101 protein-coding genes and 1 tRNA gene (2 of these 102 cut by a window edge) are annotated in these 115,343 nt (G+C 60.1%); 50 read left to right on the top strand and 52 right to left on the bottom strand.

Translation table 11 applies throughout. The features are described 5' to 3' along the window. The 3 genes in view from trpC to AC6CIA_RS13255 are tightly spaced (at most 9 nt apart) and all read right to left on the bottom strand, a layout consistent with a single transcriptional unit that may run on beyond the window. Positions 1 to 405: the start of an indole-3-glycerol phosphate synthase TrpC gene (gene trpC / locus AC6CIA_RS13265; RefSeq protein WP_498312585.1), read on the bottom strand. 432 nt of this gene lie to the left of the window's left edge; only the first 405 of its 837 coding nucleotides appear in the window; it begins with the start codon at positions 403 to 405; its stop codon lies beyond the left edge, outside the window. Then, a complete protein-coding gene (gene trpD / locus AC6CIA_RS13260) occupies positions 402 to 1,451 on the bottom strand; it encodes an anthranilate phosphoribosyltransferase (protein WP_339531957.1) in 1,050 nt (349 codons plus the stop codon). Before trpD ends, trpC begins: the two co-directional genes overlap by 4 nt. Positions 1,452 to 1,460: 9 nt before the next feature. Continuing rightward, positions 1,461 to 2,054 carry an aminodeoxychorismate/anthranilate synthase component II gene (locus AC6CIA_RS13255; protein WP_498312583.1) on the bottom strand — a complete coding sequence of 198 codons (594 nt, stop codon included), beginning with the start codon at positions 2,052 to 2,054 and terminating at the stop codon, positions 1,461 to 1,463. A gap of 423 nt (positions 2,055 to 2,477) precedes the next feature. Between AC6CIA_RS13255 and estP the strand changes: the two genes are divergently transcribed. Beyond that, positions 2,478 to 4,418 (top strand): esterase EstP, encoded by a 1,941-nt coding sequence (gene estP, locus AC6CIA_RS13250; protein WP_498312581.1) that lies wholly within the window; start codon positions 2,478 to 2,480, stop codon positions 4,416 to 4,418. A gap of 59 nt (positions 4,419 to 4,477) precedes the next feature. Here estP and trpE read toward each other — a convergent pair whose 3' ends face one another. From trpE to AC6CIA_RS13200, 10 genes are all read right to left on the bottom strand, one after another. After that, a complete protein-coding gene (trpE, locus tag AC6CIA_RS13245) occupies positions 4,478 to 5,959 on the bottom strand; it encodes an anthranilate synthase component I (protein ID WP_498312579.1) in 1,482 nt (493 codons plus the stop codon). A 68-nt stretch (positions 5,960 to 6,027) separates the two neighbouring features. After that, entirely contained in the window at positions 6,028 to 6,846 is an 819-nt protein-coding gene (locus tag AC6CIA_RS13240; protein WP_498312577.1) for a phosphoglycolate phosphatase, read from the bottom strand. Further along, positions 6,843 to 7,517, bottom strand: coding sequence for a ribulose-phosphate 3-epimerase (gene rpe / locus AC6CIA_RS13235; RefSeq protein WP_498312575.1), 675 nt, complete (start codon positions 7,515 to 7,517; stop codon positions 6,843 to 6,845). Before rpe ends, AC6CIA_RS13240 begins: the two co-directional genes overlap by 4 nt. Positions 7,518 to 7,601: 84 nt before the next feature. Next, on the bottom strand, positions 7,602 to 8,750 hold the full coding sequence (locus tag AC6CIA_RS13230; RefSeq protein WP_498312573.1) for an iron-containing alcohol dehydrogenase: 1,149 nt from the start codon (positions 8,748 to 8,750) through the stop codon (positions 7,602 to 7,604). 84 nt (positions 8,751 to 8,834) lie between these two features. Continuing rightward, positions 8,835 to 9,659: an ABC transporter permease gene (locus AC6CIA_RS13225; protein ID WP_339531964.1), complete on the bottom strand. Its 825-nt coding sequence runs from the start codon at positions 9,657 to 9,659 to the stop codon at positions 8,835 to 8,837. Positions 9,660 to 9,671: 12 nt separating this feature from the next. Next, positions 9,672 to 10,922 (bottom strand): ABC transporter permease, encoded by a 1,251-nt coding sequence (locus AC6CIA_RS13220; RefSeq protein WP_498312571.1) that lies wholly within the window; start codon positions 10,920 to 10,922, stop codon positions 9,672 to 9,674. Positions 10,923 to 11,087: 165 nt separating this feature from the next. Then, the gene (locus AC6CIA_RS13215) at positions 11,088 to 12,128 is read right to left on the bottom strand and encodes an ABC transporter substrate-binding protein (protein WP_498312569.1); all 1,041 of its coding nucleotides are present in this window, start codon (positions 12,126 to 12,128) and stop codon (positions 11,088 to 11,090) included. Positions 12,129 to 12,174: 46 nt separating this feature from the next. Continuing rightward, entirely contained in the window at positions 12,175 to 13,287 is a 1,113-nt protein-coding gene (locus AC6CIA_RS13210) for an ABC transporter ATP-binding protein (protein ID WP_339531967.1), read from the bottom strand. Positions 13,288 to 13,513: 226 nt separating this feature from the next. Beyond that, complete coding sequence (locus AC6CIA_RS13205; protein WP_498312566.1) at positions 13,514 to 14,143, bottom strand: response regulator; 630 nt, start codon at positions 14,141 to 14,143, stop codon at positions 13,514 to 13,516. A gap of 15 nt (positions 14,144 to 14,158) precedes the next feature. Continuing rightward, a complete protein-coding gene (locus AC6CIA_RS13200) occupies positions 14,159 to 16,555 on the bottom strand; it encodes a PAS domain-containing sensor histidine kinase (protein WP_498312564.1) in 2,397 nt (798 codons plus the stop codon). 77 nt (positions 16,556 to 16,632) lie between these two features. On the opposite strand from AC6CIA_RS13200, the gene AC6CIA_RS13195 reads away from it, so the two are divergent. Then, complete coding sequence (locus AC6CIA_RS13195) at positions 16,633 to 17,610, top strand: alpha/beta hydrolase family protein (RefSeq protein ID WP_498312562.1); 978 nt, start codon at positions 16,633 to 16,635, stop codon at positions 17,608 to 17,610. Between the two features lie 6 nt (positions 17,611 to 17,616). Here the strand turns inward: AC6CIA_RS13195 and AC6CIA_RS13190 are convergent, their stop codons facing one another. Genes AC6CIA_RS13190 through AC6CIA_RS13180 form a run of 3 tightly spaced genes read right to left on the bottom strand, consistent with a single transcriptional unit; the run spans position 17,617 to position 20,082 of the window. Next, positions 17,617 to 18,384: a DnaJ domain-containing protein gene (locus AC6CIA_RS13190; RefSeq protein WP_498312560.1), complete on the bottom strand. Its 768-nt coding sequence runs from the start codon at positions 18,382 to 18,384 to the stop codon at positions 17,617 to 17,619. 1 nt (position 18,385) lies between these two features. Next, a complete protein-coding gene (murU, locus tag AC6CIA_RS13185; RefSeq protein WP_498312558.1) occupies positions 18,386 to 19,060 on the bottom strand; it encodes an N-acetylmuramate alpha-1-phosphate uridylyltransferase MurU in 675 nt (224 codons plus the stop codon). Then, complete coding sequence (locus tag AC6CIA_RS13180) at positions 19,057 to 20,082, bottom strand: aminoglycoside phosphotransferase family protein (RefSeq protein WP_498312556.1); 1,026 nt, start codon at positions 20,080 to 20,082, stop codon at positions 19,057 to 19,059. Before AC6CIA_RS13180 ends, murU begins: the two co-directional genes overlap by 4 nt. Before the next feature lie 130 nt (positions 20,083 to 20,212). Here AC6CIA_RS13180 and AC6CIA_RS13175 point away from each other — a divergent pair, with 130 nt between their 5' ends. The 11 genes from AC6CIA_RS13175 to AC6CIA_RS13125 all read left to right on the top strand — a co-directional run bounded on the left by AC6CIA_RS13175 (position 20,213) and on the right by AC6CIA_RS13125 (position 34,378). After that, a complete protein-coding gene (locus AC6CIA_RS13175; protein ID WP_498312554.1) occupies positions 20,213 to 22,981 on the top strand; it encodes an LPS-assembly protein LptD in 2,769 nt (922 codons plus the stop codon). Further along, entirely contained in the window at positions 22,962 to 24,296 is a 1,335-nt protein-coding gene (locus tag AC6CIA_RS13170; RefSeq protein WP_339531975.1) for a peptidylprolyl isomerase, read from the top strand. The genes AC6CIA_RS13175 and AC6CIA_RS13170 overlap by 20 nt, the downstream gene beginning before the upstream one ends. Next, complete coding sequence (gene pdxA, locus AC6CIA_RS13165; RefSeq protein ID WP_498312552.1) at positions 24,293 to 25,282, top strand: 4-hydroxythreonine-4-phosphate dehydrogenase PdxA; 990 nt, start codon at positions 24,293 to 24,295, stop codon at positions 25,280 to 25,282. The genes AC6CIA_RS13170 and pdxA overlap by 4 nt, the downstream gene beginning before the upstream one ends. Then, on the top strand, positions 25,279 to 26,091 hold the full coding sequence (gene rsmA, locus AC6CIA_RS13160) for a 16S rRNA (adenine(1518)-N(6)/adenine(1519)-N(6))-dimethyltransferase RsmA (protein WP_339531977.1): 813 nt from the start codon (positions 25,279 to 25,281) through the stop codon (positions 26,089 to 26,091). Before pdxA ends, rsmA begins: the two co-directional genes overlap by 4 nt. Before the next feature lie 246 nt (positions 26,092 to 26,337). Continuing rightward, entirely contained in the window at positions 26,338 to 26,718 is a 381-nt protein-coding gene (gene apaG / locus AC6CIA_RS13155; protein ID WP_498312550.1) for a Co2+/Mg2+ efflux facilitator ApaG/CorD, read from the top strand. After that, positions 26,718 to 27,569 (top strand): symmetrical bis(5'-nucleosyl)-tetraphosphatase, encoded by an 852-nt coding sequence (locus AC6CIA_RS13150; protein WP_498312548.1) that lies wholly within the window; start codon positions 26,718 to 26,720, stop codon positions 27,567 to 27,569. The genes apaG and AC6CIA_RS13150 overlap by 1 nt, the downstream gene beginning before the upstream one ends. Positions 27,570 to 27,602: 33 nt before the next feature. Further along, the gene (glpE, locus tag AC6CIA_RS13145) at positions 27,603 to 27,932 is read left to right on the top strand and encodes a thiosulfate sulfurtransferase GlpE (protein WP_498312546.1); all 330 of its coding nucleotides are present in this window, start codon (positions 27,603 to 27,605) and stop codon (positions 27,930 to 27,932) included. Positions 27,933 to 28,217: 285 nt separating this feature from the next. Then, positions 28,218 to 30,140: a PrkA family serine protein kinase gene (locus AC6CIA_RS13140; protein ID WP_498312544.1), complete on the top strand. Its 1,923-nt coding sequence runs from the start codon at positions 28,218 to 28,220 to the stop codon at positions 30,138 to 30,140. Positions 30,141 to 30,254: 114 nt separating this feature from the next. Then, positions 30,255 to 31,526: a YeaH/YhbH family protein gene (locus AC6CIA_RS13135; RefSeq protein WP_498312542.1), complete on the top strand. Its 1,272-nt coding sequence runs from the start codon at positions 30,255 to 30,257 to the stop codon at positions 31,524 to 31,526. After that, positions 31,523 to 33,085, top strand: a complete 1,563-nt coding sequence (locus AC6CIA_RS13130) for a SpoVR family protein (protein WP_498312540.1) — start codon at positions 31,523 to 31,525, stop codon at positions 33,083 to 33,085. The genes AC6CIA_RS13135 and AC6CIA_RS13130 overlap by 4 nt, the downstream gene beginning before the upstream one ends. Positions 33,086 to 33,148: 63 nt before the next feature. After that, complete coding sequence (locus AC6CIA_RS13125) at positions 33,149 to 34,378, top strand: multifunctional CCA addition/repair protein (protein WP_498312538.1); 1,230 nt, start codon at positions 33,149 to 33,151, stop codon at positions 34,376 to 34,378. 103 nt (positions 34,379 to 34,481) lie between these two features. On the opposite strand, the gene folK is transcribed toward AC6CIA_RS13125, so the two are convergent. Beyond that, entirely contained in the window at positions 34,482 to 35,000 is a 519-nt protein-coding gene (folK, locus tag AC6CIA_RS13120; RefSeq protein ID WP_498312536.1) for a 2-amino-4-hydroxy-6-hydroxymethyldihydropteridine diphosphokinase, read from the bottom strand. Beyond that, a complete protein-coding gene (gene folB, locus AC6CIA_RS13115; RefSeq protein ID WP_498312534.1) occupies positions 34,991 to 35,344 on the bottom strand; it encodes a dihydroneopterin aldolase in 354 nt (117 codons plus the stop codon). Before folB ends, folK begins: the two co-directional genes overlap by 10 nt. A 74-nt stretch (positions 35,345 to 35,418) precedes the next feature. Between folB and plsY the strand changes: the two genes are divergently transcribed. Then, complete coding sequence (plsY, locus tag AC6CIA_RS13110) at positions 35,419 to 35,988, top strand: glycerol-3-phosphate 1-O-acyltransferase PlsY (RefSeq protein ID WP_498312532.1); 570 nt, start codon at positions 35,419 to 35,421, stop codon at positions 35,986 to 35,988. Between the two features lie 33 nt (positions 35,989 to 36,021). Here the strand turns inward: plsY and tsaD are convergent, their stop codons facing one another. Beyond that, the gene (gene tsaD / locus AC6CIA_RS13105) at positions 36,022 to 37,047 is read right to left on the bottom strand and encodes a tRNA (adenosine(37)-N6)-threonylcarbamoyltransferase complex transferase subunit TsaD (RefSeq protein WP_498312530.1); all 1,026 of its coding nucleotides are present in this window, start codon (positions 37,045 to 37,047) and stop codon (positions 36,022 to 36,024) included. 203 nt (positions 37,048 to 37,250) lie between these two features. Here tsaD and rpsU point away from each other — a divergent pair, with 203 nt between their 5' ends. From rpsU to AC6CIA_RS13080, 5 genes are all read left to right on the top strand, one after another. Next, a complete protein-coding gene (gene rpsU / locus AC6CIA_RS13100; protein WP_002551877.1) occupies positions 37,251 to 37,466 on the top strand; it encodes a 30S ribosomal protein S21 in 216 nt (71 codons plus the stop codon). Between the two features lie 448 nt (positions 37,467 to 37,914). Beyond that, positions 37,915 to 39,885, top strand: a complete 1,971-nt coding sequence (gene dnaG, locus AC6CIA_RS13095; RefSeq protein ID WP_498312617.1) for a DNA primase — start codon at positions 37,915 to 37,917, stop codon at positions 39,883 to 39,885. 67 nt (positions 39,886 to 39,952) lie between these two features. Continuing rightward, on the top strand, positions 39,953 to 41,800 hold the full coding sequence (rpoD, locus tag AC6CIA_RS13090) for an RNA polymerase sigma factor RpoD (RefSeq protein ID WP_498312528.1): 1,848 nt from the start codon (positions 39,953 to 39,955) through the stop codon (positions 41,798 to 41,800). Positions 41,801 to 41,919: 119 nt separating this feature from the next. After that, on the top strand, positions 41,920 to 45,663 hold the full coding sequence (locus AC6CIA_RS13085; RefSeq protein ID WP_498312526.1) for a bifunctional diguanylate cyclase/phosphodiesterase: 3,744 nt from the start codon (positions 41,920 to 41,922) through the stop codon (positions 45,661 to 45,663). A 15-nt stretch (positions 45,664 to 45,678) separates the two neighbouring features. Further along, a tRNA-Ile gene (locus AC6CIA_RS13080) sits at positions 45,679 to 45,755 on the top strand. Between the two features lie 100 nt (positions 45,756 to 45,855). Here the strand turns inward: AC6CIA_RS13080 and AC6CIA_RS13075 are convergent. Further along, on the bottom strand, positions 45,856 to 46,737 hold the full coding sequence (locus AC6CIA_RS13075) for an SH3 domain-containing protein (RefSeq protein ID WP_498312524.1): 882 nt from the start codon (positions 46,735 to 46,737) through the stop codon (positions 45,856 to 45,858). A gap of 4 nt (positions 46,738 to 46,741) precedes the next feature. Then, complete coding sequence (locus AC6CIA_RS13070) at positions 46,742 to 47,062, bottom strand: tyrosine-type recombinase/integrase (protein WP_498312522.1); 321 nt, start codon at positions 47,060 to 47,062, stop codon at positions 46,742 to 46,744. A 566-nt stretch (positions 47,063 to 47,628) separates the two neighbouring features. Here AC6CIA_RS13070 and AC6CIA_RS13065 point away from each other — a divergent pair. The 3 genes from AC6CIA_RS13065 (at position 47,629) to AC6CIA_RS13055 (ending at position 49,940) form a co-directional block, all read left to right on the top strand. Next, entirely contained in the window at positions 47,629 to 48,129 is a 501-nt protein-coding gene (locus AC6CIA_RS13065; protein WP_498312520.1) for a hypothetical protein, read from the top strand. A gap of 10 nt (positions 48,130 to 48,139) precedes the next feature. After that, complete coding sequence (locus tag AC6CIA_RS13060) at positions 48,140 to 48,382, top strand: hypothetical protein (protein ID WP_054594326.1); 243 nt, start codon at positions 48,140 to 48,142, stop codon at positions 48,380 to 48,382. A 949-nt stretch (positions 48,383 to 49,331) separates the two neighbouring features. Beyond that, positions 49,332 to 49,940 (top strand): hypothetical protein, encoded by a 609-nt coding sequence (locus AC6CIA_RS13055; RefSeq protein ID WP_498312518.1) that lies wholly within the window; start codon positions 49,332 to 49,334, stop codon positions 49,938 to 49,940. 122 nt (positions 49,941 to 50,062) lie between these two features. Here AC6CIA_RS13055 and AC6CIA_RS13050 read toward each other — a convergent pair whose 3' ends face one another. Beyond that, on the bottom strand, positions 50,063 to 50,836 hold the full coding sequence (locus tag AC6CIA_RS13050; RefSeq protein WP_498312516.1) for a hypothetical protein: 774 nt from the start codon (positions 50,834 to 50,836) through the stop codon (positions 50,063 to 50,065). Positions 50,837 to 51,054: 218 nt separating this feature from the next. On the opposite strand from AC6CIA_RS13050, the gene AC6CIA_RS13045 reads away from it, so the two are divergent. The 9 genes from AC6CIA_RS13045 to pqqE all read left to right on the top strand — a co-directional run bounded on the left by AC6CIA_RS13045 (position 51,055) and on the right by pqqE (position 60,025). Beyond that, positions 51,055 to 51,516, top strand: a complete 462-nt coding sequence (locus tag AC6CIA_RS13045; RefSeq protein ID WP_084379627.1) for an Lrp/AsnC family transcriptional regulator — start codon at positions 51,055 to 51,057, stop codon at positions 51,514 to 51,516. A 146-nt stretch (positions 51,517 to 51,662) separates the two neighbouring features. Beyond that, positions 51,663 to 53,366 (top strand): flavin monoamine oxidase family protein, encoded by a 1,704-nt coding sequence (locus tag AC6CIA_RS13040; RefSeq protein ID WP_498312513.1) that lies wholly within the window; start codon positions 51,663 to 51,665, stop codon positions 53,364 to 53,366. A gap of 11 nt (positions 53,367 to 53,377) precedes the next feature. Further along, positions 53,378 to 54,172 carry a carbon-nitrogen hydrolase family protein gene (locus AC6CIA_RS13035; protein ID WP_498312511.1) on the top strand — a complete coding sequence of 265 codons (795 nt, stop codon included), beginning with the start codon at positions 53,378 to 53,380 and terminating at the stop codon, positions 54,170 to 54,172. 48 nt (positions 54,173 to 54,220) lie between these two features. Further along, complete coding sequence (gene pqqF, locus AC6CIA_RS13030; protein WP_498312509.1) at positions 54,221 to 56,647, top strand: pyrroloquinoline quinone biosynthesis protein PqqF; 2,427 nt, start codon at positions 54,221 to 54,223, stop codon at positions 56,645 to 56,647. A 158-nt stretch (positions 56,648 to 56,805) separates the two neighbouring features. After that, complete coding sequence (gene pqqA / locus AC6CIA_RS13025) at positions 56,806 to 56,880, top strand: pyrroloquinoline quinone precursor peptide PqqA (RefSeq protein WP_003194766.1); 75 nt, start codon at positions 56,806 to 56,808, stop codon at positions 56,878 to 56,880. Positions 56,881 to 56,955: 75 nt separating this feature from the next. After that, entirely contained in the window at positions 56,956 to 57,867 is a 912-nt protein-coding gene (gene pqqB, locus AC6CIA_RS13020; protein ID WP_498312507.1) for a pyrroloquinoline quinone biosynthesis protein PqqB, read from the top strand. 10 nt (positions 57,868 to 57,877) lie between these two features. Beyond that, positions 57,878 to 58,630: a pyrroloquinoline-quinone synthase PqqC gene (gene pqqC, locus AC6CIA_RS13015; protein WP_498312505.1), complete on the top strand. Its 753-nt coding sequence runs from the start codon at positions 57,878 to 57,880 to the stop codon at positions 58,628 to 58,630. Further along, positions 58,627 to 58,902, top strand: coding sequence for a pyrroloquinoline quinone biosynthesis peptide chaperone PqqD (pqqD, locus tag AC6CIA_RS13010; protein WP_339531998.1), 276 nt, complete (start codon positions 58,627 to 58,629; stop codon positions 58,900 to 58,902). Before pqqC ends, pqqD begins: the two co-directional genes overlap by 4 nt. Beyond that, entirely contained in the window at positions 58,895 to 60,025 is a 1,131-nt protein-coding gene (gene pqqE, locus AC6CIA_RS13005) for a pyrroloquinoline quinone biosynthesis protein PqqE (protein ID WP_498312615.1), read from the top strand. The genes pqqD and pqqE overlap by 8 nt, the downstream gene beginning before the upstream one ends. 4 nt (positions 60,026 to 60,029) lie before the next feature. Here the strand turns inward: pqqE and AC6CIA_RS13000 are convergent, their stop codons facing one another. From AC6CIA_RS13000 to AC6CIA_RS12985, 4 genes are all read right to left on the bottom strand, one after another. Continuing rightward, positions 60,030 to 60,188: a YqaE/Pmp3 family membrane protein gene (locus tag AC6CIA_RS13000; RefSeq protein WP_033050408.1), complete on the bottom strand. Its 159-nt coding sequence runs from the start codon at positions 60,186 to 60,188 to the stop codon at positions 60,030 to 60,032. A 101-nt stretch (positions 60,189 to 60,289) separates the two neighbouring features. Continuing rightward, positions 60,290 to 60,610 (bottom strand): helix-turn-helix domain-containing protein, encoded by a 321-nt coding sequence (locus tag AC6CIA_RS12995; protein ID WP_498312503.1) that lies wholly within the window; start codon positions 60,608 to 60,610, stop codon positions 60,290 to 60,292. After that, positions 60,594 to 60,863, bottom strand: coding sequence for a type II toxin-antitoxin system RelE/ParE family toxin (locus tag AC6CIA_RS12990; RefSeq protein ID WP_498312501.1), 270 nt, complete (start codon positions 60,861 to 60,863; stop codon positions 60,594 to 60,596). Before AC6CIA_RS12990 ends, AC6CIA_RS12995 begins: the two co-directional genes overlap by 17 nt. Before the next feature lie 233 nt (positions 60,864 to 61,096). Further along, entirely contained in the window at positions 61,097 to 62,377 is a 1,281-nt protein-coding gene (locus AC6CIA_RS12985; RefSeq protein WP_498312500.1) for an aspartate aminotransferase family protein, read from the bottom strand. A 218-nt stretch (positions 62,378 to 62,595) separates the two neighbouring features. Here AC6CIA_RS12985 and AC6CIA_RS12980 point away from each other — a divergent pair, with 218 nt between their 5' ends. Then, positions 62,596 to 63,516 (top strand): LysR family transcriptional regulator, encoded by a 921-nt coding sequence (locus AC6CIA_RS12980; RefSeq protein ID WP_339532001.1) that lies wholly within the window; start codon positions 62,596 to 62,598, stop codon positions 63,514 to 63,516. A 226-nt stretch (positions 63,517 to 63,742) separates the two neighbouring features. Here AC6CIA_RS12980 and AC6CIA_RS12975 read toward each other — a convergent pair whose 3' ends face one another. The 10 genes from AC6CIA_RS12975 to bioB form a co-directional block, all read right to left on the bottom strand. Further along, complete coding sequence (locus AC6CIA_RS12975; RefSeq protein ID WP_498312497.1) at positions 63,743 to 65,521, bottom strand: acyl-CoA dehydrogenase C-terminal domain-containing protein; 1,779 nt, start codon at positions 65,519 to 65,521, stop codon at positions 63,743 to 63,745. Between the two features lie 129 nt (positions 65,522 to 65,650). Then, entirely contained in the window at positions 65,651 to 67,435 is a 1,785-nt protein-coding gene (locus AC6CIA_RS12970) for an acyl-CoA dehydrogenase C-terminal domain-containing protein (RefSeq protein WP_498312495.1), read from the bottom strand. A 90-nt stretch (positions 67,436 to 67,525) separates the two neighbouring features. Then, positions 67,526 to 68,818 carry a GGDEF domain-containing protein gene (locus AC6CIA_RS12965; protein WP_498312492.1) on the bottom strand — a complete coding sequence of 431 codons (1,293 nt, stop codon included), beginning with the start codon at positions 68,816 to 68,818 and terminating at the stop codon, positions 67,526 to 67,528. A 200-nt stretch (positions 68,819 to 69,018) separates the two neighbouring features. After that, positions 69,019 to 70,824 carry a phenylacyl-CoA dehydrogenase gene (locus tag AC6CIA_RS12960; RefSeq protein WP_498312490.1) on the bottom strand — a complete coding sequence of 602 codons (1,806 nt, stop codon included), beginning with the start codon at positions 70,822 to 70,824 and terminating at the stop codon, positions 69,019 to 69,021. Between the two features lie 351 nt (positions 70,825 to 71,175). Beyond that, on the bottom strand, positions 71,176 to 71,457 hold the full coding sequence (locus AC6CIA_RS12955) for a pyrroloquinoline quinone biosynthesis protein PqqE (RefSeq protein ID WP_339532006.1): 282 nt from the start codon (positions 71,455 to 71,457) through the stop codon (positions 71,176 to 71,178). A 107-nt stretch (positions 71,458 to 71,564) separates the two neighbouring features. Beyond that, positions 71,565 to 72,245, bottom strand: coding sequence for a dethiobiotin synthase (gene bioD, locus AC6CIA_RS12950; RefSeq protein ID WP_498312488.1), 681 nt, complete (start codon positions 72,243 to 72,245; stop codon positions 71,565 to 71,567). Continuing rightward, positions 72,242 to 73,054 (bottom strand): malonyl-ACP O-methyltransferase BioC, encoded by an 813-nt coding sequence (gene bioC, locus AC6CIA_RS12945; RefSeq protein ID WP_498312486.1) that lies wholly within the window; start codon positions 73,052 to 73,054, stop codon positions 72,242 to 72,244. The genes bioD and bioC overlap by 4 nt, the downstream gene beginning before the upstream one ends. Further along, on the bottom strand, positions 73,047 to 73,778 hold the full coding sequence (locus AC6CIA_RS12940) for an alpha/beta fold hydrolase (protein ID WP_498312484.1): 732 nt from the start codon (positions 73,776 to 73,778) through the stop codon (positions 73,047 to 73,049). Before AC6CIA_RS12940 ends, bioC begins: the two co-directional genes overlap by 8 nt. Further along, entirely contained in the window at positions 73,771 to 74,949 is a 1,179-nt protein-coding gene (bioF, locus tag AC6CIA_RS12935; protein WP_498312482.1) for an 8-amino-7-oxononanoate synthase, read from the bottom strand. Before bioF ends, AC6CIA_RS12940 begins: the two co-directional genes overlap by 8 nt. 83 nt (positions 74,950 to 75,032) lie before the next feature. Next, positions 75,033 to 76,088 carry a biotin synthase BioB gene (bioB, locus tag AC6CIA_RS12930; protein WP_339532011.1) on the bottom strand — a complete coding sequence of 352 codons (1,056 nt, stop codon included), beginning with the start codon at positions 76,086 to 76,088 and terminating at the stop codon, positions 75,033 to 75,035. A gap of 92 nt (positions 76,089 to 76,180) precedes the next feature. Here bioB and AC6CIA_RS12925 point away from each other — a divergent pair, with 92 nt between their 5' ends. The 5 genes from AC6CIA_RS12925 to rarD all read left to right on the top strand — a co-directional run bounded on the left by AC6CIA_RS12925 (position 76,181) and on the right by rarD (position 81,883). Further along, the gene (locus tag AC6CIA_RS12925; protein ID WP_498312480.1) at positions 76,181 to 76,918 is read left to right on the top strand and encodes a ComFC family protein; all 738 of its coding nucleotides are present in this window, start codon (positions 76,181 to 76,183) and stop codon (positions 76,916 to 76,918) included. 65 nt (positions 76,919 to 76,983) lie between these two features. Further along, positions 76,984 to 77,748 (top strand): TOBE domain-containing protein, encoded by a 765-nt coding sequence (locus AC6CIA_RS12920; protein WP_498312478.1) that lies wholly within the window; start codon positions 76,984 to 76,986, stop codon positions 77,746 to 77,748. 78 nt (positions 77,749 to 77,826) lie between these two features. Continuing rightward, complete coding sequence (locus AC6CIA_RS12915; RefSeq protein ID WP_498312476.1) at positions 77,827 to 79,731, top strand: PhoX family protein; 1,905 nt, start codon at positions 77,827 to 77,829, stop codon at positions 79,729 to 79,731. Between the two features lie 178 nt (positions 79,732 to 79,909). Continuing rightward, on the top strand, positions 79,910 to 80,884 hold the full coding sequence (locus AC6CIA_RS12910) for a serine/threonine protein kinase (protein WP_498312474.1): 975 nt from the start codon (positions 79,910 to 79,912) through the stop codon (positions 80,882 to 80,884). 114 nt (positions 80,885 to 80,998) lie between these two features. After that, positions 80,999 to 81,883: an EamA family transporter RarD gene (rarD, locus tag AC6CIA_RS12905; protein ID WP_339532015.1), complete on the top strand. Its 885-nt coding sequence runs from the start codon at positions 80,999 to 81,001 to the stop codon at positions 81,881 to 81,883. 222 nt (positions 81,884 to 82,105) lie between these two features. Here the strand turns inward: rarD and AC6CIA_RS12900 are convergent, their stop codons facing one another. Next, on the bottom strand, positions 82,106 to 82,624 hold the full coding sequence (locus AC6CIA_RS12900) for a glycine cleavage system transcriptional repressor (RefSeq protein WP_339532016.1): 519 nt from the start codon (positions 82,622 to 82,624) through the stop codon (positions 82,106 to 82,108). A 419-nt stretch (positions 82,625 to 83,043) separates the two neighbouring features. Here AC6CIA_RS12900 and AC6CIA_RS12895 point away from each other — a divergent pair, with 419 nt between their 5' ends. After that, positions 83,044 to 85,221: a malate synthase G gene (locus AC6CIA_RS12895; protein ID WP_498312471.1), complete on the top strand. Its 2,178-nt coding sequence runs from the start codon at positions 83,044 to 83,046 to the stop codon at positions 85,219 to 85,221. A 174-nt stretch (positions 85,222 to 85,395) separates the two neighbouring features. Here the strand turns inward: AC6CIA_RS12895 and AC6CIA_RS12890 are convergent, their stop codons facing one another. Further along, positions 85,396 to 85,842: a response regulator gene (locus tag AC6CIA_RS12890; protein ID WP_498312469.1), complete on the bottom strand. Its 447-nt coding sequence runs from the start codon at positions 85,840 to 85,842 to the stop codon at positions 85,396 to 85,398. A 245-nt stretch (positions 85,843 to 86,087) separates the two neighbouring features. Here AC6CIA_RS12890 and AC6CIA_RS12885 point away from each other — a divergent pair, with 245 nt between their 5' ends. From AC6CIA_RS12885 to AC6CIA_RS12850, 8 genes are all read left to right on the top strand, one after another. Beyond that, positions 86,088 to 88,022 (top strand): putative nucleotidyltransferase substrate binding domain-containing protein, encoded by a 1,935-nt coding sequence (locus AC6CIA_RS12885; RefSeq protein WP_498312467.1) that lies wholly within the window; start codon positions 86,088 to 86,090, stop codon positions 88,020 to 88,022. Then, positions 88,019 to 88,726, top strand: a complete 708-nt coding sequence (locus tag AC6CIA_RS12880; protein ID WP_498312465.1) for a 3'-5' exonuclease — start codon at positions 88,019 to 88,021, stop codon at positions 88,724 to 88,726. The genes AC6CIA_RS12885 and AC6CIA_RS12880 overlap by 4 nt, the downstream gene beginning before the upstream one ends. A gap of 144 nt (positions 88,727 to 88,870) precedes the next feature. Continuing rightward, on the top strand, positions 88,871 to 89,389 hold the full coding sequence (locus AC6CIA_RS12875) for an RNA polymerase sigma factor (RefSeq protein ID WP_498312463.1): 519 nt from the start codon (positions 88,871 to 88,873) through the stop codon (positions 89,387 to 89,389). Beyond that, a complete protein-coding gene (locus AC6CIA_RS12870; protein ID WP_498312461.1) occupies positions 89,386 to 90,354 on the top strand; it encodes a FecR domain-containing protein in 969 nt (322 codons plus the stop codon). Before AC6CIA_RS12875 ends, AC6CIA_RS12870 begins: the two co-directional genes overlap by 4 nt. A 243-nt stretch (positions 90,355 to 90,597) precedes the next feature. Beyond that, the gene (locus AC6CIA_RS12865) at positions 90,598 to 93,027 is read left to right on the top strand and encodes a TonB-dependent siderophore receptor (protein WP_498312459.1); all 2,430 of its coding nucleotides are present in this window, start codon (positions 90,598 to 90,600) and stop codon (positions 93,025 to 93,027) included. A gap of 72 nt (positions 93,028 to 93,099) precedes the next feature. Further along, a complete protein-coding gene (locus AC6CIA_RS12860; protein ID WP_498312457.1) occupies positions 93,100 to 94,203 on the top strand; it encodes a PepSY-associated TM helix domain-containing protein in 1,104 nt (367 codons plus the stop codon). Next, positions 94,200 to 94,373 carry a hypothetical protein gene (locus AC6CIA_RS12855; protein WP_339532025.1) on the top strand — a complete coding sequence of 58 codons (174 nt, stop codon included), beginning with the start codon at positions 94,200 to 94,202 and terminating at the stop codon, positions 94,371 to 94,373. Before AC6CIA_RS12860 ends, AC6CIA_RS12855 begins: the two co-directional genes overlap by 4 nt. A gap of 97 nt (positions 94,374 to 94,470) precedes the next feature. After that, positions 94,471 to 95,100 (top strand): glutathione S-transferase family protein, encoded by a 630-nt coding sequence (locus AC6CIA_RS12850; RefSeq protein ID WP_339532026.1) that lies wholly within the window; start codon positions 94,471 to 94,473, stop codon positions 95,098 to 95,100. A 368-nt stretch (positions 95,101 to 95,468) separates the two neighbouring features. Here AC6CIA_RS12850 and creD read toward each other — a convergent pair whose 3' ends face one another. Genes creD through rloA2 form a run of 4 tightly spaced genes read right to left on the bottom strand, consistent with a single transcriptional unit; the run spans position 95,469 to position 99,571 of the window. Then, positions 95,469 to 96,842, bottom strand: a complete 1,374-nt coding sequence (creD, locus tag AC6CIA_RS12845) for a cell envelope integrity protein CreD (RefSeq protein ID WP_498312456.1) — start codon at positions 96,840 to 96,842, stop codon at positions 95,469 to 95,471. A gap of 52 nt (positions 96,843 to 96,894) precedes the next feature. Beyond that, entirely contained in the window at positions 96,895 to 98,334 is a 1,440-nt protein-coding gene (gene creC, locus AC6CIA_RS12840) for a two-component system sensor histidine kinase CreC (protein ID WP_498312454.1), read from the bottom strand. Continuing rightward, complete coding sequence (creB, locus tag AC6CIA_RS12835; RefSeq protein WP_498312452.1) at positions 98,334 to 99,011, bottom strand: two-component system response regulator CreB; 678 nt, start codon at positions 99,009 to 99,011, stop codon at positions 98,334 to 98,336. Before creB ends, creC begins: the two co-directional genes overlap by 1 nt. 59 nt (positions 99,012 to 99,070) lie before the next feature. Then, positions 99,071 to 99,571, bottom strand: coding sequence for a retropepsin-like aspartic peptidase RloA2 (gene rloA2, locus AC6CIA_RS12830; protein ID WP_498312450.1), 501 nt, complete (start codon positions 99,569 to 99,571; stop codon positions 99,071 to 99,073). 175 nt (positions 99,572 to 99,746) lie between these two features. On the opposite strand from rloA2, the gene yihG reads away from it, so the two are divergent. Continuing rightward, on the top strand, positions 99,747 to 100,634 hold the full coding sequence (gene yihG, locus AC6CIA_RS12825) for a 1-acylglycerol-3-phosphate O-acyltransferase, YihG family (protein WP_498312448.1): 888 nt from the start codon (positions 99,747 to 99,749) through the stop codon (positions 100,632 to 100,634). Here the strand turns inward: yihG and AC6CIA_RS12820 are convergent. Further along, a complete protein-coding gene (locus AC6CIA_RS12820; protein ID WP_339532032.1) occupies positions 100,631 to 101,200 on the bottom strand; it encodes a DUF2780 domain-containing protein in 570 nt (189 codons plus the stop codon). The genes yihG and AC6CIA_RS12820 overlap by 4 nt on opposite strands. 314 nt (positions 101,201 to 101,514) lie before the next feature. Here AC6CIA_RS12820 and AC6CIA_RS12815 point away from each other — a divergent pair, with 314 nt between their 5' ends. Beyond that, positions 101,515 to 101,961 carry an anti-sigma factor domain-containing protein gene (locus tag AC6CIA_RS12815; protein ID WP_498312446.1) on the top strand — a complete coding sequence of 149 codons (447 nt, stop codon included), beginning with the start codon at positions 101,515 to 101,517 and terminating at the stop codon, positions 101,959 to 101,961. Positions 101,962 to 102,020: 59 nt separating this feature from the next. On the opposite strand, the gene fdhA is transcribed toward AC6CIA_RS12815, so the two are convergent. The 8 genes from fdhA to AC6CIA_RS12775 form a co-directional block, all read right to left on the bottom strand. Further along, positions 102,021 to 103,220, bottom strand: coding sequence for a formaldehyde dehydrogenase, glutathione-independent (fdhA, locus tag AC6CIA_RS12810; RefSeq protein WP_339532034.1), 1,200 nt, complete (start codon positions 103,218 to 103,220; stop codon positions 102,021 to 102,023). A 121-nt stretch (positions 103,221 to 103,341) separates the two neighbouring features. Beyond that, positions 103,342 to 104,199 carry a formyltetrahydrofolate deformylase gene (gene purU / locus AC6CIA_RS12805; RefSeq protein WP_339532035.1) on the bottom strand — a complete coding sequence of 286 codons (858 nt, stop codon included), beginning with the start codon at positions 104,197 to 104,199 and terminating at the stop codon, positions 103,342 to 103,344. A gap of 203 nt (positions 104,200 to 104,402) precedes the next feature. Beyond that, positions 104,403 to 105,035, bottom strand: a complete 633-nt coding sequence (locus AC6CIA_RS12800) for a sarcosine oxidase subunit gamma (RefSeq protein WP_498312443.1) — start codon at positions 105,033 to 105,035, stop codon at positions 104,403 to 104,405. A gap of 124 nt (positions 105,036 to 105,159) precedes the next feature. Then, positions 105,160 to 108,177, bottom strand: a complete 3,018-nt coding sequence (locus AC6CIA_RS12795) for a sarcosine oxidase subunit alpha (RefSeq protein ID WP_498312441.1) — start codon at positions 108,175 to 108,177, stop codon at positions 105,160 to 105,162. Continuing rightward, positions 108,174 to 108,476 (bottom strand): sarcosine oxidase subunit delta, encoded by a 303-nt coding sequence (locus tag AC6CIA_RS12790; RefSeq protein ID WP_084379616.1) that lies wholly within the window; start codon positions 108,474 to 108,476, stop codon positions 108,174 to 108,176. Before AC6CIA_RS12790 ends, AC6CIA_RS12795 begins: the two co-directional genes overlap by 4 nt. Positions 108,477 to 108,490: 14 nt before the next feature. Then, entirely contained in the window at positions 108,491 to 109,741 is a 1,251-nt protein-coding gene (locus AC6CIA_RS12785) for a sarcosine oxidase subunit beta family protein (protein ID WP_084379617.1), read from the bottom strand. A 22-nt stretch (positions 109,742 to 109,763) separates the two neighbouring features. Further along, the gene (gene glyA / locus AC6CIA_RS12780) at positions 109,764 to 111,017 is read right to left on the bottom strand and encodes a serine hydroxymethyltransferase (protein ID WP_084379618.1); all 1,254 of its coding nucleotides are present in this window, start codon (positions 111,015 to 111,017) and stop codon (positions 109,764 to 109,766) included. A 237-nt stretch (positions 111,018 to 111,254) separates the two neighbouring features. Continuing rightward, the gene (locus AC6CIA_RS12775) at positions 111,255 to 111,983 is read right to left on the bottom strand and encodes a TraX family protein (RefSeq protein WP_498312437.1); all 729 of its coding nucleotides are present in this window, start codon (positions 111,981 to 111,983) and stop codon (positions 111,255 to 111,257) included. 90 nt (positions 111,984 to 112,073) lie between these two features. Between AC6CIA_RS12775 and AC6CIA_RS12770 the strand changes: the two genes are divergently transcribed. Further along, complete coding sequence (locus tag AC6CIA_RS12770; RefSeq protein WP_339532039.1) at positions 112,074 to 113,114, top strand: threonine aldolase family protein; 1,041 nt, start codon at positions 112,074 to 112,076, stop codon at positions 113,112 to 113,114. Positions 113,115 to 113,170: 56 nt separating this feature from the next. On the opposite strand, the gene gbcB is transcribed toward AC6CIA_RS12770, so the two are convergent. Beyond that, entirely contained in the window at positions 113,171 to 114,271 is a 1,101-nt protein-coding gene (gene gbcB, locus AC6CIA_RS12765; RefSeq protein ID WP_084379620.1) for a glycine betaine monooxygenase reductase subunit, read from the bottom strand. Between the two features lie 281 nt (positions 114,272 to 114,552). On the opposite strand from gbcB, the gene gbca reads away from it, so the two are divergent. After that, positions 114,553 to 115,343 carry the 5' portion of a glycine betaine monooxygenase oxygenase subunit gene (gene gbca / locus AC6CIA_RS12760; RefSeq protein WP_339532041.1) on the top strand. It continues 505 nt past the right edge of the window, so 791 of the gene's 1,296 nt are visible here — the first part of the coding sequence; it begins with the start codon at positions 114,553 to 114,555; its stop codon lies off the right edge, out of view.

Below are 115,343 nucleotides of genomic sequence, written 5' to 3'. Positions count from 1 at the left end.
CGCTTCGACGATCTGGTACGGATCGACCATGAAGTCCTTGCGAATCACCGGCAGCCGGCACGCGGCGCGCGCCTGCTGCAAGTAGAGATCGCAACCCTGGAAGTAATCGATATCGGTCAACACTGAAAGACAGGTCGCCCCGCCCTTCTCGTAGCTCTGGGCAATCTCGTCCGGCACGAAGTGCTCGCGAATCACACCCTTGCTTGGCGAAGCCTTTTTGATTTCAGCGATAACCGCCGGCTGCTTGAGTTTGGTCTGCGCAATCAGGGCGTTGGCAAAACCACGTGGCGCGTCGGCGCTTTTCGCCAACCCTTCCAGCTCCGCCAGGCTCACACGAGCACGGCGCTCGGCCACCTCTTCGGCCTTGCGCGCGAGGATTTTTTCCAGAACTGTCGGAACGCTCATCCTTCATTCTCCATCTTGAATACCGCGGTGAATGCTCCCAGCTCTTCGAGCTTTTCACGCGCCAGCCCGGTATGCAAAGCATCATGGGCCAAGGCGACGCCTTCCTTGAGACTATAAGCGTGATCTGCCGCATACAGTGCCGCGCCAGCATTCAGAATAATCATCTCCGCGGCTTTCTGACCATTTTCGGTCTTGCGACGCCCCAAGGCATCACGAATCAACTCAAGGGAAGCCGCCGGGCTTTCCACCGCCAACCCGTGCAGGCTCTGGCTCTTCATGCCCAGGTCTTCAGGCTCGACCCAATATTCAGTGACCTGATCATTTTTCAGCTCCGCCACGAAGGTCGGTGCCGCCAGGCTGAACTCGTCCAGGCCATCCTTGGAATGCACCACCAGCACGTGCTTACTGCCCAGGCGTTGCAGGACTTCAGCCAATGGACGACACAGCGCCTGACTGAACACACCCACTACTTGATGCTTCACACCGGCCGGATTCGTAAGCGGGCCGAGCATGTTGAACAGGGTGCGCAGGCCAAGTTCCTTGCGCGGGCCGGCCGCGTGTTTCATTGCGCCGTGATGGGACTGGGCGAACATGAAACCGATACCGACGCTATCGATGCAGCGTGCCACTTGCACAGGCGTCAGGTTCAGGTAGATCCCCGCCGCCTCCAGCAGATCGGCGCTGCCGCTTTTACCCGAGACGGCACGGTTACCGTGTTTGGCCACGGTGCAGCCGGCTGCCGCCACCACAAAGGAAGAGGCCGTGGACACGTTGAAAATATTCGCACCGTCGCCGCCGGTGCCAACCACATCGACCACGCCGTCGAGGGTGTTGAGTTCAACCTTATCCGCCAGTTCGCGCATCACCGACACCGCGCCGACGATCTCGTCGATGCTTTCGCTTTTCATGCGCATGGCCATCATAAAGGCGCCAATCTGCGCGTCGCTGCATTGACCGGTCATGATTTCACGCATGACGTCGCTCATTTCAGCGGTGCTCAGGTCCAGATGGCCGACGATACGGCTCAGGGCAGTCTTGATATCCATGGAAAGTCCTTAGCGCGTGCCGCCGCTTTGCTTGAGAAAATTAGCGAACAGCTCGTAGCCCTGCTCGGTCAGAATTGATTCAGGGTGAAACTGCACCCCTTCGACATTCAGTGTCTTGTGCCGCAGGCCCATGATCTCGTCGACCGAGCCATCCGCCAATTGGGTCCAGGCCGTCAACTCGAGGCATTCGGGCAAGGTTTCGCGCTTGACTACCAATGAATGGTAGCGGGTCACCGTCACCGGCAGATTCAGCCCGTGAAAAACCCCCTGATCATGGTGGAACACCGGGCTGGTCTTGCCATGCATCACCTGGCGGGCGCGCACCACGTCGCCGCCAAACGCCTGGCCGATGGATTGGTGCCCCAGGCACACGCCAAGAATCGGCAGCTTGCCAGCGAAGAATTTAATCGCTTCCAGAGAAATACCCGCTTCGGTCGGGGTACACGGGCCAGGAGAAACCACAATCCGCTCTGGATTCAGGGCGGCGATTTCGGCAACCGTCATTTCGTCGTTGCGCACCACTTTGACGTCGGCACCGAGCTCGCCCAGGTATTGCACGACGTTGTAGGTAAAGGAGTCGTAGTTATCAATCATCAGCAACATGCGGGTTAAAACCTCTTGAATTCACTGACTTCTAATGACGACCTTCCATGGATTACCCGCTGCCAGACGCACTTCCGGTTGCCGGGTTGGGCCGACAAGGGGCGTCAAACAAAAGGTGAAGAAGGTAAATCGGTACAGGTCCGGTCGAGCCGGCAAAGAAAACTCAGGCGCGCCAACGCCAACGGGCGTGTGCCTTGATTACTCGCATCAAGAGCTTGCTGATGATCAACACGGGGAGGGTCTCGTTCATACGTTCAGGCACAGTAACGTAGCCTCGTCAGCGGTGCAATATGGAGCAGCAAATACGGGGAAAACCTCGCCCGGGTTATTTGCCGTCGAAAGCGCTTTTGCGCTGAAGAAAAGCGCAAATACTTTGCTAAGGTTTTGGCTGCCTGTCCCCAAAATAATTAAATGGACGATTTCATGCTCAGACCACCGTTCTTTGTGCCGCTCGCCGGCTGCCTCCTGTCACTGGCCTGTAGCCAGGTGATTGCGGGACCGTCGCCCTATTCAACCATGGTGGTTTTCGGCGACAGCCTGGCCGATGCGGGCCAGTTTCCTGACGCTGCCGGCCCGGCAGGTGCCTCGCTGCGGTTTACCAACCGCACCGGCCCAACCTACCTGAGCAACGGGACAGAGCACTTTGCTCTGGTCTCCTCCACATTGCTGGGAGCGAAACTGGGGGTTGCCGCCAACGACCTCAACGCCTCCACCTCTGTGGTCCGCGCCGCCCAAGGCCTCCCGGACGGTAACAACTGGGCGGTGGGCGGTTACCGCACCGATAACATTCTTGATTCCATCACCTCGGTATCCAACACCGCGATTCCACCCGGTAACCCGGGGGCCGGCACCGTGCTGCGCAGTCGCCAGGGCTACCTGCCCGCCAATGGCGGACGGGCAGACCCCAATGCGCTGTATTTTCTTTCCGGCGGCGGCAATGATTTCCTCCAGGGGCGGGTCCAAAGCCCGGCGCAAGCGGTTGCCGCCGGTGCACGCCTGGCCGATAGCGCTCAAGTCCTGCAACAGGCCGGCGCACGCTACATCATGGTCTGGATGCTGCCCGACCTGGGCCTGACCCCAGCCATCAGCGGTACACCGACGCAAGCGGCGAGCAGCGCCTTGAGCAACGTGTTCAATCAGGCGCTGGTGCAGCGCCTGGCGCAGGTCGACGCCCAAGTCATCCCACTGAACATCCCGCTGTTGCTCAACGAAACCTTCGCCGACCCTGGCCGTTTTGGTCTTGCCACCGGACAGAATCTCACCGGCACCTGCTTCAGCGGCAATGGCTGCACCGCCAACCCCACCCATGGCATGGGTGGCACTGATCCGGATCCGAGCAAACTGATCTACAACGACTCGGTCCACCCCACCGAAGCCGGTCAACGCTTGATTGCCGACTATGCCTATTCACTGTTGGCCGCGCCTTGGGAAGTGACCCTGTTACCGGAAATGGCCCAGGGCACGCTGCGCGCCCATCAGGACGAACTGCGCAATCAATGGCAAGCCGACTCGGGCAACTGGCAAGCCGTGGGCCAGTGGCGCGCGATTGTCGCCGGCGGTGGCCAGCATCTGGATTTTGATGAGCAAAGCAGTGGCGCCAAGGGTGATGGCAGCGGCTACAACCTGAACATCGGTGGCAGCTACCGACTCAACGAAGCCTGGCGCGTCGGCGTCGCCGCGGGCTTCTACCGCCAAACCCTGGAAGCCGGCGCCAGCGATTCGGACTACAAACTCAATAGCTATATCGGCACCGCGTTTGCCCAGTATCAGCAAAACCACTGGTGGGCCGATGCGGCGTTGAGCGCTGGCAAACTGGACTTCGACAGCCTCAAGCGCAGGTTCGCCCTGGGCGTCAGTGAAGGTGCGGAGAAAGGCGACACCGACGGCTGGCTGTGGGCCTTGAGTGGTCGGGTCGGGTATGACATTGCCCAGCCGGGCAGTGAATGGCATCTGTCACCCTTCATCAGCGCCGATTACTCGCGGATCGAAGTCGAGGGTTACGCGGAAAAAGACAGCCGCTCCACCGCCCTGACGCTTGATGACCAACAACGTGACTCCAAGCGCCTTGGCGTGGGCCTGCAAGGACGTTATCGCCTCACGCCCCACACCCAGGTATTCGGCGAAGTGGCCCATGAGCATGAATTTGAAAACGATACCCAGCGGGTGAACATCGCCCTCAACAGCGTGCCGGGGATTGATTTCAAACTGGACGGGTATACGCCGCAGAGCAATTCGGATCGCCTGAGCCTGGGGGTCAGCCACAAGTTGACGCAGGAACTGGCGCTGACCGCCGCGTATAACCTGAGGAAGGATGACAGCCTGACCCAGCAAGGGGTCAGTGTCGGCGTGACACTGGACTTCTAGCCCAACCACTGACCAATGTGGGAGCAAGCCCGCTCCCACATTTTGACCTGCATTTAGTTTCAGTCCTGCGGCGTCTGCTCGGCCAACGCCACGGCCCGGAACATCGCACGGCGCTTGTTCAGGGTTTCTTCCCATTCCAGGACCGGCACCGAATCGGCAACAATCCCGCCGCCCGCCTGCACATGCAGCTCACCGTCCTTGATCACCGCCGTACGGATCGCGATCGCAGTGTCCATGTTGCCGTTCCAGGCGAAATAACCCACGGCGCCGCCGTAGACGCCACGCTTGACCGGCTCCAGCTCATCAATGATCTCCATCGCACGAATCTTCGGCGCGCCCGACAATGTGCCCGCCGGCAAAATCGCACGCAATGCATCCATCGCCGTCAGGCCAGCCTTCAACTCTCCGGTGACGTTAGACACGATGTGCATCACGTTGGAGTAACGCTCGATCACCATCTTCTCGGTGAGCTTCACCGAACCGATTTCCGAGACGCGCCCGGTGTCGTTGCGGCCCAGGTCAATCAGCATCAGGTGCTCGGCGATTTCCTTGTCATCGCTGAGCAAGTCTTCTTCCAGCGCCAGATCCGCTTCTTCGGTCGCGCCACGAGGGCGCGTGCCGGCAATCGGGCGTACGGTGATCAGGTTGTCTTCGACACGCACCAGGACTTCCGGCGAACTGCCCACCACGTGGAAGTCGCCAAAGTTGAAAAAGTACATGTACGGCGTCGGATTGAAACAGCGCAGCGCTCGATACAAGTCAATCGGCGCAGCCTTGAAATCGATGGACATGCGTTGCGACGGCACCACCTGCATGCAGTCACCGGCCAGGATGTATTCCTTGATGGTGTCGACGGCGCGCTCGTAATCATCCTGGGTAAAGCTGGAACGGAACACCGGGTCGGCGGCCGGCGGACGGCTGAGGTCCAGGCCGCGCCGCGGGGTGATCGGCTGGCGCAGCTTTTCCAGCAGGGCTTCGAGGCTGGCCTGGCCCTGCTCGAAAGCGTCCGGACGGGACGGATCCGCGAGCACAATCGCGTGCATCTTGCCGGCGAGGTTGTCGAACACCACGACCGCGTCGGACACCATCAACAGAATGTCCGGCACGCCCAGCGGATCGGGGTTCGGGCACTTACCCAGGCGCTGTTCCACATACCGCACACAGTCGTAGCCAAAGTAGCCGACAAGACCGCCATTGAAGCGCGGCAACCCGGCAATGGTCGGCACGTTATACCGAGCCTTGAAAGCCTCGACGAAGGCCAGCGGGTCTTCCACATCATGGCTTTCGATCTCGACGCCGTCGTGGCTGATGCTGACGTGATGGTCATAGACACGCAGCACCGTGCGGCACGGCAAGCCAATGATCGAGTAACGCCCCCACTTTTCGCCGCCCTGTACCGACTCCAGCAAATAGGAGTTCGGCTCGTCGGCCAGTTTCAGGTAGATCGACAGCGGTGTGTCGAAGTCGGCCAGGGTTTCGCAGGCCAGGGGAATACGGTTATAGCCGGCAGCGGCCAAACGCAGGAATTCTTCGCGGATCATGAGGTGCCTCGTGGCTTGAGGATCTGACAGTCAGGTATGCAAACGTGCCGCAGCGCGGCGAGGATCGGTCAGGCGCGCCAACGCCAGCGGGCCAGGGCCTTGATGACTTTCATCCAGAGTTTGCGAGTGACCACCACGATGGCATTTCCAGAAGGGGGAGGAACAGCGTCGGCCAACGTTATCTCAGCGCCCGTCGCCAAGCAACCGGGGATTAGCAGGCGCAGGTCATCAATCACCAACGCCGGCGACTCTTCGGCGATCGGCCGGCCATGGTTATAGCCGTAACTCAAGGCCACGCACTTCACACCCGCCGCCTTCGCTGCCAGCACATCAGTGCGTGAGTCACCGACAAACAGCGACTGGGACGCCGGGATATTGGCCATTTTCATCACGAAAAACAGCGCCGCCGGATCGGGCTTTTTCTGCGCCAAGGTGTCACCACCGATGATCCAGCGGAAATAACGACCGATTTTCATCTGATCCAGCAACGGCGCGACGAAACGCTCCGGCTTGTTGGTGATCAGGGCCATTTCCACGCCCTGCTTGTGCAGCCATTTGAGGGTGTCGCGCACGCCGGGATAGACCACGGTCAATTCGTGGCCACGTTCATAGGCTGCGTTGAACAACGCCAGGGCATGCTCGGCTTCGACCTCATCGACATGCTCGGCGTCCAGGCTATTGGCCAGGGCCCGGCGCACCAGCATCGGCGCACCGTTGCCGACCCAATTGCGCACCGACTCGATACCCGCCGGCGCACGCCCCAGCTTGAGCAGCATGTCATCCACCGCAGCGGCCAGATCCGGCACCGAGTCGATCAGGGTGCCGTCCAGGTCGAACATCACCAGCCGAGGCATTGTGCCTGGAAACAACTGCTCAAAACCGCTCATGGGCGTGCCAGCGCCAACTCTGCACGCATTTTGCCGATCACATCCTGGTAGTCCGGAGTGTTGAAGATCGCCGAACCTGCGACAAAGGTGTCGGCGCCAGCGGCAGCGATCTCACGGATGTTGTTGAGGTTGACGCCACCGTCGATCTCCAGGCGGATATCGCGGCCGCTGGCATCGATCAGCGCACGGGCTTCGCGCAGCTTGTCGAGCGTGCCCGGGATGAACTTCTGCCCGCCAAAACCTGGGTTGACGCTCATCAGCAGCACCATGTCTACCTTGTCCATCACGTACTTGAGCGTGTCCAGCGGGGTTGCCGGGTTGAACACCAGGCCGGCCTTGCAACCGCCTTCGCGGATCAGTTGCAGGGAACGGTCGACGTGCAGCGTGGCTTCCGGATGGAACGTGATATAGGTCGCACCGGCTTCAATGAAGTCACCGATGATGCGGTCTACCGGGCTGACCATCAGGTGCACATCGATAGGCGCGGTCACACCGTACTTGCGCAAGGCCGCGCAGACCATTGGGCCAATGGTCAGGTTCGGCACGTAGTGGTTGTCCATGACATCGAAGTGGACGAAATCGGCACCGGCGGCCAATACGCTGTCCACTTCCTCGCCCAGGCGGGCGAAGTCGGCGGAGAGGATCGATGGAGCAATAACGAAGGGCTGCATGACGCACCTTTTCTGAGCTAAATCACGATGGCGCGCATTGTATACCTCATGCTTTGTCGCGCGCACCGTGACCTGACTCAATGCCTAGTAGGCAGCGCGATAGATTTTCTCGATATCCGCCGCGCTGAGCTGGCGCGGATTGTTACGCATCAGGCGCTCAATACCCGCCGCCTCTACGGCCATGGCCGGAATGGCCTCTTCAGGAACGCCGAAACTGCGCAACCCCGAGGGGATTTCGACTGCGGCACACAGTCGCGCCATCGCCTCGACGGCCTGATCGGCGGCATCATTGACACTCAACCCGTGGAGATTGACGCCCATCGCCTGGGCGATGTCCTGCATGCGCTCGACACAGGCCAGCTTGTTCCACTGCATGACGTAGGGCAGCAGCAAGGCATTGCTGACGCCATGGGCGATATTGAAACGTCCGCCCAGCGGGTAGGCCAAGGCATGCACCGCGCCCACCCCGGCATTGCCGAAGGCCATGCCGGCCATCAGGCTGGCGGTGGCCATATCGTCACGCGCCTGCAGATTGACCGGGTTGGCGTACGCCTTGGGCAACGCATTGGCGATCAGTTTGATGGCGCCAATCGCCAGGGCGTCGGTAATCGGCGAGGCGTTAAGCGACAGGTAAGATTCGACGGCATGCACCAAGGCATCCACGCCGCTGGCGGCGGTCACGCTGCGGGGACAGGTCAAGGTCATTTGCGGGCTGATCAACGCGACATCCGGCAGCAGGAAGTCGCTGACGATGCCTTTCTTCAGTTGCGCGACCTTGTCCGAAAGAATCGCCACATTGGTGACTTCCGAACCGGTCCCGGCCGTGGTGGGAATGGCGATCAACGGCGGGCCTTTGCGCGGCACCTGATCAACCCCGAACAGATCCGCCAGCGCGCCGTGATAACCGGCATAGGCGGCGACACTCTTGGCAATATCGATGGCGCTGCCACCGCCCAGTCCGATCAGGCCGTCATGCCCACCCTCGCGGTAGACCTGCATACAGTCTTCGACTATCGCGATTTCCGGATCGGGCAGCACCCGATCGAAAATTTCGTAGCTGCGGTCACCCAACTGCGCCAGCGCCAACTGCACGGTGCCAGACTTGACCAATACCGCATCGGTGACAATCAGCGGGTTGTCCACATCCAGCCGCGTTAATTCGTCAGCCAATTGCTCGATGGCACCTGGGCCGGTGAGCAGTTTATGGGCAATCTTGAATGAGGAAGTACTCATGTGCGCGGCCTCTTATAAGTGGGGGGCTGGCACAAGAGTAACTCCGAATTCAGGGTTGTCTGCCATTCAGCGGCTGAATGGTCGTCAAACCGGTGCCGTACGCAATTTCTCGCTACGTCCGCGCAACCATTCCAGGGTCAGCAACAGCACCACCGAGAAGGCGATCAACAAGGTCGCCGCCGCGGCAATGGTCGGGCTGAGGTTTTCGCGAATGCCGCTGAACATCTGCCGAGGCAGGGTCGCCTGTTCCGGACCGGCGAGGAACAACGTCACGACCACCTCATCGAACGACGTGGCGAACGCGAACAAGGCCCCACTGATGACACCGGGCGCGATCAGCGGCAAGGTCACCCGGCGAAAAGCCGTCAACGGCGACGCCCCCAAGCTGGCCGCCGCCCGTACAAGGTTATAGTTGAAACCCTGCAATGTTGCCGACACCGTGATGATCACAAAGGGCACGCCGAGCACCGCGTGTACCACGATCAACGAAAAGAAACTGTTACCCAGCCCCAGCGGCGCGAAGAACAGATAACTCGCCACCCCGATAATCACCACCGGCACCACCATCGGCGAAATCACCAGCGCCATCACCAACGCCTTGCCGGGGAAATCGCCACGGGTCAGGCCGATCGCCGCCAGCGTGCCGAAGACCATCGCCAGCACCGTCGCCGCCGGGGCGACGATGATGCTGTTTTTCAAGGCACGCATCCATTCCGCCGACGCGAAGAAGTCCTGGTACCACTGCAGTGAAAAGCCCTGCAGCGGATACACCAGGAAACTCCCGGAGTTGAACGACAGTGGAATGATCACCAGCACCGGCAGGATCAGGAACAACAGGATCAGGCCGCACAGTATCCGCAGGCTGTAGTACCAGATCCGCTCTATGGGTGACATGTAAGCGCTCGTCATCTCAAGACTTCCTCAGCTCAGGCGCAGGCGGCTGGCGCCCACCAGCCAGTTGTAGATCAGGTACAGCACGACCGTGGCCAGCAGCAGCAAGCCGCCCAGCGCCGTGGCCATGCCCCAATTGATGCTGGTATTGGTGTAGAAGGCCACGAAATAGCTGACCATCTGGTCGTTCGGACTGCCCAGCAAGGCCGGGGTGATGTAGTAACCGATCGCCAGAATGAACACCAACAGGCAACCGGCACCGACACCGGCATAGGTCTGCGGGAAATACACGCGCCAGAAGCTGGCGAACGGGTGACACCCCAGGGAAATGGCCGCGCGCATGTAGGTGGGGGAAATACCCTTCATCACGCTGTAGATCGGCAAAATCATGAACGGCAGCAAGATATGCACCATGGAGATGTAGACCCCCATCCGGTTGAAGACCAGTTCCAGTGGCTTATCGATGATCCCCAGGCTCATCAGCGCACCGTTGATCAACCCGCCGGATTGCAACAGCACAATCCAGGCGGCCACACGCACCAGCACTGACGTCCAGAACGGCAGCAGCACCAGAATCATCAGCAGGTTGCTTTGCCGCGCAGGCAGGTTGGCCAACAAGTAAGCCAGCGGATAGGCCAGCAACAGGCAGCAGACCGTGATCACCAGGCCCATCCAGAACGTACGGACAAAGATGTCGAGGTAAATCGCCTGGTCCGGGGTCGCGGGTGCCACCTCACCGAGGTCGTCGATACGATGATCGACCGCGGCCAGCAGGTAGTAAGGCGTGAAGCTGCTGGTGTTACGCCGGATCGCCTGCCAGTACGCCGGGTCGCCCCAGCGCTCGTCGAAGTTTTCCAGCGCATCTTTATAGGAGGAGCCCGACGCTTCGCTGAACGGCAGCGCCCGGGCGGTTTTGGTCAGCAGGCTGCGATAACCCGCCAACTCCATGTTCAAGCGTTTGGACAAATCGCCCAGGGTCTGGTTTTTACGGGCTTGCGCCAAATCCTCGGTGATCGCCTGGTACACCGGTTCGCCAGGCAAGCCGCGACCATCCCAGGCCGTGACCGCGACCACGGTGCGCGGCAGGCCAGCCACCACTTCAGGGTTACCCACACTTTTGTAAAGCAGCGCAACAATCGGCACCAGGAACACCAGCAGCAAAAACACCACCAGCGGTGCAATCAATGCCTGGGCCTTCCAGCGGTTGAGCCGTTCGGCACGCGCCAGGCGCTGCTTCAAGTTGGGTGTGGTGACCTGGTTCGAGGGAACGGCAATGGCCATGGCAAACTCCGGTTCTACAACATGAATGCACTCTGCAAAACACAGCGGCTTCCCTGTGGGAGCGGGCTTGCTCGCGATGGCGGCGTGTCAGTTGACTTATGTATGACTGATACACCGCCATCGCGAGCAAGCCCGCTCCCACAATGGGTTATGCAGTGAGGCGTATTACTTGGCGGCCCAGGAATTGAAGCGCTGTTCCAGTTGCTCACCGTTGTCCGCCCAGAAACTGACGTCGATCTGCACCTGGTTGGCGATGTTTTCCGGCGTGGTCGGCATGTCCTTCAACACGTCCTTGGACAGCAACGGCACCGCCTGGGTGTTGGCCGGGCCGTAGGCGATGTTTTCCGAATAGGTCTTCTGCTGCTGTGGCGCCACCGAGAAGGCGATGAATTTCTTCGCCGCTTCTGCGCGGTCCTTGTCCAGGCCCATTGGAATAGCCCAGGCATCAAAGTCATAGATGCCGCCGTTCCACACCACTTTCAGGTTGCTTTCGTTTTGCACGGCAGCGATCCGGCCGTTATAGGCCGAACTCATGACCACGTCGCCCGAGGCCAGGTATTGCGGCGGCTGGGCGCCGGCTTCCCACCATTGAATCGACGGCTTGAGTTCGTCGAGCTTCTTGAAGGCACGATCCTGACCGTCTTTGCCGGCCAAGACCTTGTAAACGTCCTTGGGCGCCACGCCGTCTGCCATCAAGGCAAATTCCAGGGTGTACTTGGCGCCTTTGCGCAAGCCGCGCTTGCCGGGGAATTTCTTGGTATCCCAGAAATCCGCCCAACTGGTCGGCGCGGTCTTCAGCTTGTCAGCGTTGTAGGCCATGACGGTCGACCACACGAAGAAGCCTACGCCGCAGGGCTGGATTGCGCCCTTCACGTAATCCTCGGTCTTGCCGAACAACGCGGGGTCCAGCTCTTCGAACAGGCCTTCGTCACAGCCGCGGGACAGCTCCGGCGATTCGACCTCCACCAAATCCCAGGACACGCTCTTGGTGTCGACCATGGCTTTGACCTTGGCCATCTCACCGTTGTATTCCCCGGCGATGATCTTGCCGTTGCCCGCGCTTTCCCACGGCGTATAGAAGGCCTTGACCTGGGCGGCCTTGTTCGCGCCGCCGAACGACACCACCGTCAGGTCCTGAGCCGCCATGACCTGTGAAGCACCCGCCAGGCCGATGGCCAAAGCAGTCAATTTCAGGGATTTCAACATTTCTTGTTCTCTCCACGTGCAGGGTTGGATGAAGCCAAGGGGGCGATCAATTCGCCTCTAAAAGTGGGTCAAGCGCGCGAACGTGCTCGACTTGCCAGCCAATCGGTACCACATCGCCAACCGTCAACGTCGCGTCCAGCTCGGCGATCGGTTGTTTCACAAAAAAGTCGCCTTTACCGCAGACTTCCAGGCGCACCCGCACGTGGTCGCCCAAGTAGATAAACTCCGCCACCCGCCCGGAGAAGCGGTTGACACAATGCTCGCTGGTGCCATTGAGACTGACCCGTTCCGGGCGCACCGACAGGGTGACCGGGCCGCCGACCTGGCCGACATTCACCGCCAGCGCCTCGACCTTCTCGCCCCGCGCCAGCTCGACCACGCAACGCTCACCGGTGTGGCTGTGCAACCGGCCGTTGAGACGGTTGTTCTCACCGATAAAGTTGGCAACGAAGGTATTTTTCGGTTCTTCATACAAGGTGCGCGGCGCAGCGATCTGCTGGATCTCGCCTTGATGGAACACCGCGACACGATCAGACATGGTCAGCGCTTCACCCTGATCGTGGGTCACATAAACCACGGTCAGGCCCAGGCGCTGGTGCAGGTGCTTGATCTCCATCTGCATGTGTTCACGCAGTTGCTTGTCGAGGGCGCCAAGCGGTTCGTCCATCAGCACCAGCTGCGGCTCGAATACCAACGCCCGGGCTAGCGCCACCCGCTGTTGCTGGCCGCCCGAGAGTTGCGCCGGATAGCGTTGGGCAAAAGCGTCGAGCTGGACCATGTTCAGTACACGTTTGACGCGCTCGCTGATATCGGTCTTGCTCAGACCCCGCACCGACAGCGGGAAGGCCAGGTTTTCAGCCACCGTCATATGAGGGAACAACGCATAGTTCTGGAACACCATGCCGATATCACGCTTGTGCGGAGGCACGTTATTGATGGAGCGCCCGGACAGTTGGATCTCGCCGGCGGTCGGTGTTTCGAAACCGGCGAGCATCATCAGGCTAGTGGTCTTGCCCGAACCGGAAGGGCCCAGCAGGGTCAGGAATTCGCCTTTGCGAATCTCCAGGTTGAGGTCTTTGACGATCAGGTTCTCGCCGTCGTAGCTCTTCTGCACACCACGAAAGCTGACCAGCACATCATTTGAATCCACCTCGTTCATACCTGCACCTTTTTGTTTTGGACTGCTGTACAGCCAGCGTAGTCCAGGGGCAAGCCCCCCGGAAATCGGGGTGCAGGAGAGATTCACATCAGCTTGTTGGAAGGTTTGGGGTAGGGATCGCCCTACACGGATGGCGGGCATGGGACAGTGCAGTGGCAAGTTTCAAGCAACACGCTGCAAGCATGGGTCCGGCGGTGTGCGGGGGATGTCGCAAACAGATACGGTCCTACAGCAGTTTGTGCTCCATCGCGTACTTCACCAGTTCCGCCAGCGAGGTGATATTGAGTTTCTGCATCAGCCGTGCCTTGTGGGTACTGATGGTTTTGCTGCTCAGGGCCAGTTGCTGGGCAATCTCATTGACGTTGGCGCCCTGGGCCAACCGCTCGAATACCGAGAACTCGCGCTCCGACAACAATGAATGCAGGGGCCGCGCATCGGTGAGACCGACTTCAAAGACCATCCGGTCGGCCAGGTCCGGGTCGATATAGCGCCCACCCGCCGCCACTTTGCGGATAGCCGTCAACAACAGTGCGGGATCGCTGTCCTTGGTGGCATACCCGGCCGCGCCGACCTTTAGCGCACGGGCGGCCATTTGCGCTTCGTCGTGCATGGACAGCACCAGGATCGCCGGCGGATTGTTCAGCGCGCGAATCCGCGCAATCGCTTCCAGCCCGTTGACACCCGGCATCGAGATATCCAGCAATACCACCTCGCACGGCACATGCCTCAAGGCTTCCAGCAACTGCTCGCCGTTGCTCGCCTCCCCCACCACCAACAGGTCTTTGGCCAGGCCGATCAACTGCTTGATACCTTCACGGACGATGGTGTGGTCTTCGGCTACCAGTACACGAATCACGGGGTTTTCCTCTTTTTATAATGATGCATCCAACGGCACCGTCACACTCAGGATAGTGCCCTCCCCCGGTTCACTGTCGAGGGCCAACTGTCCGCCCATGATCAGCACCCGCTCGCGCATCCCCACCAGGCCAAACGACACCGGACGACCTGGCGCGGGCACAAAACCGACGCCGTCATCGCTGATGGTCAGCCGCAGATCATCGCCTTCCACCACCAGGGTCAGCTCGACAGTATGCGCCTGGGCATGCCGCATGACATTGGTCAGCGCTTCTTGCAGGATGCGAAACAACCCGATGGCTTTGGCATCGCTGAGCGCGGGCAGGTTATCCGGCACTTGAACCAGACAGGGAATCTGCGTGCGCGCCTCAAACCGTCGTGCCTGCCACTCAATGGCCGAGGCAATCCCGGCGTCGAGAATCGGCGGGCGCAATGCGGTGGCCACATCACGGACCAACTGGAACAGTTGGGCGATCAGGCGCTTCATACTGTTCAAGCGTTCGTGCAGGCCAGGGTCAAGTTGTGCATACGCCAGCTCACACATCGAGGTTTCCAGCTTGAGCACGGTGAGCATCTGCCCCAATTCGTCATGCACTTCACGCGCAATGCGCGCCTTCTCTTCTTCCCGCACGCTCTCCAGGTGGGCTGACAGCTCGCGCAATTGCGCACGAGAGGCGTCCAGCTCCAACTCGATACGCTTGCTTTCGCTGATGTCCCAGACAATCCCGTCCCACACCACCGAGCCATCCTCCTGACGGCGGGTGACGGCCTTGATATCCGCCCAACGCTGCTCACCGTGACGCGTCAGGATGCGCCCTTGCCACGACCAGTTGCTCTCCGTGTCGATCGCCTGGTCCTGGGTGCGGTGATAACTGGCGCGGTCGTCGGGATGCACCAGGCTGCGGATGCCCACGTCATGATGCCTGAGCACCGTCGGGGAATAGCCCACCAGACGCTCGCTGCCTTCGCTGATATAGGCAAATTCGATTGCGGCGCTTGAAGACGCGCGCTCCAGTCGGAATACCAGCCCCGGGACATTGGCCGCGATCCCTTGCAGACGCGCTTCACTCTCCTGCAGCGCCGCCAATGCCCGGCGCCGCTCGGTGACGTCATTGAGATAAACCACCAGGTATTCACCCCCGGCAAAGCGCAGGAAGCTCAGTGAGACATCCGTGGGCAATAGGCTGCCGTCTGCCCGCAGGCACTGCGTGGCGTAACTTTGCGGCCCGTCCTCACTGGCGCGGGCGCGCTTCCACAGGTTCAGCCAGCGGTCCATGCTCAGGTTGGGCTCGAACTCGACCAGCGGCCGTTCGATCAATGCACCGGGGGCATAACCGAGCATGTTTTCAGCAGCTACGTTGGCGTAGCGCACGTGACTGTCCCAATTGACCCAGAGGATTCCGACGGTGCTTTGATCAATCGAAAACTGCGTCAGGCGCAACGCTTCAGCGCCGGCAGCACGGGCCGCGCTTTCTTCCCGCGTGGCCAACAGTTCCTGCTCCAGGGCACGTTGATGGCGGCGCTGCCACGCGACAATCGCCGCGCAGCTCAGCAACAAAAGGCCCAGCAACAGACTCAGGTTTTGCCAGAACCCGGGAGATTGCGTCAGGCGCGGGTATTTGGGCTGCAACCAGCGCGCATGCAACTGATCCAGCTCACGCGCCGGGATTGCCTGCAGGGCGCTCTGCATGATGTCGGCCAACTGCGGCCAGTCGCGGCGGGTGGCCACTCGCAACAGTTGGGGCAAGCCGATATCACCGACCACCGCCAATCCGCCGAACTCAGGCTCGGCGGACAACCGGCTCAACTGCGCCTCGTCAATCACCGCGTAGCGCGCTTGCTGGCTCAACAACAACTGCAACGCCTCGCGCTCCCGCGGAACGCCTTGCAGGTTCAGGGCTGGGTAATTGCCGCGCAGGTAATCGGCCACGGTGCTGGGCATGCGCACGGCGACTCGAGACCGTCCGTCGAGGTTTTCCAGGTCCACCGTTCCACTGCCGTCGCGGACCCCGACAATCAGCTGGGGAATCCGCATATACGGGTCGGAAAATCGCCACAAGTGCAGGCCGTCCGGGGTTTGCAGCAGCCCAGGGGCCACATCCACCTCAGCGTTGCGCACGGCGGCGTCCAACTGCTCCTGATTAGCGAAGTGGCGCCAGATCAATTCAATATTCAGCGCCTTGGCCAGCGACTGTATCAACTCCACATTCGCCCCGGACAAATGCTGCAAGCGTCTGTCGTACTGCGCATAGGGCGCCTGCAATACCAGGCCGACCCGCAATTGCGGGTGTTCGGCCAACCACTCGCGCTGTTGCGGGCTGAGCACGGCCGGGGGCACGACAGACGCAGGCGCGCCCCCCACCATCAAGGGAAAGCACAGCCAGCCGATAATCAGCAGACAGCGAAAAATCATGATTCACATCTCACATCACTGACAAATACTGACCAACCCATTAGGCTGCCGGAACCACTTCTGGCCGGGAATCCACGATGCCGTTTCTTCACCGTTCGACACTGCCAGCATTGTGCCTGTCGTTACTCTTTACCAGCACCTTTTATGTCCAGGCCGCCGACACAGCACCGGTTGCCGCGGAAAAACCGCTGGAACGCCAGCCGCTGCCCGAACGCAGCCAGGAAGAAGCGCGCGCGCTCGAGCGGCAACTTCCGCAGCAGGAGCAGCAACAACTGCAGGCGGGGGATGATTCTTTCCTGGCACTCTGGAAACCGGCCAATAGCGCCGAAGCAGAAGGTGTGGTGATCATCGTCCCGGGAGCCGGGGAAACAGCGGACTGGCCTCAAGCAATCGGGCCGTTGCGGCAAAAATTGCCAGACGCCGCCTGGAGCAGCCTGAGCCTGACGCTGCCGGACCGAAGCCTGGACACGCTGCCTCCTCGAGTGATCGAAGCACCCGACGCCGCGGTGGATACCAGCGCCAAAGACGCCGATAACGCCGCGCCCAAACCCATAGAACAAGCCGCCAGTGCCGAAGCCGAAGGCACCGACCCGGCGGTGGTGGCCGGCGCCGATGAGCAAGACAAGACCGACGCCACGCGAATCTTCGCCCGCATCGATGCCGCCGTCGCCTACGCCCAGACCCAGAATGCCCGCAGTGTGGTGCTGCTTGGGCACGGTACAGGTGCCTGGTGGGCGGCCCGCTACCTGAGCGAAAAACAACCGAGCCAGGTGCAGAAATTCATCATGGTTGCGGCCCGGACGCCGGCGGGACGCATGCCGGACCTGCAACAGCTGGCACCGGCCCTGAAACTGCCCACGGCTGACTTTTTCTACCAGGACCATGCCCTGGCGCGCAAAAATGCCCGGGAGCGGGCCCAGGCCAGCAAACGCTTGAAGAATGACACGTATCAACAAGTGTCCTTGAATGCGTTTCCCGAAAACAGCCCGGCCGGGCAGGAACAGCTCTATCGACGGGTGCGCGGCTGGTTGAGCCCCCAAGACACTGGGAGCTGATCATCCCTAGCGCAAATCCCGCCGCTGCCGAATCAGCGCATACGCGCTATGCAGCTCACGGGTTCTCTCCGTCGCCTCGCGCACTTGCGCGGGGCTCGCGCCACTGCCGGCAACCTTGTCCGGGTGGTGGCGGCTGAGCAGCCGTCGATACGCCCGCTTGATGACCGCAGACTCCGTGGTGGCCGTCACGCCGAGGATCCGCAGCGCCTCCTGATAACTCCCGCCGCGGTTGGCCAGCGGTTTGCGCTCGGGCTCGTAGTCGTGAGCGAGTGCCTGGACTTGTTGCGGTGTCCAGCCCAGCCATTTGCCCCACAGCAAAATCAATTCGCGTTCGGCGGTGCTGGCTTTGCCATCGGCCCAGACCATACGCCAGCAAGCGCGCAACACGCCTTCCGCCGCATGGGGTTGAACCTTGAGCAGCCGCAGGTAACCACGCACCCGGTCCGATCCCGTCTTGCCGCGATTGAACGCGGCAATCGCCCGCCGCCGAGCCGCTTCGGACATCTCCAGAGCGCTCATTTCCACCCGCGCCTGCTGGATATGCCCATCCACTATCCGCCCATTGCTCTTGGCCAGGCGGCCCAACAAGACAAACAACAATTCGTCATTGCGCAGCGCCGGACGGCCGCCCAAGCGCTCACGCAATTGTGCCCAACTGTGCAGTTGCAAGCGCCGATCCAGCGCCTGGCCCAGCAGTGCGCCGAGCATGGCCCCGGGGATACTGGCAATGGCAAAGCCCGCCCCGGCGCCAATCAGAGTCCCTGGCCAGAGCATCTTACTGCCCCGCGGTCAGCAGGGTTTCGACTTGCGCCAGCCGCTCCAGCGTACCGACATCGATCCAGCGTCCGTCCATGTGTTCTCCCGTCACTTGACCTTTGCTCATCGCCGCACGCAACAACGGCGCGAGCTTGAAGGCACCGGCACTGCAGCCCTCGAACAGCTTGGGGTGCAGCACTGAAATGCCACTGAAGGTCAGGTTATCGGCACCGGCCACGGCATCATGAACGACACCGTCCTGAATGTAGAAGTCGCCGCCGGAGGGGTGATGAGCCGGATTATCGACCATCACCAGGTGGGCGAGGCCTTGCAACGGGCGTTTCAAGGGGGCGAAGTCGTAATCGGTCCAGATGTCGCCATTGACCACCAGAAACGGCTCATCTCCCAGCAGCGCCAAGGCCTTGAAGATCCCGCCACCGGTTTCCAGCGGTTCGCCCTCGGGGGAGTAGCGGATCCGCAGGCCAAACTGCGCACCGTCGCCGAGATAGCGTTCAATCTGCTGGCCGAGCCAGGCATGATTGATGACGATATCGCTAAAACCGGCCTTGGCCAGCGCCTCGAGGTGATATTCGATCAGGCGCTTGCCTCCCGCCTGAACCAGCGGTTTCGGAGTGTGCAAGGTCAGCGGACGCATCCGCTCACCCTTGCCGGCGGCCAGGATCATGGCCTTCATACACCCACCTCCGCCGGCTGACGCAGACTCGCCAGCAACTCAGCCAAGTCGGCCAGTTCCGCCCGCTCCGCGAGCACCGCCTCTATATAAGCGAAGAAGCGTGGTACATCCGCCAAGTAGCGCGGCTTGCCGTCACGGTGGCAGATACGCGCAAAGATACCGATCACCTTGAGGTGACGCTGCACGCCCATCAGGTCACTGGCGCGCAGAAACGCTTCAAAATCCGCCTGCACGGGAATACCCAGTTGGCCAGCACGTGCCCAATAGCCGTGCTGCCATTCGCGCACGCGGGCCTGGGGCCAACTGAGGAACGCATCCTTGAACAGGCAGGTAATGTCGTAGGTCACCGGTCCGTAGACCGCGTCCTGGAAATCCAGCACGCCCGGGTTCGGTTCGCTGATCATCAGGTTGCGCGGCATATAGTCACGGTGCACCAGCACCTTGGGCTGGGCCAGCGCGCTGTCGATCAGCAGATCGCTGGCACGCTGCCATAGCGCCTGCTGCTGAGTGTCGAACTCAATGCCCAGGTGCCGGCGTACATACCATTCGGGGAACAGTTCGAGTTCCCGGCGCAACAAAGCCACGTCATAGCTGGGCAGTGGAGCCTCCATCGGCAACTGCTGGAATGCCAGCAAGGCGTCGATGGCATCGGCAAATAATTGCTCGGCATTTACGTCGTCAATCACGTCCAGGTAGGTTTTTTTGCCCAGGTCATTGAGCAAAAGAAAGCCTCGCGGCAAATCTTCTGCATAAATTTGTGGAACATTAATTCCTGATTTCGCCAGCATTTGCGCAATTTCGACGAAAGGTTTGCAGTTTTCCTGGGGGGGAGGCGCGTCCATCACCACCAGGCTGCGGCCACCACCCTCCCAGCGGAAGTAACGCCTGAAACTCGCGTCGCTGCTGGCCGCGGTCAACGTGGCCGGGGGTACGGCACCCCAGCCCTGGGCATTGAAAAGGATCGGCAACTGCTCATCGAGCCAGACTTTCAGGTATTGCAAACGTAGATCTTGGTCGGGCATTACAAGGGTCTCCGACGGCGCTAGCCGTCAAGCGGGTCATGCTTTATTATCACGCATCTTTTTCAGACCATCGAGAGGCGTGCGGCCCACACCGCGGGCAGATGGCACGCAGGAAGCCCGGACTAATAAGATGGCATTGAAATCCCCCGCGTTTCGTAGAAAATTTCCGTTGCTGGTAACCGGCAGTCTGCTGGCCATGCAACCCTTCGCCACCTCATTCGTGGTCGCCGCGGAACAGTATGACTGCTCAGTCTCTGCTTCGGGTGCCTGGGATTGTGCGCCGAAAACCAGCGCCGCCCCACTACCACCGCGTCCGGTGCATGACGGCAGCGCCGTCAGCTCGGCCAACAGCACGCCGCAAGGCGAGGCTGCCAGTGCCGAGGCCGAACCCAAGACCTTGCTGGTCACCGAATCCAAGGGCCGTGGCCTGCGTTCGCGCAGCGCCGACTACAGCCACCTGGACTGGGTCCCGCGCGAGAAACTCACCGCTGCGCAACTGGCCGAAACCGGTCCTTATTGCGCCGGTGCGTACATCGAGCCGATCCGCCCCGGCATGAACGACAAGACGGACAAGAGCGACGCACCGACCTTCATCGGTGCCAAGGCGTCCCGTTACGAGCAGGAGCAGCAGATCGCTTCCCTCGCCGGCGACGTGGTCATGCGTCAAGGCAGCATGCAGATCGAGGCCGACGAGGCCAACCTGTACCAGGCCGAGAACCGTGGCGAGCTGAACGGCAAAGTCCGTCTGCGCGACAACGGTGCGCTGATCGTCGGTGATCGCGCCGAGGTCCAACTGGACACCGGTGCGGCGCAGATCGACAACGCCGAATACGTCATGCACAAATCGCGCATCCGCGGTAACGCGCTGTACGCCAAGCGTGCCGAAAACGCGATTATCCGTCTCAAGGACGGTACGTACACCACCTGCGAACCAGACAGCAATGCCTGGCAGCTGCGGGGCAACAACATCACGTTGAACCCGGCGACCGGTTTCGGTACCGCCACCAACGCGACGTTGCGGGTCAAGAACATTCCGATCCTGTACACCCCGTATATCTATTTCCCGATCGACGACCGTCGTCAGTCCGGCTTCCTGCCGCCAAGCTTCAGCACCGGCAGCGAAACCGGGTTTACCCTGGTTACGCCGTACTACTTCAACCTGGCGCCAAACTACGACGCCACGTTGTACCCGCACTACATGACCAAGCGCGGCCTGTTGATGGAAGGCGAATTCCGCTACCTCACCAAGTCCAGCGAAGGTCAGTTCGGCGGCGCGTACCTGAACGACGACAACGACGAGCGCAGCAAGCAGACCGACTACGAAAAAACCCGTTGGATGCTTAACTGGCAGCACAAGGGTGGCCTGGATTCACGGGTACTGACTGAAGTCGACTACACCGACATCAGCGATCCGTACTACTTCCAGGACCTGAAAAGCGATCAGATCGGCGTCGAGAGCCGGGACGTCCTGAATCAGCAAGGTGCCGTCAGCTATCGTGGCGACAACTACACCGCGCGCTTGAACGTCCAGGCCTACAAGCTGGCGACGATTTCCCAGATCACACCGTACAACCGCTTGCCGCAGATCACCTTCAGCGGTGCGCTGCCGTACCATCCAGGCGGTTTGAACTTCGATTATCAAACCGAAGCCGTTCGCTTCGATCGTGACCTCGAGACTGGCAACTTTACCGATGAGGACGGCCTGACGTCGCTGCGCCTGGATGAAAACGTTCGAGGCTTGAAACGCGCCAACGGTACTCGTCTGAACTTCGCGCCAAGCATTTCGCTGCCGATGAATGCGTCCTACGGCTACATCACGCCGAAGCTCAAGTACGTCTACACCAAGTACGATCTCGATCTGGATAACAAGGGCAAGAGCGGTCTCGCACCTGGCGAGTTCAATAGTTCCCCGGATCGCGCCGTTCCGATTGCCAGTATCGACAGTGGTCTTTACTTCGATCGCACCACTCAGTGGTTCGGCAAGAACTACAATCAGACCCTGGAACCGCGTCTGTTCTATCTCTATGTACCCGAGAAAGATCAGACCGACATTCCGGTGTTCGACACCAGTGAAACAACCTTCAGCTACGCCTCGCTGTTCCGTGACAACCGCTTCTCGGGCGGCGATCGGATCGGCGACGAGAACAAGCTGTCGTTTGGCCTGACCAGCCGCTGGATTGAAGAGAATGGCTTTGAACGTCAGCGCGTGGCTATCGGCCAGGCCGTGTACTTCAAGGATCGTGAAGTGCAACTGCCAGGCGTCCTTGCCGCTGATCGTGCCGATGCGCAGGCAAATGTCTCGCCGATCGCCCTGGACTACGAGTTCCGCTTCAACCGCGACTGGCGCGCCACTGCCGACTACAACTGGGACACCGAAAGCCACAGCCCGCGTTCGGGCAGTGCAATGTTCCACTACCAGCCGGAAGACAACCCGAACAAGATCATCAACGTCGGTTATCGCTATCGCAACGACCAGGTGGTCTACAACCAGCTGACGGGTGAATGGCAGTTTGGCGGTGACTATGGGCGTCCCGGCCAAGCGAACTACGTGAAGGATTACTACAAAATCCAGCAACACGACTTCTCGATGATGTGGCCGATCATTCCGCAGTGGAACCTGATCACCCGCTGGCAGTACGACTACGCCCGCAACCGCACGCTGGAAGCCTTCGGTGGTTTCGAGTATGACAACTGCTGCTGGAAACTGCGTGTGATCAACCGTTATTGGGTTTCCAACGACGAATACACCCAGCTCGCCCCGCTGAACGAAAAAGGCGACCATGGGCTCTTCTTCCAAATTGTCCTGAAGGGACTTGGCGGCCTGACCGGCGCCAAGGTAGAGAGCTTCCTCGACAAAGGCATCCAAGGTTATCGTAAACGTGAAGATCAAGCTTTCTGATTGTCTGCGCCCGCTGATGCTGGGCGCGCTGTTCCTGGGTACTGCAACGGCACAGGCTGCCGTTCAACCGCTGGACAAGGTCGTGGCCATCGTCGATAACGACGTGATCATGCAGAGCCAACTGGACCATCGGGTCAAGGAGGTTCAGCAAACCATCGCCAAGCGTGGCGGTGGCGTGCCGCCGACCAGCGTGTTGGACCAGCAAGTCCTGGAACGCCTGATCGTCGAAAACCTGCAATTGCAGATCGGCGAACGCTCCGGCATCCGCATCACCGACGAAGAGCTGAACCAGGCGATCGGCACAATTGCCCAGCGCAACAACATGAGCATTGATCAGTTCCGCGCCGCCCTGGCCCGCGACGGTCTGTCCTATGAGGACGCCCGCGACCAGATTCGCCGTGAAATGATCATCAGCCGTGTACGCCAGCGTCGGGTGGCCGAGCGGGTTCAAGTATCGGAACAGGAAGTGAAGAACTTCCTGGCGTCAGACCTGGGCAAAATGCAGCTTTCCGAAGAACTGCACCTGGCCAACATCCTGATCCCGACGCCGGACAGCGCCAACGCCGAGCAACTCAACGCGGCCGCGGCAAAAACCCAGGCGATCTATGAGCGACTGAAAGCCGGTGCCGACTTCGCGCAAATGGCGATTGCCCAGTCCGGTAGCGACAACGCGCTGGAAGGCGGCGACATGGGCTGGCGTAAAGCGGCTCAATTGCCCCCGCCGTTTGACCGCGAGCTGAGCGCCATGCAAGTCGGGGATATCACCCAGCCTGCTCGTACGCCAGGCGGTTTCATTATCCTCAAGTTGCTGGAGCGCCGTGGCGGCGAGACTTCGCTGAAAGACGAGGTGCACGTTCGTCACATTCTGGTCAAGCCGAGCGAAATCCGCACCGAAGCGCAAACCCAGGAACTGGCCCAGAAGATCTACGAGCGTATTGAAGGCGGTGAAGACTTCGCCACCCTGGCCAAGAGCTTTTCCGAAGACCCGGGTTCCGCCCTCAATGGCGGCGACCTCAACTGGGTCGATCCAAAAGCCCTGGTGCCGGAGTTCCAGCAAGTCATGGCCGAGACCCCGCAAGGCGTATTGTCCAAACCCTTCAAGACTCAATATGGCTGGCATGTCCTGGAAGTCCTTGGCCGCCGCGCCACCGACAACACCAGTCAGGCCCGCGAACAACAGGCGCTGAACGTGCTGCGTAACCGCAAATACGACGAAGAGCTGCAAACCTGGCTGCGTCAGATCCGTGACGAAGCCTACGTGGAAAACAAGCTTCCTGGCGCCGAGCAGACGGGCACCGACCAGGCTGTTCAGTGAAACCCCAGCGTTTCGCGGTAACACCCGGCGAGCCGGCCGGCATTGGTCCAGACCTGTGCCTGCTGCTCGCCACGCAACCTCAGCCACATCCCCTGATTGCCATTACCAGCCGCGACCTGCTCCTCGAGCGGGCCGCGCAGCTGGGTGTGGCTGTCGATCTACTGGACGTGGCGCCCGGCAACTGGCCCGACCTGCCCGCCCCGGCGGGCAGCCTGTATGTGTGGGACACCCCGCTTCAGGCGAAGGTCGCCGCCGGGACACTGGACACGGCCAACGCGGCCTTTGTCCTGGAAACCCTGACCCGCGCCGGGCAAGGCTGCCTCCAGGGCGACTTCGCCGGGATGATTACCGCGCCCGTGCACAAAGGTGTGATCAACGATGCCGGCATCGCCTTTTCCGGCCATACCGAGTTTCTTGCCGAGCTGACGCACACCGCACAAGTGGTCATGATGCTGGCTACACGCGGGCTGCGAGTCGCGTTGGTGACCACGCATCTGCCGCTGCGCGATATCGCCGACGCCATCACCGCCGAACGCCTGGAGCGCGTAACGCGCATCCTGCATGCCGACCTGCAACAAAAATTCGGCATCGCCCATCCGCGCATCCTGGTCTGTGGCCTCAACCCCCATGCCGGCGAAGGCGGTCATCTGGGCCATGAAGAAATCGACATCATCGAACCGACACTAGAGCGCCTGCGCAACGAAGGCATGGACCTGCGTGGCCCATTGCCTGCGGACACTCTGTTTACCCCCAAATATCTGGAGCACTGTGATGCAGTGCTGGCGATGTACCACGACCAGGGACTGCCCGTACTGAAGTACAAAGGCTTTGGCGCCGCAGTCAACGTGACACTTGGCCTGCCGATCATCCGCACCTCCGTCGACCATGGCACCGCCCTGGATCTGGCGGGCAGTGGAAAAGTCGACACCGGTAGCCTGCACGTGGCCCTGGAAACCGCCTACCAGATGGCCGAGACCCGTATATGACCGAGCATTACCAACACCGCGCGCGCAAGCGTTTCGGGCAGAACTTCCTGCACGACGCTGGCGTGATCGACCGCATCCTGCGCTCCATCCATGCCAAGCCCGAAGACCGTCTGCTGGAAATCGGCCCTGGCCAGGGCGCCTTGACCCAAGGCTTGCTCAACAGCGGCGGCCAACTGGACGTGGTTGAGCTGGACAAGGACCTGATCCCGATTCTCAACCAGCAGTTCGCCGGCAAACCCAACTTCAACCTGCACCAGGGCGACGCGCTGAAGTTCGACTTCACCAGCCTGAACGCTGCGCCGAACAGCCTGCGGGTGGTCGGCAACCTGCCTTACAACATCTCCACACCGCTGATCTTTCACCTGCTGAACAACGCCGGCATCATCCGCGACATGCACTTCATGCTGCAAAAGGAAGTGGTCGAGCGCCTGGCAGCCGGTCCTGGGGGTGGCGATTGGGGCCGTTTGTCGATCATGGTTCAGTACCATTGCCGGGTTGAGCATCTGTTCAATGTCGGCCCAGGGGCATTCAATCCGCCGCCCAAGGTCGACTCAGCCATCGTGCGCCTGGTGCCTCACGCCGTCCTGCCGCACCCGGCCAAGGATCACCGCCTGCTCGAGCGCGTGGTGCGTGAAGCCTTCAACCAGCGCCGCAAGACCCTGCGCAACACCCTCAAGGCCTTGCTCAGCAACGCCGAGATCGAGGCTGCGGGCGTCGACGGCAGCCTGCGCCCCGAGCAACTGGACTTGGCTGCCTTCGTGCGCCTGGCCGATCAACTCGCGATCCAGCCCGCGCCGGCAGCGGAATAAGGCGTAGGGCAACCCCTCGACGCGCTCCAAAATGTGGGAGCGGGCTTGCTCGCGATGGCGGTGTGTCAGTCACCGGATACCTCGACTGATACACCGCCATCGCGAGCAAGCCCGCTCCCACCTTGAACCGCAGAACGTGTTCATCTGGCAGGCGTGCATTACTACATGTCTGGTCTAGCGCCTGATAATTGGCCTAGACTGATCGACATCAGTTGTTCCCCCGCTTTTGCTTTTAAGGCCTCTCGCATGTCCGATCCTCGTTATCAGATCGACGTCAGCGTCGTCACCCGCTTCCTGACGGAACAATCACAACCCGAACAGAACCGCTTCGCCTTCGCTTACACGGTAACCGTGAAGAACAACGGCTCGATCCCGGCCAAGCTGCTGTCCCGCCACTGGGTCATCACCGATGGTGATGGTCAGGTGGAAGAAGTCCGCGGCGCCGGCGTCGTCGGCCAGCAACCGCTCATCGCCCCCGGCAAAAGCCACACCTACAGCAGCGGCACGGTGATGACATCGCGCGTGGGCAACATGCAAGGCAGCTATCAAATGCTCGCCGACGATGGCAAACATTTCGACGCCATCATCGCGCCCTTCCGCCTGGCCGTGCCCGGAGCCCTGCACTGATGGCGACGTATGCCGTCGGTGATCTGCAAGGCTGCCTGGAGCCACTCAAGCGCCTGATGGACCGTGTAGCCTTCGACCCACTGAAAGACCGTCTCTGGCTGGTGGGTGACCTGGTAAACCGCGGCCCGAAGTCCCTCGAGACACTGCGCTTTCTATATGGCATGCGCGATTCCCTGGTGTGCGTGCTGGGTAACCACGACCTGCACCTGCTGGCAGTCGACAGGAACATCGAGCGCCTGAAAAAGGGCGATACGCTGCGCGAAATACTTGAAGCACCCGATCGCGCCGAGCTGCTGGACTGGCTGCGCCGGCAAAAACTCGTACATTACGATGAAAGCCGCAACACCGTGCTGGTCCATGCCGGCATTCCGCCACAATGGACACTGAAGAAAGCCCTCAAGTGCGCAGCCGAAGTCGAAGCGGCCCTGGCCGATGACAACCTGTTCGCAACCTATCTGGACGGCATGTACGGCAACGAACCGGTGAAGTGGGACAACGACTTGGCCGGCGTTGCGCGGCTGCGGGTCATCACTAACTACTTTACCCGCATGCGCTTCTGCACCGCCGATGGCAAACTCGACCTCAAGAGCAAGGAAGGCGCCGATACCGCGCTGCCCGGCTACAAGCCCTGGTTCGAGCACCAGGAGCGCAAGACCGCTGAGACCCGGATCATCTTCGGTCATTGGGCAGCCCTTGAAGGAAAATGCAATGAGCCCGGCGTGTTCGCCCTCGATACCGGCTGTGTCTGGGGTGGCGCCATGACCCTCATGAACATCGACACCGGTGAGCGCCTGGACTGCCAGTGCGACACTCTCCTTTTCGAACAACCGCAGGCCACGACGAAGCGCTAGACGGCGCTTTCACTCAGACCCCAGGATCCCGTGATGAGCGAATTCAAACGTATCCCTCCCGAACAAGCCCAGGCGCTGCGCGAACAAGGCGCGGTGGTCGTCGATATCCGCGACCCGGCCACTTATGCTGCGAGCCACATCAGCGGCGCCCGGCATCTGGATAACCATTCCATCGTCGACTTCATCCGTGCCGCCGACCTCGATGCGCCGGTGATCGTGGCCTGCTACCACGGCAACTCCAGCCAAAGCGCGGCGGCCTATCTGGTCAGCCAGGGCTTCTCCGATGTCTACAGCCTGGATGGCGGCTTTGAGTTGTGGCGGACGACGTATCCCGAGGAAATTGCCTCGATCGATTCACAATAATTTTTTTCAAACCTCGCTAGCCCCCGTGATGCTTGGGCTAGCGCCGCTTCTGACGAACGGTGCGCGAAAACTAATTGCGTATCTCGCCTTGAACTCCCGGATTCCGAACTATCCTTAAGCGCAGGCCATCCAAAACAGGGGAGAGCCGGTACACCGGCGTACGGGTCATCGGTAGCATTTTCAAGGTGTTCTGGGGGGAAAACAGCCACGGTCAACACCCGTGGCTGCCAGCATCGACTGATTGATCCGGCGTCGGCTCCACGTATCGAGCGAGGTGACGACGTCATGAGTATTTTTAGCCACTTCCAACAACGCTTCGAGTCCACACGCCAGGAAGAGCTCTCGCTTCAGGAATACCTTGAGCTGTGCAAAGCGGACCGCAGCGCCTACGCATCTGCCGCTGAGCGCTTGCTACTGGCGATTGGCGAACCGGAACTGGTGGACACCGCAGCCAACTCGCGGTTGTCGCGAATCTTTTCCAACAAGGTGATCCGGCGTTATCCGGCGTTTGAAGACTTCCATGGCATGGAAGAGTGCATTGACCAGATCGTCTCCTACTTCCGCCACGCCGCCCAAGGCCTGGAAGAGAAGAAACAGATTCTTTACCTGCTCGGCCCGGTGGGCGGGGGTAAATCGTCCCTGGCCGAAAAGCTCAAGCAACTGATCGAAAAAGTGCCGTTCTACGCGATCAAGGGCTCCCCGGTGTTCGAATCGCCATTGGGCCTGTTCAATGCCACGGAAGATGGCGCGATCCTCGAAGAAGACTTCGGCATCCCCCGTCGCTACCTCAACACCATTATGTCGCCCTGGGCCACCAAGCGCCTGGCCGAGTTTGGCGGGGATATCAGCCAGTTCCGGGTAGTCAAGCTGTATCCGTCGATCCTTAACCAGATCGCCGTGGCCAAGACCGAACCGGGTGACGAGAACAACCAGGATATCTCGGCGCTGGTGGGCAAGGTCGATATCCGCAAGCTCGAGGAATTCCCGCAGAACGATGCCGATGCCTACAGCTACTCGGGGGCGCTGTGCCGGGCCAACCAGGGCCTGATGGAGTTCGTGGAGATGTTCAAGGCGCCAATCAAGGTGCTGCACCCACTGCTGACCGCCACCCAGGAAGGCAACTACAACAGCACCGAAGGTTTAGGCGCCATTCCGTATAGCGGGATCCTGCTGGCCCACTCCAACGAATCGGAATGGCACACCTTCCGCAACAACAAGAACAACGAAGCCTTCATTGACCGGATCTACATCGTCAAGGTGCCGTATTGCCTGCGTGTCAGTGATGAAATCAAGATTTACGACAAGTTGCTGTTCAATAGCTCTTTGGCCAAGGCACATTGCGCACCCGATACCTTGAAAATGCTCGCGCAGTTCACCGTGCTGTCACGTCTCAAGGAGCCGGAAAACTCCAATATCTACTCGAAGATGCGCGTGTACGACGGTGAAAACCTCAAGGACACCGATCCCAAGGCCAAATCGATCCAGGAATACCGCGACACGGCCGGGGTTGATGAGGGCATGAACGGCCTGTCGACGCGTTTTGCCTTCAAGATCCTGTCCAAGGTATTCAACTTCGACCCGCACGAAATCGCCGCCAACCCGGTCCACCTGCTGTATGTATTGGAACAGCAGATCGAACAGGAGCAGTTCCAGGCCGAAACCCGCGAACGCTACCTGCGCTTCCTCAAGGAATACCTGGCACCGCGCTATATCGAATTCATCGGCAAGGAAATCCAGACCGCTTACCTGGAGTCCTACAGCGAGTACGGCCAGAATATTTTCGACCGCTACGTGCTCTACGCCGACTTCTGGATCCAGGATCAGGAATACCGCGACCCGGAAACCGGCGAAATCCTCAATCGCGTGGCACTCAACGAAGAACTGGAGAAGATCGAAAAACCGGCGGGCATCAGCAATCCGAAGGATTTCCGCAACGAAATCGTCAACTTCGTCCTGCGCGCACGGGCCAACAACAACGGCAAGAATCCGACCTGGCTCAGCTATGAGAAGCTGCGGGTGGTCATCGAGAAGAAAATGTTCTCCAACACCGAGGACTTGCTGCCGGTCATCAGCTTCAACGCCAAGGCCAGCAAGGAGGATCAGCAAAAACACAACGACTTCGTCACACGCATGGTCGAGCGTGGCTACACCGACAAACAGGTGCGCCTGCTCTCCGAGTGGTACCTACGGGTCCGGAAATCGCAGTGAAACAGCTGCAAGCTTCCAGCTACAAGCTGCAAGGAAAAAGCGGTTGAGCATCCGGCTCGACGGTTCTTCGCTTGCGGCTTGAAGCTTACGACTTGAAGCTCCCCGGAGGGGCCTATGAGCTATGTGATCGACCGACGTCTCAATGGCAAGAACAAGAGCACGGTAAACCGCCAGCGTTTCCTGCGGCGCTACCGTGACCACATCAAAAAGGCCGTCGAAGAGGCCGTCAGCCGTCGCTCCATTACCGACATGGAGCATGGCGAACAAATCAGCATTCCCGGGCGGGATATCGATGAACCGGTGCTGCACCATGGGCGCGGCGGCAAACAGACCGTGGTTCATCCGGGAAACAAGGAGTTCACGACCGGTGAACATATCCAGCGCCCCCAAGGCGGCGCTGGCGGCAAGGGTCCTGGCAAGGCCGGCAACTCCGGCGAAGGCATGGACGAATTCGTGTTCCAGATCACCCAGGAGGAATTCCTCGAGTTCATGTTCGAGGACCTGGAGCTGCCCAACCTGATCAAACGTAACCTGACCGGCACCGATACCTTCAAGACCGTACGCGCCGGGATCAGCAGTGAAGGCAACCCTTCGCGGATCAACATCATCCGCACCCTGCGCTCGGCCCATGCCCGACGCATCGCGCTATCGGGCAGCAGTCGCGCCAAGTTGCGGGAAGCCAAGGAAGCGCTGGCGCGCCTGAAGCGCGAAGAGCCGGATAACTTCGGCGATATACAGGAACTCGAGGCCGAAATAGAGAAACTCAGCGCGCGCATTCATCGCGTGCCGTTCCTCGATACCTTTGACTTGAAATACAACTTGCTGGTCAAGCAGCCCAATCCCAGCTCCAAGGCCGTGATGTTTTGCCTGATGGACGTTTCCGGCTCCATGACCCAGGCGACCAAAGACATCGCCAAGCGCTTCTTTATCCTGCTGTACCTGTTTCTCAAGCGTAACTACGACAAAATCGATGTGGTGTTCATTCGTCATCACACCAGCGCCCGCGAGGTCGACGAAGAAGAGTTCTTCTACTCGCGAGAAACCGGCGGCACCATCGTTTCCAGCGCCCTGAAGCTGATGCAAGAGATCATGGCCGAACGTTATCCGGCCAACGAATGGAATATCTACGCCGCCCAGGCCTCCGATGGCGACAACTGGAACGACGACTCACCTATCTGCCGCGACCTCCTGATCAACCAGATCATGCCGTTCGTGCAGTACTACACTTATGTGGAAATTACCCCCCGCGAACACCAGGCCCTGTGGTTCGAATACGAGCGCATCGCCGAAGCCTTCGCTGATACGTTTGCCCAACAGCAACTGATCTCGGCCGGCGATATCTATCCGGTCTTCCGTGAACTCTTCCAGCGCAGGTTAGTGACATGACCGCCAAAGAGCATAAGCGCCCACCCCTTTCCACGGGGTCCGAATGGACCTTCGAACTGATCCAGGCCTACGACCGGGAAATCAGCCGCATCGCGGCCGGGTATGCCCTGGACACCTATCCCAACCAGATCGAAGTGATTACCGCCGAGCAAATGATGGACGCGTATGCGTCGGTGGGCATGCCGTTGGGTTATCACCATTGGTCCTACGGCAAACATTTTCTCAGCACCGAAAAGTCCTACAGCCGCGGCCAGATGGGCCTGGCCTATGAGATCGTGATCAATTCCGACCCTTGCATCGCGTACCTGATGGAAGAAAACACCATCTGCATGCAAGCGCTGGTGGTTGCGCACGCCTGCTATGGCCATAACAGCTTTTTCAAGGGCAATTACCTGTTTCGCACCTGGACCGACGCCAGCTCGATCATTGATTATCTGGTGTTCGCCAAGCAGTACATCATGCAGTGTGAAGAGCGCCATGGCATCGATGCGGTGGAGGACCTGCTGGACTCCTGCCATGCCTTGATGAATTACGGCGTGGATCGCTACAAGCGTCCGTATCCGATTTCCGCCGAGGAAGAACGGCTGCGCCAGAAGGAACGTGAAGAACATCTGCAAAAACAGATCAACGACCTGTGGCGCACCATTCCCAAACGCGCCGACAAGAACAGTGACAAGGACAATGCGCGCTTCCCCGCCGAGCCCCAGGAAAACATCCTGTATTTCATCGAAAAACACGCGCCGCTGCTGGAGCCCTGGCAACGCGAGATCGTGCGGATCGTGCGCAAGATTGCCCAGTACTTTTATCCACAGCGCCAGACCCAGGTGATGAATGAAGGCTGGGCAACCTTCTGGCACTACACCCTGATGAATGACCTGTACGACGAAGGCCTGGTGACCGACGGTTTCATGATGGAATTCCTGACCTCCCACACCAGCGTGGTGTTTCAACCCGGCTTTGACAGTCCGTACTACAACGGCATCAACCCCTATGCGCTGGGGTTTGCCATGTATCGGGACATTCGACGCATGTGCGAACACCCCACCGAGGAAGACCGTCGCTGGTTCCCGGAAATCGCCGGAAGCGATTGGCTGTCGACGATCAAGTTCGCCATGAGCAGTTTCAAGGACGAGAGTTTTATCCTGCAGTACCTCTCGCCCCAGGTGATTCGCGACCTCAAGCTGTTCAGCATTCTGGATGACGACCTCAAGGACGACCTGCTGGTGCCGGCGATTCATGATGAGGTCGGTTATCGCACCATCCGCGAGACCCTGGCCGCCCAGTACAACCTGGGCAACCGCGAGCCGAATGTGCAGATCTACAGCATCGATGTGCGCGGCGATCGCTCACTGACCCTGCGCCACCAACAACACGACCGCAAGCCCCTGGGCGACTCCACCGACGAAGTTCTCAAGCATCTGCACCGACTGTGGGGGTTTGATATCCATCTGGAGACACTGCAAGGCGACCAGGTGATGAAAACCCACCATGTGCCGCCGCGCAATGAATCCAGCGACAACGAATACGGGCGCCTGGACTTGGCCGTTATCCACCTTTGATGCGGCAAAGCCTCCCTTGGCCGAACACAGGCGTTATCCTGTAAGGCTAATGGAGGCTTTTTCATGCAAATCTACAAAGTCGGCGGAGCAGTGCGTGATCGTCTGCTGGGAATTCCTGTCACCGATATCGACCGTGTCGTCGTAGGCGCCACCACCGAGGAAATGCTCGCCAAGGGCTTCAAGCCCGTAGGTGCTGACTTTCCGGTGTTCCTTGATCCGAAAAACGGCGACGAATATGCCCTCGCCCGCACGGAGCGCAAGAGTGGCCGCGGTTATGGCGGTTTTGTGTTTCATGCCAGCCCCGACGTCACGCTGGAAGAAGACCTGATTCGCCGCGACCTGACGATCAACGCGATGGCCGAAGATGACGACGGCAATCTGACCGATCCGTATCACGGCCAACGGGACCTTGAAGCACGCATTCTGCGTCACGTATCCCCCGCATTCGCCGAAGATCCCCTTCGAGTGCTGCGCGTTGCCCGCTTTGCCGCACGCTATGCGGGGCTCGGTTTCAGCATCGCCGCCGAAACCCTGGCGCTGATGCGTCAACTCAGCGAGTCAGGGGAAATCGAGGCGCTGACGCCCGAACGTAGTTGGAAAGAAATTTCTCGAGCACTGATGGAAGATCAGCCACAGGTGTTTATCCAGGTGCTGCGTGATTGCGCGGCGCTGAAAACCTTGCTGCCAGAAGTCGACGCGCTATTCGGCGTGCCGCAACCCGAAGCTCACCATCCTGAAATAGACACCGGCGTGCACACCTTGAGCGTATTGGAGCAGGCAGCGCGTCATGGCCAACCCTTGACCGTGCGCTGGGCCTGCTTGCTGCATGATCTGGGCAAAGGGTTGACGCCTGTGGATAAGTTGCCGCGGCATATTGCCCACGAGCAGAAGGGCCTGAAGCTGATAAAAGCGGTCAACGAGCGCTTCAAAGTACCGAAAGACTGCCAGGAGCTGGCCCTGCTGGTGGGTGAATATCATACCCACGGCCATCGGGCGCTGGAGCTCAAGGCCTCGACATTGCTGGAGCTGTTGCAGAGTTTCGACGTGTATCGCCGTCCGCAGCGTTTTGAGGAGTTTGTCGTCGCCTGCGAAATGGACGCGCGAGGCCGCCAGGGCTTTGAGCAGAGAAGTTATCCACAAGCGGACTATTTACGTGGGGCTGCGTTGGTGGCGCGCGGCGTGGCCGTGGCGCCGCTGCTGGAGAAAGGCTTCAAAGGCCCGGCGCTCGGCGAGGCACTCAAGCGCGAACGACTCAACGCGCTCAAAGCTTACAAGGCGCAACACCCACTGTAGGAGCGAGCTTGCCCGCGAAGAACATCAACGATTACACGGGCCTGCGGTTTAACGCGGTGCGCTCAGGCTTTTTCGCAAGCAAGAACCAGGCGCGCCCTCGCGGCTACAGGAGTGTGGCAGGCGTCAGTTGCTGGTCGCGCCATTCGAACGCCACGGGTGCCAGCACCTGATCGATCTGTGCATCGCGCCACAATGCGCCAAACGTCTTACCGGCTTCAGGGTGCAAGCGCTCTGGCGCCATCAACGAGAGTGGCCACAATACAAAGGCGTTTTTCAGGATTTCCGCCCTAGGCAACACCAGCCCGTCGAAATCACCGGTCAGGTCGCCATACAACAGCACATCGATATCCAGGGGCAAGCCCTTGCGGTCCGGTGCGTAGCGACCATTGTCGGCTTCAATGAGCTTCAACCGGCGATCCAGTTCCTTCAACGGCAAATCGGTATAGGCCGAGACCACCAGATTGAAAAACGGTCCGCTCTTGATGCCAACCGGCTGGCTTTCGAATACGGCCGAACAGCGCAGATCGGTCAAGAATCCGCCCAGCGCATCAAGACCTGCACACAAATGGGATTCGCGTTCGATATTACTGCCAAGGCCAAGGTAAACCTGAGTTAGCGACATCCGCGCTCGATCTCCACGCCCACGCCTTTGGCTGCCGCAACGGCGCCGGGCTTGGTCAATTTGAGGTGCAGCCAGGGAATCTGGAACTCGCTCATCAACACCTCGGCCAAGCGCTCGGCGAAGGTTTCCACCAACTGGAATTGCGCGTGTTCGGCAAAGGCCTGAATCCGTGCACAGACGCTGGCGTAGTCGAGCGCCAGGCTCAGGTCGTCTCCGGCAGCGGCCGGACGGTTATCCCAGGCGAAACTCAGATCCAGACGCAAGCATTGCCGGATACCTCGCTCCCAGTCGTAGGCCCCGATCACGGTGTCGACTTCCAGGCCTTCGATAAACACTCTGTCCAAGCACTCTTCTCCACAGCACGACAAGGGCGCAATGCCCCGTTAGAATCAAGGCGTCCTCGCCCGGAATAGTTAGCATGTTTTGGTTACTGGCGATCCTCGCCTACCTGCTCGGCTCTCTGTCCTTTGCCATCTTGCTCAGCCGCCTGACGGGAAATCCCGACCCGCGAATGAGTGGTTCAGGCAATGCTGGCGCCACCAATATGTTGCGCCTGGCCGGCAGGAAACTTGCTGTCCTGACGCTGCTGGGCGACGCCTGCAAAGGCCTGCTGCCGGTACTGATCGCCCACCTCGCCGGTCTTTCCCTGCAACAACAAGCCTGGGTAGGCGTGTGTGCCGTCCTCGGCCACCTGTTCCCGCTGTACTTTCGCTTCCGTGGAGGCAAGGGCGTCGCAACGGCCGCCGGCATGTTGCTGGGCATCTACCCACCCGCCGCCCTGCTGGCCGTGGCCGCCTGGCTGCTGACGTTCTACCTGACCCGCACCAGCTCCCTGGCCGCGCTGATCGCCACGCCATTGACCCTGCCATTACTGGCCTGGCAAGAGCCCGCGGCGCTGGTACCGATGAGCGCGCTCACCTTGCTGATCGTCTGGCGCCATCGCGGCAATTTACGCGACCTGTTTGCCGGGCGCGAACGGCATTTTTAAATACACCCGCCGAGCCCGACTCACATTCGCCGGTTACAACGCTGACAGTTGCTCCATGGGCCAGCGCGCCTGCACGCTGATGGCCAGGCTTTCCTGCTGACCGGCCTGCAGCCGCTGACAACCCGCAAAGGCAATCATCGCGCCGTTATCCGTACAGAACTCGGGGCGCGCGTAAAAAACCTCACCCTGCATGTCGCCGAGCATTTTCTCCAGCGAGGCGCGCAATGCGCGGTTGGCGCTGACGCCGCCGGCGATCACCAGGCGCTTCATGCCCGCGTGCTTCAACGCCCGCTTGCACTTGATGGTCAAAGTCTCTACCACGGCTTGCTGGAACGCCAGTGAGATGTCGCAACGGGCTTGTTCGCCGTCGTCTCCGGCGCTGACACTCTGCTGCCAGGTGTTCAGCGCGAAGGTTTTCAAGCCGCTGAAACTGAACATCAGGCCGGGCCGATCACACATCGGGCGCGGGAACGTGTAACGACCCGCGACACCCTTTTCAGCCAGGCGCGCAATTTCCGGACCGCCGGGATAATTGAGGTCCATCATTTTCGCGGTCTTGTCGAAGGCTTCACCGGCAGCATCGTCCAGGGTTTCGCCCAGCAGGGTGTATTGACCAATACCGTCGACCTGAACGAGCTGCGTATGCCCGCCTGAAACCAACAAAGCGACGAACGGGAACTCCGGTGGGTTTTCTTCCAGCATCGGCGCCAGTAAATGGCCTTCCATATGGTGCACGCCCAAGGCTGGAATACCCCAGGCGAAGGCCAGCGCCTGGGCACAGGAAGCCCCCACCAGCAAGGCCCCAACCAAGCCCGGGCCCGCGGTATAGGCAATCGCATCAATCTCGGTCGGCACGCACCCCGCTTCGTCCAACACCTGTCGGATCAACGGCAGCATGCGTTTTACGTGATCACGGCTCGCCAGCTCCGGCACCACGCCGCCATAGGCGCGGTGCAAGTCGATCTGACTGAACAGTGCGTCGGCCAAAAGCCCGCGTTCACTGTCGTAAAGTGCGACGCCGGTTTCGTCGCAGGAGGTTTCTAAGCCCAGAACTAGCATGGGTTTGCGCCTTGTAGCGGCTGAATTCGAAGGCGCGCATAATAGTCGCCACTCCCCCTCCCGACTAGCGGTTTTCGATCAGAGGCTTTGCATTCCGGGCAATGAGGGGTTAACATCCGCAACCCTTAAAAACCGACGACCTCAGCCGCGAATTTTTTGCGACGAGAACGTTGATTCCCGGTAATGAAAGAAGGTAGCTCTGGATGCCAGCCGTCAAAGTAAAAGAGAACGAACCCTTCGACGTAGCTCTGCGTCGTTTCAAGCGCTCCTGCGAAAAAGCCGGTGTTCTGGCTGAAGTTCGTAGCCGCGAATTTTATGAGAAGCCAACTTCTGAGCGTAAGCGCAAAGCAGCAGCCGCTGTTAAGCGTCACGCCAAGAAAGTTCAGCGCGAGCAGCGCCGCGCCGTTCGTCTGTACTAATACACAGACGTTCGTAGCAAGCTTCTGCCAAGCCCGGCCCTCAGCCGGGCTATTGGCATTTGCGGATATCGCTTGATGCTTCACCGTCAACGCCGCACACGCGACCGCGACAAACTGCTTCACGCGTCAGACCTGGCTCTTTTGCCAGCGGTGCACGTCTCTTCTGACGAGCCTATCAAGGCTACTGACGAGCACACCTTAATTTTCCAACAGGCGATCAACAGATCGACTGTGCCCGACACTGAGCTTCCGAGGCCATCTTTGGCCGTGACCGGACGCCTGGGCAACACTTTCAAGCACGTCGAAGGCTGATTGGAACTAACGTCAGTGAATGCTCGACAGATACACTCCCTGAAGCCCCAGCAGACGACAAATGATCGAGCCGCCGACATGCGTGCCTTGAATGCGTCGCGGGCCCGCATTTATACGCAGTGATGACGAGAACGCCATGGCCGGGCTGATTCCCCAGAGCTTTATTGACGACCTTCTGAACCGCACCGACATCGTCGATGTCGTCAGCTCGCGCCTGCAAATGAAGAAAGCCGGCAAGAATTACACCGCCTGCTGCCCGTTCCACAAAGAAAAAACCCCGTCATTTAGCGTCAGCCCCGACAAGCAGTTCTACTATTGCTTCGGCTGCGGCGCCGGTGGCAACGCCCTCGGCTTCATCATGGACCACGACAACCTGGACTTTCCCCAGGCCGTCGAGGAACTGGCGAAAGCCGCCGGCATGGAAATCCCCCGCGAAGAAAGTGGCCGCCCGCACAAGCCGCGCCAACCCACCGACTCGCCGCTGTACCCGCTGCTCACCGCCGCCGCCGACTTCTACCGCCAGGCACTGAAAAGCCATCCGCAGCGCAAAGCCGCTGTCGACTACCTCAAGGGCCGCGGCCTGACCGGGGAAATCGCCCGCGACTTCGGCCTCGGGTTTGCCCCGCCCGGCTGGGACAATCTGTACAAGCACCTGAGCAGCGACACCCTGCAACAAAAAGCCATGATCGACGCCGGCCTGCTGGTGGAGAACGCCGAGACCGGCAAGCGCTATGACCGCTTCCGCGACCGCGTGATGTTCCCGATCCGCGACAGTCGCGGCCGGATCATCGCCTTCGGTGGCCGGGTACTGGGCGACGACAAGCCGAAATACCTGAATTCACCGGAAACCCCGGTGTTTCACAAAGGCCAGGAACTCTACGGCCTGTTCGAAGCGCGCAAGAACAACCGCAACCTCGACGAGATCATCGTGGTTGAAGGTTATATGGACGTGATTGCCCTGGCCCAGCAAGGGCTGCGTAACGCGGTGGCGACACTCGGCACCGCGACCAGCGAAGAGCACTTGAAGCGCCTGTTTCGCATCGTGCCCAACGTGCTGTTCTGCTTTGACGGTGACCAGGCGGGCCGAAATGCCGCTTGGCGCGCCCTTGAGGCCGCACTGTCGAGCCTTCAGGACGGGCGCCGCGCACGCTTTCTGTTTCTGCCCGAAGGCGAAGACCCGGACACCTTGGTCCGCGCAGAAGGCACCGATGCGTTTCGCGCACGCATCAACCAGCATGCGCAGCCGCTGGCCGATTACTTTTTCCAACAATTGACCGAAGAGGCTGATCCGCGCTCGCTCGAAGGCAAGGCTCACATGGCCACCCTCGCCGCGCCGCTGATCGACAAGGTGCCTGGCGCCAACCTTAAGGCCCTGATGCGCAAGCGCTTGCTGGAAATCACCGGACTGAGCGGCGAAGCGGTCAGCCAACTGGTGCACAGTGCGCCGCAAGACGCGCCACCGACTTACGACCCAGGCATCGATTACGACGCCATGCCGGACTATTCGGACTTTCACCAACCTCAAGAAGCCTACACGCCTCAACACGAGTGGACCCCGAAGAAACCCGGCGCCGGCGGCAAGAAGTGGGATAAAAAACCCTGGAGCAAGAACGGCAAGCGTGGCGACCGCGACGAACCCTACGCCCCCCGCACACCGGTAGCCGTAGAAGCCCCGACGCTCATCGCCCTGCGCACCCTCATCCATCACCCGCAGCTGGCGGGCAAGGTGGAAAGCGCCGATCATTTTGCGAACGAAAGCAACACTTATGCCCAGGTACTGATCGCCCTGATCGAGGCAGTGCAGAAAAATCCTAAGCTAAACTCTATTCAGCTGATGGCTCGCTGGCACGGCACCGAACAAGGACGGCTCTTGCGAGCGCTCGCAGAAAAGGAGTGGCTAATTGACGGCGACAACCTTGAACAACAGTTTTTAGACACCATTACTAGGTTATCCGCGGGCCAGCACACGCAGACCCTCGACGAACTTATCAAGAGAGCAAGACAGCCGGGATTGTCGGCTGAAGAGCAAATTCAGATAGCAAAACAGATGCGCGACCTCTTAAAACAGAATGTTTCAGCATCAAACCCGACCTCAGCTGGCGTGTGAGGTCATAGCTCGGGTATAATCCTCGGCTTGTTTTTTGCCCGCCAAGACCTTCAGTGGATAGGGTGTTATGTCCGGAAAAGCGCAACAGCAGTCTCGTATCAAAGAGTTGATCACACTGGGTCGTGAGCAGGGCTACCTGACTTACGCGGAGGTCAACGACCACCTGCCGGAGGATATTTCAGATCCGGAACAGGTGGAAGACATCATCCGCATGATTAACGACATGGGGATCAACGTATTCGAAGTTGCGCCAGATAAGGACTCCCTTATGCTGGCCGACGCTGATACCGACGAGGCCGCCGCTGAAGAAGCCGCTGCCGCGCTGGCTGCAGTAGAGACCGATATCGGCCGCACCACCGACCCTGTGCGCATGTACATGCGCGAAATGGGCACGGTAGAGCTGCTGACACGTGAAGGCGAAATCGAAATCGCCAAGCGTATCGAAGAGGGCATCCGTGAAGTGATGGGCGCAATCGCGCACTTCCCTGGCACGGTTGACCACATTCTCTCCGAGTACACCCGCGTCACCACCGAAGGTGGCCGCCTGTCCGACGTCCTCAGCGGTTATATCGACCCGGACGACGGCATTACGCCGCCTGCGGCTGAAGTGCCAGCACCTGTCGATCCTAAGGCGGCCAAGGCTGACGACGACTCCGACGACGACGAAGCTGATGCCAGCGACGACGACGAAGAAGTCGAAAGCGGTCCGGATCCGGTCATCGCGGCCCAGCGTTTTGGCGCTGTTTCCGACCAGATGGAACTGGCTCGCAAGGCACTGAAGAAGCACGGTCGTGGCAGCAAGCAGGCAACCGCCGAGCTGCTGGCCCTGGCCGAGCTGTTCATGCCGATCAAACTGGTGCCGAAGCAATTCGAAGGCCTGGTTGAGCGGGTGCGTAGCGCACTTGAGCGTCTGCGTGCACAAGAGCGGGCAATCATGCAGCTCTGTGTCCGTGATGCGCGCATGCCGCGCACCGACTTCCTGCGCCAGTTCCCGGGCAACGAAGTTGACGAAAGCTGGACCGACGCACTGGCCAAAGGCAAAAGCAAATACGCTGAAGCCATTGGTCGCTTCCAGGCCGACATCGTTCGCTGCCAGCAGAAGCTGACGGCATTGCAGACCGAAACAGGCCTGACGATTGCCGAGATCAAGGACATCAACCGTCGCATGTCGATCGGTGAGGCCAAGGCCCGCCGCGCGAAGAAAGAGATGGTTGAAGCGAACTTGCGTCTGGTGATCTCCATCGCCAAGAAGTACACCAACCGTGGCTTGCAGTTCCTCGACCTGATCCAGGAAGGCAACATCGGCTTGATGAAAGCGGTGGACAAGTTCGAATACCGTCGCGGCTACAAGTTCTCGACATATGCCACCTGGTGGATCCGTCAGGCGATCACTCGCTCGATCGCCGACCAGGCCCGCACCATTCGTATTCCGGTGCACATGATCGAGACCATCAACAAGCTCAACCGTATTTCCCGGCAGATGTTGCAGGAAATGGGTCGCGAACCGACCCCGGAAGAGCTGGGCGAACGCATGGAAATGCCCGAGGATAAAATCCGCAAGGTATTGAAGATCGCTAAAGAGCCGATCTCCATGGAAACGCCGATTGGTGATGATGAAGACTCCCATCTGGGTGATTTCATCGAAGACTCGACCATGCAGTCGCCGATCGATGTCGCCACCGTTGAGAGCCTCAAGGAAGCGACACGCGACGTGCTGTCCGGCCTCACCGCCCGTGAAGCCAAGGTACTGCGCATGCGTTTCGGCATCGACATGAATACCGACCACACCCTTGAGGAAGTCGGTAAGCAGTTTGACGTGACCCGCGAACGGATCCGTCAGATCGAAGCCAAGGCACTGCGCAAGTTGCGCCACCCGACGAGAAGCGAGCATCTGCGCTCCTTCCTCGACGAGTGATCACAAAACCCCCGGCCCTGCCGGGGGTTTTGCTTTGTGCAGATTAATGCCCCCGCGTCACCTCCTCCCGCAATGCCCGTCTACACTCGAAACATTCCCCGTGCCATAACGAGACCGTTATGCCCAGATTGCCGACTGTGCTACTGCTGTCGCTGCTGACCTGGACCGCAACGGCTGGTGCGCTGACTCTCACCGATGAAGAGCATGACTGGCTGGCGGACCACCCGGAGTTACGCCTGGGCGTTGATGCATCATGGCCGCCGTTTGAGTATCGCGATGAAGACGGCCGCTACCAGGGCCTGGCGGCAGACTACGTGCGCCTGATTCAGAAACGCTTGGCGGTCAGGGTCAAATTGATCGAGCCTGCAAACTGGAGCACGGTGCTGGAGCAAGCCAGGAACAACCAGCTCGACCTGCTGCCCGGCATCATGTCGACCCCGGAGCGCCGGAATTTCCTGTCCTTTACCCGCCCCTACCTCGACTTCCCCGTCGTTATTCTCGCCCATGAAGGTGGCAGCCAGCCGCGCTCGCTCAAGGACTTGTATGGCCTGAAGATCGCCGTGGTGGAGAACTACGCCTCCCATGAACTGTTACGCACCCACCATCCCGACCTGAACCTGGTCGCCTTGCCCAACGTCAGTTCAGCGTTGCAGGCATTGGCTACCGATGAAGTCGATGCGGTGGTCGGCGACCTGGCCTCCAGCGTCTGGAGCCTGCGCGAACTCAAGCTGGACGGCCTGTACGTGAGCGGCGAGACGCCTTATCGCTACCAACTGGCGATGGGCGTGCCAAGGGAAAACAAAATGTTGATCGGTATTTTGGACAAGGTCCTGGCCGACCTCAGCCCAAATGAAATCGAGGCGATCCAGCAGCAGTGGGTGGGCAACGCCATTGTTCATCGGACTTTCTGGAAAGATCTCTTGCTGTATGGCCTTCCCGCGGTGCTGCTGCTGAGTAGCGTGCTGCTCATCGTGATTCGGATTAACCGCCGGCTCAGTTCGGAAATCTCCCGCCGGATCACCCTGGAACAAAAACTGCGCAGCAGCGAATACCATTACCGAGGCCTGGTCGAGAGCTTGTCCGCCATCGCCTGGGAAGCCGACATCAAAGACTTCACCTACAGCTACGTGTCGCCCCACGCCGAAGAACTGCTGGGGTATCCACGCGCGCACTGGCTGGTCCCCGGCTTCTGGCGCACCATCATCCATCCCGCCGACGTGAGCCGAGTCGAGAGCCTCTGTCATCAGGAAACCCTCGCCAGGCGTGACCACAGCCTCGACTACCGGGTGATCAAGGCCGACGGCCGCTGTCTGTGGGTCAGGGATATTGTCAGCCTGATCAAACATGGGCATGAGCCGGTCCTGCGTGGCTTGATGATCGATATCAGTGAAGCCAAGCACACCGAGGAAGCCCTGCGCCTCTCCGAACAGAAATTCGCCTCGGTGTTCCGACAGTGTCCGGACATCCTGGTGATCGCGCGCTTCTCCGACGGCTGCCTGCTGGAGGTCAACAAGGCGTTTGAAGATCAGATCGGCCTCAGTGCCGAAGAGGTCATAGGCAAAACCGCCACCGAACTGAACATCTGGGGTGTGCAAGACGTCGGTCCCAGCCTGCTGAAACGCGTGCAAACCACCAGCCTTCGCAACCTGGAAATGCCTTTCTTGCGCAGTAACGGCCAAGCGTTTACCGGGCTGATTTCCGCCGAGCCTTTCCAGCTCGATGCCACCAAAGCCCTGGTGGTGGTGGTGCGGGACATCAGCCAATTGAAAGAAACCCAGCAACGGCTGCAAACCTCTGAAGAAAAATTCGCCAAAGCCTTCCACGCATCGCCCGATGGTTTATTACTGAGCCGCCAGCGAGACGGCCTGCTGCTTGAAGTCAACGAAGGTTTTAGCCGCATCACCGGCTTCAACAGCGCGACGTCCCTGGACAAATCGACCCTGGAGCTGGGTATCTGGGTTGATCTGAACGAACGCAAACACATGCTCGACCTGCTGCAACGCGACGGCCTGGTCCGTGACTTTGTGTGCCATATCCGGCGCACTGACGGCCAGATCCGCCTGTGTGAAGTGTCCAGCCGCCCATTACCCATTGGCGACGAGGACTGCATGTTGACCATCGCCCGGGATATTACCGAACGCCAGTTGATGCAGGAAAAACTGCAACAGGCCGCAACCGTTTTCGAAAGTACCGCCGAAGGCGTGCTGATTACCGATACCCGGCAAAACATCAGTGCCGTCAATCGCGCGTTCAGCGAAATCACCGGCTACAGCGAGGCCGAAGCTCTCGGCCACACTCCGCGACTGCTGGCTTCCGGCCTGCATGACAGCGCCTTCTACGCCGCCATGTGGCATCAACTCACCACCTCCGGTCACTGGCAAGGCGAAATCTCCAACCGCCGCAAGAACGGCGAGGTGTACCCCAGTTGGCTGACCATCAGCGCCGTGCGCAACCGCGACGACCTGATCACCCACTTCGTGGCGGTGTTTGCCGACATTTCCAGCCTCAAGCACGCCCAGGCGCGGCTCGACTACCAGGCACATCACGATCCACTCACCGGCTTGCCCAATCGCACCCTGTTTGAAAGCCGCCTGCAGGCCGTACTCAATAACCATCAAGACACCGGCAACCAGGGTGCGGTGCTGTTTCTCGACCTTGATCGCTTCAAACACATCAACGACAGCCTTGGTCACCCGATTGGCGATCTGCTGCTCAAGGGCATCGCCGTTCGGCTCAAGGATCAGTTGCGCGACATCGACACGGTAGCCCGACTGGGAGGCGACGAATTCATCATCCTGTTACCCGGCCTGCAACAAACCAGTGATGCCCGGCACCTGGCCAATAAACTGCTGGCGTGTTTCTCGCCACCGTTCCAGGCGGGTGAACACGAATTTTTTATCAGCGCCAGTATCGGCACCAGCTTCTACCCACAGGACGGCACCGATGTGGCCACTCTGGTCAAGAATGCTGACGCGGCCATGTACCGCTCCAAGGCCAAAGGCCGTAACCGGGTCGAGAGCTACACCCGGGACCTCACCGCCCAGGCCAATGAACGCGTCGCCCTGGAACATGAACTGCGCCGGGCAATAGAGCGCGAAGAACTGTTTCTGTATTACCAGCCAAAACTGAGCCTGGACACCCAACAACTGATCGGCGCCGAAGCGCTCATCCGCTGGCGGCATCCCACGTTCGGTGATGTACCGGCGGAACATTTCATTGCCCTGGCCGAAGAGAACGGCACCATCCTGCAAATTGGCGACTGGGTACTGGAACAAGCCTGCCGGCAGATGCGGGCCTGGAGAAAGTCCCATGACGATTTCGGCACGCTCTCGGTCAACCTCGCCGGCGCCCAACTGCGCCACCCCAACCTGCTGGGGCGCATCAAACAACTGCTGAAAGACAACCACCTGGAACCTGGTTGCCTGCAACTGGAGATCACCGAGAACTTCATCATGAGCCAGGCCGAAGAAGCGTTGGAAGTGCTGCACCAACTCAAACACCTGGGCGTGCAACTGGCAATTGACGACTTCGGTACCGGCTACTCGTCCCTCAGCTACCTGAAACGCCTGCCGCTGGACTTCCTGAAAATCGACCAATCCTTCGTCCGCGGCCTGCCGGACGACCCCCACGACGCGGCCATCGTGCGCGCCATCATCGCCCTGGGCCACAGCATGCAATTCACCATCATCGCCGAAGGCGTGGAAAATACCGCCCAGCAAGCCTTCCTCGCGGCAGAGGGCTGCCAACAGATGCAAGGCTACATCGTCAGCCTGCCCCTGCCCGCCGACATCTTCGCCGCAACCTTCCTTCGTATGACCCATTCGGATTTTTCGGATAGCACAGTAGAGAAACCATCGCTATAATCCGCGACCTACTGAGGGCCTATAGCTCAGTTGGTTAGAGCAGAGGACTCATAATCCTTTGGTCCACGGTTCAAGTCCGTGTGGGCCCACCAACTCCAAAGCCGCGCATTGCGCGGCTTTCGTATTTTCTCCCTGAGAAAAAGTGGCACTTCGACCCGCTGCCGTGTCCACAAAGTGTCCACCCTCAAGCGCTCATCGATTCAGACGATGCGTATATTTACGGGAGATCCATCCCGTTATCCCGCCCTCATTCACAACTGAGACATAAAGCCAATCTCGATTGCTATCGTCTAAGACCTCCAACAAATCGCTATCTTGGAGGGATAGCGCAATAAGCTCCGACTTCATTCCAGGTTCATTACGAAGCCTTACACCCTCCCCCTTTACGATGCGATAACGTGCGAACTCCACCGCGGGCAAGGCGGCTTCGCACATAACCGCTCTCACCACTTTTCCATAGCTGCTGGCAGTCATCGTCGGCATAGCTTTCGGTACGATAAAGCAGAGTTCGCTTCTGACCGCATTCTGCGTATCAAGATAGTTCATCACAAATAGCATGAGCCCCAAGAGCCAGACTAAATACTCACGCGCAGAGCTAGAAAGGCCATGAGCATCAGCGTTCTGCTGTATTTTCTGAGAGATTTCTTGCTCGGCCTTTTCCTGAATCTCTGGGGTTACATCAAAATTAGCGATCATCTGTAGCTGCTGACTATCTGCGTTTGCTAAGGCAGCAGGCATTGCCCGAGCCATCTGTTCGATTCGGCTATCGAATAGCTTCGAACGCCCCACGAGCGATGACAGCTTTGTCAGGTTTACATCTGACAACCTAGACGCGGAAGGCCAACTGTTAAGCGCGAGATCCAGCAGCCGCGCGTACTCCTCAATACCTGCAGGCCCGGCCATGTCTTCGAGAATTCGGAAGTTCTGATCACTCCATGTAGCCAGCGCACCGCTTCTGACAGCCGTCCTTATCCACTTTTGGTTTGCCATCGCAAAGGCTGCAACGGCCCCTACTCCCGGAACTATTTGGCTAAGGAGATTCATTTTTCGCTGATCAGATTTCCGTTCAGACATATCGCTATCCTACCTTCGGCAAACTGGCCGCCGTCAAATGAGCCAGAGGGTTAAGACTTACCCCCTCTGCCATGTGACCAGGGCTGAAATGAGCATACTTCTGAGTCATGGCCAGGGTCGCGTGACCGAGCACCTTTTGAAGCGTGATGATGTCGCCGCCATTCATCATGTAGTGGCTGGCGAAGGTATGACGCAAAACGTGGGTCAACTGCCCAGCAGGTAGATCCAGCTTTGCAATTTCGACAGCCCGCCGAAATATGTCATAGCAAGGCTTGAACGGTAGCACCTTCAACAGACGCCGCTCCAACTCCTTGGTGATTGGCACAGTACGATTCTTACTCGACTTCGTTTTGTTGTACTGGATGCGCTGCTGGCGAACCTGGCGCGGCTGTCAGCCCTCTGCCTCGCCCCAGCGGGCTCCTTCGGCGATCAACAGCGTGTCACTGTCCAAGGCTTGCACGCACTCCAGGAAAGGGTCGATCTGTTCAAGAAGCAGATACGCCATCTCAGTTCATCAAACCGGAGTCCGCGGACATTGCCCAGCGGGTTATCCCCAGCCCGCTCCCCTAATAGCTTCAGTGAATCGCCCCGGATTCTCTAGACACCTTGCGGCGGGATTCCGCGATTGCAGTTTGATTGCACGCTCTTAACCCTCAGCGCAATGCAGAAGTTGTCGACAGAGCTTTACACGGTCACAGCATACCCCGGCCAGTGCCTCGGCCTAACGTCTCCAAAACCGACGCGCTCGATGTGTTGTTACCGGGGAGTTGGCTCGCTGGCGATGAGACCCGTGCAGACGTCAAATTCCCCGGGGCCTCACATCAAAGACCGTTTGCATCTTAGTCACCGCTTGTAGAAAATCATCGTCTTTTTGCACGAATGGATACGCGCATGAAGTTTGAGAAGACCACGCAGTACAGGTCCGCGGAAGGGATCGTCTTCAATCTGTCTCGAATCACCCTCATGGAAAGCGACCGAGGTCGCCTGCGCGAGCTGCACTTTGGCGAAGCGAAACGCGCCCATTACCAAGTCAACAGCATGGTCGTCGATATGTACGACCGAATGCAGGCTCGAAACCTGCCATGCCTGCTGACAGTCTGCATTTCCAATCCCCTCACCCGGCAGCAGGCCGATGCTATCAGTACTATGCGCGGCAACGTCGCCAAGGGAATTGCTGCGGCCTCAGGTGGCGTTGCCGGGAGGGTAGGTGCGTTGGGCGGGCCGCTCATTGGCTGGGCTTCAGGTGCAGCCGTGACGACAGGTGTCAACTGGTACCTCAAAGGGGCCTTGCCGAACCTGCATGCAGGTGACGTGCTGGTCAGCATCGAGGGAGAGGTCCATGGCGGGATTGGTCCACAGCGCTCTGCCGTGACGCTGGTCATCAAGGTCTGAGGAACTGCACATGCCCTACATAATGCAAACTGTCGTCCTTCTGGTGCTGGGCGCGATCCTCGTTCAGTTTCTGAAACCATACCCGCTGCGCAAGTGGCTGGGTTTGGCGCTGCTGGCAACGGGCTTGGTCAGCATCTTCAAGGTTGGTGAGCAGCAGGTGCTGGGCTTTGACCTGGAGCTGCTAGCACTGCTGGCCGTGCCGCTGGGCGTGGTGCTTTTCCTGACGCGGCGGCGGTTCACCGAGGGGGACTGAAGCCCTGCCACGATTTCTCGGTGCTGTCTCTGACCCAAAATCATATGGGACAACAGTCGATCAACAGCGCGTTGATCGATGATCTTAGCGTTGGACCTTGCCGGCGGATTGGGGGTTACTTTGAACATACTGGTAATTCCTAACGTAGGTTAGATGCCGCTAAAAATCACTGCTAAATGATGGGTGGCGGCTGTAACGCAGGCCAGGTGCAGTCGGAAATGTGTAATGCCACATTGACCAGCCTCGCCAACTCTGCGGGCGCGGCCTAACTCTGATCCTAGACAGCACGGATCTAACGCACATGAAAGGTCACCGCAATCGCCAACCTTTAAAGTCAGACTATACGCATGCCTTGACCAAGCCGCGTTTTGCTTCTCGATCTGTGAATGGAACGTGGTTTTGGAGCTGCGAGAGAATTAGCCGGGGGGCACTACAGAAGATCGTGGGCGAAGATTTCACTGCGGGGCGAATTGCGAAACTCAAAGTCCGCAAAATCAGTACAACCACGGTACAGTCCTCAGCTTGAGCAACCTTCTCAGAATTACGCTCAACACCAATAACTACGGGGTCTCCAGCTATGCCAACCTACGTTCACCTTCGAACGATTTCTCTAGGCATAGCAACTCGCCCGGCAACTCATAATCCTTTGGTCCACGGTTCGAGTCCGTGTGGGCCCACCATACAAAAAGCCGCGCGATGCGCGGCTTTCGCGTTTCTGAACCAGCTCCAGGTACAACCCTACGCTCTGCGGGTACAAATTAGGTAGAGCCCTGCTCGCCAGCCGCCCAGGGGTCTAACGCCCAACGCGATGAAATCACCAAAGCCAAGAAGCTAATCGAGCACCCAGGCAGTTACAAATGCTAAAACCTTATACGCATTTAAGACATGCAAGACTTAGTTGGAAGGCTAGTCTCGATACCCAACCGACAAAAGGAAAAAGGACTGAAGCATGCAAAGAATAGACGTTCTTAAAAAGCTCAAACTGGCACATGACGAATATTTCAAATTATTATTGAGCACCTACCCGACGAAACAGCCCATAACGGAGCATTCAGGATTTGGTGATCCACGGGCGTGCGAGCTGGCGACAGAGGCTCAGGCATGCCTTATAGCGTTAGGATCAAGTGCGCAAAATCGCATGATTCGGTTAGGTTTCGACTTGCTATACCCATACAACAATATAGTAGATCAGTATAACTGGCGCTCAAAAATAATCTCCGACAATATAAGCTTCACGACATTCGCCTCCATTGCCATAAGAATTGATTCTGAAATAGACATCATCGAAAAACTGATCTCGATGGAGCACTCTGAAAACTACGACACGATTCCAGAGAGTTTATTTACTCAATCGAAGTCTCGCTACACGCGAATTCCATCACCCGATCTCGATCTTGACATCAATCATCCACCCCCCTCGTCTGATGGAAGCCCAGACCTTATAAAAGAAGATGCCGACGCCGAAGCAATAAACCAAATCAGGAAACTCGAACAAAAAAGCAACATACTATCTAACCTGGCAACGGTAGCCGCTTCAATAAAAACGCTTTTTCTTTAGGCAAACTTATCACAACCACTAAAGCTTATAAAACTCCAAAAATAGACTGCGAAAGGGGAGCGGATTTTTCTGCTTGGAAAAGGTGCCGCCCCTTTCTTATTGCTTTTGTGGTCCCCCCCAAATCATTTCTCCGACAACCTTAAGTTCCAGCGCTTATTGGACGCTTCGCTTTGGCCAAACCACTTGACGAATACCTCTTGGCACTCCCAATCCGTACAGCGATGAAAATCATCCTGATGATAGTAAGCTCCTCGTCGCATCAGCTCCCAGGCACGGCGCGTAACTTTTAAGATCCTCACATCCTTATAAGAAGCGCCTCGTCTCAATAAAGCATGAATTAATATTTGAATATTTATCTGGCCGCCACCGCTAGAAGCAAACGAGCACAACAAATCTCCAATTACAATTTTCGAAAACGCGCCTTCACTTCTCTCAAAAGCGATTTTACAAAACAGCTCACTTCTCTCGTCAGGACAGCACAGCACAATGGGGTTATAACCTTGCGAGAGGTAGCGTTCAACTTCAAATTCACACAAGTGAAAACTCGAAAAAATGCTTTCACTGACCCCATCCAAATACTCTGGCCTGACAGAAAAACATGCTTCAAACTTCTTCAAGAGTGGAAGCGGAAACTCTTCGACACCTGACTCATACTTTTCGAGATCAGAAACCTTTTTAATCTCTAAGATTTCGCTTAGCTGCCTCAAGCTCAAATTCAAGATATCGGTGCGTATGAAGCTTATTTTTTCTCCGACCGCCAACGCATATGAAGAGTCCTGGAATACAAGCGGCCGCATGTCTTGCGGGTAAGGCAGGTTTTGCTTTCGACTTCTACGCTCTTTTAACCAATCGGATAGGAGAGTCGCCCCTATACCGGAAAACAGCCATTCGACCATAAGGATCCTCCTCAGAACTTTTTCTTCTTAGCACCTTGACCGTATCCAATACGCAAAAGAGCATTGGCAGAAAAACACCCTATCCAAACCCCTGGCAGGTACATCGGCGCCACACAAACCGGCTTTAAAGCTTTACACCTATATATGCGTGAGATCCAGCACCACCGAGCATGAGCCTGTAACATGCTGCCCCATTGCCGCCCACGTCGGAGACCACCTTGTCCGTCAACCGCCCTCCCGTCCTTGATGAAATCGACCGTCAGTTGATCGCTGCCTTGCAGATCAACGCCCGCGAAAGCGTCGCCATGCTTGCCCGGCAGTTGGGCATCGCCCGTACCACGGTGACGTCTCGCCTGGCGCGCCTGGAAAAAACCCAGGTCATCACCGGCTATGGCGTGCGCCTCGGGCAGCGCGTGGTGGATGGCGGGTTGCAGGCGTATGTGGGGATCACCGTACAGCCGCGCTCGGGCAAGGAAGTGCTGCGGCGCCTCAGTGCGATGGCCCAGGTTCAACAGCTGTGTGCGGTCAGCGGCGAGTTTGATTATGTGGCCTGGCTGCGCACCGATTCGCCGGAACAACTGGATCAACTGCTGGACCAGATCGGCAGTGTCGATGGCGTGGAGAAAACCACCACTTCGATCATTCTCAGTAACAAATTGGATCGCGGACAACCAATTTAACCGCCACATTCGTCACTCTGACTAAAAACAATTCATTTCGACAACACTTTGTGTCTTATTAACGAGCAAGGCGCTCCCTAAACTGGCTGCCATCTTTTCCTATACTCCACGGGCCATTTCCCGCCGAGTCGCCAGCCAGGTCAGCCATGAGCATTCCTTCCAGCACCCTCAGCAAAACCAAGCGCCACCCCGCAGACGGTAAAAAACCCATCACCATCTTCGGCCCAGACTTCCCGTTCGCCTTCGATGACTGGATCGAACACCCCGCCGGGCTGGGCTGTATTCCCGCCGCCCAGCATGGCGCGGAAGTGGCGATTGTCGGCGCCGGGATCGCCGGACTGGTGGCAGCCTATGAATTGATGAAACTCGGCCTCAAACCCGTGGTGTACGAAGCGTCGAAAATGGGCGGTCGCCTGCGTTCCCAGACCTTTGAAGGCGCTGACGGCATCATCGCGGAACTCGGCGGCATGCGTTTCCCTGTGTCCTCCACGGCGTTCTACCATTATGTGGACAAGCTGGGACTTGAGACCCGACCTTTCCCAAATCCGCTGACCCCGGCATCCGGCAGCACCGTGATCGACCTGGAAGGCCAAACCCACTACGCACAGAAACTATCTGATCTTCCCGCGCTGTTTCAGGAAGTGGCTGACGCCTGGGCCGACGCCCTGGAAGCCGGCTCGCAATTCGGCGATATCCAGCAAGCGATCCGCGACCGCGACGTACCGCGCCTCAAAGAACTGTGGAACAAGCTGGTTCCGTTGTGGGACGACCGCACCTTTTACGATTTTGTCGCCACCTCGAAAGCGTTCGCCAAGCTGTCGTTCCATCACCGCGAAGTGTTCGGTCAGGTAGGGTTCGGCACCGGCGGCTGGGACTCGGACTTTCCCAACTCGATGCTGGAGATCTTCCGCGTGGTGATGACCAATTGCGACGATCACCAGCACCTGGTGGTGGGCGGTGTGGCGCAAGTGCCCATGGGCATCTGGCGCCACGTGCCGGAGCGCTGCGCGCATTGGCCGCAAGGCACCAGCCTGAGTTCGCTGCACCATGGCGCACCGCGGGCCGGGGTCAAGCGGATTGCCCACGCCGCCGATGGCCGTTTCGCAGTGACCGACAACTACGGCGACACCCGGGAATACGCGGCAGTCCTGACCACCTGCCAGAGCTGGCTGCTGACCACCCAGATCGAATGCGACGAAACCCTGTTCTCGCAGAAAATGTGGATGGCCCTGGACCGCACGCGCTATATGCAATCCTCGAAAACTTTCGTCATGGTCGACCGGCCATTCTGGAAGGACAAAGACCCGCAAACCGGCCGCGACCTGATGAGCATGACCCTCACCGATCGCCTGACTCGTGGCACCTACCTGTTCGATAACGGCGACGACAAGCCGGGCGTCATCTGCCTGTCCTACTCGTGGATGAGCGACGCGCTGAAGATGCTGCCGCAACCCATCGAAAAGCGCGTGAAACTGGCCCTCGACGCACTGAAAAAGATCTACCCGAAAGTCGATATTGCGGCGCGCATCATTGGCGACCCGATCACCGTATCCTGGGAGGCCGATCCGCACTTTCTCGGCGCGTTCAAAGGTGCGTTGCCGGGCCATTACCGCTATAACCAACGGATGTACGCGCACTTCATGCAAAAGGACATGCCGGCGGAGCAACGGGGGATTTTCATCGCCGGTGACGACGTGTCCTGGACCCCGGCCTGGGTCGAAGGCGCGGTGCAGACCTCGCTGAACGCGGTGTGGGGAATCATGACCCACTTTGGTGGCAGCACCCACCCAGAGAACCCGGGGCCAGGCGATGTGTTCGACGACATCGGGCCAATTGCCCTGGCCGAATAAGGAACCAAGCCATGCGTGTCGCCCTGTACCAATGTCCGCCGTTGCCGCTGGACGTGGAGGCTAATCTCACCCGCCTGCACCAGATAGCGCTGGAGGCCGGCGATGTCGATTTGCTGGTATTGCCGGAGATGTTCCTGACCGGCTACAACATCGGCTTCGAGGCGGTGGGCGCCCTGGCTGAAGCCCGGGATGGCGAGTCTGCGCAGTACATTGCCAATCTGGCGCAAAGCTGTGGCTTGGCGATTCTCTACGGTTACCCGGAACGGGCCGAGGATGGGCAGATCTACAACGCCGTGCAGTTGATCGACGCCAACGGCCAGCGCCTGTGCAATTACCGCAAGACGCACCTGTTCGGCGACCTTGATCATTCGATGTTCAGTGCCGGCGACGACGAGCTCCCCATTGTCGAGCTGAACGGCTGGAAGCTTGGCTTTCTGATCTGCTATGACCTGGAGTTTCCGGAAAATGCCCGACGCCTGGCCCTGGCCGGCGCGCAATTGATCCTGGTGCCCACCGCCAATATGGTGCCGTTCGACTTTGTCGCCGAGGTCACCGTGCGGGCACGGGCTTTTGAAAACCAGTGCTACGTAGCCTACGCCAACTACTGCGGGCACGAAGGCGAGATTCAATATTGTGGGCAAAGCAGCATTGCCGCGCCCAATGGGGATCGCATCGCCCTGGCTGGGCTGGATGAAGCCTTGATAATCGGGACCCTGGAACGCCAATCGATCATTCTCGCCCGCGCCGCCAATCACTACCTGCAAGACCGGCGACCCGAGCTCTACAGCGCGCTGCACAAGCCCTGATCCGGCGGGTTTGCTAGCATAGGCACTTCCTACATTTCGGAAGTGCTCATGCCTGCGCCGGCCCACCCTCATTTCCTGCACCTGACCCTGGCCAACGGCCTGCAGGTTTTCCTGCACCATGCGCCACGCCTCAAGCGCTGCGCGGCGGCCTTGAGGGTCGCTGCCGGCAGCCATGACGTGCCATTGGCCTGGCCGGGGCTGGCGCACTTTCTTGAACATCTGTTGTTTATCGGTACCGAGCGCTTTGCGACGAATCAAGGGCTGATGGCCTACGTGCAACGCCATGGCGGACAGGTCAATGCCAGCACTCGCGAACGCACGACCGATTTTTTCTTTGAAGTGCCCTCCTCATCCTTCAGCGCTGCGCTGGAACGCCTGGGCGATATGCTGACTCATCCGCGCCTGGCGCTGGACGATCAGATGCGGGAGCGTGAAGTGCTGCAGGCGGAATTCATCGCCTGGTCCCAGGATGCCCAGGCGCAACACCAACGGACGGTGCTGGAAGGCCTGGCGGCGGATCACCCGCTGCGCGGCTTTCACGCTGGCAATCGGGACAGCTTGCCGGTGCCGCGTGAGGATTTTCAGCAGGCGCTGCGTGGTTTTTATGAAGGTTTCTATCAGAGCGGACAAATGACCTTGAGCCTGGCCGGTCCGCAACCTCTGGAAGCACTGCAGGCGTTGGCCGAGCAGTTCAGCGCAGGCCTGCGGTCCGGGCCGAGACGCCCCCAGGAAGCGCCACCGGCGTTGATGAGCGGTGATAAATCGAGCTTCCAATATGCGGACACACAGCACCTGCACCAGCTCATTGCCTGCAACGCGCCCCGTGAAGCGCTGGACTTTCTCTGTACCTGGCTCAATGCCTCGGCCCCGGGTGGACTGTTTGCCGAACTGAAGGCCAGACACTGGGTGACCGCGCTGGACGCAAAGGTGCTGTACCAGTTCTCCGGGCAGGCACTGTTGGATATTGACTTCACCTTGGGGGCCAACGGGGCGCAACAGGCCACAGAGATCGAAGCACTTTTGTACGACTGGCTCAGCTTTTTCGCACACTGCGACTGGGGCGTCCTGCGCGCGGAATACGCACGGCTGATCAGTCGCCAGCAACAGATTCGCGGCGCCCTCGCATTGGCGCGTCACGCCACGGAAAACCTCGCTCCGCAACTGTCCGACCAGCATTGCCACGCGCTCAGGGCATTGCTCAACGCGCTGCACCTGGCGCCCGCCACAGTCAGTTGGCAGCTCCCACCCGACAACCCGTTTCTGCAGCCAGCCAGCAGAGCGGAGCGTCCCGGCCTGATTCGCGGCCAGACCAGCGCCCATCGCGGCCTGCGGACCTTTGCCCAGGACCGCTCGCGCGGCAGACGGGAGCTGACAGCCCTGACTTTCAGCCACGCGCTGCCGGATGACATCGACGAAGGCGCGCTTTACCTGCGCTGGCAGCTGGATTCGCCGCTGCAAACAGACTTCTTCCCGCGCCTGGCACACACTTTGGAGCCGTTGCGGGAAAACGCCCGTCAGGCAGGCGTCGAATTGTCCTTCGAGGCGTCAGGCAATGCCTGGCAGCTGAAAATGAGCGGACTTCATGATCCCATGCCGGCCATACTGGAACAGCTGGCCCGCAGCCTGGTCCAGCCCGACGAACAGCGTTGGCAAGCAGAGCTGCCCCGCCCTGTGCCCATGATTGCAATCCGTGAGCTGCTCAAGGCCCTGCCGGCCTGTTGTGCCGGAGTCCAGCCTGGCACGACTCAGGCACACCTCGGTGATCTACCCGGAATGTGGTCAAACGCGCGTTGGCACGGACTTGCAGCGGGTTTGCCGACGGCTTGTGAACAGGCCATCCGGCATGCGGCGGCGCGTCTGCCGGGCCAGCCTGCGGCGCTTGAAGCGCCTCCGTGGTCCCTCAACGGCCAACACCTCTGGCATGAAGTGAGCACCGACTCCAGCGACGCCGCATTACTACTCTTTTGTCCGGCGCCGACACACAGCCTGGCCGACGAAACCGCCTGGCGACTGCTCGCACACGTACTCCAGGCACCGTTCTATCAGCGCCTGCGGGTCGAACAGCAAGTGGGCTACGCGGTGTTCAGCGGCATCCGACAAATCAACGGACAAACCGGCCTGCTGTTTGGCGTGCAATCGCCCAGCGTTACGCTGGAGGACATACTCGAACAGGTGCAGACATTCCTCACCCATCTGCCTGACTTGATCGACACTCAGGAGGATCCAGGCTGCCTGGTCCTGGCCGAGCAGTTCTCGCCACAGGCATTACCCACCGCTCAAGCTGCCGAGCTGCTCTGGCAGGCACATCTGGCGGGCCATCGGTCGGATTACCTGGAACAGCTCCAACAGTTGATCAAAACCTGTAGCCGTGAGGACCTGTTGAACGCTGCACAGTCGCTCAACCAAGCCGCAGGCGGCTGGCGCTGTGTGGCCAACGGCGCGCCCGTGGCAGGCGCGTGGCTCCCGGCGGGCTAATCATTGCCGATGCTGCAACAGGCTTTTTCTGTCGAGACAGCGCTAACTCGAGAATAATTGCGTAATATTCCCTGCACGCATCTGAACATCTCCGGTAGGAGGTGGACTATATGTATTAGTTGGTAGTAAACATCCCATCCCTTCGTAGGAGTATGAACATGACTTGGTCCAAACCTGCTTACACTGATCTGCGTATCGGCTTTGAAGTCACCATGTACTTTGCCAGCCGCTGATTGGCTTTGTATTGCACTGCAACGCCTCGGCTCGCCGGGGCGTTTTTATTTTGAGTCTTGTGTAGAGGAGCGGCGATGTTTGTCCAGATTCTAGGTTCCGCCGCCGGCGGCGGTTTCCCGCAGTGGAACTGCAACTGCGTGAACTGCGCGGGGTTTCGTGACGGTAGCCTGCGTGCTCATGCGCGCACCCAGTCGTCCATCGCGATTTCCGACGACGGGGTGAACTGGGTACTGTGCAACGCCTCCCCGGATATCCGTGCGCAATTGCAGAGCTTCGCGCCGATGCAACCCGGCCGCGCCCTGCGCGATACCGGTATCAGCGCAATCATCCTGATGGACAGCCAGATCGACCACACCACCGGTCTGCTGAGCCTGCGCGAAGGCTGCCCGCATCAAGTGTGGTGCACCGACATGGTCCATGAAGACCTGAGCACCGGCTTCCCGCTGTTCGGCATGCTGGCCCACTGGAACGGCGGCCTGGATTGGAAGCGCATCGAGCTGGACGCAAGCTTTACCATTCCAGCCTGTCCCCACCTGCGCTTCACCCCGCTACCGCTGCGCAGCGCCGCGCCGCCCTACTCGCCGCACCGTTTCGACCCGCACCCAGGCGATAACATCGGCTTGATCGTCGAAGACCTGCGCAGTGGCGGCAAGCTGTTCTACGCCCCTGGCCTGGGCAAGGTGGACGAACCCCTGTTGAACATCATGGCCGCCAGCGACTGCCTGCTGGTGGACGGCACGATGTGGGACGACGACGAAATGCAACGTCGCGGCGTAGGCACCCGGACCGGCCGTGAAATGGGCCACTTGGCGCAAAATGGCCCAGGTGGCATGTTGGAAGTACTCGAACAGTTGCCAAAGCAACGCAAGGTGCTTATCCACATCAACAACACCAACCCGATTCTCGACGAAGACTCAGCCGAGCGCGCCGAACTGGCACGACGCAATGTTGAAGTGGCCTACGATGGCATGAGCATTGAGTTGTAGGAGCGACCCCATGACCAAACAACCGCTGTCCCCGACTGAATTTGAACAGGCCTTGCGGGCCAAGGGCGCTTTCTACCATATCCACCACCCTTATCATGTGGCGATGTATGAAGGCCGCGCCAGCCGCGAGCAGATCCAGGGCTGGGTCGCCAATCGCTTCTATTACCAGGTCAACATTCCCCTCAAGGACGCTGCGATCCTGGCCAATTGCCCGGACCGGGAAATCCGTCGCGAGTGGATTCAGCGCCTGCTCGATCACGATGGGGCACCTGGCGAAGACGGTGGTATCGAAGCCTGGCTGCGGCTGGGTCAAGCGGTTGGCCTGGACCCGGACCAACTGCGCTCCCAGGAACTGGTATTGCCCGGCGTGCGTTTTGCCGTCGATGCCTATGTCAACTTTGCCCGCCGCGCCAGTTGGCAGGAAGCGGCCAGCAGCTCACTGACCGAACTGTTCGCCCCGCAGATCCATCAATCGCGGCTCGACAGCTGGCCCCAGCATTACCCGTGGATCGACCCCACTGGTTACGAATATTTCCGCACGCGCCTGGGCCAGGCTCGACGTGATGTCGAGCACGGGCTGGCCATCACCCTGCAGCACTACACCACCCGCGAAGGCCAGGAGCGCATGCTGGAAATTCTCCAGTTCAAACTGGACATCCTGTGGAGCATGCTCGATGCCATGAGCATGGCCTACGAACTGAAACGCCCGCCGTATCACAGCGTGACCGAGCAACGGGTCTGGCATAAGGGGATCAGCCTATGAGTTTCGACCGCAGCAAAAAACCGACCTGGCGCCAAGGCTACCGTTACCAGTATGAACCCGCACAAAAAGGTCATGTACTGCTGTACCCGGAAGGCATGATCAAGCTCAACGAAAGTGCCGCGCTGATTGGCGGCTTGATTGATGGCGAGCGGGATGTGGCGGCGATTGTCGCTGAACTGGAGAAGCAATTCCCCGGCGTGCCTGAACTCGGTGACGACATCGAGCAATTCATGGAGGTCGCCCGTGCACAGCACTGGATCGAACTTGCCTGAAAAACCCGACATTGGCCTGCCGCTCTGGCTGTTGGCGGAGCTGACCTATCGCTGCCCGCTGCAATGCCCCTATTGCTCCAATCCGCTGGATTTTGCGGAGCAAGGCAAGGAACTGAGCACCGAGCAATGGATCAAGGTATTTCGTGAAGCAAGGGAAATGGGCGCCGCGCAACTGGGTTTTTCCGGCGGTGAACCGCTGGTGCGCCAGGACCTCGCCGAGCTGATTGGCGAGGCCCGCAAGCTGGGGTTCTATACCAACCTGATCACCTCTGGCATCGGCCTCACCGAGCAAAAGATCAGCGACTTCAAGAAAGCCGGCCTCGACCATATCCAGATCAGCTTCCAGGCCAGCGACGAACAGGTGAATAACCTGTTGGCCGGCTCGAAAAAAGCCTTTGCGCAAAAGCTGGAAATGGCCCGCGCGGTAAAAGCCCATGGTTATCCGATGGTGCTGAACTTCGTCACGCATCGGCACAATATCGACAAGATCGACCGCATCATCGAGCTGTGCATCGCGCTTGAGGCCGACTTCGTCGAACTCGCCACCTGCCAGTTTTATGGCTGGGCCCAGCTCAATCGTGTCGGCTTGCTGCCGACCCAGGAACAACTGACCCGCGCCGAACGCATCACCAACGAGTACCGCGCCAAACTGGAAGCCGAAGGTCATCCGTGCAAACTGATCTTCGTCACCCCGGACTACTACGAAGAACGCCCCAAAGCCTGTATGAACGGCTGGGGCAGTATCTTTCTGACGGTGACGCCGGACGGTACAGCGCTACCCTGCCACGGCGCCCGACAGATGCCGGTGCAGTTTCCCAATGTGCGCGATCACACCATGCAACACATCTGGTACGACTCGTTTGGCTTCAACCGCTTTCGTGGCTATGACTGGATGCCCGAGCCGTGCCGCTCCTGCGACGAGAAGGAAAAGGACTTTGGCGGCTGCCGTTGCCAGGCGTTCATGCTGACCGGTGACGCCAGCAATGCCGACCCGGTGTGCAGCAAGTCCGCCGATCACGGCATTATCCTCAACGCCCGCCTCGAGGCCGAACAGGCCACGCAGACCATCGAGCAACTGGCCTTTCGCAACGAGCGGAATTCACGCCTGATTGCGAAAGGCTGACGGCTTAGCGTTTGGCGATGATGTAGACCGCATGCACGATGCCCGGGATGTAGCCGCACAGCGTCAGCAGGATATTCAGCCAGAACGCGCCGCCGAAACCCACTTGCAGGAACACACCCAACGGCGGCAACAGAATGGCGATGATGATACGAATGATGTCCATGGGTTCAGCTCCTGAAAATCGGCTCGTGTGAGCCGTACAGCTAATCGACCTTGAGCATTCGTGAGGGTTCAGTGGAATCCGGCACGGGGCCAGCGTCCTCTTCAGGCAAGGATTTCCAAGCCGTGTTTCTGCACGATGCTGAGTAACTTGAGCGCCATGCCACTGGGACGTTTTTCACCTGATTCCCACTGTTTCACCGTGGACGCACTGGTGTTCAGATAACGGGCAAATACGGGCTGGCTTACGTGGCTACGTTCGCGGATCTGCTTGATTTGCTCCGCAGGAATCTGCTTCGGCACCGGAGCCAGACAAGCCGCATCGAACTGGCGCAGCGTGGTCTTGCTGATGGCCCCGATTGAATACAGCGCGGTGGCGGATTCATGAATCGACTCAAGTGCTTCACTTTCATATTTTTTGCTCATGATATATCTCCACAAACGCCCTCAGCTCCAGTAACTGCTGGAGCTGTGAATCGCTTAAAGCTTCGTACGTCTTGGCCAAGACAATGGAACGATGCCGGTTTTGCTTGAGGCGTTTTTTCCAAACTCCACCTCCCAGGTTATCCGCTTGCCCCTTGAGCATTTCCCTGAAGGCATCCTTAAGCTCTGAATCGTCTATCGAGGCCTTACCGGCCGCGATTGCGAAGTGCCGCGTCTTGAATAACCTCGGCGTCATGGAAATCCCTTCCCATATATATACCACTGAGTGGTATGAATTAAAGAATTAAAGCACCGATACATCCTCAGTGCTCTCGGCAGTCCTTGCCGATGTCCGCCAAAAAGCCATTGTTTTCACCACCGCTCAAGCACCCTTTTCGATCGGAAAACCCTCGAGACAAAAAAACGCCCCAGCCAAACAAACCAGGCTGGGGCGCCGCGTATACCGCGAGACGGTTCAGGAATCCGGGGTTAAACGGCGATGCCTTTGCGGCATTGCACTTGGGCGGTGTGGACGCGGGCGAAGGCGCGGGTCAGGCGCAAGAGCATTTCGTCGATATTGCTTTTGCTGACGGTCAGCGCCGGAGTGAAGCGCAAGCAATCGGGTTGCGGCGCGTTGAGGATCAGGCCTTCGTGCAGCGCTGCCTTCACTAGCGCGTTTGCCGAATCATCTGACACGGACAGGCCCCACAACAGACCTTGACCGCGCAGTTCGCCCTGGCCGTGGCGGTGCGCAAGGCGTGCCAGCCCTTCGCCCAGGTACTGGCCATTAGCACGCACGAGGTCTAGAAAGTTGCTGTCCAGCACGGTGTCGAGCACGGCAACCCCGGCAGCCGCCATCAAGGCGTTGCCGTGATGAGTGCCTTGCAGCTCGCCCCACTCAAAACAACAGGCTTTGCCCCGGGCCAGCAAAGCGGCCAATGGCACGCCGCCGCCCAGGCCTTTGCCGAGGGCGATGATGTCGGCACGCACGCCATAATGCTGCTCCGCGAGCAAACTGCCGCAGCGGCCGATTCCGCTCTGCACTTCATCGAGGATCAACAGGATCCCCAGTTCGCGGCACAGCCGTTCGACACCCTTGAGATATTCTTCGCTCGCCGGAATGACGCCGGCCGCGCTCTGGATCGGCTCCAGCATGATTGCCACGGTTTGTGCGTCCACCGCTGCATGCAGCGCGGGCAGGTCATTGAACGGGACATGGCTGAAGCCAGGCAATTGCGGTTCGAAACGGTTCTGGCGCGAATCCGCCGACGCCGCCATTGCACCCAGGCTGCGACCGTGACACGCGCTGCTGGCGGTGATGATGTGGTGAGCGCCGCCGCGATGCAGTTGGCCCCATTTGCGCGCCAGTTTGATCGCCGCCTCACAGGCTTCCGCGCCGGTGTTGAGCACATGGGCCTGGTCGCTGCCAGTGCTGTGGCACAGGCGCTCAGCCAAATTCAACTGAGCGCGATTGTGCAGGCCGTTACCTGGGTTGATCAGCGCTTGCGCCTGGTCCGCCAGGGCAGCGACCAGCACCGACGGGCTGTGTCCCAGGCTATTGGCAGCGCCGCCCTGGGAAAAGTCGAGATAGGCGCAGTCATCGCTGTCCCACAGCCAGGAACCCTGGCCACGCACAAATACCTGGGACGGTCGCTCCACGCTGGGCATCAGGCACTGGGTGCAAAGGTTATCGCGCAGCGTCACTGGCCGGGACTCCAGGATCAGGTCGTCAAGGCTGGGGCCGGGGCGACGCAGGTTAAACAGATTCATACGCGTGCCCCTTCCACCCATAACCGGCGCCGCCTGGCAACCGCTTGTGTACAGACTTCGCCCCTGAGGTATTTTGTCTTGCCTATGTAAACACCATCGACGTAAACGCTATTCATCGCGCGATCTGGCCCTGTAAGCCTTGTGATTAGGCGCTAGACTAGGCGCCTCGGGGGCGAACAGCCATTTCGATTTTCCAGCTTTTTCGATAAGCATTACTTATGGATTTCAAGCAACTGCGTTATTTCGTCGCGGTGTATGAGGAAGGCCACGTAGGCCGCGCCGCCGAGCGCCTGTCGATCTCCCAGCCGGCGCTGTCGCAGCAGATCCGCCAGCTCGAGCAAAACCTCGACGTGAGCCTGTTCGAACGCAGCAGCAAGCGGCTGCTGCCGACGTTGGCTGCCCACACCCTGTATAACCACGCCTTGCCGCTGCTCGACGGCATGCAACAGGCGATCGAGGCCCTGCGTCACTTCAAGGGTCAGGCGTTGCGCACCTTGGCCATCGGCGTGCTGCAAACCGTGCACACCAGTCTGGTCCCAAAAATGCTGGAACGCGTGCGCAAAGCCCAACCGCACCTGGTCGTGCAAATCTATGAGTTGACCGGCCTTGAGATCGAGCGACGCTTGCTCAATGGCTCGCTGGACATCGGCATCAGTTACCTGCCGCCACGCCAACCCGGCTTGCACGGGGTCTTGTTGTACGAAGATGAGCTGAAGGTCGTGATACCGGCTGAACATCCACTGCGCGAATTCAAGAAAGTCTCCCTGAAGCAGGCCGCCGAATTGCCCATGTTGTTACTCGGCGAGGAATTTCAGGTCAGGCAGATCTGGCAAGCTCAACTGGCCAACCTCGGACGCCGGCCACAGGTACAGGCTGAGCTGAATACCATGGTCGGGATTCTCGACAGTCTGCCCCATACCAGGCTGGCCACCGTACTGCCCGGACGTTCTCAGGACGAGCACAGCCACCAGGCATTGCTATGGAAACCCTTGAGTGAACCGCGGGTGCCATTGAAAGTGGGGTTGGTGTGTCGGGATGTGCAGCGGCAACAGGCAACACTGAAGTTGTTGCGCACCTTGCTCGAAGACGTGATGAATGGCCCACATGGACCGATGGCGCCACTGGACGGGCTGACCTGAAGTTTTTCGCGGACAAAAGAAAACCCCGCCGAAGCGGGGCTTTGCAGACTGTTTCCCTGACATCCATTTCACTCCGCCATCCTGGCAGAATCCTACGTGTCCGTGTTGTTGCTTTGCGCTTCCTGCGCGACGTCCATGTGAAGTAGATTAACCGTGGATCCAATGTGGCGATAGAGGACGAACAGCAGCACGTCATGTAAGAGAATGCTTACAAACCCTTCCTACTCTAGAACTGCGCTTCGTCCAGCAGGAACAACGATTCGCTGCCAGCTTTCACCGCGGCACTCAGGGAGTGAATGCGCGGCAACAGACGGGCAAAGTAGAAACGCGCTGTGCCCAGCTTGCTGGCGTAGAAATCCTCTTGGGCCTCTTTCCCCAACGCCGCCTTGGCCATCAGCGCCCACATGTAGGCGTAGGCCATGTAACCGAATGCATGCAGATATTCCACCGAAGCCGCGCCGATTTCATTCGGATTGCTCTTGGCGCGATCCAGGACCCACGCGGTCAACGCGTCAAGCTCATCCACCGCGGCGCTCAGCGGCTTGGTGAACTCGGCCAGGTCTTGGTTGGACGTGGCGATGAAGTGGCGCACTTCGTCGGCAAACAAGGTGTAGAACGCCCCGCCGCTGCCCACGATCTTGCGCCCCACCAAGTCCAGGGCCTGAATGCCGTTGGTGCCTTCGTAGATCTGGGTGATGCGCACATCACGCACCAGTTGCTCCTGGCCCCATTCGCGGATGTAGCCATGACCGCCGAAAATCTGCTGGCCGTGAACGGTGGTTTCCAGGCCCAGGTCGGTCAGGAACGCCTTGGACACAGGTGTCAGCAACGCCACCAGGTCATCCGCGCGTTTACGGGTGACCGCGTCTTCGCTGAACTTGGCCGTGTCCAGTTGCATCGCCACATAGGTGGAGAACGCACGACCGCCTTCGTTCGCGGCTTTCATGGTCAACAGCATGCGACGCACATCCGGGTGGACGATGATCGGGTCAGCGATCTTGTCCTTGGCCTTGGGCCCGGTGGGCGAACGGCTTTGCACACGGTCACGGGCGTATTCAATCGCGTTCTGGTAGGAACGCTCACCGGACGCCAGCCCCTGAATACCCACGCCCAGACGCTCGTAGTTCATCATGGTGAACATCGCCGCCAGGCCTCGGTTCGGTTCGCCGACCAGATAGCCGACGGCTTCGTCGAAGTTCATCACGCAGGTCGCGGACGCCTGAATCCCCATTTTGTGTTCGATGGAACCGCAGTTCACCGGGTTGCGCGCACCGAGGCTGCCATCGACATTGACCAGGAACTTGGGCACCAGGAACAGCGAGATGCCCTTGGGCCCCGCCGGGGCGTCCGGCAGTTTGGCCAGCACCAGATGGATAATGTTTTCGGTGAGGTCGTGTTCGCCACCGGTGATAAAGATTTTGGTCCCACTGATCTTGTAGGAGCCGTCCGCCTGAGGCTCGGCCTTGGTGCGGATAATCCCCAGGTCGGTGCCGGCATGGGGCTCGGTCAGACACATGGAACCGGCCCACACGCCGGAGTACATGTTCGGCAGGTAAGTGGCTTTCAGTTCGTCGCTGGCGTGGGTGTTGATCGACACACAGGCGCCGGATGTCAGCATCGGGTACAGGCCGAACGCCAGCCCCGAAGAGTTGATCATTTCCTCGACCTGGGCCGAAACCGCCTTGGGCATGCCCATGCCGCCGTAGGCTGGATCGCCGCCCACGCCCACCCAGCCGCCTTCGGCGTAGGTTTTATAAGCTTGCTGGAAACCCGCCGGCGTGGTGACCACGCCGTTGTCCCAGCGGCAACCTTCCTCGTCACCGCCACGGCTCAGCGGCGCGATGGTCTTGGCAGTGACTTTGCCGGCTTCCTCAAGGATCGCCTCGACGGTTTCAGCGTCGACGGTTTCTGCCAGGGCCGGCAGTTGTGCCCACAACTTGGCGACCTCGAATACTTCGTTAAGGACGAAGCGCATATCGCGCAGCGGCGCTTTGTAGTCAGCCATGGCAAACCTCGTGAGAACGTTAAAAGTGATTCGGTAGGATCGGTTTCACAGACCCCGAGTGTAACCGAACAACTTTTGCGACACATAGGGTCTGCTTGTGACTGATTAGTATTTTTTGGTCATACACCGTTATAGCGCAAACAACTCCGCCGGCAGGCTCATCAGGCATTCGCTGCCCGCTTCCACCGACGCTCGATGGGTTGCGGTGCGCGGCAACAGGCGTTTGAAGTAGAACTCACAGGTGGCCAGCTTGCCACGGGCGTAGTCAGGGTCGCCGCTGCCATTGTCTATCTGCGCCTGGGCGACCAGGGCCATGCGCAGCCACAGGTAGCCGAGGATGATGTAGCCGCTGTACATCAAATAATCGAGGGCCGCAGCGCCGACCTCATCGGGATTCTTCATCGCCGCCATGCCGACCTTGGCCGTCAGCTCGCCCCATTGCTGATTCAACTGATTGAGCTTCGCCACCTGGACTTTCAACTGCGGATGCTCGGTATTGGCGGCGCAGAACTTATGCACGATTTTGGTGAAACCACGCAACAACTTGCCCTGGCTACCCAGCACCTTGCGGCCCAGCAAATCCAGGGCCTGTATGCCGTTGGTGCCTTCATAGATCGGCGCAATCCGACAATCGCGGACCAACTGCTCCATGCCCCATTCGCGAATAAAACCGTGGCCACCAAACACCTGCATGCCGTGATTGGTCACCTCCAGCCCGGTTTCGGTCATGAAGGCTTTGCAGATCGGCGTGAGAAATGCCAACAGATCCTCGGCCTCCTGGCGCTGATCCGGATCGGCACTCAGGTGCGCCGTGTCCAGCAACTGTGCGGTGAAATAGGCCAGCGCGCGATTGCCTTCGTTGAAGGCTTTCATGGTCAGCAACATGCGCCGCACATCGGGGTGCACGATGATCGGGTCGGCGGCCTTGTCCGGCGCTTTCGGGCCTGTCAGGGAGCGCATTTGCAGGCGATCATTGGCGTATTTGACCGCGCCCTGGAAGCTCGCTTCGCCATTGCACAGGCCCTGCATGCCGGTGCCCAGGCGTGCGTGATTCATCATGGTGAACATGCAGTTGAGGCCTTTGTTCGCCTCACCGATCAAATACCCCTCGGCGCCATCGAAGTTCAGCACACAGGTGGCAGACGCCTTGATCCCCATCTTGTGCTCGATGGAGCCGCAGCTCACTCCGTTGCGCTCACCCGAATCCGGCAGAAACTTGGGCACGATAAACAGCGAGATTCCCTTGGTGCCGGCCGGCGCATCCGGCAATTTGGCCAGCACCAGGTGGATGATGTTCTCACTCATGTCGTGCTCGCCGGCCGAGATGAAGATCTTGCTGCCGGTCAGCGCATAACTGCCATCGGCCTGGGGCACGGCGCGGGTCTTGATGATGCCCAGATCCGTGCCACAATGGGCTTCGGTCAGGCACATGGTGCCCGTCCATTGGCCGGCAGTCAGTTTGCTCAGATAGGTGTCTTTCTGGGCCTGGCTGCCATGGGCGTGAATCGCCGACATGGCGCCGTGGGTCAGCCCGGGGTACATGCCCCACGACGTGTTGCTGGAGCCGATCATTTCGCTCAACACCAGGCCCAGGGACGACGGCAAGCCCTGCCCGCCATAAGCCGGGTCTGCTGCCACGCCGTGCCAGCCGCCTTCGACGTATTGCGCAAACGCTTCCTTGAAGCCCTTGGGCGTGGTCACCACACCGTTATCAAAATGGCAGCCTTCTTCATCCCCGGAGCGATTCAACGGGGAGAGCACGTTTTCGCAGAACTTGGCGCCTTCTTCGAGGATCGCGCTGACCATGTCCGGACTGGCGTCGGTAGCGCCCAGTCCCGCGTAGTGGCCATGAAAGTCAAAGACATGATCGATCAGAAAACGCATGTCACGCAGGGGAGCTTTATAGTCGGGCATGGTGATATCTCCGGCGGCAGATGGCTCCAAGCTACTGCCGCGCGGCACCCTGGACAATCACTGTACAGGCGCTGAATACACCACCATCACTCAACCGGCAGCGCTTTGCATGCGCACTGCACCACGGCGGTTCTGGCCAGCGGCTACCACGCAGTTACGCCCCGCGCCCTTGGCGTTGTATAGCGCCTGGTCGGCGCACTTGAGCACCTCTTCCGGCGTGCGCTGCTCGGACTGGCGTTCGGCCACGCCAATGCTCACCGTCACCGAAACACTGGTAGCGCCGCTGCCCGCACGGCGCTGCCGGCCCTGATGATCGTCCTGGGGTCGACTGTCCAGGTTGCGTAACTTGATGTGGTAGTGGGCGATGGCTTCGCGGATCTGCTCCAGATGCGGCATGCACTCATCCAGGGTCTTGCCGGCAAACACCACGGCAAACTCTTCGCCACCGTAGCGATAGGCCCGACCGCCGCCGCCGACTTTCGACAATTTGCTGGCCACCAGCCGCAGAACCTGGTCACCCACGTCATGTCCATGGGTATCGTTGAAACGCTTGAAATGATCAACGTCACTCATGGCCAGCACATAATTGCGCCCCAGGCGCTGCATCCGCTCATTCAGCGCACGTCGCCCAGGCAAGCCGGTCAGTTCATCGCGAAAGGCCATCTGATAAGCCTCATGGGCGACGCCCGCAGCGATCATCAGCATCACCTGACTGCACATGATGTTCAGCGTAAACGGCAGGATAAAGGTCTGGGGCAACATCCAGAACATTCCCAGCAACCCCACCAACTGTGCCGCATGCAGGGGTCTTGGTTCGCGCCAGTACTGCAGCGCCAGCGCGATAAAACCCAACACGAACATCGGGTATGAGAGTTGGATCAAACTCATCCAGGAACCATGCAACGCCGGCCAGCGAATCTCCGCCAGCCAGTCCAGCAGCGCCTGGGGATAACGTTGTTCAAGGGCCAGTGCAACACTGCCCAAGGCAAGCACCACGGCACACCGTGCGACAAAGTCGCGGAACAGGTGGGTTTTTTCCTGCCACAACGCGTAAACGCTGAACAGCAGCGGCAGCAGCAGACACACCAGATGGAACGCCACGGCGGCGTCATCTCGCACCCGACCGTGATCCCGGTAGAAATCGGTCTGGGTATCCAGCAGGAAATAGGCGATGTACACGCTGATCATCAGAAACAGTTCACGCTGACGGCGGTACACCGCGCAATACGCACCGCCCAGCAGCAACACCAGGGTCGGCAGCACGTTGAACAGCGAGGTGAAGAAAACGTTGAGGTCCTTGGCGTACGCAGCCGCTACCCCCGCCAGCAATAACAGCAACGATGGTAGGAAATGGCTGAAACGTACGGCAGACGCGCGCGACAAGGGTAGAACTCCGACCCACAAAAAATGGCAAAATGCCTTCACTTCAGCCAGTTAAGCACACTCGCTGTGACCTGTATCACATTGCCATCACTGTAACGGCTGCAAAACCCGATCCCTGAGCGCGCAACTCAGGTTTTTTTCGCTCAAAAAAAACCGCCGCTCCCGAAAGAGCGGCGGTCCTGGCGTGAACCTGCAAGGGCTTAGTAACCCAGGTCGAAGTTCTCTTCTTTCATGTCCATCAGGTTGTTGGCGCCCGACAGCATGGTCGCGACATGAGTGCGGGTACGCGGCAGGATGCGCTGGAAGTAGAAACGCGCCGTCTGCAGCTTGGCGGTGTAGAACGCCTCTTCGCTGGTACCGGCAGCCAGTTTCTCGGCGGCCAGGCGTGCCATGTCGGCCCAGAAGTAAGCCAGGCAGGCATAGCCGGAGTACATCAGGTAGTCCACCGACGCCGCACCGACTTCTTCACGGTCCTTCATCGCCGCCATGCCGACCTTCATGGTCAACTCGCCCCATTCCTTGTTCAGTGCGGCCAGCGGTGCAACGAACTCTTGGACCGCTTCGTTGCCTTCGTTGGCCTGGCAGAACTTGTGCACGATCTTGGTGAAGCCCTTGAGCGCTTCGCCCTGGGTCATCAGCACCTTGCGGCCGAGCAAGTCCAGCGCCTGAATCCCGGTGGTGCCTTCGTACAGCATCGAGATACGGCTGTCGCGAACGTTCTGCTCCATGCCCCACTCGGCGATAAAGCCGTGACCGCCGTAGATTTGCACGCCGTGGTTGGCGGACTCGAAACCGACTTCGGTCATGAACGCCTTGGCAATCGGGGTCATGAAGGCCAAGAGCGCGTCAGCCTGTTTCCTGGCTTCCTCGTCAGTGCCGTACTTGACCACGTCCACTTGCTTGGCGGTGAAGTACACCATCGCACGGTTACCTTCGGCGAAGGCTTTCATGGTCAGCAGCATGCGGCGTACATCAGGGTGCACGATGATCGGGTCGGCCGCCTTGTCCGGCGCTTTCGGGCCCGTCAGGGAACGCATTTGCAAGCGATCACGCGCATATTTCAGACCGCCCTGAAAACCGATCTCGGCGTGGGCCAGGCCTTGCAGCGCGGTCCCCAGGCGAGCGGTGTTCATGAAGGTGAACATGCAATTGAGGCCTTTGTTCGCCGGGCCGATCAGGAAACCGGTGGCCGCGTCAAAGTTCATCACGCAAGTGGCGTTACCGTGGATACCCATTTTGTGTTCCAGGGAACCACAGGACACGGCATTGCGCTGACCCACCGAACCGTCGGCGCCAGGCAGGAACTTGGGCACGATAAACAGCGAGATGCCTTTGGTGCCGGCCGGTGCATCCGGCAGGCGAGCCAGCACGATGTGGACGATGTTGTCGGCCATGTCGTGTTCACCGGCCGAGATGAAGATCTTGGTCCCGGAAACCTTGTAGGAACCGTCGGCCTGAGGCTCGGCCTTGGTGCGCAGCATGCCCAGGTCGGTGCCGCAGTGCGGTTCGGTCAGGCACATGGTGCCGGTCCACTCGCCCGACACCAGTTTGGTCAGGTAAGCGTCTTGCTGCTCGGGCGTGCCGTGCTCGGAAATGGTGTTCATCGCGCCATGGGACAGGCCTGGGTACATGCCCCACGACCAGTTGGCTTCGCCGACCATCTCGCTGACGGCCAGGCCCAGGGATTCCGGCAGGCCTTGGCCGCCGTGTGCAACGTCGTGGGCCAGGCTCGGCCAGCCGCCTTCGACGAATTGCTTGTAGGCTTCTTTGAAACCAGCGGGGGTTTTAACGCCTGACTCGCTCCAGGTACACCCTTCGATGTCACCCACGCGGTTCAGCGGTGCCAGCACTTGCTCACAGAACTTGGCGCCTTCTTCGAGAATGGCGTCAACCATGTCCGGGGTAGCGTCCTGGCAAGCCGGCAGGCTCTGATAGTGCGCTTCGTAGCCGAGCAGTTCGTCACGAACGAAGCGAATATCACGCAAGGGGGCCTTGTAGTCAGGCATAGCGATAAACCTCTGCTGATGAATCCTGGAATGAACAACCGCGTGGATTTGTTGTAGCGGTCAAACAGTTGTTTGAAACATACGTTTACGACCAATCCTTGTCAAGCGCCCTTCGGCTGCCGTTTGTCTTGACAGGGATCAATAGCAGGCACGGCGAGGCCTGCAGCGCATGCCGCATCAAATTTCAAAGTTGAAAGCTGCCAGTAGGGCTAATGCAGGTCTGTAGGAGCGAGCGTGCTCGCGAAAAACGTCAACGCTAATGCGTGGATTCAGAATGAACGCGGCGCCTTGGCGTTCTTCGCGAGCAAGAGCGAGACGCTCCCTCGCTTCTACAAAAAAGGAGGTATGGAATCAAGCGTAGGTATCGATCAACGTACCGAGCATTTCGTCGGAGGCCTTGGCGACTTTTACACCCAGCTCCACTTGAAACTTGCCTTCGGCCATTTCCACCATATTGCTTGCCGAGGTGGTCGGTTGGCCGCGATCAACCGCGCGCAGCCGATCATTCTGAGCGTCCGACGGCTGGGTGGTGGCAGCACTGGCGATCTTGCCGGCGGCTTGGTCGACACGGTTCTGCCCGGCCTGAATACTGCTCAGTCCCGAATAAAACGCACTGCTTCCAGAGATTTCCATCGCGTGAACCTGCCTTGCAATAAAGCGTGAATCCTTATTGAAGCAGACAATCAGGCAAAAGGCCCGTCAAAAACACTAATGGCACAGTGCCTTAACCGTTAAGAAAATCAATCAAGCAGGTCCAACTGCAAGTACCCGGCCACCGCTTCGGCAGCCGGTTGCTTGAGCCTGGGCACCCGCCCCAGGCACGGTGCGGGCAGGCGTTCGGCCAGGGTCCCGAGATTTTCCTCCAGGCGAGAGGTCTTGGGATCAATGATATTGGCCACCCAGCCGGCCAGAGGCAAACCGTCGCGGGCGATGGCTTCGGCGCTCAATAGCGCGTGGTTGATACACCCGAGGCGAACCCCCACCACCAGAATCACCGGCAGTTGCAATGCCTTGGCCAGGTCCGAAAGGTTGTCCTGATCGGCCAACGGTACACGCCATCCGCCCGCACCTTCGATCAAGGTGAAATCCGCTTGCTTGGCGAGGATCTGCTGCATCGGCGTCAACAAGGCTTGCACGGTCAACGCCACGCCAGCCTCCCGCGCCGCCAGATGAGGTGCAATAGCCGGCTCGAACGCCAGCGGATTGACCTCGGTGTAAGTCAGCGGCAACGAGCATTCGGCGAGCAATGCCAGGGCATCGGCGTTGCGCAGGCCTTTGGGCGTCAGTTCACAGCCCGAGGCCACCGGTTTGCCCGCAGCGGTGCTCTTGCCTGCCTGTCGAGCGGCATGCAGCAGCCCGGCGGCGATCGTCGTCTTGCCGACATCAGTATCGGTACCGGTGATGAAATACGCAGCACTCATAGCGGTTTCTCCAGCACGCCGTACACCACTTGATAAGTTGCCGGCAGGCCCTTGGCCTGGCGGAACTGCTCGTACGCTTGAACCAGCGCAACAATCCGCGCCCGCCCGGTCAAGCCGCCAGGACGCCCCGGATTCAGATTGTGCGCGCCCAATGCTTTCAATTCATGGGTCAGGCTGCGCACGTCCGGGTAATACACGACGTGAGCACGTCGCTCCAAACTCACCACACGCAGTCCGCTGGCTGCGCACAGCTGTTGATAGGCAGTGAACGGTCGAAAGCGATTGACGTGAACCATGCCATCCGCCGCCCGCCAACTTTCGCGCAGCTCATCCAGAGTCCCGACGCACAGGCTGGCAAACGCCATCACACCACCCGGCTGCAATACGCGTTGCGCGTCCTTGAGCACCGAGGCGAAATCCGCGCACCACTGCACCGCCAGGCTGGAAAAAATCAACTCGCAGCAGCCATCCTGCAGCGGCAGGCGCTCGGCATCGCCGACGACAAAATGTTCGGCGCCGCCCAAGGGCCGTGCGTGATTGAGCATGCCTTCGGCGATATCCAGCGCCACGCCGTGCCCCTGGGGAAACGCCGCGTTCAACGCACGACTGAAATAGCCGGTGCCGCAGCCCAGGTCGAGCCAACGTTGCGGCCTGAATCCAGATGGCAGACGCCCGAGCAACGCGCCGCCCACGTCGCGCTGCAGCGCGGCGACGCTGTCATAGCTGGACGCGGCCCTGGAAAAGGACGCCGCGACCTGGCGCTTGTCAGGCAAGGCGCCCGGCAGTGGAGGATGGGATAAATCAGTCATCACCGCACTCATGCAAAAAAGCCTGAATCGCCCCCGCCACTCCGTGGGGGTTATCCAGAAGAAAGGCGTGTCCGGCCTGTTCAATCAGGCCGATCTCGATATCGGGCAATAACTTCAGCAACTCAGTCGCAGCCTCGCAGGGCACCAATTCATCCAGGCCGGCAAACACGTGCAGTTGCGGGCCACGGAAGGCTTGCAGGGCATCACGCGTATCCAGTTGCGCGAGTAACTCCAGGCCACTCATCAAGCTTTTGGAGGAGGTCTTCGGCGCACTGCTGACCAGCAACCGCGCCAGTCCCCTGGGGTCTTCCGCGCCCTTGGCGCAGAGCAGGCCGAAACGCTTGAGGGTGACTTGGGAGTCGGCATGGCAACCGGCCAGGAACGCATCGAAGGTTTCGCCGGGCATCGCGCTCGGCCAGCCAGCATGGGCGACAAAACACGGGTTGCTGGCCAAGGTCAGCAACCCGCAACAGCGCTCACCACGCCGCGCTGCCAGTTCGGACGCGAGCATGCCGCCCAGGGACCAACCGCCGAGCCAGGCATTGTCCGGCAAGGTCGCGTCAAGTTCATCGAGCCATTCGTCGAGGTCGCTGCAATCCAGCTCCGGCAAGGGCTCGATATCTACCCGCAAGTGTTCGTCCAACCCGCGCAACGCAGCGGCCAAGGGTTCCAGCGGCGATACCCCAAGCCCCCAGCCGGGGAGCAATATCAGTCGATCACGCATGCTCGGGCTCCTCACCCAACAAGCGGAAACACTCTTCCAATGCGTTTAACAATAGCTGCACCTGGGCCTCACTGTGGGCCGCCGACAAGGTCACCCGCAAACGCGCGGTGCCGGCGGGCACGGTGGGCGGGCGGATCGCCGTTACCATCAAGCCGCGCTCACGCAGCATCTGCGACAGGCGAATCGCCCGGCCGCTGTCGCCGATCATGATCGGCTGGATCGGCGTGAAGCTGTGCATCAACTCCAGGCCGATCTGCTCGGCGCCCTGGCGGAACTGGCGGATCAGCGCGTTCAAATGCTCACGCCGCCAGTGTTCGGTGCGCAGCAACTCCAGGCTTTTCAGGGTCGCGCAGGCCTGGGCCGGGGGTTGGCTGGTGGTGTAGATGTAGGGTCGAGCGAACTGGATCAGGCTTTCAATCAACTCTTCGCTGCCGGCAACAAAGGCGCCAGCCGTACCGAATGCCTTGCCCAGGGTGCCAACCAGCACCGGCACGTCGTCCAGGCTCAAGCCGAAATGCTCGACGATGCCACCGCCAGTGGCGCCCAGCGTGCCGAAGCCGTGGGCATCATCGACCATCAGCCACGCGCCCCTGGCCCGGGCTTCGCGAACCAGCGCGGGCAGATCGGCGAGGTCGCCGTCCATGCTGAACACACCATCGGTCACCACCAGCGTATTGCCGCTGGCCTTCTCAAGGCGCTTGGCCAGGCTTACGGCGTCGTTGTGCAGGTAACGGTTGAAACGCGCACCGGACAATAAACCGGCATCCAGCAGCGAGGCATGGTTGAGGCGGTCTTGCAGCACTGTATCGCCCTGCCCCACCAGCGCCGTGACCGCGCCGAGGTTAGCCATGTAACCGGTGCTGAACAGCAGCGCACGCGGTCGACCGGTGAGGTCAGCCAAGGCCTCTTCCAAGGCGTGATGCGGCGTACTGTGGCCAATCACCAAATGCGACGCCCCGCCGCCCACGCCCCAGCGGGACGCTCCGGCGCGCCAGGCTTCGATCACTTGAGGGTGATTGGCCAGCCCCAGGTAATCGTTATTGCAAAAGGCCAACAACGCTTGGCCATCCACCACCACTTGCGGACCTTGAGGACTTTGCAGCAGCGGGCGCTGGCGATAGAGGTGTTCTGTACGGCGGGCAGCGAGGCGCGCGGCGAGATCAAACGACATGCTGGGCCTCGGAGTTGGCAGATTGGGCTCGGTCCAAATGTGGGAGCGAGCAAGCTCGCTCCCACATTTGGATTGCACTTCAATCAGACGGCGGCGTTATAGAACTGCTCGCTGCTCTGTTGTTCCACCAACGCCTGCTCAATCGCGGCCTGGTGGACTTCGTCGGCGTGCTCTTCGCGAGCTTCCGGCAGGATCCCCAGGCGCGAGAACAATTGCATGTCCTTGTCCGCCTGTGGGTTGGCGGTGGTCAGCAACTTGTCACCGTAGAAAATCGAGTTGGCGCCGGCGAAGAACGCCAGGGCTTGCATCTGCTCGTTCATCGCCTCGCGGCCGGCAGACAACCGCACATGGGACTTCGGCATCAGGATGCGCGCCACGGCCAACATGCGGATGAAGTCGAACGGGTCGATATCGTCGGCATTCTCCAGCGGCGTACCGGCGACCTTCACCAGCATGTTGATCGGCACCGACTCCGGATGCTCCGGCAGGTTGGCCAGCTGGATCAACAGGTTGGCGCGGTCGTCGAGGGATTCACCCATGCCGAGAATCCCGCCGGAACAGATCTTCATCCCCGAATCACGCACATACGCCAGGGTCTGCAGGCGCTCGCTGTAAGTACGGGTGGTGATGATCGATCCGTAGAACTCCGGCGAGGTATCCAGGTTGTGGTTGTAGTAGTCGAGCCCGGCCTCGGCCAGGGCGGATGTCTGGTCCTGGTCGAGACGGCCGAGGGTCATGCAGGTTTCCAGGCCCATGGCTTTCACGCCTTTGACCATCTGCAACACATAAGGCATGTCCTTGGCCGACGGATGCTTCCAGGCGGCGCCCATGCAGAAACGCGTCGAACCGATGGCCTTGGCGCGCGCGGCCTCTTCGAGGACCTTCTGCACTTCCATCAGCTTTTCTTTTTCCAGGCCAGTGTTGTAGTGGCCCGACTGCGGACAATATTTGCAATCTTCCGGGCAGGCGCCGGTCTTGATCGACAACAGGGTGGACACCTGGACCCGATTGGCATCGAAATGCGCGCGGTGCACGGTCTGCGCCTGGAACAACAGGTCATTGAACGGTTGGACGAACAGTGCCTTGACCTCGGCCAAAGACCAGTCGTGACGCAGAGTGGCAGTGATGCTGGCGCTCATGGGTGATTCCTTGATTATGCTTTGGCAAGCGCTGCGGGAAGGGCAATACCCACAGGCACGACACGGATGCTCGGCATATTTAAGGAAGATTCATGCACTGTCAACCTGAGCGCAAACCCAAGGTTTACATCTGGTTAAAAAACAAACACCCCTGTTTGATCTGCGATGAAACCACCGATTCCCCCATGGCCGTGTGCAGCCTCTGCGAACTCGAGCTGCCGTGGCTGCTGGAGCAGTGTGAAGTCTGCGCCCTGCCGCTGCCGATGAGTGGCCTGGTTTGCGGCCAGTGCCAGAAATCGCCCCGCGCGTTCAAACAGGTGGTGGCGCCCTGGAGCTACAGCTTCCCGGTCGACAGCCTGATCAGCCGATTCAAGCACCAAGGCCAATGGCCTCTTGGACACCTGCTGGCCAACCTGCTGGGGCAATACCTTCAGGATCGATTCGAAAACACCCAACTGACCCGCCCCGACTGCCTGCTGCCCGTGCCGATGGCCGGCAAACGCTTGCGCCAGCGCGGCTATAACCAGGCCGTGATGCTCGCTCGCTGGCTGGGCAAGGACCTCAATGTGCCGGTCAATGAACACCTGTTGTTGCGCCCCCAGGAAACTGTCGCCCAGCAGGAACTGGACGCCAGGACCCGCCAGCGCAACCTGCTCAACGCCTTCGCCTTGGCCGCCGATACACAGGTCGAAGGTCGACACCTGGCCCTGGTGGATGACGTCTTGACCACCGGCGCCACCGCCCACAGCCTGGCGCGCCTGTTGATGCAGGCCGGCGCCCGACAGGTGGACGTATATTGTCTGGCGCGGACACCCAAACCGGGCACCTGACTTGACTCCAACGCCGCCTGCCCGCAACGTCTCGAGCATTCCAAGCCAGCGCGTAACCGTTCGCCATGCCTTTACCCACACTGTTGAGCCAACACATCGTCCGACGTCCGCAGCGCATTGCCCTGCTGCAACACATCGCCGAGCAGGGTTCCATTACCCGCGCGGCGAAAAGCGCGGGCCTGAGCTACAAGGCCGCGTGGGACGCCATTGATGAGTTGAACAATCTGGCGCAAAAGCCTCTGGTTGAACGCAGTGTTGGCGGCAAGGGCGGCGGCGGTGCGCGGTTGTCGGCAGAAGGCGAACGGGTGCTGCGCTTGTACCTGCGCCTGCAAACCCTGCAGGCCCAAGTGCTGGAAGCCGCCGAGGACGCCAGCGACTTCAACCTGTTGGGCCGCCTGATGCTGCGCACCAGTGCGCGTAACCAGTTGCACGGCCAAGTCGTCGCCATCACCCGCAACGGCCACAATGACCTGATCCGCCTGCAACTGGCCGCCGCGCTGACCCTCGAGGCGCAGATCACCCACGACAGCACCCTGCGCCTTGAACTGGAAATCGGCACGCAAGTCGTGGCACTGATCAAGGCCGGTTGGCTGGAGCTTATCGGCGCCAACGACACCGCAACGCCTGACTACAACTGCATGAGTGGCCAGGTCGAAGCGATTCTCGACGCTGACGACGGTCCCAGCGAAGTGCGCATCAGCCTGTCGAATGGCCAGGTGCTCTGCGCATTGGCCGCGCCGGGGCAGCTTGCGGCTCTCGGCGCGGTCAAGGGAAATCCTCTCCAGGTGCAATTTGCCCCGAGCAATGTGCTGCTGGGCACCCCGGCGTAATTGACGCATTCACCCAACTGAAACCGTTTCGTCATAAGCGCTCCCTAAGGTGTCTGCAAAAACATCGAGGAGCCTGAGATGAACCTATTAGAAGAAAACCAAGCCACCGATCTCGAACAGATGGTCGGCCTCACCCGTCGCCGGTTTATCGGTGCCGGCGCCCTGTGCGGCGCCGCGATGTTTCTGGGTGGCAACCTGCTGACCCGCAGCGCCCTCGCCGCTGGCGTCAGCGCCGCCTCCAATAGCCCGTTGCTGGGTTTTGCCAGCATTGCCGCCAGCACCCGCGACACCCTCACCTTGCCGCCCGGCTACACCGCATCGGTGCTGATCAGTTGGGGGCAGCCGCTGCACCAGGATGGCCCGGCCTTCGACCCGAGCGGCAACGGCACAGCCAAGGCCCAAGAACAGCAATTTGGCGATAACAACGACGGCATGAGCCTGTTCGCCTTCCCCGATGACGACAACCGCGCCTTGCTGGCCATCAACAATGAGTACACCAACTACCGCTACCTGTTCGCCCACGGCGGCATGCCGCAATCCGCCGAAGAGGTACACAAGGCCCAGGCCAGCGAAGGCGTGTCGGTGATCGAAGTCAAACGCCAGGGCGACACCTGGCACTTCGTTCAAGGCTCGCAATACAACCGACGTATCCACGGCAACACGCCGATCCGCCTGAGTGGTCCGGCGGCCGGCCACGACTGGTTGAAAACCAGCGCCGACACCTCCGGCCAACACGTCCTCGGCACCTTCCAGAACTGCGCCAACGGCATGACGCCGTGGGGCACGTACCTGACCTGCGAAGAGAATTTCACCGACTGCTTCGGCAGCAGTAACCCGCAACAGGCCTTTGACGCCGGGCAAAAGCGCTATGGCGTGGTGGCCGCCAGCAAGGAGATCAACTGGCATCAGTACGACCCGCGTTTCGACATCGCCAAGAACCCCAACGAACTCAATCGCCATGGCTGGGTCGTGGAAATCGATCCGTTCGACCCACAATCGGTTCCAGTCAAGCGCACCGCCCTGGGCCGCTTCAAGCACGAGAACGCGGCCCTGGCGCAAACCCGTGACGGCCGAGCGGTGGTCTACATGGGCGACGACGAGCGCGGCGAGTTCATCTACAAGTTCATCAGCCGCGACACGATCAATCACCAGGACCCCAAGGCCAACAAAGACCTGCTGGACCACGGCACCTTGTACGTGGCGATCTTCGACGCGGGCGACGGCAATACCGACCACCCCAAGGGCAAGGGACAATGGGTCGAACTGAGCTTCGGTAAAAACGCTATCGACGCCAGCAGCGGTTTCACCAGCCAGGCCGAAGTGCTGATCCATGCACGCCTGGCCGCCAGCGTGGTGAACGCCACGCGCATGGACCGTCCGGAATGGATCGTCGTCAGCCCCACCGACGGCCAGGTCTATTGCACCCTGACCAACAACGCCAAGCGTGGTGAAGACGGCCAGCCGGTGGGCGGCCCCAACCCTCGGGAGAACAACCTCTACGGCCAGATCCTGCGCTGGAAGGCCAACGCGGATGACCACGGGGCGTCAGACTTTACCTGGGACCTGTTCGTGGTGGCCGGCAACCCCGGCGTACATGCCGGCAGCCCGAAGGGCGGTTCGTCCACTATCACCCCGCAGAACATGTTCAACAGTCCCGACGGCCTGGGTTTCGACAAGGCCGGGCGCCTGTGGATCCTCACCGACGGTGACTACAGCAACAGTGGCGACTTTGCCGGCATGGGTAATAACCAGATGCTCTGTGCCGACCCGAACACCGGTGAAATCCGCCGATTCATGGTGGGACCTGTGGCGTGCGAGGTGACCGGCATCAGCTTCTCGCCAGACCAGAAGACTTTGTTCGTGGGGATTCAGCATCCGGGTGACACGGGTGATTCGACCTTCCCGGAACATCTGCCCAACGCCAAGCCGCGCTCGTCGGTGATGGCGATTCGGCGCGAGGATGGCGGGATCGTCGGCGCCTGATAAACCGCTTTCGCGAGCAAGCCCGCTCCCACATGCGACCGCATTCCTACAGGGTATACGCGGTCGAATGTGGGAGCGGGCTTGCTCACGAAAGCGTCCGCACAGTCCCCCCTATCTATGCTCGTGTGCGTTACCATACGCGGCCGGACGCGGCGCCCTGCTGCGCGCAGGAGTTCGCATGGCCCATCCGTTTGAAACACTGACCCCTGACCTGGTGCTCGACGCTGTCGAGAGCATCGGTTTTCTCAGCGACGCCCGCGTGCTCGCGCTGAACAGCTATGAAAACCGTGTCTATCAGGTGGGCATCGAAGACTCCGAGCCGCTGATCGCCAAGTTCTACCGCCCTCAGCGCTGGACCAACGAAGCGATCCTCGAAGAACACCGCTTCACCTTCGAACTGGCCGAATGCGAAGTCCCGGTGGTCGCGCCGATGATTCATAACGGCGAAAGTCTGTTCGAACATGCCGGTTTCCGTTTCACCCTGTTCCCCCGTCGCGGTGGCCGGGCCCCGGAGCCGGGCAATCTGGACCAGCTGTATCGCCTCGGACAATTGCTCGGGCGCTTGCACGCCGTGGGTTCCACCCGCCCGTTCGAACACCGCGAGGCGCTGGGGGTGAAGAACTTCGGTCACGACTCCCTCACCACCCTGCTCGAAGGCAACTTTGTTCCCAAGAGCCTGTTGCCGGCCTACGAGTCCGTGGCGCGCGACCTGCTCAAGCGCGTGGAAGAGGTTTACACGGCCACACCGCACAAAAACATCCGCATGCACGGCGACTGCCACCCCGGCAACATGATGTGCCGCGACGAGATGTTCCACATCGTCGACCTCGACGACTGCCGCATGGGCCCGGCGGTCCAGGATCTGTGGATGATGCTGGCCGGTGATCGCCAGGAATGCCTGGGGCAGTTGTCAGAATTGATGGACGGTTATCAGGAGTTCCACGACTTCGATCCCCGCGAACTGGCGCTGATCGAACCGTTGCGCGCCCTGCGCCTGATGCACTACAGCGCCTGGCTGGCACGGCGCTGGGACGACCCGGCGTTCCCGCGCAGCTTCCCGTGGTTTGGCAGCGAGCGGTATTGGGGCGATCAGGTGCTGGCGCTGCGCGAGCAATTGTCGGCACTCAATGAAGAACCGTTGAAACTGTTCTGACGGTTTCTCCGTGGGGAGCGGCGGTCCGCCGTGTTCCCACGGAAAGCCAATCCCCATCCTCGACAAATTTACTTACAATCACGCTTTTGTTAGCTGCCTAAGCAAGGATTCTGCATGCAAGCTGCCAACCCGCGTCGCGGGTACATATTAGGCCTGAGCGCCTACATCATCTGGGGTCTGTTCCCGCTCTACTTCAAAGCCATCGCCAGCGTTCCCGCCGCAGAAATCATCGTCCACCGGGTGCTCTGGTCGGCGCTGTTCGGTGGCCTGCTGTTGCTGGTCTGGAAACACCCCGGCTGGTGGCGAGAACTGCGGGATAACCCCAAGCGCCTGGCGATCCTCGCGCTGAGCGGCTCACTGATCGCCGGCAACTGGCTGACCTACGTCTGGTCGGTCAACAGCGGACGCATGCTCGAAGCCAGCCTGGGTTACTACATCAACCCGCTGATCAATGTGTTGCTGGGCATGCTGATCCTCGGCGAACGCCTGCGCCGCCTGCAATGGGTGGCGGTCGGGCTGGCCGCGGTGGGTGTCGCGCAACAGGTGTGGCAAGTCGGCAGTTTGCCGTGGGTGTCGCTGGTGCTGGCACTGACATTCGGTTTCTACGGCTTGATCCGCAAACAGGCACCGGTCAAGGCACTGCCCGGCCTGGTGGTGGAAACCTGGATGCTGGTGCCCATTGCGCTGGCGTGGCTGTTGTTCAATCCTACCGCCCATAGCGCCAACCTGGCGTTCTGGAGCACGTCCGAAGCCTGGTGGCTGGTCGCGGCGGGCCCGGTAACGCTGATCCCGCTGGTGTGTTTCAACGCGGCGGCGCGGCATTTGCCCTACACCACCCTGGGCTTTTTGCAGTACCTGGCGCCGACCCTGGTGTTGTTGCAAGCCGTGCTGCTGTTCGACGAGCACATGAGCCCCAGCAGCCTGCTGGCCTTCGTGTTTATCTGGGTCGGGCTGGCGGTCTACAGCGTGGATGCGTGGCTCAGCCTGCGCAAACGCTGATCAAATAACGTACAAACCCCTGCAGGCCGCAGCTGCCTTGGCCTGCAGGGTTTAGCCCCAAGGTTATCCACAGGCTGGTCCCCGGCGTTTGTGCACAAGCCGTTGAAATTGCTCGTTTTTTGCTCAAAACCCGGCAAGCCCCGGCGGGCGCGGCCTGGGGACGGGTCTCTACAGCTTATCCACAGGCACATGCAGGTTTTCCATGAATAACCTGGTGGACAGTCATTCCTCGTTGCGCAGCGCCAGCTCCACCATCAAGTCATCCGCCAGGGTTTCCAGAGCGGCTTGCAGCGTATCCAGCGTCAACGTCGCCGGCACCGCCAATGACGCTTCGGCATGAAACAACGGATCACCGCTCATGGGCGCTGGACGCACATCGGTGTTCAGCCGCTCCAGGTTGACGCCCTGGCTGCTCAACAGTGCGGTGATCTCGCGCACGATGCCCGGCCGATCATTGCCCACCAGCGTCATCAGAATCGCTTTGCTCGCCGCCGCCGGCCCGGCGCTGCTTTCACCCACCAGCACACGAATGCCATGGGTAGACAAGTCTTCCAACGCGTCCATCAGTGCCTGCCGGCTCTCAGCCGGAACGCTCACCCGCAGGATCCCGGCGAACTGCCCAGCCATATGCGCCATGCGGCTTTCCAGCCAGTTTCCGCCCTGCCCGGCAATGCACTGGGCGATGCGTCCAACCAGGCCTGGTTTGTCCGCGGCGATGATCGTGAGTACGAGATGGTCCATGGCACAGTCCTCTGGAGTTCAGCCTACAAGGTGGACGCAGGTTCCCACGAAAACAAATCGTGTACCATTTTTAGATTTATCTGGAACAATCCAATAGTTTTTTGAGAACATCCCATTCCCCGCTGTGACCGTACGACCAAAGTGGGTCGCTTAACGACGTATTTAGTCTAATTTTCACAACCGCAACTCATCATGTAGTATGCCGCAGCGCACACTACATAACGTTAGGTCGATGTCTGCCCAGGCGCCGTGATAACCCCGAACACCCCGTCAGCAAGCTTTGCGCCGTTGATTGGAACCACCCAGCCGCCATCGATTGGCATGTACTGGTACCCAGGGTTTGTGGTTTAAATGGCCAGAGGCTGCATTGGTAAATTGAAAAGCTGAAAAGCGAATAGCTGAGCAGAGTGAGGCAAGCAATGACTGAACACGTTCAAGTCGGTGGCCTGCAGGTCGCCAAAGTCCTGTTCGACTTCGTGAACAACGAAGCCATTCCCGGTACCGGCCTGACCGCCGACCAGTTCTGGGCCGGCGCCGACAAGGTCATCCACGACCTGGCACCGAAGAACAAAGCCCTACTCGCCACACGCGACGATTTCCAAGCGCGGATCGATACCTGGCACCAGACCCATGCTGACCAGGTCCACGACGCGGTGGCCTACAAGGCCTTCCTGCAAGACATCGGATACCTGCTGCCAGAAGCGGCGGATTTCCAGGCAACGACACAAAACGTCGATGACGAGATTGCCCGCATGGCCGGCCCGCAGCTGGTAGTGCCGGTGATGAACGCGCGTTTCGCCCTCAACGCCTCCAATGCGCGCTGGGGTTCGCTGTACGACGCACTGTATGGCACCGACGCCATCAGCGAGGCCAACGGCGCCGAGAAAGGCCAGGGCTACAACAAAGTGCGTGGCGACAAGGTCATCGCCTTTGCCCGCGCCTTCCTCGACCAAGCTGCACCGTTGACGGCCGGCAGCCACGTCGATTCGACCGGCTACAAGATTGTCGACGGCAAGCTCATCGTCAGCCTCAAGGGTGGCAGCAACAGCGGCCTGCGTGACGATTCCCAGTTGATCGGTTTCCAGGGCGAGACCGCCCAACCGATCGCGATCCTGCTGAAAAACCACGGCCTGCATTTCGAGATCCAGATCGACCCCAGCACCCCGGTCGGCCAGACCGATGCCGCCGGCGTCAAAGACATCCTGATGGAAGCCGCGCTGACCACCATCATGGACTGCGAAGACTCGGTTGCCGCTGTCGATGCCGATGACAAAGTGGTGATTTACCGCAACTGGCTCGGCCTGATGAAGGGCGACCTGGCCGAAGAAGTGGCCAAGGGCGGCAAGACCTTCACCCGCACCATGAACGCCGACCGCGTCTACACCGGCGTGGACGGCCAGGACGTAACGCTGCACGGCCGTTCGCTGCTGTTCGTGCGTAACGTCGGCCACCTGATGACCATCGACGCGATCCTCGACAAGGACGGCAACGAGGTGCCGGAAGGCATCCTCGACGGCCTGGTGACCAGCCTCGCGGCGATCCACAGCCTCAACGGCAACAACACCCGCAAGAACAGCCGCACCGGTTCGGTCTATATCGTCAAGCCGAAGATGCACGGCCCTGAAGAAGCGGCGTTCACCAACGAGCTGTTCGGCCGTGTCGAAGACGTGTTGAACCTGCCGCGCAACACCCTGAAAGTCGGAATCATGGACGAGGAGCGCCGCACCACGGTCAACCTCAAGGCCTGCATCAAGGCGGCCAGCGAGCGCGTGGTATTTATCAACACCGGTTTCCTCGACCGTACCGGCGACGAAATCCATACCTCCATGGAAGCCGGCGCGATGGTGCGCAAGGCCGCGATGAAGGCTGAAAAGTGGATCGGCGCCTACGAGAACTGGAACGTCGATATCGGCTTGAGCACCGGCCTGCAGGGGCGTGCGCAAATCGGCAAAGGCATGTGGGCGATGCCCGACCTGATGGCTGCCATGCTCGAGCAGAAGATTGCTCACCCGCTGGCCGGCGCCAACACCGCGTGGGTCCCCTCGCCGACCGCCGCCGCGTTGCACGCGCTGCACTATCACAAGGTCGACGTGTTCGCCCGCCAGGCTGAACTGGCCCAGCGCGAGCGGGCTTCGGTCGACGATATTCTGAGCATTCCTCTGGCCAGCAACACCCATTGGTCCGACGAAGAAATCCGCAACGAACTGGACAACAACGCCCAGGGCATCCTCGGTTACGTGGTGCGCTGGATCGACCAGGGCGTGGGATGTTCCAAAGTGCCGGACATCAACGATGTCGGCCTGATGGAAGACCGCGCCACCTTGCGTATTTCCAGCCAGCACATTGCCAACTGGCTGCGCCATGGCATCGTCAACGAAGCCCAGGTCATGGAAAGCCTCAAGCGCATGGCGCCGGTGGTGGATCGGCAGAATGCCGGTGACGCGTTGTACCGCCCCCTGGCTCCGGACTTCGACAGCAACATTGCGTTCCAGGCAGCGGTGGAACTGGTGATCGAAGGAACCAAACAGCCCAACGGTTACACCGAGCCGGTGTTGCACCGTCGGCGTCGGGAGTTCAAGGCCAGGAATGGTCTGTAAATGAAAAAAGCCCTGATCGAGAGATCGGGGCTTTTTCTTAGGCTTCATGGTGATTTGACTGGCGCTATCGGGAGCAAGCCCTCTCCCACATTTGAGCGCATTCCTACAGGATGTACGCGGTCAAATGTGGGAGGGGGCTTGCTCCCGATGAGGCCGGCACATTCAGCGCGAACGTCAGGAAGCCATCCCCAATTCGCGCTTCACCAATTTCGCCAATTTCACGCTATCGATCGGCTTGAGCAGAAAGTCCACCACGCTCAAGTGCATGGCATCGATCACATCCGGCGCCTCGGCATCCCCCGACACCACGATGATCGGCAGCGCGGCGCGGGTGGAGCCGCGAACCTGACGAATCAATTCCAGGCCATTGCTGGGTGCCATGCGCAGGTCGGTGATCAGCAAACCGATCGAGGCGTGTGTGTTCAACAACGCCCACGCCGCTTCGCCACTACTCGCCGTCATGCAGCGAATGCCGTCCAACCCAAGGATTTCCGCCAGCAGTTCGCGCGCGTCCTTGTCGTCGTCCACGATCAGAACGCGTTGCGGCGGTAAACCGGGTTCGAGCATCACGGCGCTCAGCGCCTCGCGCTCGTCATCACTCAAAATATCGTGGTCGGACATACAGTTCTCGGCAGTTTTCAACAATCTCCCAGCTCGACGTCAGACATCAGCGCAAGCGCGCTCAATGTGCACTTCGTCGGAAAGTTTTCATAGTAGGCACTTTACGAAGTCTGGACGGTATTCACGTAAGGCGTTTCCCTAGTCATAGACGATGACTTCGCTACCTAGACTTACGTCCAATGGGCACTCCGCGCGCAGGAGTCGACCATGCAGGACGAAAACGACAAAAATCTGCGGTCATGGTTATGAGTAAAGCTGATGCTTTCACCCAGGCAGGAAAAACTGCGGTGTTGCAGAACATTCACGGCACCCTGCAATTCCTCCAACGCTTCCCACCCTTCAACCAGATGGAATATGCGCACCTGGCGTTTCTGGTGGAACAATGCCAGTTGCGCTTCTACGGACCCGGCGAGAGTATCCTCAAACCATCGGCAGGCCCGGTGGAACACTTCTATATCGTCAAACAGGGGCGAGTCGTCGGCGAGCGAACGCATGCGGCCACCGGCGGCACTGAAACCACCTTCGAAATCACCACGGGCGAGTGCTTTCCGCTGGCGGCGCTGTTGGGCGAGCGGGCCACGCGTACTGAACACTTGGCGGCCGAGGACACCTTCTGCCTGCAATTGAACAAGCCGGCCTTTATCAAGCTGTTCGCGCTGTCCGGCGTCTTCCGTGACTTCGCCTTGCGCGGGGTCAGTAGCCTGCTGGACCAGGTCAACCAGCAAGTCCAGCAAAAAGCCGTGGAAACCCTTGGCACCCAATACTCATTGAATACCCGCCTGGGCGAGCTGGCCATGCGTCATCCGGTGACGTGCAGCCCGCTGACGCCGCTGCGCGAGGCTGTGACGCTGATGCATGAGCAGCAGGTCGGCAGCATCGTGGTGGTGGACCCACACAAGGCGCCCCTGGGGATTTTCACCCTGCGTGACCTGCGCCATGTGGTGGCGGACGGGACCAACGACTTCAATCAGGCCATCGAAGGCCATATGACCCCGGCACCGTTCTTCCTCAGCCCGGATCACAGCGCCTTCGATGCGGCCATCGCCATGACCGAACGCCACATCGCCCATGTGTGCCTGGTCAAGGACCGGCGTCTGTGCGGCGTGGTCTCCGAACGCGATCTGTTTTCCCTGCAACGGGTCGACCTCGTTCACCTGGCCCGGACCATCCGCCACGCGCCCCGGCTGGACAACCTGGTAGCGATACGTGGCGAGATCGGCCAATTGGTGGAGCGCATGCTGGCCCACGGCGCGTCTTCGACCCAGATCACCCACATCATCACCCTGCTCAACGACCATACGGTGTGCCGGGTCATCGAGCTGGCCCTGGCGGAACGAGGCGATCCCGGCGTGCCCTTCAGTTGGCTGTGTTTCGGCAGCGAAGGCCGTCGCGAACAGACGCTGCACACCGATCAGGACAACGGCATTCTGTTTGAGGCCAAGGATGCCGTCGAAGCCGCCGAGATTCGTCAGCGCCTGTTGCCGCTGGCGCAACAGATCAACCAGAGCCTGGCACTGTGTGGTTTTACCCTGTGCAAGGGCAACATCATGGCCGGCAACCCCGAGCTGTGCCTGTCCCGCGCCGAATGGGCCCGACGCTTCGCTGCGTTTATCCGCGAAGCGACCCCGGAGAACTTGCTCAGGTCCAGCATCTACTTCGACCTGCGGGTAGTCTGGGGCGATGAACGCGGCTGCGAGCAACTGCGCCAGGGCATTCTTGATCAGGTCGCGGACAACCGCCTGTTCCAGCGCATGCTGGCCGGCAACGCCCTGCGCCAACGCCCGCCGGTAGGACGTTTCCGTGACTTTGTGCTGACCCGCAAGGGTACTGACAAGGCTACTCTGGACCTCAAGGTGCAGGGGCTCACACCGTTCGTTGATGGCGCCCGTCTGCTGGCCCTGGCCAACGGCATCGCCACCAACAATACCCTGGAGCGTTTGCAACAGCTGGTGGACAAGGGCGTGATCGAACGCCTGGACGGTGCCGCCTATGAAGAGGCCTATCACTTTATCCAGCAGACGCGCATGCAGCAGCACCAACTGCAAACCCGTGAGAACCAGCCTTACTCCAACCGGGTCGACCCGGACAGCCTCAACCATCTGGACCGTCGTATCCTGCGCGAATCCCTGCGCCAGGCCCAACGTCTGCAAAGCAGTCTGGCCCTGAGGTATCAGTTGTGAGTTGGTTCAGTTGGCTACGTCCGTCACGGCCAGGTTTGAGCGCCGCACAGCAGGCTCGCCTGGAACAGTTGCCAAGCGCTCGGCCGTTGGGCGAAGGCTCGCTGCGCGCGCAACGCTGGGTGGTGCTGGACCTGGAGACCAGCGGCCTCAACCTCAATCGCGACCAGGTGCTGTCGATTGGCGCGGTGGTGATCGAAGACGCGGCCATCGACTTTTCCCAGCAGTTCGAGCGCACCCTGCAACGGGCCGACACCAAGCCTGGCCCCAGCGTGCTGCTCCACGGTCTGGGGCCCAGCGCCATTGCCGCAGGGAGCGATCCGGCTGAGGCGTTGCTGGATTTCATGACGTTTGTCGGTGACAGTCCGCTGCTGGCATTTCATGCGCCTTTCGACCAGCACATGCTCGGCCGTGCGCTCAAGGACAGCCTCGGCTATCGCCTGGCTCACCCGTTTCTCGACGTCGCCGACCTGGCGCCGCTGTTGTGTCCGCAAGCCTCGATCCGTGAGGCGGGCCTGGATGATTGGATTGATCACTTCAGGCTGCAAGTCGGTGAACGCCATCATGCCAGCGCCGATGCCTTGGCGACGGCGGAGCTGGCCTTGATCCTGTTCAGCCGGGCGCGGCAGCAACACCTCGACAGCCCCCTCGCCTTGCAACAGCGCGTGAGCCAATGGAAGCGGCGCAAGCAGGCCCCCTCTTTCTAGCGATGCGGTGCACCTTGGTGATGAGCGGACTCATGCCTTCGGGTGACCGGTCCGCCACCCGACCAATGCCAATTGCCAGCATCCCGCGCCTCTGACACAATCGCGAATAATTCTCGTTATTTTAAACTTGCAACCGGTGATGCCTTGTCGTCAGCCCAAAGTCCCCACAGTGAGCTTGTTGGCGCGTTATACCGCGACCATCGCGGCTGGCTGCTGGCTTGGCTGCGGCGCAATGTGGCTTGCCCGAGCCGCGCCGAAGACCTGAGCCAGGACACGTTCATGCGCCTGCTGGGGCGTGAAGAACTGCACACGCCTCGCGAACCTCGGGCGTTTCTGGTGGCCGTCGCCAAAGGGCTGCTGTTCGACTATTTCCGCCGCGCCGCACTGGAACAGGCTTACCTCAGCGAACTGATGCTGATCCCGGAGAGCGAACACCCGTCGCCGGAAGCACAGCAACTGATCCTCGAAGACCTCAAGGCCATCGACCACTTGCTCGGCAAACTGTCCAGCAAGGCCCGCGCGGCGTTCCTCTATAACCGCCTCGACGGTCTTGGCCACGCCGAAATCGCCCGACGCCTGGGTGTCTCGGTGCCTCGTGTACGGCAATACCTGGCCCAGGGCATTCGTCAGTGTTACATCGCGCTGTATGGCGAACCGCAGTGAGCCCGATCAGTTCCAAACCGGTTTCAGCCCGCGTGTTGGATGCCGCCATCGCCTGGCAACTGTCCCTGGATTCCGGAGACGACAGCTCGGTTGCGCGCGAAGAATTCAACAAATGGCTGGCCAGTGATGAAGAACACGCCCGCGCCTGGCGCCAATTGGGCATGCTCGACCAACGCTTCAGCGTCGCCTCGGGGCCGGCGCGGGCGGCGCTGTTGCAGTCGCGCGAAGGCATGCGCCAGCGCGTGCGCAAACTCGGCAGCGGACTGGCCAGTGTGCTCCTGGTCTGTGGCCTGGCGTTGTTTGCCGGACAACGTTATTTGCCCATCGACTATTGGTTGGCCGACCAACGCACGGCCACCGGCGAACAGCGCACGCTGAGGTTGGCGGACGGTACGCTGGTCAACCTCAACACCCACAGCGCGATTGACGTGCAATTTGACGACAAGCGCCGGCTGATCGTGCTGCAGGAAGGTGAAATTCTTGTCGAGACCGCTCACAACGACAGTCGCCCGTTTATCGTCAAAACCCGCGAAGGCAGTCTGCGGGCCCTGGGCACGCGCTTCATCGTCAAACGCGAGGACGACGGCACACGGCTGAGTGTGCTGCAGTCCGCCGTCGCCGCCCAACCAGCGGCGCTGCATCGGGAACAGATCTTCAAGCAAGGTCAACAAGTGCTGATGCGCAGCGACGGCCTCGGCCCGCTGCAGGCCGTCGCGCCCGGCAGCGATGCCTGGACCCGCGGCATGCTGGTGGTGGATAACGCGCGGCTGGGGGATGTGATCAAAGAACTCGGGCGTTATCGCCGTGGCTATCTGGGGATCGACCCACAACTGGCCGACCTGAGGATCACCGGCAGCTTCCCGCTGCACGACACCGACCTAGCGCTGAATGCGCTGTTGCCGACGTTGCCGGTGCAGATCCGGCAGCGCACCCCGTGGTGGGTAACGGTTACCGCAAAGCCTTGAGTTTTGCGGTGCCTGGACGATTGCCTTCGCGAGCAAGTCGAATCGTCGCACCGCCGCTCCCACATTCGACCGCGTAGTACCTGACTGAACGCGGCCCAATGTGGGAGCGGGCTTGCTCGCGATGAGGCCCTAAAACCACCCCAAATGCCCAGGCAGGCAAATATTTTCATCCAGCCCTATCACTTTTTGATTCTCGTGCGGCACACAGGCAATTGAGAAATATTTCCATTCAGGAGCCATTCCATGTCCCGCACGCTCGATACCTTGTTGCGTCCCAGTCTGTTAGCCGTGGCCATTGCCCTCAGTGCCCCGCTGGCCAGCACCCAGTTGATCGCCGCCGAACAAGCCTCCAGCGTGCGCGCCTACAACCTGCCCGCCGCGCCTTTGGCCAGCACCCTGAACCAGATCGCGAGCCAGGCCGGCCTGGCGCTGACGCTAGATCCGGCACTGGCGGCAGGCAAGACCTCGACGCCGGTCCAGGGTCAGTTCGACGCACCGGGCGCCTTGCGTGAAGCCTTGCGCGGTACGGGTTTGCAACTGGAACAAAGCAGCGCCGGCACGTTCAGCCTGGCGGCGATTCCTGAGGGCGTGGTGGCCTTGCCGGAAACCAGCATCATTGGCCAAGGCAACTATGAAAGTGCATGGGGACCGGTGGAGGGTTATGTCGCAACGCGGACGGCGGCGGGGAGCAAGACTGATACCGCGCTGGTAGAAGCACCCCGTTCAATCTCGGTCGCTACCCGCCAGCAGATGCAGGACCGCAACGTCCAGAATCTTGATGACGCCGTGCGCTACATGCCCGGTATTGTTTCCGCCAGCTACGGCAGTGACACCCGCTACGACTGGATGCGTGTACGCGGCTTCGAACCCACCCAGTTTCTCGACGGACTGCCACTGCCAAGGGGCGTGTATGCCAACCCGAAAGCGGAAACCTGGAACCTCGATCGCATCGCGCTGCTGCGCGGCCCGGCCTCCTCTGTCTATGGCCAGACCCCACCGGGCGGTTTGCTGGATATGGTCAGCCGGCGCCCAAGCGCTGAATCGAGCCATGCCATCCAGGTTCAATACGGCAGTGACAACTATCGCCAGATCAACTTTGCCAGCACCGGCAAGATCGATGAGGAAGGCGAGTTCCTCTACGGCGTCAGCGGAGTCGTGCGCGATGCGGGAACCCAAGTTGATCATATCGACAACAAACGCTACAACATCGCCCCCAGCCTGACCTGGAACATCAATACCGACACCAAGCTGACACTGCTGTCGCAGTTCACCCGCGACGATACTGGCGCCACCAGCCAGTTCCTGCCGATACAAGGCACCAAGATCCGCTCCTCCCAGGGCAAGATTTCACACCACAAGAACCTCGGCGATCCGGACTACGAGTTTTACGACCGCACCTACTACGCGCTGGGCTACGCCTTCGAACATCGCTTCAACGATGTCTGGCAGTTCCGCCAGAACTTGCGCTATACCAAATCAGAACTGTCCTTCCAGCAACTGACCGTGGGCGCGTATCCGTTCACCACGGTAGACGCCGACGGCAACGTTGGCCGTACCTCGACCAATGCGGACGAGGACATCGGTCAGTTCGCTGTCGACAACAACTTCCAGGCTGACTTCGCCACTGGCGATATCACCCACACCCTGCTGCTCGGCCTGGATCATCAACGCACCAATACCACTTACACCTCGATTTTCGGTGACGGACTGACAACCAACATCAACAACCCCATCTACGGCCAGCCGATTGTGCGTCCGGACCGCTCAACGGCATTCTACGACTACAACCAGAAAACGCTGCAGACCGGCCTTTACGTCCAAGACCAGATGGCGCTGGACAAATGGCGTTTGACCTTGGGTGGTCGTGAAGACTGGGTGCACCAAGGCACCACCTACTTCAACCGGAACGACGCGACCAATACCGACCGCAACAAGAACTTCAGTGGCAACGCGGCGCTGAGTTACGTGTTCGATTCGGGCTTCGTACCGTATATCTCTTACGCCGAATCGTTCCAGCCCGCGAGCAACGCCAACGCTTCGCCTACCGAATCCTACAAACCTACCGAAGGCAAGCAATGGGAGCTGGGGATCAAGTATCAGCCGCCCGGCTCAAACACTTTGCTGAGCGCTGCCGTCTACGACCTGACCCAGAAAAATGTACTGGTAACGACCACCATCGCGGGCAGCATCCCGGTCACCAATCAGACTGGCGAAGTCAAGGTCAAAGGCCTGGAACTGGAGGCGGTGTCTGACGTGACCGAAAACCTGAAAGTTATCGCGGCCTATACCTTGGCCAAGTCCGAGGTGCAAAAAGGTGACTACAAAGGCAACCGCTTGCAACTGATGCCGAACCAGAAAGCAAGCCTGTGGACCGACTACACCTGGCACACCGGCGTATTGGATGGCTTCGGCATCGGTTTTGGTGCCCGTTACACCGGTAATACTTATGGCGACCAAGGCAACACTTGGCTGGGCAAGGCCGATGCCTACACCGTCTTTGATGCTGCCGTGCACTATGACCTCGGACGCCTGGACAACACCCTCAAGGGTGCATCGGTAAAACTCAACGCCACCAACCTGTTCGACAAGGACTACATTTCGACCTGCGATGGCTTCTATTGCTACTACGGCGATCAACGCAGCGTCGTCGCCAGCGCCACTTACCAGTGGTAATGCGCTGAGCTAACCGGCTCCACAACCGGGCCGTCCCATGAGGACGGCTTTGGCTTGTCTGAAGGCAATGAAATGAAAAGCAAAACCATCCGCCGCTGGTCCTTCATCCACACCTGGACCAGCCTCGTCTGCACCCTGTTCCTGCTGATGCTGGCCCTCACCGGCCTGCCGTTGATCTTTCACCACGAGATCGATCATCTGCTGGGCAATGAGCCCGAACTCAAGCAGATGGCGGCCGATACACCGCGACTCAATCTCGAACAACTGGTCACCGCCGCGCAGGCCCATCGCCCCGGCGAAGCCATGCAGTACCTGGCCTGGGATGAGGATGACAAGAACGGCGTAATCGCGATCATGGCCGCCACCGCGGGGACCGAACCCAATGCGTCCCATACCTTCATGCTCGACGCCCGTACCGGGGAAAGTGTGGAGATGCCGTCGGCCAATGGCGGGTTGACAATGTTCCTGCTGCGCCTGCATGTGGACATGTTCGCCGGCCTGCCGGGCAAGTTGCTGCTGGCGTTCATGGGATTGCTGTTTGTGCTGGCGATTATCTCCGGCACGGTGTTGTACCTGCCGTTCATGCGCCGCTTGAAGTTCGCCACCGTGCGCCAGGACAAATCCACGCGCCTGCGCTGGCTCGACCTGCACAACCTGATCGGCGTGGTCACCTTGACCTGGGCGCTGGTGGTGGGTGTCACGGGGGTGATCAGCGCCTGTGCCGACCTGATCATCGCCGCCTGGCGCAGTGACAGCCTGAGCGCGATGGTCGAGCCGTACAAAAACGCCCCGCCGCTGACCTTGCGCGCCCCTGCCACGAACCTGCTGACAATTGCCGAGCTGGCGGCGCCGGGCATGACACCGGACTTTATCGCCTTCCCCGGCACACGGTTTTCCAGCGAGCATCATTACGCCGTCTTCATGAAGGGCAGTACCCACCTGACCTCACATCTACTGACGCCGGTGCTGATCGACGCCAGCAACCTGCAAGTGACCGCCGTCGGCGAACGGCCGTGGTACTTGGATGCCATGGGCATGTCTCAGCCCCTGCACTTTGGCGACTACGGCGGCATGCCGATGAAAATCCTCTGGGCGGTACTCGATGTGTTGACCATTATCGTGCTGGGCAGCGGCGTGTACCTGTGGCGGGTGCGGCGCAAGGCGGGGCAGCCATGAAGCCCCGGCAGTCGAGTTTCTGGAAGGTGTTCGGGATTCCGCTGGTGATCGGTGTGCTGAGTACAGCGGGGCTGTTCGCCGCGCTGCTGGGGGATGGGTGGTGGGACTCATTGAGCTGGATCGGGTTGGGCGTACCGGCTGTTATCGGAATATGGGCATTTCGCAAATAGGAAAAAACCTGAGAACCCCCGCATTAAACCGGGCACGCTGCGTTATCGTTGGCATTCTTCGCGAGCACGCTCGCGCCTACAGAGGATTGAATTGCCCATGTCCGTGCCCAGCATGACGTTGTTCCACAATCCCGCTTCACCGTTTGTGCGCAAAGTTCTGGTGCTGCTGCACGAGACCGGCCAGCAAGACCGCGTGACCCTGCAGACCGTATTGCTCACTCCGGTCAACCCGGTTGCCGCGCTGAACGAGAACAACCCGGTGGGCAAGATTCCGGCCTTGCGCCTGGCCGATGGCACTGTACTGCACGACAGTCGGGTGATCCTCGATTACTTCGACCATCAACATGTCGGCAACCCGTTGATCCCACGTGACGGCTCGGCCCGCTGGCGGCGCCTGACATTGGCGTCGATGGCTGACGGGATCATGGACGCAGCCGTGCTGATCCGCTATGAAACCGCCCTGCGCCCGCCCGAAAAACACTGGGACAGCTGGCTGCAAGAGCAGCGCAACAAGATTCAGCGCGCCGTCGCCGAATTTGAAGCGCACGCCATTGCCGAACTGACCAGCCATTTCGACGTCGCCGCCATCAGCGTCGCCTGCGCCTTGGGTTACCTGGACTTCCGTCACCCGGACCTGCCATGGCGCTCGGCCAACCCCAAGCTCGCGGCATGGTATGCAGAGGTCAGTCAACGCCCTTCGATGCAGGCAACCCAACCCCCCGCCTGATTCATGGGACAAGATGCTTCTGTTGGGGAATGAGACTTTCCCTGTGAAAAGGCTTGCCCTGTGCTGAGGAGTGCTTGTCCTGTCGCGGAGCTTGTCCTGTGGCGAGGCTTGTCCTGTGGCGAGGGGGCTTGTCCCCCGTTGGGCTGCGCAGCAGCCCCAAGCACTCAAGCAGCATGCGGTGTATCAGGCATTCCTCAGTGGCAGGTTTTGGGGCTGCTGCGCAGCCCAACGGGGGACAAGCCCCCTCGCCACAGGATAAGCACCCTTGCCGCAGGGAAAACCTTCTTCCACAGGCCGCCCCACCGGAAACAGCGCGTTGATTCTGCTGATCAATCGCACTGCCATCCGCCGATCCTCGCGCAGCCCGATCATTGCGCCGCCTCCAGGTCAAACTCCAGCGGTGCGGCGGTCTTGCGTTTGCCCACGCCGTACCAGTCGAGTTTGCGCGTCAGCACCATCACCGTACCCAACAGGCCGAACAACAGCAGCGAGCCCATCAGCAGCGCGTAGTCCTCGGCGCTCAACAACCCGTACAGCAGGCCATACAACGCCGCCAGGCCCGCCGAGAACCCCACGCCATGGACGACGCTGCGCAGCACGTGGCAGACATAAAAGCCAATCAACAACACGCAGGCGCTGGCCGATATCAGGTACGCCAGGGCGAAGCCGATGTGTTCGGACAATGACAACAGCAGCAGGTAGAAAAACGCCAGGGCCACCCCGACCAACGCGTACTGGATCGGGTGTACCGCGAGGCTCTTGAGCACCTCGAAGAGGAAAAATCCGGCAAATGTCAGGGTGATAAACAGCAGCGCATATTTGATCGCCCGATCGCTCTTGAGGTACTGGTCCACCGGGTCGATAAAGTTCACGCCAAAACTGCGGCCATTGAAGTCTTCACAGCCGCGTTCCGACAGGCAACCGCGCAAGGCCTCTTCCAGGTTGGTGGAGAAAAACGAGGTTTGCCAGTTCGCGCTAAAGCCTTGATCAGTGATTTCACGCTGGACCGGCAGGAAGTTGCCGATAAAACTGGGATGCGGCCAGTTGGACGTCAGCTTGACCTGACTGGTCTTGCCCACGGGCAGCACCTGCAACTGCTCGGTACCTTGCAGGCGCAGGTCGAAGGCGAAGTCCAGCGGCACCGGTTTTTTGCTGTCGAGGGCCGGCAACAGCACACTCACGCCCTCGCCCAACCACGCCACTTGAGTCCCCGGCGAAAACGCCAGGCGCTGGCTGCCCAGCTCTAGTGTCAGGGCATTTTCGATGCCGCGAATATCGCTGATACCCACCGCCAGAAATGCCGGGTCAAACTGGTAGTCGGCAAAGTTGTCCTTGATACCCAACTGCTCCGGCAACACAAAGCGCCCGCTGATGCGGTTATCCGCATGGAACAGCCGCGCCTGATAAATCCCCCGTGCCCGCAGTTCGGTTTGCACCTGGCCGTCGAGTTCGAAAAGCTCCGGCAGGAAATACAGTCGACCGTGCACCTCGCGGGTTTGCTCATAGCGCTTGTTGAGTTTTTCGTTGAGTTTCCACTCACGCACGGTCTTGCGATACGGCACGACCATCACCGGCCCGCTCACCTGCTGGCTGTAGCTGGAGCTGCGGGCAATGTCCATCAATACACCGTCACGCAGTTGCTGGCGTTCATCGATGATGCCGTCGATCATCAACAACGGAATCAGCAATAGCAGGATCAGCAGCGCAATCGCGCCCAGTTTGAATAGCAGGCTGCGGTTCATGGGTCTCTCCCTGTTTTGATGAGGAAGAGTCTGAGGGCCGACTGTGGGTGGTTTATGAGGGCAATGTGGAGACTGTGTGGAGATGCAGTACCACCTGCACGCCACCGGGCACATTGCCAATCTGCAACGAGCCGCCATGCAACTTCATGACTTCTTCGACAAAGTTCAGGCCCAGCCCGGTGCTCTTGCGGCCATTGGCCGGACGCGGCAAGGAATAGAAACGCTCGGTCAAGCGCGGCAAGGCATACTCGGGAATCGCTTCGGCCTGATTGAACAGGCTGACCTGCACCGCGTTGCGTTGTACCGCGGCGCTGAAGCGCAAGGTGCCGCCGGGCGGGGTGAAGTCCAAAGCGTTTTCCAGCAGATTACCCAGGGCCTGGCGCAGCAGGAAGGGTTCACCGAACAACTTCACATCGGCATCGATCAAGCGCTCGATGTGCAAGCCGGCCTGCTCGATCCGCGCACACTGGGCCTTGAGCACCTCATCCACCAAAGCCACCAACGGCACCGGGGCTTGCTGTTCCAGGCCCTGGCGTTGCTCGACCTGGGCCAGATTCAACAGACGCTCGATCAACTGCTGCAAACGCGCACTTTCACTGGCGATATTGCCGACAAACCGCTGCTGCTGGGTCGGGGTCATCTGCCCTTGCAGCAGCTCCGCCGCGCCGCGAATCGCCGCCAGCGGGCTTTTCAGTTCGTGGGTCAGGGTATGCACATAACGTTCGACGTAAGCCTTACCCTCCAGTTGCGTGCGCATGTGTTCCACAGCCGTGGACAGTTGTTCAAGCTCGCCGCCGCGGTAATGCGGCAACTCGGCACGCCGCCCTTCACTGACCGCCTGTGCATAGCTGGTCAGGCGCCGCAGCGCGACACTCAGCCACCACGACAACACCGCCCCCAGCAGCAACCCCAGCGCCACCAGCCCGGCGCCGTACCACAGCAAGCGGCGTTCGGTGCGATCGACATACGGTTGCAGCGAACTGTTGGGCTTGGCCACCGTGACCACCCCGATAATCTGCCCGTTATCGCGGATCGGCGCCCCCACGTGCATCACGGATGAAGCGGGATCTGCGGCATTGCTGCGGGTCGAACGCGCCCCATACTCACCGCGCAGGGTCAGGTAGACATCATTCCATTTCGAATAATCCTGGCCCAGCGCTTCAGCGCTGGAATCGAGCAGCACGATGCCCTTGGCGTCGGTGACATAGATACGGTGGTTGACCTGATTTTTCGCCAGGCCCCAAATGGTCGCGCCCGGCCGCCGGTCGCCGTAGGACTTGAGCACGCTCGGCCAATGGCTTTGTCCGAGGGTGCCGTTCTTGACGTCATCGCGCAGGACTTCCGCCAGCAGGTTGGCGGTGTCCACCAGGGTTTCTTCGGTGGACTGACGCACGCCGGGGCGAATTTCCTTCATCACCGTGCTGAGCACAAAATAGCCGGTCAGACCGATAAACAGCGCGTACACCAGGAAAATCCGCAGTCCCAGACGCATCAGGCGTGACTCGGGCTGTAGCTGTAACCCAGGCCACGGTGAGTCTGGATCGGCTCGGCATCCAGGGCGACTGCGCGCAACTTGCTGCGCAGGCTTTTGATGTGACTATCGATATTGCGCTCGTAACCGGCATCGGCGGGCACGCCCACCGCGTCCAGCAGCTGCTCGCGACTGAACACCCGTTCGGGCTGCTCCAACAGGCAGTTGAGCAAGCGAAATTCATGACGGGTGAGGTTCAGGGGCTGGCCGCGGTACTGAATCTGGACCCGCTCGGGGTCCACCAGGAACACGCCGCCGCTGGCGGGGCTCGCAGCGGGCGCCACACGTTTGAGGATCGCCTTGACCCGCGCCGCCACTTCCCGTGGGCTGAAGGGTTTGACCACATAGTCGTCGGCACCGATCTCCAGGCCCACCACGCGATCGATTTCCGCGTCCCGGGCACTGAGGAACATCACCGGCACTTCGGTGAAGCGGCGCAGTTGCTTGCAGGTTTCAAAACCGCTGATATCCGGCAAGCCGATGTCGAGGATGATCAGGTCGGCGGGTGTCTGGCGCTGGTGCTCCAGCGCGACCTGGCCAAGGGTCAGCCAGGTGGTGGTGAAGCCTTCACCCTGCAGGGCAAATATCAGCGTATCGGCTATTGCCGCTTCGTCTTCGACAATCAGGATATGAGGCATGGCATCCGAGCACAGGGAAAGCAAAGGTGAACGGTGCCCCATGCCTCATTGCGCGTCAATCAGCAGTCGGGCTTGTCGGCTGTGTAACGACGGGCCGGGTTCACGGCAGCATCGAATTCACGCAACGCCTTGGCGCCGATCAACAGCGGGTAGTTGAAGCTGCTGCGGTCGGTGAGGTTGACCTCCACCGTGCGCTTGACGTTGCCCAGGCACATCTGCAGTTCCACCACTGGGCGCTTGGCCACGCTGGCCTCATCCTTGTCATCGTCTTCGTCGGCGCGGTTCTTGATCTTGCTGATGCGCGCCACCTTGTGCTCATACACTTTGTTGCTCTCGGCCTTGTCACCGAGGCGGAAACGCACCCAGTCCTCGCCGTCGCGAGTGAAGGTCTCAATGTCGCGGGCCGACAGCGAAGCGGTCAAGGCGCCGGTGTCCATCTTGGCCTTGAAGGTTTCACCGAATTCCGGCAACTGAATGTATTCGTAGCGCCCGTAAAGGGTCGGCTCGGCGGCCATGATCGGCAGGGCGACGAGGGATAACAGGGCAAGGAGGGATTTCACGTGGCAGGTTTCCTTGAGGTAAGTAGGCGAATACTAGACTGCAAACACAGCCCAAAGTTGGATCGTTGCCCAGCATACGCAATACAAAGTGAAACATTCGTCAGGCGATTTGCGATTTGGTCTCTAGACTGAAGCTGCTTATCATGGCCCGCCCAATCGTTTTCAAGAGTTGCTTATGCGCCGCCTGCTCACCGGCTGTTTCGTCACACTGCTGCTGTTACTCAACACGCTGATCCTGATCGGCCCTTTGCTGGTGTTCGCCCTGCTCAAGCTGGTGGCGCCCGGTCGCTACCGCGACCAAGCCTCGGGAGCAGTGATGTGGATCGCCGAAACCTGGGCCGAAATCGACAAGCTGATCTTCGCCCTGTGCATCCCCACCGCGTGGGATATCCGCGGTGGCGAAGACCTGCGCCGCGATACTTCGTACCTGGTGATCAGCAACCATCAGTCCTGGGTCGACATCCCGGCGCTGATCCAGACCCTCAACCGGCGCACGCCGTTCTTCAAGTTCTTCCTGAAAAAGGAGCTGATCTGGGTGCCGTTCCTGGGGTTGGCCTGGTGGGCCCTGGATTACCCGTTCATGAAGCGCTACACCAAGGCGTTCCTGGCGAAAAATCCGCAGCTGGCGGGCCAGGACCTGAAAATCACCCAACAAGCCTGCGAGCTGTTCAAGCGCCAGCCAGTCACCGTGGTCAATTACCTGGAAGGCACGCGTTTTAGCGACGCCAAGCACGCACAGCAGAATTCGCCGTTCACTCGCCTGCTCAAGCCCAAGGCCGGCGGCGTAGCATTCGTCCTGGCGGCGATGGGCGAACAGTTGGATGCAATCCTCGACGTCACCGTGGTGTATCCACAGGACAGGATTCCGGGTTTCTGGGACCTGATCAGCGGCGCGGTGCCCCGCGTGATCGTGGATATCCGCACCCGCGAGCTGGACCCGGCATTGTGGCAGGGGGATTACGAGAACGATCCGGCGTTTCGCCAGACCGTCCAGAACTGGGTCAACCAGCTCTGGATGGAGAAGGATGCGCGCATCGACGCGCTGCGCGCGGGGCGCCCTTAGCTGCCGGTACCCCAGGCCTGGGCCAGTTTGCCGAGCAGGGAACTGTCGGCACCCTGTCCGCCCAGGTACTGCAGGATCACCGGGGCAAACTGACCGATCATGCCACTGTCCATGCCCAGCGCGCTGAACGCAGTGTTCAGGTCGCTGGTGGTCTTCACGTTGCCCAACAGACCGTCGAGACCCGAGGTCTTGCTGCCGCCATTCTGGCCGAGCATGCCACTCAGCGCCCCGAGGCTGTCCAACGAGTTGCCGCCAGACAGCTTGTCCAGGCCAGGCACGCTTTTGCTCAGTTGCGAATAATCACCAGCGCCCAACTGATTCTTGGCCAACCCCAGCATCGCGCCGGTCCCGCCGACAGCTTGCTCGGGCGTGATATTCAACTGCGAGGTCAACGCGCTGAGCAAACCAGCGGTTTCGGACGTGGGGGCCGCGGCGGCGGCCTTGTTGCCGCCCTGCATGCCGGAGATCGCATTGGCCGCGTCACCCAGACTGAAACCGGCTGCCAGCACCGGACCGGCTGCCAGGCTCATCAGGCAGGAAAGGGCCAAACCGCGTGAAATTTTCATCGAGACAACCTCTGAATTCAGGAGCCACACCCCACATGCGGGTAGGCAGAAGCACGCATTTGACCGGGACCTTGCGGGGATTGTTCCGTGGCTGAAGGCACCTGCAGATTTGTTCAGGAACACTGCTCTTTCAACGAAAACGGCTCCAGGCAAGGCGATTTGACATCACCCGCCCCCGTAATCATTGCGCCAACTCCGGAACCTGGCGCTGTTCTCAGGGTCAATTTCACTACTGAGAATGCCCCTAGCAGTTAAAGCAAAGAGCCATTACTGGCCGCTGCGCATTGCACTCAACCACTGTCAGGAAAAGCCTTATGACACACGTGATTGACCACAAACCCAGCTTCTGGACCCGTCCACGCTTGTTCGTTGGCGTTTGCGCCGTGGTGATCGCCGGTATCGGTGGCGCGCTCTACACCCAGGACGGCGTCAAGTCCGCGGCAACCCTGGTAACCACCACTCAGCAGCCCGCCGCGCAAATCATGGCCCACAAGGATTACCTGGAGGTTGAACCGATTGCGTCCACCGCGCCGGAACCGGACCGCAGCCTCGAACTGTGGGCCCTTCCCGCCGGCGGCACACCGGTCTCCCTGGGCCTGTTGCCGGAAGACGGCAAAGGCATCATCGGCCTCAACCCCCGCCAGCAGGAAACCATCAGCAAGCCGGTGGAACTGATGGTCAGCTCGGAAAGCAAGGGTGGCTCGCTGAGCAAACAACCGACGGGCCCGACGGTCTATCAAGGCGCGCTGGCCGCTCGCTGAACGCCTGACACCGCACAAAAAAGGGCGACCCGAGGGTCGCCCTTTCATTTGCCCGAGATTCAGGCAGCGCTGAACAGTTTGTGCGGGTCGATCACGAATTTCTTCGGTACGCCAGCATCGAACTCGCCGTAGCCACGCGGGGCATCGTCCAGGCTGATGACCTGTACTCCGACGATTTCGGCGATGTTGATGCGGTCCCACATGATCGCCTGCATCAGCTGGCGGTTGTACTTCATCACCGGCGTCTGGCCGGTGTGGAAGCTGTGGGACTTGGCCCAGCCGAGGCCGAAGCGGATGCTCAGGCTGCCCATTTTCGCGGCGGCGTCCACAGCACCTGGATCTTCGGTAACGTACAGGCCGGGAATACCGATCTTGCCCGCCACGCGCACCACGCCCATCAGCGAGTTGAGCACGGTGGCCGGCGCTTCGGCCTTGACGCCGTCGTGGCCGTGGCCGCGCGCTTCGAAGCCCACGCAGTCGACGGCACAGTCGACTTCAGGCTCGCCCAGCAGGGCCGCGATTTGTTCGTGCAGGGGCGTGTCGGTGGACAGGTCGACCACTTCAAAGCCTTGCGCCTTGGCGTGGGCCAGGCGGATCGAGTTGACGTCGCCGACGATCACCACCGCCGCGCCCAGCAGGCGTGCGGAAGCGGCGGCCGCCAGGCCGACCGGACCGGCACCGGCGATGTAGACGGTGCTGCCCGGCCCGACGCCCGCCGTCACCGCACCGTGATAACCGGTCGGCAGAATGTCGGAGAGGCAGGTCAGGTCGCGGATTTTTTCCATGGCCTTGTCGCGGTCCGGCAGCTTCAGCAGGTTGAAGTCAGCGTACGGCACCAGCACGTACTCGGCCTGGCCGCCGGTCCAGTCGCCCATGTCGACATAACCGTACGCGCCACCGGCACGGGCCGGGTTGACGCTCAGGCAGACGCCGGTGTGCTGTTCCTTGCAAGAACGGCAGCGGCCGCACGCGACGTTGAACGGCACCGACACCAGATCACCGATTTTCAGGTTCTCGACGTCACTGCCCTTCTCGATCACTTCACCGGTGATTTCGTGACCCAGCACCAGGCCGGTCTGGGCGGTGGTACGGCCGCGCACCATGTGCTGGTCGGAGCCGCAGATGTTAGTGGAAACCACGCGCAAGATGACGCCGTGCTCAATCTTCCTGCCACGGGGGTCCTGCATTTTGGGATAGTCGATTTTCTGTACTTCGACCTGGCCATTGCCGAGATACACGACACCACGATTACCAGACATGTCAGTCACCTCTGTATTTGTTGTTGGAACGAGAGTGGAATGAGCTTCAAGCGGCAAGTTGCAAGCCGCGAGAAGTGTGCAGTACCGCTTTTTCTTGCGGCTTGAAGCTTGCAGCTTGCCACTAAAGAACGACCGTCCTGTTAGCGTTCAGAAATACACGTTTTTCGATGTGATAACCCACGGCGCGGGCCAAGGTGAGCCCTTCGATATCCCGCCCCTTGGCAATCAGGTCCTCGGGGTAGTGACTATGGTCCACCACCTCGACGCCCTGGGCGATGATCGGACCTTCGTCCAGGTCGTTGTTGATGTAATGCGCGGTGGCGCCCACCAGTTTCACCCCCTTGTTATAGGCCTGGTGATACGGCTTCGCGCCCTTGAACCCCGGCAACAACGAGTGGTGGATATTGATCGCTTTGCCATCCAGCTTGCGGCACAGCTCCGGCGACAGCACTTGCATATAACGCGCAAGGATCACCAGCTCGGCGCCGGTGTCTTCAACCACTTGCCATACCTGACGCTCCTGGGACGGTTTGTCGTTGGGGTCGAGGGGGAAATGGTAGTAGGGAATCTGATGCCAGTCGGCCAAAGGCTTGAGATCGGGGTGATTGGAGACCACCGCAACCACATCCATCGACAGTTGACCGATACGCTGGCGGTAGAGCAAGTCGTTCAGGCAGTGATCGGCCTTGGAGACCATGATCACGACTTTTGGCCGATAGTTCGGCGCCACAAGTTCGAAGATCATGCCAAAGGCTTCGCCACGGCTGGTTAAGCCATCGCGGAACGCCTGTTCGTCGAAACCGTCCGGTTGGCGAAACTCTACCCGGATGAAAAAACGGCCCGAGAGCCGGTCATCGAAGGAGTGGTGCTCAGTGACGTAGCAACCCTGTTCGAACAGGTAGCGAGTGACCGCGTCCACCGTGCCGAGCACGCTGGGGCAGTCGGCGGTCAAAATCCATGTATCGGGTGCGCGGCTCATGGTGCGGTGGCTCCTTTAATACGGTGGGTGTCAGGGGGATCGCCCCTCACCCTAACCCTCTCCCCAAAGGGGAGAGGGAACTGACCGAGGTGTTCAGTCTTTATGCTGCGACCTGCAATATCGAGTCGGACTCAAACCTGGAGAACGACCGGGATCAGCCCCCTCTCCCCTTCGGGGAGAGGGTTGGGGTGAGGGGTTGGCTCTCAGGCTTGGACGCTCAGGCCATACTCGGCCGATGCATCCTGCAACCACAACCACCAGTAATCCGAGAAACTGCGCCGGATCAACAGCTCCCAGGTATCTTCGGCGGTATGCCGGATCACCAGTTGCGACTTGGCGAACACCGTGCCGACGGCCTTGCCCACCGGGAAATTCGTCGGATGCACGTCATAGCTGGTGGACTTCATCAGCACATCACGCACATTCGAGCCACTCAGTTCGAGGATCTGCTGGCCGCCGCTGACATTGACGATCTGGATATGCAGATCCCCCAGTGCCTCACGCAGATTTTTCTCGGCGGCAAACTCTTCGCCGCTCGGCACGATCAACAGCCACTCATCCGGGCCAAGCCATTGCAGGCTGGTTTCGCCCTTGACGATGACCGCCAAGGCGCCCGGCAACTCGATGCCCAGCGCTTTGTGGATGCCGGCGGCAAACGCCGCGTCATGCCCGTCGCCACGAATGGTCAGGTGGCCGAGGAGTTTCTTTTCACGCACGGTCACGCCGGCGTTTTTGCGCCCCTTGCCCGCGAGGCTGGCGAGGTCGGCATGGTGCAGCGACGACTCGGCCTTGGCGTCGGTGGTGGGGCGTTGTTGGTACACATTGGCTGCTGTCATAGAGCACCTGTTCTGAATTCTGTGGTGAATCTACTGCCGCCTTCGCGAGCAAGCCCGCTCCCACAGGGAAAACGCATTCCAACTGTGGGAGCTGGCTTGCCTGCGATGCAGGCGACTCGGTCCATCAGATGTTCTGGCGTTCGCCTTTCGGGTCAAAGAACACCGAAGACACAATCTCCGCCTCGATCACACTGCCATCCGCCAACGGTGAGAAAACCCGCTCACCGATACGCTTCAAGCCGCCCTTGACCACGCCCATGGCAAACGAATAGCCGAGGGAGTTGTGGGCATAACTTGAGGTGACGTGGCCGACCATCTTCATCGGGATTGTCTGTTTGGCGTCGAACACCAACTGCGCGCCTTCCGGCAACCACACCTTCGGATCGATCGGCTTCAGGCCCACCAGTTGCTTGCGCTCTTCACGCACGCAGTCTTCGCGGTTCATCCCGCGCCAGCCGATCCACGAGAACGGCTTGGTACGCCCGACGCACCAGCCCATGTTCAGGTCGTCCGGGGTCATCGAACCGTCAGTGTCTTGCCCGACGATGATGAAGCCCTTCTCGGCCCGCAGCACGTGCATGGTCTCGGTGCCGTACGGGGTCAGGTTGTACTTTTTGCCGGCCTCGACGATCTGTTCCAGCACGCCCATGGCGTAGTCGGCCTGCACGTTGACTTCGTACGACAGCTCGCCGGTAAACGAGATTCGGAACACCCGCGCCGGCACGCCGCCGACCAGACCTTCCTTCCAGGTCATGAACGGGAAACCGTCCTTGTCCAGGTCGATGTCGGTGACTTCACTCAGCAACTTGCGACTGTTGGGGCCGGACAAGGTCATGGTCGCCCAATGGTCGGTGACCGAGGTGAAGTACACCTTGAGGTCCGGCCATTCGGTTTGCTGGTAGATTTCCAGCCACTGCAACACGCGGGCCGCACCGCCGGTGGTGGTGGTCATCAGGAAGTGGTTGTCGGCCAGACAGGCGGTGACGCCGTCGTCGAAAACCATGCCGTCTTCCTTGCACATCAGACCGTAGCGCGCCTTGCCCACGTCAAGCTTGGTCCAGGCGTTGCTGTAGATGCGGTTGAGGAACTCGCGGGCATCCGGGCCCTGGATATCGATCTTGCCGAGGGTCGAGGCATCGAGCAGGCCGACGCTGTCGCGCACCGCCAGGCATTCGCGTTTCACCGCGGCATGCAGGTCTTCACCGTTGCGCGGGAAGTACCAAGGACGTTTCCACTGGCCGACGTCTTCAAACTCGGCGGCGTTTTTCACGTGCCAGGCATGCAACGCGGTGTAGCGCACCGGCTCGAAGATGTGCCCACAGTGGCGGCCCGCTACGGCGCCGAAGGTGACCGGCGTGTAGTTGGGACGAAACATGGTGGTGCCCATCTGCGGGATGGTCACGTTCAGCGAACGGGCGGCAATCGCCAGGCCGTTGACGTTACCCAACTTGCCCTGGTCGGTGCCGAAGCCCAGTGCGGTGTAGCGTTTGACGTGTTCCACCGACTCGAAACCTTCGCGGGTCGCCAGTTCGATGGCGGCGGCGGTCACGTCGTTTTGCAGGTCGACAAATTGCTTCGGCGCCCGTGCGGTAGCTTTTTCGTGAGGCACCTGGAACAGCGCCAGGGTTGGCTCTTCCAGACGGCTCAGGGCTTTGGGCAGCGTGCCCTCGACCGGCGCAAAACCGGCTTCGCTGGCCGCGCGCACGCCGCCTTCAAAACCGTCTGCCAGGGAATCGCCCAGGCCGTAGACGCCATTGATGCCGCCGACGCACACGCGTTTCTGTGGGGCTTCGCCCGGTACAAAACCGAGGATATCTTCACGCCAGGTCGGCTTGCCGCCCAAGTGCGAGGCCAAGTGCACCACCGGGCTGTAGCCTCCGGAACTGGCGACCAGGTCGCAATCCAGCCATTCGCCGGGGCTGGTGACTGTGTGTGCCTTGACGTCGATGGCCGCGATCCGTGCAGCGGTCACGTGTTTGCTGCCACGGGCTTCGATCACTGCGCTGCCGGTAAGGATGCGAATCCCTTTGGCGCGGGCTTCTTCCACCAGCGCGCCGCGCGGGTTGGGACGCGCGTCAGCCACCGCGACCACTTGCAGGCCGGCATCGAACCAGTCCAGCGCAACGCGATAGGCGTGATCGTTGTTGGTCGACAACACCAGCTTCTTGCCCGGCGCCACGCCGTAGCGGCGCACATAGGTGGAAACCGCACCCGCCAGCATGTTGCCCGGTACGTCGTTGTTGCCATACACCAGCGGACGCTCGCACGCCCCGGTCGCCAGCACCACACGCTTGGCGCGTACCCGGTTGATACGTTGGCGCACCTGGCCAATCGGCGCACGATCACCGAGGTGGTCGGTCAGGCGTTCGTGAATGGTCAGGAAGTTATGGTCGTGGTAACCGTTGACCGTGGCGCGTGGCAGCAGCACCACGTCCGGCAAGGCTTTCAGTTCGGCAACGACACTCGCGACCCACTCGGCAGCCGGCTTGCCGTCGAGGCTTTCGCGGGAATCGAGCAGCGTGCCGCCGAACTCTTCCTGCTCATCGGCGATGATCACGCGGGCGCCGCTGCGCGCGGCCGCCAATGCAGCGGCCAGCCCCGCAGGACCTGCGCCGACGACCAGCACGTCGCAATGACGGTTGAGGTTATCGTAGGTGTCCGGATCGTTTTCGGTCGGCGAACGGCCAAGACCGGCAGCTTTACGAATGTACTTTTCGTAGGTCATCCAGAACGATTGCGGGTACATGAAGGTTTTGTAGTAGAACCCCGGCGGCATCAGCTTGCCGCCGACCTTGCCGAGAATACCCATCATGTCGTTATTGACGCTCGGCCAGCCGTTGGTGCTGGTGGCGACGAGGCCTTGGTACAGCGCCTGTTGCGTGGCGCGCACATTGGGAATCTGCGTGGCTTCGGTGGCACCGATCTGCAGCACCGCGTTCGGCTCTTCGGCGCCGGCGGCGTAGATGCCGCGTGGACGCGAGTACTTGAAGCTGCGACCGATGATATCGACGCCATTGGCCAGCAAGGCGGCGGCCAGCGTGTCGCCTTCATAGCCTTTGTAGCTCTGGCCGTTGAACGTGAACGTGAGGACTTTATTCCGGTCGATCCGGCCGCCGTTGGACAGGCGATTGATCTGGCTCATACCTTCTCTCCAGAAGCCTTGGCGGTGAATTGCGGCTTGGCGCCAATCTTGTAGGTTTCAAGAATCTCGTAGGTCACGGTGTCGCGGGTGGCGTTGAAGTACTGGCGGCAACCGGCGGCATGGATCCACAACTCATGGTGCAGGCCACGAGGGTTATCGCGGAAGAACATGTAGTCGCCCCACTCTTCGTCGGTGCAGGCATTCGGGTCCAGAGGGCGCGGGATGTGCGCCTGGCCAGAGGCATGGAATTCCTCTTCGGAGCGCAGCTCGCCACAATGAGGACAGAAGATATGCAACATAGGAATTTCTCCTGTTAGTGGGCGACGGCCGCAGCGCCGTGTTCGTCGATCAACGCACCGTTGTGGAAACGGTCGATGGAGAAAGGTGCGGCCAGCGGGTGCATTTCACCCTTGGCCAGGCTGGCGGCAAACACGTTGCCCGAGCCCGGAGTGGCCTTGAAGCCACCGGTGCCCCAACCGCAGTTGAAAAACATGTTCGGCACCGGGGTCTTGGAGATGATCGGGCAGGCGTCCGGCGTGGTGTCGACGATGCCGCCCCATTGGCGGTTCATGCGCACCCGCGAGAGCACCGGGAACATCTCGACGATGGCCTGCACGGTGTGCTCGATCACCGGGTACGAGCCGCGCTGGCCGTAGCCGTTGTAGCCATCGATACCGGCGCCGATCACCAGGTCGCCCTTGTCGGACTGGCTGATGTAGCCGTGTACGGCGTTGGACATGATCACGCTGTCGATGATCGGTTTGATCGGCTCCGACACCAGCGCTTGCAGCGGGTGGGATTCGATCGGCAGGCGGAAGCCCGCAAGCCCCGCCATATGCCCGGAGTTACCGGCCGTCACCACACCGACGCGCTTGGCGCCGATAAAGCCTTTGTTGGTTTCCACGCCGATGCACACGCCGTTTTCCTTGCGGAAACCGATCACTTCGGTCTGCTGGATCAAGTCCACGCCGAGTGCGTCGGCGGCGCGGGCAAAACCCCAGGCCACGGCATCGTGACGGGCCACGCCGCCACGCCGTTGCACGGTGGCGCCAAGAACCGGGTAGCGGGTGTTTTTCGAGCAGTCGAGGTACGGAATCTCATCGGCCACTTGCTGGGCATTGAGCAGTTCGCCGTCCACGCCGTTGAGGCGGTTGGCGCTGACGCGGCGCTCGGAATCGCGGATGTCCTGCAGGGTATGGCACAGGTTGTAGACGCCACGCTGGGAGAACATCACGTTGTAGTTCAAGTCCTGGGACAGGCCTTCCCAGAGTTTCATCGCGTGTTCGTAAAGGTGCGCCGACTCGTCCCACAGGTAGTTGGAACGCACGATCGTGGTATTACGCGCAGTGTTGCCACCGCCCAGCCAGCCCTTCTCGACCACGGCCACGTTGGTGATGCCGTGCTCTTTCGCCAGGTAGTACGCCGTCGCCAGACCATGCCCGCCACCGCCGACGATGACCACGTCGTAGAGCTTTTTCGGCGTGGGCGTGCGCCACATGCGCTGCCAGTTTTCGTGATGGCTGAGTGAGTGCTTGAAGAGGCCGAAGCCCGAGTAGCGTTGCATAGTCATTACTCCAAAACCGCGCTCAGCGATAAACCGGGAAATCAGCGCACAGGGCGGACACATGCTTGGCCACGTTGGCCTCGACATCAGCGTCGCCGAGGTTGTCGAGGATGTCGCAGATCCAGCCTGCCAACTCGGTGCACTGCGGCACTTTGAAACCGCGCGTGGTCACCGCCGGGGTGCCGATGCGCAGACCCGACGTCACGAACGGCGACTGTGGATCATTCGGCACCGCGTTCTTGTTGACGGTGATATGCGCGCGACCCAGGGCGGCGTCCGCCTCTTTGCCGGTGAGGCCCTGACGGATCAGGCTGACCAGGAACAGGTGATTATCGGTACCGCCGGACACTACATCGTAGCCGCGTTTGATAAACACGCCGGCCATGGCCTGGGCGTTGTCGATCACCTGCTGCTGATACGCCTTGAAGCCAGGCTCCTGCGCTTCCTTGAAGCACACTGCCTTGCCAGCGATCACGTGCATCAACGGGCCGCCCTGGGCACCGGGGAATACGGCAGCGTTGAGTTTCTTTTCAATCTCTTCGTTGGCCTTGGCCAGGATCAGCCCGCCACGCGGACCGCGCAGGGTCTTGTGGGTGGTGGTGGTGACCACATCGGCGTACGGCAGCGGGTTCGGGTACAGGCCGGCGGCGACCAGGCCGGCGACGTGGGCCATGTCGACGAACAACAGCGCACCGACCTTGTCGGCAATCTGACGGAAGCGCGGGAAATCCAGGGTTTTCGAGTAGGCAGAGAAGCCCGCGACCAACATCTTCGGCTTGTGCTCGACGGCCAGGCGCTCGACTTCGTCGTAATCGATCAGGCCGGTGTCGGTGTTGATCCCGTATTGCACGGCGTTGTACAGCTTGCCCGAGGACGACACCTTGGCGCCGTGGGTCAAGTGCCCGCCGTGAGCCAGACTCATGCCGAGAATGGTGTCACCGGCGTTCAACAGTGCCAGGTATACCGCGCTGTTGGCGGAGGAACCGGAATGCGGCTGGACGTTGGCGTAATCGGCACCGAACAGCTGCTTGGCACGCTCGATGGCCAGGGCTTCGACCTTGTCCACGTGCTCGCAACCACCGTAATAACGCTTGCCCGGATAACCTTCAGCGTACTTGTTGGTGAGGCCGCTGCCTTGAGCCTCCATCACGCGCTTGCTGGTGTAGTTCTCTGACGCGATCAGCTCGATATGATCTTCCTGACGCTGTTCCTCGGCATTCATCGCCGCCAACAGTGCGTCGTCATATCCTTGGATCTGGTCTTGTTTGCTGAACATCGCGTCTCTCCCAGCCTTTCGTATTGTTGAGGCCCGTGCAGGGCCCTTTGATGCGATGGTAGGGCTGGCTTGAAGAGGTCAAATGCCTACGGGCGCCACGCAAAGGTGCGTTTACGACATTGCACGAGCGCCACAGAAAAAATGTGGGAGCGGGCTTGCTCGCGAAGGCGGCGGGTCAGCCAATACATGTGCTGACTGATGCACCGCTATCGCGAGCAAGCCCGCTCCCACAGGGGGCTAGAGGGTGATTTGGCGGATGAGTAGCAGCAGCAGGAAATGCAGAGGGTAAAGCGCATACGCCCAGCGGCGCATGGCCGGTGGCGAGGCGTTTGCGGCATGTCGCAACAGGACCAGGCCGGCCAGTGGCGCGATCAGGCAAGCGACCAACCCCGACAATGCGACGACGTTGGCACTCTCGAGCAGAACGTGCCATTGGTTGGCGGCCACGCAGACCAGTCCCGGCAACAGGCTGAAATACCATGGCCGACGGAACACCAACAGCATTGCCAGCGGCAGCAATACGCCGAAGAACCCGAACATCAGGTGCGTGGAAAACACAGCCGCCATTGCGACGGCGATCAGCGCCAAACCTCGATCAAAAAGCGTCTTCTGCTGCCATCCCCGGGCAACCAGTAACCCCAGCGCCAGGCTCGGTAACACGTTGAGCGTCGCGGCATCGGCGATGAACATCCGATACGGCACCTCACTGATCACGCTGAACAGCAGCAGCCAACCCAGGTAACGCCATTGAAAGGTCGGCGAGGCATCCTTGACCCGGTGCAGGTTCGCTGCAATCGCCAGGCAAAACCACGGGAACGCCAGGCGGCCCGGTACATACAGCCCGTCAAGACTCAACCCGATATAACGCAGGTGATCCAGCACCATGCACAGCAGTGCCAGCCATTTGAGCAGGTCGAGCGCGCCATCGCGGAGTCGCCTTACAGGAATCGTTTCAGTACCGTGCATAATTCCCCACAGACTTTGCATGAACACTGCGTGCGCACGCTGGATATTCTTGGTTAAAGTGCGCACCAATATCGATCACAGGAACAGGCCATGACTGACAAGAGCCAACAATTCGCCAGCGACAACTATTCCGGTATCTGTCCGGAAGCCTGGGCCGCCATGGAACTCGCCAACCAGGGCCATCAACGTGCGTATGGCGATGATGAATGGACCCATCGCGCCGCCGACGGTTTCCGCAAACTGTTCGAAACCGACTGCGAAGTGTTCTTCGCCTTCAACGGCACCGCGGCCAACTCCCTGGCGCTGTCTTCACTGTGCCAGAGCTACCATAGCGTGATTTGCTCGGAAACCGCCCACGTCGAAACCGACGAATGCGGCGCGCCGGAGTTTTTCTCCAACGGCTCCAAGCTGCTCGTCGCCCGCACCGAAAACGGCAAGCTGACGCCGGAGTCGATCCGCGAGATCGCCCTCAAGCGCCAGGACATTCACTACCCCAAGCCTCGCGTTGTCACCCTGACCCAAGCCACCGAAGTGGGCAGCGTCTACACCCCGGAAGAAATCCGCGCCATCAGCGTGACGTGCAAGGAGCTGGGGTTGAACCTGCATATGGACGGCGCGCGGTTCTCCAACGCCTGCGCGTTCCTCGGCTGTTCACCCGCCGACCTGACCTGGAAAGCCGGCGTCGACGTGCTGTGCTTTGGCGGCACCAAGAACGGCATGGCGGTGGGCGAAGCGATCCTGTTCTTCAACCACAAGCTGGCCGAGGACTTCGACTACCGCTGCAAACAGGCGGGACAGTTGGCCTCGAAAATGCGCTTCCTGTCGGCGCCTTGGGTCGGCCTGCTGGAAAACGACGCCTGGCTCAAACATGCCCGGCATGCCAACCACTGCGCACAGTTGCTCAGCCACCTGGTGGCGGACATTCCGGGAGTTGAGTTGATGTTCCCGGTACAGGCCAACGGCGTGTTCCTGCAACTGTCCGAACCGGCCATCGCCGCGCTGACAGCCAAGGGCTGGCGCTTCTACACCTTTATCGGCAAGGGTGGCGCGCGGTTCATGTGTGCGTGGGACACCGAAGAGGCGCGCGTGCGGGAACTGGCGGCGGATATTCGGGAAGTGATGGGCGCCTGATACCGGCGCGGGCTCCACCTGTGGCGAGGAAGCTCGCCCCAGGTGGCGCCCGCCTATCAGAACTCGATGCGCACGTCGCCCTTCGGCACGCTGCAGCACGACAGGATGTAGCCTTCGGCTTCGTCTTCCTCGGTGATCCCGCCGTTGTGCTCCATCTCCACTTCACCGCCCAGCTTCATCACCTTGCAGGTGCCGCAGATGCCCATGCCGCAGGCTTTGGGGATCAGCAGGCCAAGCTTGGCCGCCGCGGCGTGGACCGTCTCGCCCGGGGCCACGCGAATGCTCTTGCCCGACGAAATGAACTCCACCTGGTGCAGATCCGCCAGGTCGATTTCCGGGGCATCCGCCGCTTGTTCGGCTTGTTCCACCGCATCGGCACGGGCTTCGGCCGGCGTCGCGCCAAACGATTCCTCGTGGTAGCGGCTCATGTCGAAGCCATTGGCTTCCAGCAGGCGCTTGACCGCGTTCATGTACGGCGTGGGGCCGCAGCAGAACACTTCACGCTCAAGGAAGTCCGGCACCATCAGTTCGAGCATTTTCTGGTTCAGATAACCGCGATAACCGGCCCATGGCTCACCCAACCCGTGCTTTTCGCAAATCAGGTGCAGGCTGAAGTTATCGATCCGCGACGCCATGTGTTCCAGCTCGCGGTGGTAAATGATGTCTTTGGGCGTGCGGGCGCTGTGGACAAACACCATGTCGACATTGGCGTTGGTGTCGTAATACCAACGCGCCATGGACATCACCGGTGTGATACCCACGCCACCACTGAGGTACAGCACTTTCGGATTGGTGTAGTCGATGGCATTAAACAGGCCGACCGGCCCGTGCACCGCCAGCTCTTGCCCTTCGTGAAGCGTGTCGTGCAACCAATTGGAGACACGGCCGCCCGGCACGCGCTTGATGGTCACCGAGAAGCTGTAGGGCACCGACGGCGAACTGGAAATGGTGTAGGAGCGCATGATCGGCTGACCTTCGATTTCCAGCTCCAGGGTGACGAACTGCCCAGGCTTGAAGAAGAACAGGATCGGCTGGTCGGCCATGAAGCAAAACGTGCGCACGTCCCAGGTTTCCTGGATGACTTTGACGCAACGGACTATATGACGACCATTGGCCCAGGTCTGGGTAGTGACCGGATTCAGGAAGCTGTTGGACATGCTGTTCTCCACTGCCGTACGTCGGCTTTATGCTGGCGATTCTGCGTAAGGCGAGATTCGTCCATTTACCTGCCAGCGACATTCACATACTTATCGCAACCAGCCCCTATACCACTGGGGTTGCGCGTCGGGAACAGAGTGGGGCATGTCGCTCATGGACAAGGTTGCCGACAACGCCGGGCCCACACTCGCACCCATCAAATACACATTTTTACGCCTTGCAATGCACTAACCGTAGCCACTTATCCCGGCCACACAGAATGGCCTTGAGGACACATACGATGGACGTCACCGCAACCTTAAGCCTCGGCGATCCGCTGGAACCCGCACGCAAGGCCACCGCGCAAATGCTGCAAGAGCGCGAGCGCACCTTTTCCCTGCCCCAGCCGTTTTACTCTGATGAACGGCTGTTTGATATCGACATGCAGGAGATCTTCCAGAAAGAATGGCTGATCGCCGGCATGACCTGCGAAATCCCCGCCAAAGGCAACTACTTGACCCTGCAAGTGGGCAAGAACCCGATCATCGTGATCCGCGGCGCCGAAGGCGTGGTGCACGCGTTCCACAACGTCTGCCGCCATCGCGGTTCACGCTTGTGCACCAGCGACAAGGGCAAGGTCGCCAAGCTGGTCTGCCACTACCACCAGTGGACGTACGAACTGGACGGTCGCCTGTTGTTCGCCGGCACCGAGATGGGCGCCGACTTCGACATGAAGCAATATGGCCTCAAGCCCGTGAACGTGAAGACCGCGGGGGGCTATATTTTCATCAGCCTGGCCGAAAACCCGCCGGCCATCGATGATTTCCTGGCGACGCTGACCCATTACATGGAACCGTACGACATGGAAAACACCAAGGTGGCGGTGCAAACCACCTTGAGGGAACAAGCCAACTGGAAACTGGTGCTGGAAAACAACCGCGAGTGCTACCACTGCAACGCGTCGCACCCCGAGCTGTTGAAAACCCTGCTGGAATGGGACGACGTCACCGACCCGCGCGCCGACCAGGCTTTCAAGGACCACGTGGCCGCCTCCGCCGCCGCCTGGGATGCGGAAAAAATCCCTTACGCCCA

Source organism: Pseudomonas sp. GQ91, from assembly GCF_059758795.1.
Note: the sequence above shows the minus strand (reverse complement) of the source record. Positions and strands in the feature narration are given on the sequence as shown.

Excerpts from the sequence above, each read along its gene's own strand:
- trpD (WP_339531957.1), bottom strand. The coding sequence starts at position 1,451 with ATGGATATCAAGACTGCCCTGAGCCGTATCGTCGGCCATCTGGACCTG.
- AC6CIA_RS13255 (WP_498312583.1), bottom strand. The coding sequence starts at position 2,054 with ATGTTGCTGATGATTGATAACTACGACTCCTTTACCTACAACGTCGTG.
- estP (WP_498312581.1), top strand. The coding sequence starts at position 2,478 with ATGCTCAGACCACCGTTCTTTGTGCCGCTCGCCGGCTGCCTCCTGTCA.
- trpE (WP_498312579.1), bottom strand. The coding sequence starts at position 5,959 with ATGATCCGCGAAGAATTCCTGCGTTTGGCCGCTGCCGGCTATAACCGT.
- AC6CIA_RS13240 (WP_498312577.1), bottom strand. The coding sequence starts at position 6,846 with ATGAGCGGTTTTGAGCAGTTGTTTCCAGGCACAATGCCTCGGCTGGTG.
- rpe (WP_498312575.1), bottom strand. The coding sequence starts at position 7,517 with ATGCAGCCCTTCGTTATTGCTCCATCGATCCTCTCCGCCGACTTCGCC.
- AC6CIA_RS13230 (WP_498312573.1), bottom strand. The coding sequence starts at position 8,750 with ATGAGTACTTCCTCATTCAAGATTGCCCATAAACTGCTCACCGGCCCA.
- AC6CIA_RS13225 (WP_339531964.1), bottom strand. The coding sequence starts at position 9,659 with ATGACGAGCGCTTACATGTCACCCATAGAGCGGATCTGGTACTACAGC.
- AC6CIA_RS13220 (WP_498312571.1), bottom strand. The coding sequence starts at position 10,922 with ATGGCCATTGCCGTTCCCTCGAACCAGGTCACCACACCCAACTTGAAG.
- AC6CIA_RS13215 (WP_498312569.1), bottom strand. The coding sequence starts at position 12,128 with ATGTTGAAATCCCTGAAATTGACTGCTTTGGCCATCGGCCTGGCGGGT.
- AC6CIA_RS13210 (WP_339531967.1), bottom strand. The coding sequence starts at position 13,287 with ATGAACGAGGTGGATTCAAATGATGTGCTGGTCAGCTTTCGTGGTGTG.
- AC6CIA_RS13200 (WP_498312564.1), bottom strand. The coding sequence starts at position 16,555 with ATGATTTTTCGCTGTCTGCTGATTATCGGCTGGCTGTGCTTTCCCTTG.
- AC6CIA_RS13195 (WP_498312562.1), top strand. The coding sequence starts at position 16,633 with ATGCCGTTTCTTCACCGTTCGACACTGCCAGCATTGTGCCTGTCGTTA.
- AC6CIA_RS13190 (WP_498312560.1), bottom strand. The coding sequence starts at position 18,384 with ATGCTCTGGCCAGGGACTCTGATTGGCGCCGGGGCGGGCTTTGCCATT.
- murU (WP_498312558.1), bottom strand. The coding sequence starts at position 19,060 with ATGAAGGCCATGATCCTGGCCGCCGGCAAGGGTGAGCGGATGCGTCCG.
- AC6CIA_RS13180 (WP_498312556.1), bottom strand. The coding sequence starts at position 20,082 with ATGCCCGACCAAGATCTACGTTTGCAATACCTGAAAGTCTGGCTCGAT.
- AC6CIA_RS13175 (WP_498312554.1), top strand. The coding sequence starts at position 20,213 with ATGGCATTGAAATCCCCCGCGTTTCGTAGAAAATTTCCGTTGCTGGTA.
- rsmA (WP_339531977.1), top strand. The coding sequence starts at position 25,279 with ATGACCGAGCATTACCAACACCGCGCGCGCAAGCGTTTCGGGCAGAAC.
- apaG (WP_498312550.1), top strand. The coding sequence starts at position 26,338 with ATGTCCGATCCTCGTTATCAGATCGACGTCAGCGTCGTCACCCGCTTC.
- AC6CIA_RS13150 (WP_498312548.1), top strand. The coding sequence starts at position 26,718 with ATGGCGACGTATGCCGTCGGTGATCTGCAAGGCTGCCTGGAGCCACTC.
- glpE (WP_498312546.1), top strand. The coding sequence starts at position 27,603 with ATGAGCGAATTCAAACGTATCCCTCCCGAACAAGCCCAGGCGCTGCGC.
- AC6CIA_RS13140 (WP_498312544.1), top strand. The coding sequence starts at position 28,218 with ATGAGTATTTTTAGCCACTTCCAACAACGCTTCGAGTCCACACGCCAG.
- AC6CIA_RS13135 (WP_498312542.1), top strand. The coding sequence starts at position 30,255 with ATGAGCTATGTGATCGACCGACGTCTCAATGGCAAGAACAAGAGCACG.
- AC6CIA_RS13130 (WP_498312540.1), top strand. The coding sequence starts at position 31,523 with ATGACCGCCAAAGAGCATAAGCGCCCACCCCTTTCCACGGGGTCCGAA.
- AC6CIA_RS13125 (WP_498312538.1), top strand. The coding sequence starts at position 33,149 with ATGCAAATCTACAAAGTCGGCGGAGCAGTGCGTGATCGTCTGCTGGGA.
- folK (WP_498312536.1), bottom strand. The coding sequence starts at position 35,000 with ATGTCGCTAACTCAGGTTTACCTTGGCCTTGGCAGTAATATCGAACGC.
- plsY (WP_498312532.1), top strand. The coding sequence starts at position 35,419 with ATGTTTTGGTTACTGGCGATCCTCGCCTACCTGCTCGGCTCTCTGTCC.
- tsaD (WP_498312530.1), bottom strand. The coding sequence starts at position 37,047 with ATGCTAGTTCTGGGCTTAGAAACCTCCTGCGACGAAACCGGCGTCGCA.
- rpsU (WP_002551877.1), top strand. The coding sequence starts at position 37,251 with ATGCCAGCCGTCAAAGTAAAAGAGAACGAACCCTTCGACGTAGCTCTG.
- dnaG (WP_498312617.1), top strand. The coding sequence starts at position 37,915 with ATGGCCGGGCTGATTCCCCAGAGCTTTATTGACGACCTTCTGAACCGC.
- rpoD (WP_498312528.1), top strand. The coding sequence starts at position 39,953 with ATGTCCGGAAAAGCGCAACAGCAGTCTCGTATCAAAGAGTTGATCACA.
- AC6CIA_RS13085 (WP_498312526.1), top strand. The coding sequence starts at position 41,920 with ATGCCCAGATTGCCGACTGTGCTACTGCTGTCGCTGCTGACCTGGACC.
- AC6CIA_RS13075 (WP_498312524.1), bottom strand. The coding sequence starts at position 46,737 with ATGTCTGAACGGAAATCTGATCAGCGAAAAATGAATCTCCTTAGCCAA.
- AC6CIA_RS13065 (WP_498312520.1), top strand. The coding sequence starts at position 47,629 with ATGAAGTTTGAGAAGACCACGCAGTACAGGTCCGCGGAAGGGATCGTC.
- AC6CIA_RS13060 (WP_054594326.1), top strand. The coding sequence starts at position 48,140 with ATGCCCTACATAATGCAAACTGTCGTCCTTCTGGTGCTGGGCGCGATC.
- AC6CIA_RS13055 (WP_498312518.1), top strand. The coding sequence starts at position 49,332 with ATGCAAAGAATAGACGTTCTTAAAAAGCTCAAACTGGCACATGACGAA.
- AC6CIA_RS13050 (WP_498312516.1), bottom strand. The coding sequence starts at position 50,836 with ATGGTCGAATGGCTGTTTTCCGGTATAGGGGCGACTCTCCTATCCGAT.
- AC6CIA_RS13040 (WP_498312513.1), top strand. The coding sequence starts at position 51,663 with ATGAGCATTCCTTCCAGCACCCTCAGCAAAACCAAGCGCCACCCCGCA.
- AC6CIA_RS13035 (WP_498312511.1), top strand. The coding sequence starts at position 53,378 with ATGCGTGTCGCCCTGTACCAATGTCCGCCGTTGCCGCTGGACGTGGAG.
- pqqF (WP_498312509.1), top strand. The coding sequence starts at position 54,221 with ATGCCTGCGCCGGCCCACCCTCATTTCCTGCACCTGACCCTGGCCAAC.
- pqqB (WP_498312507.1), top strand. The coding sequence starts at position 56,956 with ATGTTTGTCCAGATTCTAGGTTCCGCCGCCGGCGGCGGTTTCCCGCAG.
- pqqC (WP_498312505.1), top strand. The coding sequence starts at position 57,878 with ATGACCAAACAACCGCTGTCCCCGACTGAATTTGAACAGGCCTTGCGG.
- pqqD (WP_339531998.1), top strand. The coding sequence starts at position 58,627 with ATGAGTTTCGACCGCAGCAAAAAACCGACCTGGCGCCAAGGCTACCGT.
- AC6CIA_RS13000 (WP_033050408.1), bottom strand. The coding sequence starts at position 60,188 with ATGGACATCATTCGTATCATCATCGCCATTCTGTTGCCGCCGTTGGGT.
- AC6CIA_RS12995 (WP_498312503.1), bottom strand. The coding sequence starts at position 60,610 with ATGAGCAAAAAATATGAAAGTGAAGCACTTGAGTCGATTCATGAATCC.
- AC6CIA_RS12990 (WP_498312501.1), bottom strand. The coding sequence starts at position 60,863 with ATGACGCCGAGGTTATTCAAGACGCGGCACTTCGCAATCGCGGCCGGT.
- AC6CIA_RS12985 (WP_498312500.1), bottom strand. The coding sequence starts at position 62,377 with ATGAATCTGTTTAACCTGCGTCGCCCCGGCCCCAGCCTTGACGACCTG.
- AC6CIA_RS12980 (WP_339532001.1), top strand. The coding sequence starts at position 62,596 with ATGGATTTCAAGCAACTGCGTTATTTCGTCGCGGTGTATGAGGAAGGC.
- AC6CIA_RS12975 (WP_498312497.1), bottom strand. The coding sequence starts at position 65,521 with ATGGCTGACTACAAAGCGCCGCTGCGCGATATGCGCTTCGTCCTTAAC.
- AC6CIA_RS12970 (WP_498312495.1), bottom strand. The coding sequence starts at position 67,435 with ATGCCCGACTATAAAGCTCCCCTGCGTGACATGCGTTTTCTGATCGAT.
- AC6CIA_RS12960 (WP_498312490.1), bottom strand. The coding sequence starts at position 70,824 with ATGCCTGACTACAAGGCCCCCTTGCGTGATATTCGCTTCGTTCGTGAC.
- AC6CIA_RS12955 (WP_339532006.1), bottom strand. The coding sequence starts at position 71,457 with ATGGAAATCTCTGGAAGCAGTGCGTTTTATTCGGGACTGAGCAGTATT.
- bioD (WP_498312488.1), bottom strand. The coding sequence starts at position 72,245 with ATGAGTGCTGCGTATTTCATCACCGGTACCGATACTGATGTCGGCAAG.
- bioC (WP_498312486.1), bottom strand. The coding sequence starts at position 73,054 with ATGACTGATTTATCCCATCCTCCACTGCCGGGCGCCTTGCCTGACAAG.
- AC6CIA_RS12940 (WP_498312484.1), bottom strand. The coding sequence starts at position 73,778 with ATGCGTGATCGACTGATATTGCTCCCCGGCTGGGGGCTTGGGGTATCG.
- bioF (WP_498312482.1), bottom strand. The coding sequence starts at position 74,949 with ATGTCGTTTGATCTCGCCGCGCGCCTCGCTGCCCGCCGTACAGAACAC.
- bioB (WP_339532011.1), bottom strand. The coding sequence starts at position 76,088 with ATGAGCGCCAGCATCACTGCCACTCTGCGTCACGACTGGTCTTTGGCC.
- AC6CIA_RS12925 (WP_498312480.1), top strand. The coding sequence starts at position 76,181 with ATGCACTGTCAACCTGAGCGCAAACCCAAGGTTTACATCTGGTTAAAA.
- AC6CIA_RS12920 (WP_498312478.1), top strand. The coding sequence starts at position 76,984 with ATGCCTTTACCCACACTGTTGAGCCAACACATCGTCCGACGTCCGCAG.
- AC6CIA_RS12915 (WP_498312476.1), top strand. The coding sequence starts at position 77,827 with ATGAACCTATTAGAAGAAAACCAAGCCACCGATCTCGAACAGATGGTC.
- AC6CIA_RS12910 (WP_498312474.1), top strand. The coding sequence starts at position 79,910 with ATGGCCCATCCGTTTGAAACACTGACCCCTGACCTGGTGCTCGACGCT.
- rarD (WP_339532015.1), top strand. The coding sequence starts at position 80,999 with ATGCAAGCTGCCAACCCGCGTCGCGGGTACATATTAGGCCTGAGCGCC.
- AC6CIA_RS12900 (WP_339532016.1), bottom strand. The coding sequence starts at position 82,624 with ATGGACCATCTCGTACTCACGATCATCGCCGCGGACAAACCAGGCCTG.
- AC6CIA_RS12895 (WP_498312471.1), top strand. The coding sequence starts at position 83,044 with ATGACTGAACACGTTCAAGTCGGTGGCCTGCAGGTCGCCAAAGTCCTG.
- AC6CIA_RS12890 (WP_498312469.1), bottom strand. The coding sequence starts at position 85,842 with ATGTCCGACCACGATATTTTGAGTGATGACGAGCGCGAGGCGCTGAGC.
- AC6CIA_RS12885 (WP_498312467.1), top strand. The coding sequence starts at position 86,088 with ATGAGTAAAGCTGATGCTTTCACCCAGGCAGGAAAAACTGCGGTGTTG.
- AC6CIA_RS12865 (WP_498312459.1), top strand. The coding sequence starts at position 90,598 with ATGTCCCGCACGCTCGATACCTTGTTGCGTCCCAGTCTGTTAGCCGTG.
- AC6CIA_RS12860 (WP_498312457.1), top strand. The coding sequence starts at position 93,100 with ATGAAAAGCAAAACCATCCGCCGCTGGTCCTTCATCCACACCTGGACC.
- AC6CIA_RS12855 (WP_339532025.1), top strand. The coding sequence starts at position 94,200 with ATGAAGCCCCGGCAGTCGAGTTTCTGGAAGGTGTTCGGGATTCCGCTG.
- AC6CIA_RS12850 (WP_339532026.1), top strand. The coding sequence starts at position 94,471 with ATGTCCGTGCCCAGCATGACGTTGTTCCACAATCCCGCTTCACCGTTT.
- creD (WP_498312456.1), bottom strand. The coding sequence starts at position 96,842 with ATGAACCGCAGCCTGCTATTCAAACTGGGCGCGATTGCGCTGCTGATC.
- creC (WP_498312454.1), bottom strand. The coding sequence starts at position 98,334 with ATGCGTCTGGGACTGCGGATTTTCCTGGTGTACGCGCTGTTTATCGGT.
- creB (WP_498312452.1), bottom strand. The coding sequence starts at position 99,011 with ATGCCTCATATCCTGATTGTCGAAGACGAAGCGGCAATAGCCGATACG.
- yihG (WP_498312448.1), top strand. The coding sequence starts at position 99,747 with ATGCGCCGCCTGCTCACCGGCTGTTTCGTCACACTGCTGCTGTTACTC.
- AC6CIA_RS12820 (WP_339532032.1), bottom strand. The coding sequence starts at position 101,200 with ATGAAAATTTCACGCGGTTTGGCCCTTTCCTGCCTGATGAGCCTGGCA.
- AC6CIA_RS12815 (WP_498312446.1), top strand. The coding sequence starts at position 101,515 with ATGACACACGTGATTGACCACAAACCCAGCTTCTGGACCCGTCCACGC.
- fdhA (WP_339532034.1), bottom strand. The coding sequence starts at position 103,220 with ATGTCTGGTAATCGTGGTGTCGTGTATCTCGGCAATGGCCAGGTCGAA.
- purU (WP_339532035.1), bottom strand. The coding sequence starts at position 104,199 with ATGAGCCGCGCACCCGATACATGGATTTTGACCGCCGACTGCCCCAGC.
- AC6CIA_RS12800 (WP_498312443.1), bottom strand. The coding sequence starts at position 105,035 with ATGACAGCAGCCAATGTGTACCAACAACGCCCCACCACCGACGCCAAG.
- AC6CIA_RS12795 (WP_498312441.1), bottom strand. The coding sequence starts at position 108,177 with ATGAGCCAGATCAATCGCCTGTCCAACGGCGGCCGGATCGACCGGAAT.
- AC6CIA_RS12790 (WP_084379616.1), bottom strand. The coding sequence starts at position 108,476 with ATGTTGCATATCTTCTGTCCTCATTGTGGCGAGCTGCGCTCCGAAGAG.
- AC6CIA_RS12785 (WP_084379617.1), bottom strand. The coding sequence starts at position 109,741 with ATGCAACGCTACTCGGGCTTCGGCCTCTTCAAGCACTCACTCAGCCAT.
- glyA (WP_084379618.1), bottom strand. The coding sequence starts at position 111,017 with ATGTTCAGCAAACAAGACCAGATCCAAGGATATGACGACGCACTGTTG.
- AC6CIA_RS12775 (WP_498312437.1), bottom strand. The coding sequence starts at position 111,983 with ATGCACGGTACTGAAACGATTCCTGTAAGGCGACTCCGCGATGGCGCG.
- AC6CIA_RS12770 (WP_339532039.1), top strand. The coding sequence starts at position 112,074 with ATGACTGACAAGAGCCAACAATTCGCCAGCGACAACTATTCCGGTATC.
- gbcB (WP_084379620.1), bottom strand. The coding sequence starts at position 114,271 with ATGTCCAACAGCTTCCTGAATCCGGTCACTACCCAGACCTGGGCCAAT.